Source organism: Paraburkholderia ginsengiterrae (assembly GCF_001645125.1).
GTDB lineage: Bacteria > Pseudomonadota > Gammaproteobacteria > Burkholderiales > Burkholderiaceae > Paraburkholderia > Paraburkholderia ginsengiterrae.
On the sequence record NZ_LXKA01000287.1, the window covers coordinates 1 to 80,877 of the forward strand.

Below are 80,877 nucleotides of genomic sequence, written 5' to 3' on the forward strand. Positions count from 1 at the left end.
GTCAGATACTCGACTTTCTCGATGATCGCGCGCGACTCGCCCTTGGGCCGATGATCGATCGCGATACGCAGCGGATCGAGATCGGCGTCGGCCAGCGTGTCGTCCGCCTGTGGCGGGCTGACGCTCAGCACCGCGCCGAGCGTTTCGTTGGGGCGGTACGTGGCGAGACCTTTGAGGCCGTTTTTCCATGCGTCGAAATAGAGGCTTTCGAACGCTTCGAACGGATAGTCGGCGGGCACGTTCACCGTCTTCGAGATCGACGTGTCCACGTAAGGCTGGACGGCGGCCATCATGTCGAGGTGATCGCGCGCCGACATTTCCAGCGCGCTGACGAAATAATCCGGCAAGCGGGTCGTGTCGCCGCCGAGTTCGCGATAGAGGCGATACGCGTAGTCTTCGACATCGAACGATTCGCGGCCGCCGTCGGCCATCACCTTCATGCGTGTGTAAGTCCACGAGAAGGCCGGTTCGATGCCGTTCGACGCGTTGTCCGCGAAGGCGAGGCTCACCGTGCCGGTCGGCGCGATAGAGAGCAGATGGCTGTTGCGGATCCCGTCGCTGCGGATGGCCTGCTGGATGTCCTCGGGCAGGCGCGAGGCGAAGGTGCCCGGTTCGAGGTAGCGCGCGGCGTCGAATAGCGGAAACGCGCCGCGCTCGCGCGCCAGTTCCACGGACGCGCGATATGCCTCGTCGCGCATCAGCTGCGCGATGCGCACCGCGAAGAAGCGGCCTTCCTGCGAGTTGTAGCGCAAGCCCATCATGACGAGCGTGTCGCCGAGTCCGGTAAAGCCCACGCCGATGCGCCGCTTGGCGCGCGACTCGTCGTATTGCTGCGGCAGCGGCCACAGCGTCACGTCGAGCACGTTGTCGAGAAAGCGCACTTGCGTGCGGGTGCGTTTGGCAAGGCCGTCCCAGTCGAACGACGGCGTGCGGCCCTTCATCTGCGCGAACGGATCGATAACGAAACGGGTGAGGTTCAAGGGCCCGAGATTACAGCAGCCATAGGCCGGCAGCGGTTGTTCGCCGCACGGGTTGGTGGCGCGGATAGTTTCGACCGCGCGCAGATTGTTGTCCTCGTTCATGCGCGAGATGAACACGATGCCGGGCTCCGCGACGTCGTAGGTGGAGCGCATGATGCGATCCCAGATCTCGCGGGCCGGGCGCTCGCTGTAGACCCACAAACCGTCTTCGCGTTGCCGCACATCGCCCGCTGCGCGCTGCGCCGGCGCGGGTTCCGCGCGATGCACGAGTTGCCAGGGCTGATCTTCCTCGACCGCGTGCATGAACGCGTCGGTGACGCCGACCGAGACGTTGAAGTTGTTCCAGCGGCCTTTCGAGTGCTTGGCCTCGATGAACTCCAGCAGGTCGGGGTGATCGCAATCGAGCACGGCCATTTGCGCGCCGCGCCGCGAGCCGGCGCTTTCGACGGTGCGGCACGATGCGTCGAACACGTCCATGTAGCTGCACGGTCCGGACGCCGCCGAACTGGTGGTGCGTACCCGCGCGCCCTTGGGCCGGATCGCGGAGAAGTTGTAGCCGACGCCGCCGCCGCGGCGCATGGTTTCAGCCGCCTGCAGCAGGGCGACGTAGATGCCGGGAAGACCTTGCTCGTCGACGCCTTGAATCGCATCGCCGACCGGCTGCACGAAGCAGTTGATCAGCGTGGCCGCGATGCCGGTGCCCGCCGCGCTCATGATGCGGCCGGCACCGAGTGCGCCGTGCCGGAGGTTGTCGGCGAACAGCGCCTCGACCGATTCGCGCAGCGCCGGCGGTTCGGCCTCGGCGACGCCGCGCGCGACGCGTTGAAAAACATCGTCGGCGGATTGCTCGTCACCCTTCGCGTATTTCTCGAGCAGGACGTCCAGAGAGAATTGCTGCGGCGCGATGAGCGGTTCGACAAGGGGTGCGGGAGGCGCGGTGGCGGTGCGGGGTGCCGGCGTGTCTTCTGCCATGGTAGGCCCTCAAACGGCGCCGCAACGGCACGGCGGGGTGGTTGGAAGTGCGGGGGTCACGACAGCGCCGGGTGTGGGGCCGGCAGAGTGACACGGCGCAACGAGATCCACCTTAACGCACGTGGCGCAGGGCCGCAATCAGAGGGATTTTGCCCACGATGCCAGGCGGGTCACGCAATGTGTCCGGCATGATGGGGTGCCGGACAGACCAGCTGAGGGGGTGCCGTTGCAGCGGGCGTGGCGCGAGGCAAGCAGGGTAACCGGGGCGGCCGATTGAAGCCTCAGGCTTCGGCACAGTCCAGCAGTTCGGCGCAAATCATCGCGGACGCATTCGCGGGCGCCGGACGCTCGGCCGGTTTGAACACGGCGTCGCCGCGGCGGATCTTGCGGCGCGACACCGCGCAGGTTCCCGACGTATGAGCCGATCTGCGGCGCCAACGCTGTTCGCCGTAGTGACATCGTCCCGGCTCGACCCAGCGGATGACCAGTGTCGTGTCGGAGCGCTCGAGAATCTCGATGCGTACGCCATTCGTACCGTCAAGGGGGATGGACTCTAGGGTCATCATTGTCGGCTCCGTATTGTGGAGTGCCGAATGTAGTCCTCCGCGCGGCTTAGAGCCATTGTGCCGCCGTTGAAACACTGTTCCCCAAATAGCAACAATAAAACTTGACATTCGCGTTATCCCTAAACTACGGGGCTTCGCGAGCGATAGTTAAAGTAAATTGGGGATAGCGCGGATTTTTGCAACGCAGTGTTGCATCCAGCGCGACGGACGTAGCGCCAGTAAAGGACAGCGGCGCTTCCATTAAGATGTGGCGATCGACGAGCGGCCGACCGATGCAAGTGTAGCGGGTTTGCGCTTTTCCGGCCGTCTCGCGCGCAGTCCGCTGCAATGGAAGCCCTTCGGGGCACACCAGCATGAAACCAGAAGAGCTCACATGACTTCACGCCCACCTATCGCACCCCCTGAAGCGCAGCAAAATCCGGAGGAGCCGGATGATCCGGCTTGCCTGATAAGACAGAAGCGGGCGTCGGTTGCGCTGTACATCGGACTGGTGCTGCTGGCGCTGTGGGTGGTGCGCGACTTCATCGTGGTGGTGGCCTGGGCCGGTGTGCTTGCCATTGCGCTGTGGCCGCTGCTGCGTAAAGTCGAAAGTCATCGCTGGTTCAGCGGCCGCGCGACCCTGATCGCCACGGCGCTGACGCTCGCGATCGCATTGCTGGTCGTGCTGCCGGTGGGCATCGGCATCGCTCAGGCGTTTCGCGAGGCGCATGACATGAGCGAGTGGTTCAAGAATGCGCAGGAAAACGGTATCGCGGTGCCGGACTTCATTGCGCATCTGCCGTTCGGCACGCAGCAGATTTCTACGTGGTGGCAGGCCAACCTCGCGCAGCCGCTGCGCGACACGGCGGCCATGAAAGGACTGCACAGCGAGACGGTGATGACGCTCGGCCGCCGCTTCGGTGCGCGTGCCGCGCATGCGGTGACGGTGTTCGGTTTCATGCTGGTCACGCTGTTCGTGATCTTCCAGGCGGGGCCGCGGCTTTCGGGCGCGTTGCTCAAAGGCGCGCGGCGCGGCTTCGGCGACGACGGCGCGCAGCTTCTTCAACACATGGCCACCGCCGTGCGCGGCACGGTGTCGGGATTGGTGGTGGTCGGCCTCTGCGAAGGCGCGCTGCTGGGTGCCGCCTATTTCGTCACCGGCTTGCCGCATGTCGCGCTGCTCGCGTTCGTCACCGCGATTGCCGCGATGCTGCCGTTCTGCGCGCCGCTCACGTTCGGCCTTGCGGCTTTGTGGCTGCTCACGCAGGGCTCGGTGGCCGGCGCCATCGGGCTTGCCGTGTTCGGTTCCATCGTGGTGTTCGTCGCCGAGCATTTCGTGCGGCCGGTGCTGATCGGCAATTCGACGCGCTTGCCGTTCCTGCTCGTGCTGTTCGGCATTCTGGGCGGCGCGGAGACGTTCGGCCTGCTCGGCATTTTCATCGGACCGGCGCTGATGACCGTGCTGATGGTGCTGTGGACCGACATCGTGCGATAGCCGCACGGGTCTTTCAGATGTGTTTCCGACGCACGCGGCAGTCCGTCAGGGCCGCTGATTCGACGGATGCTCCTGGGCCGGCGGCTTCACGCAGCCCAGCGTGTATTTCAGCGCGGCGGGCAGCAGCGCGCTCCACACGTCCCACGTGTGGCCGCCGTCGATAATGCGCAACGCCGCCGGATTGCCCGCCAGCCGCAGGTGCGTGTACAGCGAAGAGGCGTCGGCCTGGATCGCGAGGTCGTCGTCGCCGGCGGCGATGAAGACAGGCAGGCGATACGGCCGGCTCATGTAGCGGTCCCACTGTGCCGGATAGTTGAGCTCGTGCCAGACGCGCGGATCGAACTCGCGTTCGCCGAACACGCCGACGCGGCGCGCCGCCGAGGCACGCGGCGGTTCATTCGGATAGATCGCGGGGCTCAGCAGCAGCGCGCCGCAAAAGCGCTCCGGCTGGGTCATCGCATAGCGCAGCGCGCCGAAGCCGCCCATCGACACGCCGCCGATCATGCGGCCGCCGCGTTGTGTCGAGACCGCGTAGCGCGCTTCGATCTCGGGCAGCAGATCGTCGAAGAACGCGGTCTCCATCTTTTCCTTGCGATCGACGTACCAGTCCGTGCCGCCTTGCGGCATCACGATCACGACGGGCGGCATGTCCTTGTGATCGATCAGCGCGTCGGCCGTGGCTTGCAGGTTGCCTTGCGAAATCCAGTCGTTGGCGTCGCCGTTGTTGCCGTGCAGGAGATAGAGCACCGGCAGACGGCCGGCGTCGTGGCGATAGCCGCTCGGCAGATAGATCGTGTAGGCCCAGTCGCGGCCGAGCGCCTCGGAGTAGAAACTGCGGTTGAAGACGCTGCTGGCGAGCGCCGGCACAGCCGTTGCGGCGCACAGAGCAACGAGCACGGATTGTCGAAATAGACGCATGTCAGATCAGGAGACGGTGTCCGGAGCGCGCACCGCTCATGGCGAGATGCGCAGATGCGCGTCATACAGGCGCGCAGCGAGGCGCTTGAGCGGTTCCGCGGCGAGCGCCACCGCGAATAGCGCACCGACCGCGATCGCATCGGCGAGCAACCCGAGCGGATAGTTCAGATAGCCCTCGGTCGCCGCGTACAGCACTGAATCGACCACGAGCGAAATCACCGCGCCGGCAACGAAGCACAGCAGCCCTTGACGGCCGATCGCGCCGACCCAAGGCAGCCATTGCGCGAGCTTCTTCGCCCAGCCGAGCTGAATGAGATTCGCGACGAACCATGCGATGGCGAGGAAGTTGATCGCCCGCAAGTAGGAGAGGTTCTGCTTGAAGCTCCCATCGAGCGGCTCGCGCTCGATAGAGAGCTTGTAGTACGCCGCGGCCGCCACGACCGCAAACGCCAGCACGCTGACCAGCCAGCCCAACCGGTGCGCGCTGATGCGCTGATAGACCGGCTGGCAACGGGCCAGCACGCCGAGCACGAACAGCAGTTGCCAGGCGAACGGATTGAAATCCCAGTGCATGTCCGGCGCGGCGGGCAGATAGGCGTCGATGGCGGGCGCGCCCGCCCACAGCGCGACGCTGCCGGCGAGCAGCAGCCACGGCCGGGTGCGCGCGAGCGGCAGGATCATGGGCACCAGCAGGGCGAAAAACGCGTACATGGGCAGCACGGAGGCCAGATAGGGCTGCCGGCGGAACAGCAGGATGTCGCGCAGCGCCGCGACGGGGGTGTCCATCAGATCGTCGAGATCGGTGACGGCGAGGTTCGGCCCGTCGATGCTGAACGCGGTGAGCACCGCGCTGACCAGTAGCATCAGGGCGGCGGTGACGAGGAACGCCCGGTAGATCTCCAGCGAGCGCCGCAGGAAGCGGCCGCGCGCGATCGTCTCATTGCGCCGTTCGGCCAGCGCGGCGTATGCCGTGGCGGTGGCAAAACCGCCGAGGAACACGAAAACTTCCGCGGCATCGCACAGCGCATAGGCGTGCAGCGTGACGCGCGACAGGATGCTGCCGCCAATGTGATCGACGACGATGATCAGAAGGACCAGTCCACGGAAAAAATCTAGCTCGATCAGGCGGGATTGCGACTTTTGCATTGAGTGGTGCCAAAAGCAGCCCCGTGCGACGGCGCGCTGATGCAGCGCAGCTGGCGTCTCACCGGGCTTCTGGAAATGGGGTTGGGCGCTGCCGAACAGTGCTGTGCAGACGGCCCGCGTTGCCGCAATCGACCGGCCGGGTCGGGCGCGTTGTCAAGGGCAGTAAAAGTGACCCTCGTGGCGTCGTCGAGTTCCGCTGCAGCGCCGCAAAAGCTTTCAATTATATTTCATTCTGTGTCAAAGCCGCTTGCGACCGCGCAAGTCCGCGGCCGCTTGGCGGCCGATCAACGGCTGCCCGCTCAAGTCCTGGCGGCGCACCGCCGTTTACCTGAATGAGCGGCGCGATAAAAGGGTCTGGCGCACCGAGTGGAGATTTAGCAACATTTTGGGATATCGGCGCGACACCCAATGGACGGCAGGCAAACGGCGTGTGAGGATTTCCTTAAAGCGCCTCGGGGTCGGTTAGCACCTTGTCGAAGCGCCAAAAAACAAAGCGGCCGGATCGAGTTGACCCATTGCTCGAGTGCAGGGAGATCTTCATGAACAAGCAAGTGTTCGCGCTGGCTGTCTCTGCCGCTGTCTCCTCCCTTTTTGCCGCGCCGGCCATGGCGCAGACGAGCGTGACGCTGTACGGCGTGCTCGACGAAGGCATCAACTACACCAACAATGTCGGCCGCGGCCATGTCTATGAGCTGGCGAGCGGCTATGCACAAGGCAGCCGCTGGGGGCTGAAGGGCGCCGAGGAACTGGGCGGCGGCCTGAAAGCGATCTTCCAGCTCGAGAACGGTTTCGACCTGAATACCGGGCGGCTCAACCAGGGCGGACGGATGTTCGGCCGTCAGGCTTTCGTCGGCTTGAGCGCCGAGCGCTACGGCACGTTGACGTTTGGCCGGCAGTATGACTCGGTGGTCGACTTTCTGGCGCAGACCACGGCCAACGGCAACTGGGCCGGCTACCTCTTCTCGCATCCGTACGACAACGACAACACGGACAACTCGTTTCGCCTCGACAACGCCGTCAAGTACACCAGTCCGTCGCTTTCCGGCTTCCAGTTCGGCGGCGTCTACAGCTTCAGCAACGACACCAACTTCGCGAACAATCGCGCCTACAGTTTTGGTGGCCAGTATGCGTATGGCGGCTTGCTGGTGGCCGCCGCTTACCTGCAGGCTGACAATCCCGGCAATGGATCTAATGGCGCGATCACGGCGAACGACGCCAGTTTCATCGCCGCGCGCATGCGCGTGTTCGGCGGCGGCATCACCTATACGTTCGGCCCGGCGACGGCCGGCTTTGTCTACACCAATTCGAACTATCTGGACCCGACCGGCAACGGCTATCTCGGCGTGACGCCGCTCGTGCCGCCGGGTGTGCTGCTGAACTCGCTGAAGTATCAGAACTTCGAGGTGAACGGCAAGTACCAGATTTCGCCGATGCTGTTTGTCGGCGCGCAATACGTGTACACGATGGAAACGTACGACGCTTCGAGCGGCGGCGTGAAGCCGAAAATTCACTCTTTCGGCCTGATGGCGGACTACAACCTGTCCAAACGCACCGACGTCTACATTCAGGGCGAGTATCAGCAGGTGACCGGCGATTCGACTTATTCCATTCTGGATGACGCCTTCACGCCCGGCACCCAGGCACCTTCATCCACGTCGAAGCAGGTCGTGGTGCGGGCGGCGATACGGCATAAGTTCTAGACACGTTTCGCGTGACCGGGCCTGGCCCGGCCCGGCCCAGCCGGCACGCTCAGTTCATCACGTAGTTCTGAATCAGAATTCCGACGATCACGCCGAACGGAATGCCGAAGGTCCGGCCGCGAAGCGTCGCGTTGATGTCTTCATCGAGCACGAAGCTGCAGCGGCGCTCGCGCCAGACGGTTTTATAGGCCAGGGGCTTCGCATCGACGATCACGATGGAAACTAGCACGGTCACGATGACCTGTTGCAATGCATGAAGTTTGGCAACAAACGGCGAAAATTGGCCGGCGTTGCACAACAGCACCATGATGACAGCGGCAATCAGGGTGCCGAAGAAAAAGCCACTCATGAATCGACTGGCTGAAGTATTTGAATCCACTGGAACCTCGGCTTGGTTCGCCACTTTGATAAGGGTGGCGAAATAAAAAATATTCAAAGGGGAAGGGCGTGCCACGTGAAGAGCCGGTGCCGTTTTGAATGCGGCACCGATCTTCATTCAGGGAACACGTAAGAATATTTTTTATTGCCTGTCGCGGCCTATCGTCCTTTTCCTAATGCGAGATAGGATGCGTCCTAAAAACGTGGAAACTCGCCGCTCGCCGTTCAGGTAGTGAACAGATTCAATTTGGCGTATTGCAACAGCATGATGGTCTTGCCGTCGACGATCTCGCCGCGCTCGATCATGGCGAGCGCCTCGTCCAGCCTCAGTTCCAGCACCTCGATATCTTCGCCTTCATCGGCAAGGCCGCCGCCGGCGCCGACCTTGGCGACCGCATCGTATTCAGCGACGAAAAAGTGCAGCTTTTCCGTGACCGAACCCGGGCTCATGAAGGCTTCGAATACCTTGCGCACGTCGTGCACGCGATAGCCGGTTTCCTCCTCGACTTCCGCGCGAATCCGTTCTTCCGGCGAGGCGGCCTCCAGCAGGCCGGCCGGCGCCTCGATCAGCATGCCGTGATGACCGTTGACGAACGCCGGCAGCCGAAATTGCCGCGTCAGCACGACCGTGCGACGGCGCGGATCGTAAAGCAGCAGTGTCGCGCCGTTGCCGCGGTCATAGGTTTCGCGGCTCTGGCGCTGCCAGTTGCCGTCGGCGCGCCGGTAGTCGAATGTGGTTTTCTTCAGCACGTACCAGTCGTCCGACAGCACCTCGACGTCGAGAATTTTTACGCGCCCGGCGGTTTCGTTCATCGCTCGCATCCTGTTCCGTTGGCAAAAGCGGTCTGCACCGCATGCGAATCATGGTATCGTGCAGTATCGTGCAAAAACAAGTAATTTCGTGCAATTCGCCGAACCCGCGTAGGAGCGCCGCCGTGCTGACGTCACAAAGAAAACAGCTGATCCTCGAAGCGCTCAAGCGCGACGGGCAAGTCGTCGCCAAAACCTTGAGTGTGGAATTCGACGTCTCCGAAGACACCATTCGCCGCGATCTGCGCGAACTCGCCGCCGAGGGGCAACTGCAGCGTGTGCATGGCGGCGCGTTGCCGGCGTCGGCGGCGGTGGTGGATCTTGCCGGGCGCGAGCAGATTGAATCGGCGTCGAAGGCGGCAATCGGCCGGGCGGCGGCGGGCATGATCGCGCGTGGCCAGATCGCGTTTGTCGACGGCGGCACGACGGCCGTGCAGATGGTGCGTCATCTGCCGCTCGACTTGCGCGCGACGATCGTCACGCATAGCCCGAGCGTGGCCGTCGCGCTTGCGAATCACGCGGAACTCGAAGTAGTGATGATCGGCGGCCGCCTGTTCAGGCATTCAATGGTCAATGTGGGCGCAGCCGCTATCGAAGCGCTCAGCCACATTCGCGCCGACCTGTATTTCATGGGCGTGACCGGCGTGCATCCGCAAGCGGGTCTGAGCACCGGCGACAGGGAAGAGGCTTACGTGAAACGCGCGTTGGTGGAGCACGCGGCGGAGACGGTGGTGCTGGCGTCGGCGGAGAAACTCAACGCGGCGTCGCCCTACAAGATCGCGGATGTGACCGCGGCCGGCACGATCGTCGTCGAACGGAATACGGCCGAGGCACTGACCGCGCCGTTCGACGCATTGGGTATCACGATAGTGCGGGCGTAGCTGAGGCTGCTGAAAAACGAACTGACAAGCGAGCTGTGGAACCCGCTACCGTAACCACACATATCGAATCCGTTATTTGCGATATAGAGTACAAAATTTGACGCACCCTGCGGCAAATCAGCGCCATAATTTCGGCCCTTGCTCTCTAGAGGGCAGGGAGAAGGGCAACTCATGGCAGTTCAAGGTCACTCAGATCGACTGCGGCATAACCGAAGTGACGGTCGTCGCAGATCGCCGGTACGCCCCGGGCGCCTAACAGCGTCCGCGGATCGAACACCTCCCTCGTGGTTCCAGCCGTCCCGCTCAGGATCGCCGCTTGTCAGCGCGCAGGCGGCATGCGCGTGCCGGCCGGTGTCCGCGTCTGTCCTGCCGATGGTTGCCGCCGTGTTCATTAAAGGAGAAGTCCATGGGGAAACTCGACCTTTCGCGTCGTAGTTTTCTGAAGGCCAGCGTGTTGGCGGGTGTGTCGGTGTATATCGCGCCGATGGGCAGCCGCGCATTCGCTGCGTTGTTCGAAGAAAAAATTCTGACGCCGGTCCAATGGGATGCCGCCAACGGTCAGCCCAAATTCCGTATCGACGGGATTGCCAAGGTGACGGGCTCGAAAGTGTTCGCGCGCGACATTCGCGCCACCGACATGCCGCACTGGCCGCAGCAGCAGTCGCACGCGTTCATCCTGCGCGCGACTCAAGCCGACCGCAGCTATGAAGGTTTCGACCTGTCGCTGCTCGGCGACGATCTGCAACCGGACCGCGTGGTCACCGCCGCCGATCTGGCGCGCGACGGCCTGATCTTCCCGGCCTTCTACGGCGACGACATGCTGCTGCCGCAGGGCAAGACCCCCGCGTATCTCGGGCACGCGGTCGCGATCCTGATCTATCACGACTTCGCACGCTTCCGTTTCGCGAAAGACGCGCTCAAGTTCCAGGATCAGATCATTCGTTACGGCGCGCCAACCGGCCCGCTCGAGCGCGATCCGTGGGGCTCGTTCCGCTTCGTGCGCGTGGGCGGCAAGACGCCGTACGACGACGACACCTTCTCCAGCCTGAAAGACGCACCGGTGTTTCCGAGCATGATGAGGAAGCACCAGCCGGTATGGCCCGACGGCGTCGAACACGGCAAGCTCGGCGAGCAGGGCATGTTCCATGCCGCGCAGATCCAGCAGGAGCTGGATCATCCGTCGGCGGACTGGCTCGTGATGGAGCGCGAGTACAACACGCAGTCGATCGACACAGCCGCGCTTGAGCCCGACAACGCGAACTGCTGGTACGACGCCGCGACACAGTCGATGCATATGGTGGTGCCGACTCAGGCGCCATCCGAGGTCGGGGACAGCGCGGCCGAGATGGTCGCCAAGTGCGCGTTCCCGGTGAAGAAGCTGTTCATTCACCCGTGCTACACGGTCGGCTATGGGTCGAAGGATCACTTCAACGTGCCGTTCTACGGCCTCGTCTGCGCGATGTATTCGAACGGCCGGCCGGTGCGCCTCGCCAACGATCGCTACGAGCAGTTCCAGACCTCGTTGAAGCGGCACGCGTTCAAGATGAACTATCGGATCGCTGTCGACCGCAAGACCGGTTTGCTGCAATCGTTCAAGGCTGAGATGGAAGCGAACGGCGGCGGGCGCTGCAACTTTTCGCCGTCGGTGGCGATGGTGGGGGCGACGGCCGCGCAGTCGGTCTACTACTTCCCGAAGAACGATCTGTCCGCGGTCGCGATCGCATCGCGCGCCATCGACGCCGGTTCGGCGCGCGGCTACGGCACGCTGCAGAGCATGGCCGCGACCGAAATGATGGTCGACGAAATCGCCGCGCAACTCGAAGTCGATCCGATCGATTTCCGTCTGAAGAACGCATTGCGCTCGGGCATGAAAAATACGCAAGGCGCGGTGCCGGCCGGCGCGATTCGCGTGGACGACGTATTGAACAAGGCCAAGGTGCATCCGCTGTGGGTGAACCGCGCGAAGCGCAAGGCCGAGTTCGAAGCCGCGCATCCGGGCAAGCGTTACGGCGTGGGTTTCGCGTGCGTGCAGAAGGACTTCGGCACCGGCGCAGAGACCTCGTTCGCGAAGGTCGAGTTCAGCGCCGACGGCAAGATCAGCCTGCAACATACGGCCGCTGAAATCGGCACCGGCATGTCGACCTCGCAGGCCATCGCGGTCGCGAAGTGGCTCGGCAAGCCGGCCACCGACGTGCACGTTGCGATCACCGACTGGCCGGATCTGCCGGTCGTGACGAGCGGCGATCCGTACATGATGTCGCAAGCGGATCAGGACAAGCTCGCGGCGAACCCGCGCTGGTCGCCCGGTTACGCGTCGCCTTCCAGCGCGACGAATTCGGCTTACTACTTCACGCACAGCACGCGCGAAGCAGCGCGCGTCGTGTTCACGCACGGCTTGTGGCCGGCTGCCATGGCGATCTGGAGCCAGGGCACGGGCGGCGGTCAGGCTGCCCCGCTGGTGGTGCGTATCGAAGACGCGCGCTGGGTCGATGGCAAGCTCTCCGCGGCGGGCCTCGAAGCGCTGCCGTTCGAACAGCTCGCGAAAAAAGCGCACGACCTCGGCCTCGTGACCGGCGCGACCGTGCACGTGTTCAATCGCTGGCAATGGACCGAAGCGGACTTCGAGCTCGACGGCGGTGTCGAGCGTTTGCCGCTCGACGGTCTGGCGGTGCGCTACGGCGATAGCGCGCCCGACGAGCGCAAGAAACTGCAGACCACGCCGAATCACTACCGCGTGCTGGATCGTCAGCGCGTGTTCATTCCGCCGGTCCAGCGCAACAACGCGGCCGTGACGTACTACAGCGCGGTCGGCACGCTGGTCGAGCTGTCGGTGCATGAAGCGAGCGGCAAGGTGGACCTGCTGGCGCATCACTCGATCATGGAATGCGGCAATCAGATTTCGCCGCAGCTCGTGTCCGGCCAGTTGCAAGGCGGTTTGGCGATGGGCATCGGCCATGCGCTGCACGAGTATCTGCCGCTCTACGAAGACGGTCCCGGCAACGGCACCTGGAACTTCAACCGCTACCACGTGCCGCGCGCGGCGGACGTCGCCGTCTGGACCCAGACCGGTGAAGTGCTGCCGCCGCTGACCGAGACCGATCCGCCGAAGGGTATCGCCGAAGTGGTGATGATTCCGGTGGTCGGCGCCATTGTGAACGGGATCGCGCATGCGATCGGACATCGCTTTACCGATTTGCCCGTCACCCCGCAACGTATTCAGGAGGTGCTCGCATGACGGCCCCCACTCAAGCTTCTTCAGCGCAAGCGGCGAGCGACGCGCCCAGCGCCGCTGTTTCCGCGCAAGCGTCCGCTTCCACTGCTGCCTCCGCGGGCGTGCCCGCCAGCGCGCCGGCTGCCGCCGTGGTCGAGCGTCCGCTGACGCATTTCCGCACGCTGCCGCTGTCGATCAAGGTGAACGGCGAGATCGTCGGGCCGACCGACGTGCCCGCCGGTCTGATGATGATCGATTATCTGCACGAGTACCTGCACCTGACCGGCTCGCGCCTCGGCTGCGGCCAGGGCATCTGCCACGCGTGCGTGGTGATCGTCGACAAGCCGGACGGCACCAGCGAAGAAGTGCGCACCTGCATCACCGGCGCGAATTTCTTTAACGGCAAATCCATTCGCACGATCGAAGGACACGCGAAGCGCAACGAAGCGGGCGAGGTCGTCGAACTGTCGGCGATCCAGCAGAAGTTTCTCGAGCACTTCAGTTTTCAGTGCGGCTACTGCACGCCCGGTTTCGTCAACGCGGCCACCGTGCTGATCGAACGGCTGAAGCGTCAACCGGTTGCCAAAGACAAGGTCGAGGCGACCATTACCGAAGCGCTGAACGATCACATCTGCCGCTGCACCGGCTACGTGCGCTACTACGAGGCCGTGAAGGAAGTCGTGCTGAGCACGCCGGGTCTGGTCAAAGACGCGTCGGCGGACGTCCCCGTGGGGGCCGCCGCATGATGAACCGTCCGATGATCTTGCGCCGCGCGCTGTTGCTGCTCGGCACCGCGCTCGCGCTGAGCGCGTGCGGCAAGCACGACGACGGCGCGTTGGCGGCCGCCGCCGCGATGGGGCCGCAGTCCACCGCTGCCGATCCGCTCGCGCGCGGCCGCTACCTCGTCAAAGCCGCTGACTGCGCCGCGTGCCACACCACCGCCGACGGCGCGCCGTTCGCCGGCGGCGTGAAGCTGGCATCGCCGTTCGGCACCTTCTACGGCACTAACATCACGCCGGACAAGGAGCACGGCATCGGCAATTGGAGCGCTGACGATCTGTACAAGGCGCTGCATGACGGCGTCGCTCCGAACAAGCAGCTGTATCCGGCGATGCCGTACACGTCGTACCGGCTGTTGTCGCGCGCGGACAGCGACGCGATCTACGCCTATCTGATGGCGCAGAAACCGGCCGCGGTGGCGAACCACGAGCCCGAACTGAAGTTTCCGTTCAACATGCGTTTCGGCGTGCGCTTCTGGAACTGGGTGTTCCTGAAGGATGCGTTGCCGGATGCCTCGCAGGGTCAATCCGCGGACTGGAATCGCGGACGGTATCTCGCGAGCGCGCTTGGCCACTGCGCCGAGTGTCATACGGGGCGCGGCGCGTTCGGTCAGCTCGACGGCGGCAAACCGCTGACAGGCGCGGCGCTCGGACGGATCGCGGCGCCGGATATCACGCCGCACGGTCTCGCTGCGCGTGGCTGGACGGCTGCCGACCTGCAGACGTTCTTCGCCACCGGCATTGCGCCGCAGGGTTCGGCATTCGGCGAGATGTATCCGGTGGTGCATCTGAGCAGCCAGTACCTGACCCACGACGACCTGCGCGCCATGTCGACCTATCTGCTCGGCGATCAGGCGCCCGCGCCGCAACCGCTGCAACAGGTTTCCGCCGATGCCGCGCAACTCGAAGCGGGGCGGAACGTGTATCTCGCGGTGTGCGCCGGGTGTCACGGGCTGAACGGCGCAGGCAAGCCGCACGTTGCGGTGCCGATGCACGCCAACTCGACGGTGCGTCAAAGCGATGCGCACAATCTGATCGTGGCGATGCTCGACGGCATCGGTGCGCAGGATTTTCCGGGCATCGAGCGGATGCAGGACATGCCGGGCTTCGCGTCGCAACTCAGCGATGCGGAGCTCGCGCAGCTCGCGAACTATCTGCGTGCAACGTATGGCGGGCAACCTGCCGACGTGACCGCGGACGCGGTGAAGGCGTTGCGTTGAAAGTGGATCAGCGTTGAAAGGACACGGCGCGCGATGAACTCGCGCGCCGTGCGTTGCTCAAACGGCTTCGCGCCGCTACGGCCAGGCGGCGCGCCGTACGTCTTGCCGCCGGCAAGACAGAATCTTTTCGCGGAGACTTCATGAGCAATCGCGCGACGCAAATCCTTCCCCATCATAGTTACGTTCATTCGCTGGGCGCGCCGCTGGCCTGTGTGCAAGGCACGATCACCAAGGTGTTCGCCAGCCCCGAGAATCATAACGGCGCCAATCACCAGCACTTCATCATCAAGATCGACACGGTTCTGAAATTCGAGGGTGGCACGCAGAACCTCGTCGGCACCGAGGTGTTCGTCGCCGTGCGATTCGGAGACAACGAAGGTCTCGCGCACGAAATCACCGGGTTGCAGGCCGGGCAGCCGATCGAAGCCCAAGGCGAATACATTCCCGATGCCAGCGCCTATCCGACCGAAGACAATTCTAATCCCGTTCTGCCGGTGCTGCACTTCACGCATCATCCGGTGGGCTATGTGAAGTACCAGGGGCAGTATTACAGCTGACCCGCGTTTGATCGAACCGGACGGACGCCAGTCCGTCCCGGCCTCCATGCTTTTCCTTCCATCTTCGCCGCGGTGGCTTGCGGCGATTCAAGTTTTGTTGGCGCTCTGCCGTTAAAGCAAACGTTATCGTGCGATAACCTGGGCGGAGCGCTGCGCGCGCAACGAATTTCGCACAGCCGTGCGTAACGTTTGTATCAGTGTGTGTGGGATAAGGCGTTTTCAATAAAACGCACTTTACAATTCCGCGTGAAATTGAATCGGTAATCTGACCCTTTTCGCGGACGTTCGACGAACTTGAAGGGTTCGGCGGCCGGGCTGCAGGCTTTCCGGCGGCTGCGCGGGCGAAGGGTCAGGTTGGTCGGCAGGGCATGGGTGAGCGCCATACGAGGCGGCCTCGCCCTGTCGCGAAGAAAGCAGCGCGGCGTTCGACCGCGCGCATCGCGCGACAGGGTGGCACCCGGCTTGCCAATGAACAAGGCAGGAGTCGAACAAGATGGGAAAGCGTTTCGACAGAACAATGATGGCCAGTCTGGCTGGCGTGTGGGTCGCGCTGGCAGTCAGCGGTTGTGCGAATGTGGGCCAGCAGGGCGCGCAAACCGGCGCGGCAACGGACGCGTCCGCTGCTTCCGGCGTGCCGGCGGCTAGCGCGCCCATCGCGGCGTCGGCCACGATCGTTGCAGATCAGGGCGCGCCGCTCAAAAAATCGCCGCCGCTCGTGTATCGCGTCAGGCGCGGCGACACGCTCGCGCACGTCGCGCAGCTTAATCACTGCAGTGTCAGGCAGTTGCAGGCGTGGAACGGGCTCAAATCCTCCGCGCGCCTGAAAAAGGGGCAGGTGCTGCACGTCGCGTCGCCGGAAACGGTGCGGGCTGTGAATGCCGCCAATGCGGCCGCCAAGGCCGCGGCGGCATCCGCGCCGGCAACGCCGCCAGCGTCGGTTGCGGCTCAGCAGGCCGCGGCGCTCACAACGACGGCAGCACAGCTGGCGCAGTCACCCGCGCCCAGTGCCGCTGCAGCACGCGAAGTCGCGCAGGAAACAAAGCGGCACGCGAACGGCGTGTCGCTGACGTGGCCCGCGGGCGGCCGGGTGGTCGAAGGATTCCAGCCGGGGGAAACGCGCGGCATCGAAATCGGCGGCAAACCCGGCGATCCGGTGCGGGCCGCCGCCGACGGCAAGGTGATGTACGCAGGCACGGGGCTGAACAGCTACGGCAGCCTGATCATCGTCCAGCACAACAAGGACTTTCTGACCGCCTACTCGCACAACCGCAAGCTGCTGGTCAAAACTGGCGATATCGTTGTGCAGGGTCAGCAGATCGCCGAGATGGGCGACGAGAACAACTCGCGGGTTTCGGTGGGCTTCGAATTGCGCGGCGACGGCAAGCCGGTCGATCCGATGCCGTATCTGCCGCAAGGGCGCGGCTAGGGCGATAGGGCTGCGGTGCGCTACCGCGCGCCGCGCCCGCCAGGTGATAGCCGTGCAATTCGCTTGCGGCGGATCGCACGGCTGACTTCCCTTCACGGCCGCTCAACGAGTCGACTCGGCTGCCGGTTCAGATCCGCCGGCAGACGCCGATCAATCTGCTTAGGATTGCTTATGCAATCCGCTGCGGACCCCGGTACAACCGGCTACTTCGCTGCCATGCCCCGCAACAGTTGCGACACCTGCCCGTGCAGATGCAGGATTGCCGGATCGGCCTGCAACAGCGGCAGGTACTGCGGCAGGAAGTTATTGTTCGGCGTATCCGCGGAGAAGAGTCCGGTGACCGCTTCCGCCGCGGCGCAACGATCCTCGACGTCGGCTTCCTTATCGTCGAGAATTTCGTCGACGCTCGCAATGACCGTCGAGAGCGGCGTGAGCCAGCGGAATGCCGACCCGTTGATCAGCACCTGCAGGAACGCCGCCGGGCTCACCGGGCCGAATTCCTTTTCGTAGACGGCGCGCTCGTGATCGAGAATGGCTTTGTGCAGCGCCAATAGCGGTTTGCGAATGTCCGAGAGGAACTGGGTGCATTGCTGGTCATTCATTGTGATGCTCCTTCGGATAATCAAGCCGGGTTAACGCATCATTAGATGGGGCGCGATAACAATAAATCAAGCATTGACCATGCTAACAACATCGCCTCGCATTCGGTCGACAACATTCATTAAGCGCGCACCGTCAGCCGGCATCGAGTCAATACGCCGACGGTAACGCCACATTTTGGCTCCCTTTTCAACAACGCAACGGGTGTCGTCCCGCATCACAACGCAGGAAGGGCACCCTCCAGGCGTTTTTTCTGAAGCGCGGCTACAATCGGCCGATCGTCCCCCAACATGTTCGCGTCGTGCGTTATTCGCCGTTTCGGCTGACAGGCAAACCGTATTGCACATTAGTCCCGCTTGTCGAATAAACGCAGCGGGTCTTTCTATTTTGGTTTGATGTTGCAGTCTAAACAGCCGGATAAACAATAAACCTTACTCGGAACCGCTCAATGACAACGCTCAATATCAACGGTCAGACGCATACCGTCGACGCCCCGCCCGACATGCCCCTTCTGTGGGTCTTGCGCGATCTGGTCGGCCTGACCGGGACGAAGTTCGGCTGCGGCATTGCCCAGTGCGGCGCGTGCACCGTGCATCTCGACGGCGTGGCGGTGCGCTCGTGCGTCTTGCCGGCCGCGGCCGTCGGCGACCGGAAAATCACCACGATCGAAGCGGTCGGCAGCACCCCGGCCGGGCAGAAAGTGCAGCAGGCCTGGCGGCAACTGGACGTGGTGCAGTGCGGCTACTGTCAGTCGGGGCAGGTGATGTCGGCGGCCTCGCTGCTTGCCAGCAATCCCAACCCGACAGACGCGGACATCGACGCGGCCATGGCCGGCAACATCTGCCGCTGCGGGACCTACAACCGCATCCGCGCGGCGATCAAGCAAGCCGCGAAGGGGGCCTGACATGTCCCAAGGATTGCTCGATGCACAGAATGGCGCACGGCAGCCGTTGCATGGCGCGGGTGGCGTGTCGCGCCGCACCTTTTTGAAATTCGGCGTGACGGTGGGCGCGGCGGCGGGTGGCGCGTTGCTGCTCGGCTTCAGCATGCCGGCTGCCAGCCAGGATCAGAAAGCCGGCAAGTCGGTAATCGGTGGCGACGGTGTCGAGACGCCGCAAAGCGGCGTGTTCGCGCCGAACGCATTTGTTCAGATCGATACCGCAGGCAAGGTCACGCTCGTGATTCCGAAGGTCGAGATGGGCCAGGGGGTCTATACGTCGATTCCGATGCTGATCGCCGAAGAACTCGAAGTGCCGCTCGACTCGGTCACGCTCGACCATGCACCGCCAAATGAAAAGCTCTTCATGGACCCGCTGCTCGGCGGCCAGCTCACTGGCGGCTCGACTTCGATCCGCTATGCGTGGGAGCCGATGCGCCGCGCCGGCGCGACCGCTCGCATCCTGTTGATCAGCGCGGCGGCGCAGCAATGGCAGGTCGATCCGGCAAGCTGCACGGCGCAGGCCGGGCAGGTGATTCACGCGGCCAGCAACCGCCGCATCGGCTACGGTCAACTGGCGGATGCCGCGTCCCGATTGCCCGCTCCGCAAAACGTCCCACTCAAGGACCCGAAGGACTTCAAGCTGATCGGCACTGCCGTGAAGCGCCTCGATTCGCCCGAAAAAGTGGACGGCACGGCGATGTTTGGCCTCGACGTGCGGCTGCCCGGCATGGTCTACGCGGCGATCGCGAATTGCCCGGTGTTCGGCGGCACGCTCGCCAGCGTGGACGACACCAACGCGAAGAAGATTCCCGGTGTGCGCCAGGTCGTCAAGGTCGACAATGCGGTGGCCGTGATCGGCGATCATACGTGGGCCGCCAAGCGCGGCGTGCAGGCGCTCGACATCAAGTGGAACGAAGGCGCGGGCGCGAACCTGTCGACGAAGCAGATCGTCGCCGATCTCGCCGACGCGTCGCAGCGCAACGGCGCGGTGGCGCGCAAGGACGGCGACGTCGGCACGGCGTTCGGCAATGCGAAGACGCGCATCGACGCGGTGTATCAGCAGCCGTTTCTCGCGCACGCCACCATGGAGCCGGTCAACTGCACGGTGCATGTTCGCCCGGACGGCTGCGACATATGGCTCGGCTCGCAGGTGCCGACGCGCGTGGTGGATGCCGCCGTGGCCGTCACCGGCTTGCCCGCCGAGAAGATCGTGGTGCACAACCATCTGCTCGGCGGCGGCTTTGGCCGGCGGCTGGAATTCGACATGGTCACGCAGGCCGTCAAGGTCGCCAAACAGGTGCCGGCGCCGGTGAAGGTGGTATGGACCCGCGAAGAAGACATTCAGCACGACATGTACCGCCCGTACTACTACGACAAGATCGCCGCGGGGCTCGATGCGAACGGCAAGCCGATCGCGTGGCAGCATCGGATTGTCGGTTCGTCGATTCTGGCCCGTTTCGCCCCGCCCGCATTCAAGAATGGTTTGGACCCCGATGCAGTGGAAGTGGCCGCGGATCTGCCGTATGACCTGCCCAATCAGCTGGTCGACTACGTGCGCCAGGAGCCGCACGCGGTGCCCACCGCCTTCTGGCGCGGCGTGGGGCCGACGCGCAGCACTTTCGTGGTGGAGAGCTTCATCGACGAACTCGCGGCGCAGGCCAAAGTCGATCCGGTCAAATATCGTCAGGATCTGCTCGGCAAAACCCCGCGTGCGCTGAACGTGCTCAACACCGCCGCACAGGCCGCGAACTGGGGCAGCGCGCTGCCGAAGGGGCAAGGGCGCGGCGTGTCGGTCATGCACGCGTTCGGCAGCTTCTTTGCGATCGTCGTCGATGTCGCGGTGGATCAGGGCGAGGTGGCGGTGAAGCGTGTGGTGTGCGCGGTCGACTGCGGCATGACGGTCAATCCGAACACGATCGAGGCGCAGGTGCAGGGCGGCATCATCTTCGGCATCACGGCGGTGCTCTACAGCGAGATCACGATCAAGGACGGCCGTGTCGAGCAGAACAACTTCACGGACTACCGGATGCTGCGAATCGATCAGGCGCCGCCTATCGACGTGCATATCGTGAAGAGCGGCGAGGCGCCCGGCGGCATCGGCGAGCCCGGCACGGCGGCGCTCGCGCCCGCGGTCACCAACGCAATTTACGCCGCCACCGGCAAGCGGCTGCGGCAATTGCCGGTTGGCAACCAACTGCAAAGCGCTTAACGGGAGCCCGACATGAACAGCACACTGAAGGGTTTCGGTGCGGCATTGTGCGTGATGCTGCCGTTGCTCGCGCAGGCTCCGGCGCGGGCGGCCGCGCAGGCAGCCGACCCGGCGCTGGTGCAACGCGGCGCCTATCTGGCGAAAGCCGGCGATTGCGCGGCCTGTCATACGGCGCCGAAGGGCAAACCGTTCGCGGGTGGCCTGCCGATGACCACGCCGATGGGCAAGATCTACACCACCAACATCACGCCCGACCCGCAGACCGGCATCGGCGGTTATACGGAAGAGGACTTCGCGCGGGCGATGCGCGAAGGCGTGGCGAAAGACGGCCACAACCTCTACCCGGCGATGCCGTATCCGTCGTACGCCAAGGTCAACGACGACGACGTGAAAGCGCTCTACGCGTTTTTTATGAGCGGCGTGGCGCCGGTGCAGCAAGCGAACCGCGAGCCGGATATCCAGTGGCCGTTGAACATGCGCTGGCCGTTGAAGTTCTGGAACATGGTCTTTCTGGAGAAGGGCGTCTATCAGGACAAGACGGGCAAAGACGTGGCATGGAATCGCGGCGCCTATCTGATCCAGGGGCTGGGGCACTGCGGTTCGTGCCACACGCCGCGTGGCATTGCGTTCCAGGAGAAGGCGCTGGATGAAAGCGGCAGCGCGTTCCTGACCGGTGCCGCGCTCGACGGCTGGTTCGCGGCGAACCTGACCGGCGAGCACAACGTTGGCCTCGGCCGCTGGAGCGATCAGGATCTGCAGGCGTTCCTGAAGACCGGCGCGAATCGCCATGCCTCGGCGTTCGGCTCGATGACCAGCGTGATCAACAACAGCACGCAGGCCATGAACGACACCGACATCGCGGCCATGTCGACGTACCTGAAGTCGCTGCCGCCGGCAGGCGGCAGCGGTGCGCCGCCGTATACGTTCGATCCGCAAGCCACCAGGGTGTCGTTGAACCGTCCGGCGAACGATGCCGGTGCGCGCGTGTACACGGCGTATTGCATGCACTGCCATGGCGTCGACGGACGCGGCTTCGCGCCGATGCTGGCACCGTTGTCCGGGAATCCGAACGTGCTCGAGAAGGACCCGTCGTCGTTGATCAACGTAACGCTGAACGGCACTGAAGACCTGGTGATTGGCGGCATCCCCGCGCCGTATCCGATGCCGAAGTACGGGCCTGTGCTCAACGACCGGCAGATCGCCGACGTGCTGACCTTCGTACGGGCCGGATGGAACAACGGCGCGCCGGCGGTGACGGCGGCGGACGTGGCGAAGCTGCGCCAGGCCGCGCGATAAAACGAAGTGCCTGTGGCCGAAGAAGACCGCTGCCATTGCGGTCTTCTCCGTCCTCCAGGCACTTCGTATTTTGCGAATCGCCCGATGCAGGGTTCGTTACTGACCGGTATAGCCCACCGGCACCGTCGAGTTGGATTTGGCTATCGACGCGTTGGTTGAGACCACATACAACGGCGACTCGGTAAGCGTCAGCGGCACCTGGCCGTTGCTATAAGCCACGGTGGAAGGGTTGCCCATCACGTCGAGTACCGTGACTTTTCCGCTCGTTCCCGGCGCATCGACCTGCAGGGAATAGCTCACGGAATAGCTCTGTGAGTACGCGCCGTTGATGGGCCACTGCGCGTTGTTATGCGTCCACATCGCCGTGATGACCTTGCCGCCGCCCAATTGCTGGAAAGCGTAGCCGTACACGTACAGCGGCAGATTGTTGAGCGGCCCCAGCGTGTTCGTGCCGTCGAGCACATGGGTCATGGCCGCGAATACCATGCCCTCGGGTTTCGGGCTCAGATTGGTCGCGCTGTACGAGCCTTGACTATCCACGAGGTCGAAGAACGACCCATAGCCCGCCGGCGAACCCGGGAAGTCGGGGCCAAAGAAGAAGGTGGTCATCTGCGCGCCCTGACCAAGGATGATGATGTGCGCGCGGGCCGCCACCACCGCCTGGGCGTACAGCTGGTTCGCGTTGATGGCCGTTGATCCGTAGCCGATGCCACTGTCGTAGCTGATCCCCAGCTCGGTCATCCATAGCAGCATATTGGGCTTGCACGACTGCATGGTCGCCCGCAACGCCGCCATCTCATTGTCGAGCGCATTGGCCGCAGTGGCCGGATCGGCCCCGTCCTGCAACTCAGGCGGATTCGACGGCGTGGTCGGCGCGTTGTAGTAACCATGGGTGGACACACCGTCCAGGTAGTTGCACAAACCGCTCGACTGATATTGCTGCAGCCAGTTGCCGGTCGCCTGATCGTTGTTGTTGGGGAATGAATTGGCGACGCCCATCACCATGGCCTTGTTGTCCGTCAGGTGCAGCGCGCCGTAAACCGTCTGATAAAGCTTCACGAAGTTGGCGCTGGGATACACCCAGCCGAGCGACGGCTCCCATGTGACCTGATAGTAGTTGTAGCGCTGGTTCGGGTAATACTGCGCGCCGATCGACGCCGAGTCGGTGCCCACTTTCTGCATGTAACCCGAGTACTCGGACAGGTTTTTCGGCAACGAGTAGCTGTCATTGAACTGACCTGTGGACGAGTCCCACGCCGGGATGCCGTCGAGCCGGATCAGGCGCATGATCTGCGGATTCGCGGCGTAGAACGGATCGAGATCGCTGACGTTCGGCGTATAGGTGTTCGGTCCGTTCGGCTCGCCCCAGGACTGCTCGCGGTCGTCGATCGTCCACGAAATGCCGAGGGCAGAGAGTGCGGGGCCGTTGTCGTTGAAACCCTGCATGCCAAAGCGGTGCTGGTCCGGGTAGCTGTAATTCACCGCGGGGACCACCGAGGGCGCGGGCTCGATCCCGAACGTCGCGATTCCCGCCGGCCGGGTGCCCGCCGCGGGCAGGCTGCCGCCTGCCTTGGACAGCGACGCGCCCACTGCGAAATAGCCGGCCTGCGTGCCGCTGCACGACAGTGTGTTCGTCTGGGTGCCGGGTGCGGCCGTGAAACTGTTCCGCGCGACCGTATTGCCCTGGTAATCGGTGATTGTCCAGTTGACGATATCGGTGGCGCCGGTTTGGGTGGTGAACACCAGCGTGAACGTCTGGCCGTTCGCGAAGACTCGCAGGCCGTTACTGTCGGTTGCTTCGGCAGTCACTATTCCGTTGGCGGTGCCACCGCTGGTCGTTGATGGCGACCTGCAGGAAATCGCACTTGGAGTGGGCGTTGGGGTTGGCGTTGGGGTTGGTGTTGGTGTTGGAGTCGGGGTTGGCGTCGGCGTCGGCGTCGGCGTTGGCGTCGGTGTCGGTGTTGGTGTTGGTGTTGGTGTTGGTGTTGGTGTTGGTGTTGGTGTCGGTGTTGGTGTTGGTGTTGGTGTTGGAGTCGGCGTAGGCGTAGGCGTAGGCGTAGGCGTAGGCGTAGGCGTAGGCGTAGGCGTAGGCGTCGCCACAGCTGCCCAACAATGCTTCGTATACCCAGGTGCCGGATCAACCCCGAATGCACTGACATTGCAGCGCGCGCTGTTGACGAACTGTTTAGTCGTGTACCTCAGTGTGGGGCTCGTGATGCCAAAGATCACGTTCTCAGTTTTGCCCCTGAACGAGCACGTGCCGCCCTGGTCGGCGCACCAGATGTAAGTCACTCCGCCGATGACCAGATTCGGCTGTCTGGCTTGTGCAACGCCAGCCAATAACGCAGAAGCCGCTAATGCCAGAGGGGTGATCTTCATTTTTCTTCACTCCGGTGAGCCCTGATGATCTCAAGCCGGGGGATGCGGCCGTCGATCTGGAGGCCTCTGGAAGGTGCAACCAGGGGAGCCTCACAGCGTTCTGCGAACCCGCGCAATGTCAAAGCAAGCCGAGGTACGAACGCGCGTGGACGCAGGTACGTCGAAACAGTGGTTTAAAGCGGGTGTCTGGATCGATGAGAGCGCAGTTCCATCTTTGCGAACTCGGCCGTCGGCATCCTCATCAACAGAGGATTGCTAAATTTTTATCCAGATTGCCTGAAGCGGCATTGGCGGATGCAGTCATTCATGCGACCGTCACGTGAAAGACTCTAGCCGCGACAGACGGGCGCACGGTGCCATTATCAAGTTGAATATCGCCATCGCACGAACTTTTAATTGGTCTAACCGTGCGGGGCGGAATGATGCGACGAATCGTCATGCGATTCGCCGGGACGTGCAGTAAGCGCGTGAAGAACACGCGGCAAGCGTCGCGCTTGCCGCCTGCCTGATCAGCGGTGCTGCCCGACCTTCTGACGGCGTTCGAGCACGCGGGCGTACCACGTCAGCGGGAAGCACATGGCGAAGTAAATCATCGCGACCATGCCGTAGATCGGAAAGGGGCGGAACGCGGCGTTGGTGATCATCGTGCCGGTCTTGGTCAACTCCGTGAAGCCGATGATCGACGCGAGCGCCGTGCTTTTCACCACCTGCACGAGAAAGCCGACCGTCGGCGCCACCGCGATTTTCAGCGCCTGCGGCCACACGATATAGCGCAACTGCTGGCCGAACGTCATGCCGAGACTTGCGCCCGCGGCCCACTGGCCGCGTGGCACGGCCTCGACGCAACCGCGCCAGATGTCGACCAGATACGCGCTCGTGTAGAGCGTCAGGGTAACGGCGGCCGCCACCCACGGCGATACGTCCACGCCGAGCAGCGGTAAGCCAAAAAACGCGAGAAACAGCTGCATCAGGAGCGGCGTGCCCTGAAACACTTCCACATACAGCACGACGATGCGCCGCAGCCAGGCGATCGGCGACACGCGCATGGCGAGCAGGATCAGCCCGACGAGGCCTCCGCCGACAAAAGCGATCAACGACAGCAACACCGTCCAGCGGGCGGCGAGCAACAGATTGCGGGCAATGTCCCACAGCGTGAATTCGACCATGATCAGCGCTCCGTGGGCAGGGTGCGGGCGGCGCGCCACGCGAGGCGGGTGCGCCATGGGCGCGGCGCGCTGTCGCTGCCGCGTGTTGCGCGGCCCGCGAACAGGCCGCGTCCGAGCCGGTTGAGGAGTTGCCGTAAGACGATCGACAGCAACAGATACGTTGCGGTAATGATCACGTAGCTCTCGAACGAACGGAAGTTGCGCGACTGGATGAAGTTGGCCGCATAGGTGAGGTCAGGGACCGAGATCTGCGAGACCACGGCCGAACCGAGCATCACGATCAGCACCTGGCTGAGCAGCGCGGGAAACACATTCGCGACCGCCTGCGGCAGCACGACGAAGCGGAACACCTGGCCCTTGTGCAAACCAAGCGCCTGGGCCGCCTGCACCTGCCCACGCGGAATCGAATCGATGCCGGCGCGCACAATCTCGATCGCGTAGGCGCCGAGATTGACCGTCATGGCGAGAATCGCGGCCTGGATTTCGTCGATATGAATGCCGAGGCTCGGCAAGCCGAAGAACACGAAGAACAACTGGACGATGAACGGCGTATTGCGGATCAGCTCCACATAGCTCGCCACCACCCAGCGTGCCCATTTCGGCCCCGCCACCGCCACGCTCGCGCCGGCAATGCCGACGATGCCGCCGAGCGCGGTCGAAACGGCGGTAAGCCCGAGTGTCACGCCAACGCCGCGCGCCAGCATCCCCGCATAAAGGCCGAAGCCGCTGAAATCAAAGGCATACGTCATGACGGTCCGCAAAAAAAAGTTCAGAGATCGGCCGGTAGCGGCGCGCGCAGCCACTTCTGCGAAATCGCGTTCATGGTGCCGTCCTTGCGGGCCTTGGCAATCGTTTCATCCACCTTCTGCTTCAGGCGCGGCTCGTTCTTGTTCAAACCGACGTGATCCGGCGAGCTGAACAGCGAGAACTTCTGTTCCGGATCATTCGCGGGATGCCGCGCAAGAATGGTGGCGCCGACGTCGTTGCCGACGACCATCAACTGTACCTGACCAGAAAGAAACGCCGAAATTGCGCCGTTAGGATCGTCGAAACGTTTGATGGTCGCCGTGGGCGGCGCGATTTTGCTCACGCTCAGGTCTTCCAGCGTGCCGCGCGCAACGGAAATCGACTTGCCGGCGAGGTCGGCGGCACTCTTCACCGGCAGGGCTTTCGGACCGAACACGGCGAGGTAATAGGGTGCGTAGGGCTGGGAAAAGTCGATGACTTTTTCGCGTTCCGGCGTCTGGCCGACGGATAGCAGCATGTCGGCCTTATGGTCGGCGAGATAGGCCATGCGGTTGTCGCCCGTGACCTGCACCAGTTCGACCTTGGCGTTGAGCGCCTTGCCGATCAGATTGGCGACGTCGATGTCGTAGCCCATCGGCTTCATGTCCGGGCCGATCGAGCCGAACGGCGGATAGTCCTCGAACACGCCGATGCGCACCGTGCCCGACTTGGCGATGTTGTCGAGCGCGTCCGCATGCGCGGAGGACGGCAACGCGCACAGCGCGCCGAGGCCGGTGAAGGCGAGCGTCGCCGCGAGCGTGGCGAGGACACCGCGGGCGCGGCGGGTGTTGGATGAGGCAAGGTGGCGCTGGTTCATGGTCGTTCCTCTGTCGAAAATGCCGCTATTGGAATGGTGTGGTGGCGTAAGTCGGGTGGCGAAACTCAGTGCGCGGCGCGCGCCGCGATCAGTTTGCACGCGTGCGGTGGCAATTCCGCGAGCACCGGCATGCCGAGCGCGAGCCCGGGTGTTTCGCGCGGCGTGGTCGCGGCGGTCAGCGTGAACCCGGCGCAATCGATGGTGGCTTCGAGCGAGGCGCCCACGTCGCGAATGAAGGTGACGGTGCCCGTCAGCCGGTTCGGGCCGGCCGTGTCGGAGGCCGCTTTCACGCACACGTCCTCGGGACGGATCAGGAGGCGGATGTCGCTGCCGGACTCCGGCACGCGCGCCGCTTGCGCGACCGCGATACGGCGGCCGCCCGGCAGGCTTACGCCGCCCGCGCCGTCGTAAGTGACCGGCAGGATATTGCCGAGGCCGATGAAGTCGGCCACGAACTCGCTAACCGGATCGCGATAGATATCGAGCGGCTTGCCGACCTGGGCGATGCGGCCTTTCTCCATCACCACGATCTCGTCGGCCATCGTCATGGCTTCGCGCTGGTCGTGCGTGACCATGATCGTCGTGATGCCGAGGCGTTGCTGCAGCAGGCGGATTTCAACCTGCATCGCCTCGCGCAGCTTGGCGTCGAGCGCGGAGAGCGGTTCATCGAGCAGCAGCAGTTTCGGTTGCGACGCGATCGCGCGCGCGATCGCCACGCGCTGGCGCTGGCCGCCGGAAAGTTGCGTGACCGGCCGGTTCGCCATATGCGGCAGCTGGATCAGTTCGAGCAATTCGGCGACGCGGCGGCCTTGCGCTGCCTTGTCCGTTTTGCGCAGTCGCAGCGGATACGCGACGTTCTCCGCCACCGTCAAGTGCGGAAACAGCGCGAGCGACTGGAACACCATGCCGAAATCGCGCCGGTTGGCCGGCACGCGTGTGATGTCGCGGTCGGCGAAATGGATGTTGCCGGAAGTCGGCGTCTCCAGCCCGGCGATCATCCGCAGCAGCGTGGTCTTGCCGCAGCCGGACGGGCCGAGGAAGCACACCAGCTTGCCGTCGGGCACGTTCAGATCGACGCTGTCGACGGCGTGGGCGGCGCCGAAGCGGCGGGTCACGGCTTGCAAGGTGAGATGGGTCATCGAATGCTCCAGCAAATGGGTGTCGTGAACGCGCGTATGCAAAAGATGCGCTCAGAGCGCCACGCCTTCGTCGCCGATCAGCTTTTCGAGCAGCCAGATCAGCGCGAAGTCGATCGCGACAATGAAAACGGCGAAACAGAACACGGTCGGATCGAGCGACGACACCGTGCGGCTGTAGAGCCATACCGGCAGCGTCATCGTGTCGATGCTGTAGAGAAAGAAGGTCACCGTGAACTCGTTGAACGAGACGATGAACGCGAACAGCATGCCGGCCAGAATGCCGGGGCGCATGAGCGGCAGGATCACGTCGACGAGCGCGCGGCCTGGACTTGCACCCATCACACACGCGGCTTCCTCGAACTCCGGACCGATCGAGGCGACCGACGCCGCGCAGTTCTTCACGGTAAACGGCAACGCCAGAATCACGTGCGCGATGATCAGGCGGAACACGCCGAGTTCGACCGGCAGCACGTTGAACACCAGCAGCAGCGACAAGCCGAGCATGACGAGCGGGTAGACGAGCGGCAACGCCACCAGTTGTTCGACCGCCGGCTTGCCACGGAAGCGGTAGCGGCTGAGCGCATAGGCGGCGGGCACCGAGACGAGCGTGGCAATCACCATGGTGGAGAGCGCAACAATCAGACTCGTGCTCAATGCGGCGCCCATCGAGAGCGTGTCGCTTGCGTCCGGTGAGACGAAGCTGTGCCACGCGGCGCGATACCAGTGAAGGCCGTACGCGTGCGGCGGAAATTCGAGCGTGTCGGCCGCGCTGAACGACATGGTGATCATCGTCAGGATCGGCAGCGCGGCGAGGAACAACACGACCGCCGCGAGCAGCGCGGTGGCCTTGCCGAGCTGGCCCGGCATCGTGACCGGCCAGCGTTGCGGCGAGGACGAGCGGGGCGGCCGCGACGGCAGGCGCGAGGTTTGAATGGGCGTACTCATGCGTGAGGTTCCTCGGCAAGACGCTGCGTACGGCGCACGAGGCGCTGCGACAGCGCCATCACCGTGAGCGTGGCGATCATCAACACGACGCCTGATGCGGAGGCCGCCGGCCAGTTGAGCAAGGGCGCCACCTGATCGTGGACCAGCACCGCGAGCATCGGCACGCGGCGTCCGCCGAGCAGCAGCGGCACGGCGAACGCGCTCGCGTTGTAGGCGAACACCAGCAACGCGCCCGATACCAGGCCGGGCATGGCGAGCGGCAACAGCACGTGGCGCAGGGTTTGCCAGCGCGTCGCGCCGAGCGTCGCGGCGGCTTCCTCATACGAGCTTGACACCGCGCGCATCGCGCTCGAGAGCGGCAGCACGGCGAGCGGAAACGCCGTCTGGATCAGACCGAGCAACACGCCATGCTCGCGATACAGCCACATCACCGGACGCTGGACGAGGCCGCTGCCGAGCAGCGCATGATTGAGCAAGCCCGCCGGCCCGAGAATGATCAGCCAGCCGTAGCCTTGCAGCAGCAGATTGACGAGCAGCGGCAGCAGCACGCCGGCGAGCAATAGCCGCCGCGCGAGCCGCGACTTGGTGCGCGCCATGGCCAGCGCGACCGGAATCGCAAGCAGCACCGCGCTGATCATGCTTTGAAACGCGAGCTTCAACGTAAGCCACAACGACTTCATGAAGTAGCCGTCGAGCAGGTCCGTGTAGTTCTGCAGCGTGAAGCCGTGCCATTCGTTGCCTTGCGCGCCGAAACTCATGCGCAGCACGACCAGCGCCGCCGCGCCCAGCACGGCGAGAAACAGCAGGATGGGCGCGAGCAGCAGCCACGGACGCGCCTTGGCCATCGCCGTGGCGGGCGGCGCGTCCGGGCCGGGTGTGCGTGCGTTGTCCGCCGCCGCGCGTGCGCTCGACGGAGCTCGCCGTGAAAAGCGCGCAAGCATCGTACTCATGCCGCGAAGATTTCGGTGTAGCGCTTGATCCACGCCGGCTGCACGGCCGCGAGCGCCTTGTCGTCATGCAACACGGCCTTCTCGGCGATCTGCTGCGGGCTCGGCACGAACGCGCGGCTTTCGGCGGGAATCACCGCTTTCGAATTGACCGGGCCGTTCAGCACGTCGGCGGCCATGCGGCCCTGCACGCCGGCATCGAGCGAATGATTGATGAAGGCATGGATCAGGTCGCTGTCGCCCGGATGCGACTTCGGGATGACCGTGAACATCAGCTGCGTGGCGAAGCCTTCCTTCATGCCGTAGGTCACGCCCATCTTGTACTCGGGCTTGCGGATCTGATCGGGGAAGAAGGCCGGCGAATAGATGCCGCCGATATCGAGCGAACCGGTGCGGAACAGGTCGGCCACCTGGTTCGGGTTCTCGCCGAGCGTCATCACGTGATCTTTCAATTCCATCAGCTTCTTGAAGCCCGGCTCGATGTTCTGCTGCGAGCCGCCGTTCATCTTCGCGGCGATGATCGCGAGGTCCACCGCTTCGGCCCACTCGGGCGGCGGCAGAAAGAGGCGCCCGGCGTATTTGCTGTCCCACAGCGCTTCGTACGAGGACGGCGCGGTCTTGACCGTCGACGTGTTGTAGATCAATCCGTCCGACCACAGCAGATAGCCGATGCCAAAGCCGTTCGCGCCGGTGCGGTACTGCGGCGCCACGTCTTTCAGGTTCGGCAGCTTGTCCAGATCGGGCTTCATCAGCAAACCGGCATCGCCGAGGCCCGAGGCCCCGACGCCGGCCAGCGTGATGACGTCGTAGGTGGGACGGTCGCCCGCGGCCTTGACCTTGGCGACCATGCCCGAGGTGCCGTCGGCGCGATCGGCGATCACTTTGGCGCCGGTCTTTGCCGTGAACGTGGCGGCGATGTTGCGCAGCGCGGCGGCGCCGGTGTCGTCCGACCAGGTGAGCAGGCGCAGCGTCTTGCCGCTGAAGTTATGTTCCTGCGCGCGCAGATTGATGAACGGCATCGGCAAAGTGGACGCCGCGAGTGCCGCACCGATCGTCTTGATGGCCTGCCTTCTACCCCGTTTGATCTCTTGCATGGCGGTCTCCCATATTGAACGCCTGTTGCCTGCTTGCCGTGGCGGCAAGCTTTGCCGGATGTGCTGCGTGTGATGCACTCTAGGTTTGCCAAAATCCCCCAACAAACGAAATATGCGCATGGCCGGCATGACGTAATCTCATGCATGGGCCCGCGAACGACCTGCGCGGCGGATGCCGGTCAGCCGGCGGGAGTACCGGCACGGTGGCGTATGCGGGTTAACGTCCATGTTTTGCCGGTCGTCGAAGGGTCGTGGGAGGTATGAGGAAAGCTCGGTTCTGGTGCGGTTGCCGGCGTGTTTGCCCCGCCGTGGTGCGGCGTAGTGCCGACGCAGTGCGGTTTCGGGCGACGCCATGAGCCGAATGCATGAGCGCCGTCGCGGCTCGCCTCTCGTGCCGCGTTTTCTGATGGCGTATGCTGTCGGCGTGGCAGGTGTATCGGAAATATGTCAGCGTGTCTGAAGACCTGGGCCGCCATGCCTGCGTAATGATTTTTTCTAATCCCGGATATCCCGATGCGACGCCTCCCGCCGCTCAACGCGCTGCAGATTTTCGAAACGGTCGCGCGCCATCGCAGTTTCACGCGCGCAGCCGACCATCTGTGCCTGACCCAGGGCGCGGTCAGCCGGCAAATCATCGCGCTCGAGGACTACTACAAATTTCCGCTTTTCAAGCGCCACGCCAAAGGATTGACGCTGACCGCCGAGGGGGAATTGCTGCTGCCTGCCGTGAAGGAGAGCTTCGCGCGAATCGAGGAGATTTCACTGCGTCTCACCCGGCAGCGTACCGATCTCGCGCTGAAGGTGCCGACCTGCGTGATGCGCTGGATGCTGCCGAAGATCATGCGCTTTCAGACCGAGTATCCCGAGTTGCACGTGCAGATCACGACGACCTGGCAGCACGACGTCGATTTCCAGCTCGAACCGTTCGACGCGGCGATCATCTACGGTTCGTCGCCGGGGGCGGACGTGCAGGCGGTGCCGTTGTTCGAGGAGCGTCTGACGCCGGTGTGCGCGCCCGATCTGCTGAAGGACAAGCCGCTCGCCAAGGTGGCGGATCTGGCGCGCCATACGCTGCTGCATCCCACGCGCGATCATCGCGACTGGAAGATGTGGCTCGCCAAAGTGAGCGCCGAGGAAGCGGCGCAAGCGCCGGAGATCGACGCCGGCCACGGCCCGAGCTTCGACACGCTCGACATGGCGACCAATGCCGCGTTACAGGGCTTTGGCGTTGCGATCAGCGACCTTGCTCTGATTGACGAAGACGTCGCGGCGAAGCGGCTGGTGCGGCCGTTCGATACGGTGCTCAAGACCGGCTGGCGGTATTACTTCGTGTATCCGGACTCGGTTGCGCATCAGCAGAAGCTGAATCTGTTTCGCGACTGGATTGCCGCGCATTGGGAGGAGTAGGGCGGGCCGAGCGTGTCATCGGCCCGCTCGGGCCGAATTGATCGTTGTTATTGCGCAGCCGGTGACACAGTGCTCGGCGTCGCTAACGTGTTGTGACTCCCGGGAGGGTTGGTGAGGGACGTCGAGCTATTGTTCGTGGTATTCGGCAAACCCGTGTTAGCTGCCCCGGCGCTCATGCCGCTTTCCGAACTGGTGGCGCCAGGCGTGCCGTAGCCGCTCGTTGGCGCGGCCGGTGACCTGGTGGTCGGGGTCGCCAGCGTATTGTTGCTCTGTGCATACGCCCCAGCCGACAGCGTGATTGCGGCGATTGCCGCGACTAATGTGCTGGTTGCCTTCATGACTCGCTCCTCCTTATTGGATTGGAATTGCAACGCAAACGATCCATCGTCCATCAAGTTTATGAAAGCGATTGCGAATAATTAAGCACCTTATTCGCAAGGATGAATTTCGGTTTTAGAAATAGCCCTTCAGCACGCGCGCATTCCGACGCAACCGGGGAAGCGGATTAATTTCGCTATTGTTTTCGATTTTTGTCGTGTCCAGCGGAGGCAGAATCGTCACAGACAGAATATGAGGGAGACAAGATGGCATCCATATCGAATCCGTTAGCGCCTTCAAATCTCAAGAAGTCTCTCAAGCTGGATGCCATCCGGTTTCTCGCGGCTTTCTGGGTTTTGATGTACCACTTTCGACCGCCCGCATTCAAAGAACTGCTGCCGCATCGGCTGGCCTTTCTGGGCAGCGCATTATGGTCGGGATCGACAGCGCTATTTGCAGGCCCCGCCGCCGTCATCGTTTTCTTTGTCATTTCCGGTTATTGCATTCACAGCGCATATCAAAGGGACGTCACGCTTAAACCGATCAGCTATTACGCGTCCAGATTTGTCCGCATCGGGTTGCCGTTGGTTATCCTGCTGTGCCTCGTCCAACCTCTGCCCACCGGGCAAAACTATCTCGAGTCCGTGCTGTGGTCGCTCTACTGCGAGATGGTCTATTACGCCGTATATCCGCTCTTGCGCGCGCATTTCCGGTACATCGGCGAAATGATCGTTGGCTGTGCGATTGTCGCCGGCGTGATGGTGGCAGTGGTCCGTCTCATTGGGCACCCGGCATGTCACAGCTGTGTGTACGAGACGTATGGCGTTCCGGGTACAGCTTTGCTGTATGCGGCCGGCTGGATTTCCGGTTGCCTGATCGCGGAAACGCAGCGCAACTCGACGCGATTCAACGTTCGCAGCGCCTATTCGCCGCTCACCATGCTCATCCGTCGCGGCCTTGATATGAGCACGCGGTTCCTCTCGCACCACCTCGTCGCGTTAAGGGTGACCGTTGTTATGGCAGGCGCGGCCATCATGATTCTGCTATCCGGGTCGAGTCTCAAACCGGCGTTCGTGCCGCTCGTCACGCCGGACATCACGCTTCCGCTTTTCCAGTTCCTCGCGGCAATCTGGATCGCGACGGAGACAGTCACGCCTTCCGCGTCGAGCATATGGTCCAAACTCGCTGCCTTGGGCGCATGGTCCTACAGCCTCTATCTTTGTCACAAGATGGCGCTCGCACTGCTGGAGATGACGCAATTTGACGCTACGTCCCGATTCGCGTGGTTCGTGCAGGTCGCCCTGGCGTTCGTCATCAGCTACGCATTTTATCGGCTGGTCGAGAGGCCGTCCCATGGGGTTTCGCAGCGCCTGCGCAAGTACACATCGGACGCCCCGCCCGCGCCCGCTGCGTGACGATTTGACTTCCCTAACCCCTGCCATACACTAGATTCGAAGCACGCTACTCGTCGCGGAGTACAAGGAGAACAACCATGACTCCCTGGGAAATCGAAGGCACGGAACTCATGACCTGCAATTGCTCATACGGTTGCCCGTGCCAATTCAACGCACTGCCGACTCATGGTTTCTGCGAAGCGATGGGCGCCATATCGATCGGCAGCGGGTACTACGGCGACGTGCGACTCGACGGCGTCAAGATCGCGGTCGTGTTTCAATGGCCGGGACCGGTCCACGAAGGCAAGGGCAAGTGCCAGCCGATCGTCGACGAACGCGCCAGCCCGGAGCAACGCGAAGCCATTCTGAAAATCATGACGGGGCAGGACACCGAGCCGTTCGCCACGATGTTCGCCGTGTACGCATCGACCCTCGAGCAGGCATTTGATCCGATCTTCACGAAGATCGACTTCGATGTCGATGTCGATGCCCGACGCGGTCGGATTCATGTCGAGGGCGTATTCGACGCCGTCGGCGAGCCGATCCGCAATCCGGTGACGGGCGACGAGCATCGCGTTCGAATCGACTTGCCGCACGGTTTCGAATACGAGCTTGCCGAAATCGGCTCGGGCACCAGCCGCTCGCAAGGAAACATTGCACTGGACCTCAAGGGCACCTACGCGCAGTTCGCGCGACTGCATCTGAATAACAAAGGACTGGTCCGGCATCGCGCTGCCGCATGAGCAGCATCGAATCTCTCCTCGGACGCGAGCGCGTCATCACCGCGCTCGGCATCGTCGCGGTCGTCGTGTTCTCGTGGGCCTACTTGTGGACGGGCGCCGGAGTCGGCATGTCCGCACTCGACATGACGGCCGTCGCGCTGTTCCCGCATCGGTTGGCAGACGGTGGCGGGGAAATGGATCCGTCGCTGCTGACCGTGATCCTGATGTGGTGGGTGATGATGATCGCGATGATGACGCCCAGCGCGGCGCCGCTCATCCTGTTGTATCGGCGCGTATTGCGTCACCACGACGCAATCGAGGCTCGGTCGGCCATTGCGTCGCTGTGTCTGCTGGCCGGTTACCTGATTGCCTGGCTGGCTTTCTCGATCTGCGCGGCGCTGCTGCAAAAGGGGCTGCAACCGACCGGCCTCATTTCTGAAATGATGCTGTGGTCGAAGAGCGCGCTCCTTTCCGCGATCGTGCTGGCCGCGGCGGGCGTCTATCAGTTCTCGCCGCTCAAGCGCGCCTGCCTGGCGCAGTGCCGTTCGCCCGTGAATTTCCTTACCGCGCACTGGCGTCCAGGCGTCGCGGGCAGCTTCCTGCTCGGGATGCGTCATGGCATTTACTGTGTGGGCTGCTGCTGGCTGCTGATGGCGTTGCTGTTTGTCGGCGGCGTCATGAATCTCGTCTGGATCGCCGCGCTGTCGCTGCTCGTTTTCGTGGAAAAAATCCTGCCCGGCGGTGAAGTTGCCGGCCGCGTGCTGGGTGTTGCGCTGATCGCCTGGGCAGGTGTCACCCTGCTGGTGTGATCGGCTTCACTGTTCTCACGCGGTCATCGAAAAAATTCTGTTGGAGTCTCAGGTCAAGGCGCGAACGACAGAAACAGATATGCCGCGAACAGCGACAGATGCACGGCGCCTTGGAGAATGGTGGTCCGGCCCGAGCTGAGCGTGAGCGTGCCGACTACTAGCGTGAGCATTAGCAGCACGGTTTCCTTGCCGTCGATCCCGAGCACGAGCGGCTGGCCCGTGTACAGAAACACTGCGGCGACAGTCGGAATGGTCAGGCCGATACTGGCGAGCGCCGAACCGAGCGCGAGATTCAGGCTGTTCTGCAGCCGATCGGCACGCGCCGCGCGCACGGCGGCGAGCCCCTCGGGCAGCAGCACCAGCGCGGCGATCACGATACCGACCACGGCTGGCGGCGCGCCCGCGTTCTGTACCGCGGTTTCGACCACCGGCGAGAGCACCTTGGCGAGCAACACCACGGAGACGAGGCACACCAGCAGCAGGCCACCGGCGATCACCGCCTCGGTCGCGCTCGGCGGCGCGGCGTGAACGTCTTCATCGGGCACGCCGGCGAGAAAGTAATCGCGATGGCGCACGGTCTGAACGAACACGAACACGCCGTAGAGCACCAGCGACGACACGCCGGCGAACGCCAGTTGCGACGGCGACAGCATGGGACCCACGTTGGTGGTCGTGTAGTTCGGCATGACCAGCGTCAGCACGGACAAGGATGCGAGCACCGCCAGCGCCGCAGCCGCGCCACGGCTTTGGAAATCCTGCTCGCGATGCCGGATGCCGCCCACCAGCAGGCAAATGCCGACAATGCCATTGCAGACGATCATCACGGCGGCGAACACGGTGTCGCGCGCGAGCCCGGCTTTTTCCGGCCCGGACGTCAGCATGACCGAGACGATCAACGCGACTTCGATCACGGTGACGGCGATCGCTAGCACCAGCGTGCCGAACGGCTCGCCGACGCGATGCGCGACCACTTCCGCGTGGTGCACCGCCGTGAAGACGGCCGCGCACAGCGTAAGGCCGACCAGCACCAGCAGGAGCGCGTTGCCCGGCAGGGCGTACGCGGCACCGAGCACGATCCAGGCGACGAACGGCGCGGCGAGGGTCCAGCGGGGCAAGGCGTTCGCGGTTGAGCTCATGCGGGCTTCCTTTTCATGCGACTATTCGGGTGATCTGGCGGGCAAACAACATGCGGCGCCGTGCACGTTTGAGCAAGTGCAAATCTTAATGTGTCTTATCAGAATGGCGTTCTAACACATTAAATTATAAAGGATAATTGTAGGCGACCCCGTGTGTTTCAGTCCGTGAGGACGGGTGACGATCGCGCGGCGTCCGGCAAACGGGTTGCGAACCGCGACTGGCTGTCAGATCGATCAGGTCGCACGGCATTGCGCGTTCTATGCGCAGCGAATGCGGTGAGTGGCGTGGATTGTGTTGCTTGAACAGCGGGTGATGTGTGCCGGGCAAACGACGGTGCGCCGCGTCAGGCGAACGGCTGAAATCGGTTCGGAGCGCCAATGCCCCGTGACGAGGCATTGGCGTTCAACGATTACTGACCGACCGGACGAATCGTCAGGGCGTTCTTGACCGACGTCACGCCGGCCACGCCTTGCGCTGCCTGCGTAGCGATGTCGACCTGGCTCTGCTCCGGCACGGTGCCGGCCAGCGTCACTGCGCCGCTGCGCGAACGCACAGTGATATTCGCGACGCTCAGGCCCTTGGTCTTGGACAGTGCGCTACGGACCTTGCGGCCCAAGGCACGGTCGGCTGCCTTGGTCGCTTTGGTCGACGTGGCCGCCGGCGCTGCCGGAGCCATTGCTGCGGCATCGCTGCTTTGCGCATAAGCCTGGATGGACGCCAGAACGATCAGCGCGCCGCCGATCACTTTGATTGCCGGGGATGCTTTCATTCAACTCTCTCCTGTTGTCATAGCTACAACGACCCTTGGGATGGGGCGGTGTCCCCCAAGGGGATTATTAGCAGGGTGTGCTACCCCTGCGGGTACAGCGGGATGAAATCGGAATGGAACGATGCTGCGGGTGGTGCGAAAGCTTTCAAGCTGTATGCTGATGCGGCCGGGCCGAAGCCCCCGTGAGCCGGCAAAGGCTGTGCTGCAAGCCGGAAACACACGATACTCCAATTAGTGCCATGGTGAATGACGCAGTGCACAGAAATGAGGTTTTGGTACAACGAATGGGCCGATCGAAACAGGGCGATGGCGCAGTACCACTCGGTGCCGGACTGCCAGGCACGCTTTGCGTCCATTCGCGCTGCACGGTTAAAACACGGACCCACCTATGCACGACGAACCGCTCCCTATTTTGCCACTGCTTCGTGACGAATTGCCACTCGATACCGTCGAGCTCGCGCGCTTCATGATCGGCAAGTACCTCGTGCACGACCTGCCCGAAGGGCGTATGAGCGGGCGCATCGTAGAGACGGAGGCTTATCCGCTGGGCGATTCGACCAGCCATGCATTCGCCGGCCGCCGGCCCTATAACGGTTCGATGTTTCTCGCGCCAGGCCATGCCCACGTGCGGCTGACCTACGGATTGTCGTACATGCTCAACATGTCCGCGGAGGCGGAAGAGGTCGGCGCCGGCATTCTGATCCGGGCGATCGAGCCGCTCGAAGGGCGGCCCCTGATGGAGGCGCGGCGGCCCGGCGTGCCGCTGCGCGATCTCGCGCGCGGACCCGGCCGGCTGACCATGGCGCTTGGCATCGGCCCTGCGTTCGACGGCCGAGACCTTTGCGCGGGGCGCGGACTGTGGATCGGTGTCATCGAGCGAGGCGAAACGCCGGTGGGTGTGACGACACGGATTGGGCTGTCCCGTGAAATGCATCGGCCGCTGCGCTTTTTCGAGCCTGGCAGCACCTTTGTCAGCGGCCCGCGCAAGCTTTTACAGGGGCCCTCAGCGGGTGCGCGAAAGAAGGCGTGAATTTGACCGGCGATAGCGGGCGTCGCGACGAAACACGCTCAGATCAGACGGACGTCCTGAAACGTTCGCCAGCAAGAATTACGAATCCGACAATTATTACGCAACGTATGCTGCTTGAATGACGCCACGCGGTAACTGCCGGAACATCCTTGCGAATTCAGCAATTATGTATCTCGGAATTAAGGGTTTTCCCTCGACGATCCACTGACTAGACTGTGATCAATCGCTTCTCACATGGTGTGGCGGGCGACGCAAATAAGATCAGATCTGGAGGGAAATCATCATGAAATCGCTTCTCAAGGCAGTGGCCATTGCAGCGGTGCTCGCCGCACCGATCGCTTCGTTCGCCCAGTCGAGCCAGGCGCCCGTGACCCGCGCGGAAGTGCGCAACCAGTTGATCCAGCTCGAGCAGGCAGGCTATAACCCGGCAACCACCAACGATACGGATTATCCGGCCGACATTCAGGCGGCTGAACGCCGCGTGCAGGCGCAAAACCCGGCAGTCGCCCAGACCCAGGAACCGGTCGCCGACACTAGCGGTTATGGCGGTGCGACGAGTGGTTCGTCGCAAGCGGGTGGTGTGCTTCAGCCGCAGTCGGGTGCGAAGGCGGTGTATTTCGGTAACTGATCCGCGTCGCCACGCAGCCGGGCTCAGGTTCGAAGCCGGCCTCGACGACAGGCCGCCGGCGTGGACGAATGCAGCCCGAGGCGGTAGATGCGGCGGTATCGCGCAGCGTCCACCACCTCGGCGATTCTCAAGACATCAGAATTGAAGGAACCTCCGCTGCCGCAAGGTAGCTTCGCCCAACCGTTTGTGACGGATTGGGCTTTTTTTGCGGCCGCGCCGTCGCGGAGCGCAGCGAGCGTCAGGGCCGCTCGCCGTGAATATAGAACTCGAGTTGCTGGATGGTGAATTGCTGTTCGGCGATGATGTTCTTCACCAGGTCGCCGATCGACACCATGCCGACCAGCCGGTCATTCTCGATCACCGGCAAGTGCCGCATGCGCCGCTCGGTCATCAGGGCCATGCAGTCTTCGGTGGTCTGATCGGGGCGGACAAAGCGCACGGCCTTGCTCATGATCTCGCGCACCGGCGTGGCTTTCGACGAACGGTCCATCAGCACGATCTTGCGCGCGTAGTCGCGCTCCGTGACGATCCCGGCGATGCTGTCGCCATCGGTGACGACCAGCGCACCGATGCCTTTTTCGGCCATCAGCTTGATCGCCTCGTAGACAGAATCGTCGGCCCCGATAGTAAAGACGGCGGAGGAATTTGGTTTCGTTTTGAGAAGCTGTGCAACACTTGTCATGGAGCGGCTCCGTTTCGCAGTGCAGCACGCCGGCGCGGCGCGCGGTCGTGGGGGACAGGCGCTTCAAGTATAGGCTTGGCGCGTACCCGTCGTACACCGGGAAAACCTGGAACGCGCGCCAGGTATCAAACAGGGGGCGGTTCCCGGTCGAGTGCAGGGGCATCCGGGTGCGCAACGCCGATTAGCGGTAAACTCCCAGTCCATACCTTATCCCCGGCTCGCCCGGGTTCATGTCAGCAACACTGTCCAACGCCATGCTCACGTCTCACGATCCGTCGCCCGCAGCAGACGGCGCAATCAACGGCGAATGCGTCATCCTCGACGCAACCGCCACCCTTCCCACGCGCTACGGCACGTTCACTTCCTACGTGTTTCGCGTGTGCGAAAGCGGCGCGGAACATCTCGCGCTCGTGATGGGCGACGTCGCCAACAAGTCGTCCGTGCTGACGCGCCTGCATTCCGAGTGCCTGACGGGCGATGTGCTCGGCTCGTATCGCTGCGACTGCGGCGAGCAGCTCGACCTCGCGTTGCGTTATATCGCCGCTGAAGGCTGCGGCATCCTGCTGTACCTGCGCGGGCATGAAGGGCGCGGCATTGGCCTGTCGAACAAGATTCGCGCGTATGCGCTGCAGGAGCAGGGGCGCGATACCGTCGAGGCCAACCTGGATCTCGGCCTGCCGGACGACTCGCGCGAATACGACTCGGCCGCGGGCATTCTGCGCACGCTGAAGGTCACCTCGGTGCGCCTGATGAGCAACAATCCGGAGAAGTTCGACACGCTGTCCAAGCACGGCATTCCGGTGTGCGAGCGAGTTGCGCTGGCGATCCCGATGCGCGAAGAAAACGAGCGCTATATCCGCACCAAACAGGTGAAGTTCGGCCACTACTTCGACGAAAACGAATAACGCACGCGCGCCGGCCGCCGTTTGCACAGTCAGCAAACGGCGGCCGGCGCCGCGGCAGCAGATTCATCAAGCGCTTGCGCCCGGAAATGCCGGGCGTTTTGCGTTTTATCAGCGCGACGCGCGCTCGCGACCAATCAGAACAAACCGAAATCGTCGTTGCTGTCGGGAATCGCGTTCAGCACGTCTTGCAGCCCGCGCCACCCCATCCAGCCCAGCCATCCGGCAAGACTGGCCGCGAGCAAGGGCCCGCGGCGCCCGCCCGCGCTTACACGCGCAGGCGGCGTACGGCGCGCGTGAGCGGCCTTGTGGGGACGGGGCGTTGCGCGTAGCAAAGGGCAGGTATGCATAAAGTATCTCCTTGCGCGAGTGCGGTTCAGCGCGCCGCTTCGGCAGTCCTGGCAGCCGCGGCCACGCGCGGAAGGATCGCCGCCAACACGTCCGCCAGCTTCGTCGTACCGAAGCGCCGCTCGCTGCTCTGCGCTTCAACATCGATGCGGCCCGCGTTGTGCGCGTCGTAGAGGTCGGTAATCAGGCGCGCGTAAAGCTCGCCGAGCCCCGCGCCCTGCAGCATGGCGTTCCATTGGTCGCGCGGCACCTCGCGCGCGACGATCTCGCGCACCGCCAGATCGCCGATGGTGCGCGCCACGTCCAGCGCGCTGACGCGCTCATCGCCTTCGATGCTGACCACGCGCGGCGAGCCCTGTCGCGCGCCGTCGTCGAGCAGCAGGTCGGCGGCGAGCAGGCCCACATCCTGAGCGGCCACGGTCGGAAACCGCTTGCTCAACGGATGATGCAGGCTCGGCAGCACGCCGCAGGCAAGCGCGGTCGGCAACGTGCGAGCCCAGTTATGCATGTGTTCGGCCGCTCGCAGAAACGTCAGCCGCGAGTCGACGGTTTGCAGTTGCGTTTCGAGGTAGTGGAACAGCGTGGTGATGCCCGTGCCGCTCTCGTGTTCCGCGCCATAGTCGGACAGCGCGAGGACGTGCTGCGGCGGGGCCGCGCGCAGCGCAGCGACGCTTGCGTCGATCATGTGCCGCATCGCATCGGCAGGGTCGGTGTGCGCATGCGGCACCGGACACAGTAGCTGCACGGCCTGCGCGCCTTCAATGGCCCGAGCCACAGCCGAGGTGTCGAACAGATCGGCGACGGCGATCTCGCAGCCGATCCCGGCGAGGAATTCGCCCTGTTTTTCGTTGCGCACCACCGCGCGCACCGTGCGGCCCGCCCGGCGCAACGCCGCCGCGCTTGCTTTGCCGACATTGCCGGCAGCTCCAAAAATCACGAACACGTTGTGCTCCTTGTTGGATCGGTATGGCGTCATCTTAGGGACGCAGCGATCCGCGAGCGCGCGGATACGGATGGTTCTCCACAGATTCGGATGATTGTTTTCAGGTAGCGCTGCAATAGGGGGGGGCAATACCGGCGTGGAATTTCGTAGAGTCCAGCAAAGGCGCGAAAAACGCCGCACAATGCACACACGCCATCCACGCTGTGCCGCCATCCACGAGGGAAGTCATGAATGCCGTAACACCGTTGCCGCAACCGCACAGTGGCTCCCGCATTGCGTTGCGCTCCAGCAAGGGGCTCGGCTGGCGGGGTTTCGGCGCGGAACTGACGACCGTGTCAGCCGGGCTGCACCGCCTGCCGGCATTCAACTATCACCGGGTCGGCGTGCATGTCGGCGCGCCGGTCAGAGCACGCTGCCTGTGTAACGAGCAGCGCCACTCGCGCCTTCAGGCGCATGGCGACGCCGATGTGATTCCCGCGGGACTCGACGGCCAGTGGAGCGACGACGAGGCCTGCACGATATTTGGCGTGTGGTTCAGCGAGGACTTCGCGCTGCGGACCGTCGAGCAACTGGCGCTGAAATCGGCCGACGCGCAACTGCGCCCGCAGTTCCAGATGCGCGACCCGCGTTTTCAGCATCTCGTCTGGGCGTTGCACGCCGAACTCGAAGCGGACGACGCATCCGATCCGCTCTACGCCGAGAGTCTGTGTACCGCGATGGTGGTGCGCCTGATCGGGGGGGCGCCGGCGCTCGAGAGCCGGCGGGGCACTCTCGCGCCGAAAATGGCCGCGCGCGTGATCGAGTTTATCGAGGCGCATCTCGACCAGCGTCTCACGCTAAGCGAACTGGCCGCGCTCGCCGGCTTGAGCGTGCCGCATTTCAAGGTGCTGTTTCGCGAGACGTTCGGCACGCCGGTGCATCAGTACGTGGTGCAGCGCCGGGTGGAGCGCGCGAAGACTCTGCTGCTGCAGGGCAAGCTGAGCGCAAGCCAGATTGCGCTGGATACCGGCTTCGCGCATCAGAGTCATATGGCCCACTGGATGGGGCGTCTGTTGGGCGTGACACCGCGCGAACTGATCAAGTCAGGCGCGGTGGCAGATTCGCCGTCAGGCAGCGTTGTCGAACTGGATCCTCGCAATGCGCGCCGCATTGCAACACCGCAATAAGCGTTCAGTACGCAGTGCGGCCCGGGCCGTTTGGAGTTCCCGCTCTATTGCCCTCAATCCATTTCCATAGCTAAATACGCGGACTTCGCAACCGGAGTCCGTCGCATGTCGAAATCGAAAGGTTCGCGCTTCGCCAGTTGGGCCATCGCCGCTGCACTGATGCAAGCACCGCTTGCGATTCTCCTCACGCTCGCTGCGCCGGTCGGCGTCGATCACGCCGTGGCCGCGACGACGGCCACTACGGGCGACGACTACGCCGCCACGCGTTATCCGATCATTCTCGTGCACGGCCTCACGGGCACGGACAAGTACCTTGGCGTGCTCGACTACTGGTACGGCATTCAGTCCGACCTTCAGCAACATGGCGCCACGGTGTATGTGGCGAATCTCTCCGGTTTTCAGAGCGACGACGGCCCCAATGGCCGCGGTGAACAGCTGCTTGCCTACGTGAAGCAGGTGCTGGCCGCCACCGGCGCACAGAAGGTGAACCTGATCGGCCACAGCCAGGGCGGCCTGACTTCGCGCTACGTCGCGGCGGTCGCGCCGGAACTCGTCGCTTCGGTGACGACGATCGGCACGCCGCATCGCGGCTCGGAGTTCGCGGATTTCGTGCAGGCCGCATTGCAAAAAGATCCGACCGGACTGTCGACGCCGATCATCGGTGCCTTCGCGAATATATTCGGTATCCTGACGAGTAGCACGCACAACACGAATCAGGACGCAGTGGCCGCTCTGCAGACGCTGACCACCGCTAATGCCGCAGCGTACAACCTGCGTTACCCGAGCGCCGGGCTCGGCGCACCGGGGTCGTGCCAAACCGGCGCGGCAACCGAAACCGTCGGCGGCAACACACACCTGCTGTATTCGTGGGCGGGCAGCGCGATCCAGCCGACGTCGCTGCTCGGCATTCCCGGCGCGATCGACACGAGCGTGGCGTCGCTCGATACCGCGGACGTGCTGGACCCGTCGACACTGGTCCTATACGGCACCGGCGCCATCATGCTGAGCCGTCAATCGGGGCAGAACGACGGCCTCGTCTCCGTGTGCAGTGCGCTTTACGGCAAGGTGCTCGGCACGAGCTACAAGTGGAACCATCTCGACGAAATCAACCAGCTGCTCGGCGTGCGCGGCGCGAACGCGGCGGATCCGGTCGCCGTGATTCGCACCCAGGCGAACCGGCTCAAGACGCAGGGTGTCTGAGCGGATGCGGCGACTGAACGCGCGGCGGCAGCGGGGCAGTGCGCGAACTCAGTGGCTGGCGTTCGTGGCGGTTGGCGCGATATCGGCGGGCGGTGCGTGGTGGTTGAACCTCGCGCCGTCATCGCACGAAGCGTCTACGGTCAGAGCACTCGATGCCGCGCGACAGGCACAAGCAGCGTCGGCTTCGGCCTCGGCCGTCAGCGTTGCTGCACGAGATATCTTGCCGGCATCGCTCGACGGCTCAACACCGCCGCGATTGCCGACCGATGGCCGCGGTCATCTGGCGCGCACGCGCGCGGTGCGCGACTTCTTCGACTATTTCCTGACGACTCAAGACGAAGTGTCGCCCGCGACGCTCGATGCATGGGTTCGCCGCCAAATCGCCGCGCAACTCGACGGCACCCCGGCCGCCGCCGAAGCGCTCGACGTCTGGCAGCGCTACAACGCCTATCGCACGGCACTCGGGCAGTTGCCGCAAGCCGCGTCGGCGCTCACGCAAAGCGGCGCAAAAATGGACGTCGACGCGCTGCAACTCGCGCTCGATCAACGTGACGCGCTGGGTGTCCGTCTGATGGGTGAATGGAACACGCCGTTTTTCGGCGCGCAATCGCAGCAGCAACATACCGATCTCGCGCGGCTGCGCATCGCGTCCGATCCCACTTTGAGCGACGCGCAGAAAACCGCCCGTCTGGCCGCGCTGGATGCGACGTTGCCCGCGCAGACCCGCGCGGCGCTCGAACGCACGCATGAGCAGCAGGCCGCGCTCGACGCTATCGGCGCGGCGCAACAACAGGCGCGCCAGCCCGGCGGTTCGCTCGATACGCTGCGTGCACAGATCACGCAGACGCTTGGGCCTGAAGCGGCGCAGCGCGCCGTGCAGATGCAGCAAGCAGACGATGCCTGGCAAGCCCGCTACGCCGACTATGCACGCCAGCGCGACCAGATCGGTCAGCAGGATCTGCCGCCGCAGCAGCGCGACGCGCAGATCGCGCAACTGCGTCAGCAGTTCTTCACCAATCCGGGCGAGGCTATGCGCGCGGCCTCGCTCGACCGTGGCCACGCGCCGGGAAGCTGAGTCACCGCGCTGCGCCCGGTGCGGCGCTCAGCCCGGAGCCGCCCCCGTCAACTGCGCATACACGTCGTGCGACAGTTGCAGCAACTGAGCCCGTTCGATCCCGCCTGACACCGCATAGCCGAAGTCGCCGTCGATCCAGTAGAACACGTTCACCGGCCCGTCCTGATACAGCTTGAACGCGGTCGTGTTGGCGTTCTGCTTGCGGCGCGAGATGCACAGCGTGACGCGTTCGCCGTTCGGTCCGCGATACATGAACTGCGCGGTTGGGCCGTCGGCGCCGGGCAGCAGGCGTCCGCCTGACAGAGCAAAGCCGCTCTTCGAAAGAATCGGCGGATGAACGTTGGTGCCGAGCCGGTTCGAGAGCCACTGCACGAAATCCTGCTCGTGATCGGCGCGCATACCGGCCGGCCGGTCAATGGCGGGCATGTAGACCACATGCGCCACCGCCGCCTGGTGCGCGAACATTTCGGTGCTGTCCGCACTGACGGGGCGCGTGGCGGAGTGACTGTCCGCGGCGGGCGCAATCACGTCCTGTCCCATATGCGTGCCGACGCCAATGCCCACGCCCAGCACCAACGCCGCCGCCATTCCCGCGAACTGCGGCCAGTTCGCGGCCATGCGCCAGCGGCGCGGCGCGGGCGCCAGCAGGCGCTTGGGCACGGGCTCGCTCAACACGCGGTCGTAGCGCTCGTGGAACATGCTGTTCAGCGAAAAATAATCGCTGATGCGCGCGGCAAGTTCGGGATTCTGTTCGAGTGCCCGCTCCACATCCGCACGGCGTGCGTCGGACAGCGTGCCGTCCACGTACGCGTGCAGTTCTTCTTCGCCGATCGGCAAGTGTTGGTCGCTCATCGCACCACCTTTAATTTTGCGCCGGGCTGCGAGCCCGCCATCAATGCCCGAAGCCGCTCGCGTCCCCGCGACAGGCGCGACATCACCGTGCCGATCGGAATGTTCAGCGCGAGCGCCACGTCGGCATAGCTCATTTCCTCGAGACCCACCAGCAGCACGACCTCACGCTGTTCCATGGGCAGGCGCTGCAACGCGTAGTCGAGATCGCGCATTTCCAGCGAGCGGGTCTGCGCGGGCGGCACGGCGAATTCGCTTTCGTGCACGCTGTCGTCGTCGACCGCCACGTGAATCGCGCGTGCCGAGGCCTTGCGCGCCTGATTGGCAAACACGTTGTGCATGATCGTAAACAGCCACGCGCGCAGGTCGGTGCCGGGCTGGAACATGCCGGTGCGCCCGAGTGCGCGTTCGAGCGTGTCCTGCACGAGGTCGTCGGCGAGGTCGCGATTGTTGATCAGCGCGCGGGCATAGCGCCGCAGACGCGGCACGTGCTCCATCAGATCGTCACGGACATCCATTTTTCATCCCAATCGTGGGGCTCGTCGTGTGCACGAGGCGGGCGCCGGCTGGCGTGGCCAGCCGACGCATTCGAACTGCAAACACGCGTAGCTGCATTTTATTCCCGTGGCTCGCATCAGATCGTGAAATACCGGCGCGGATCAGCGCGTGGTCAGGGAGTCGGCCGCGCGCATCAGGCCGTGGGCGCGGGCGTCGCCGGCCACCACGAAGCGCTTCAGGCGCGCGCTCCAGAACAGCAGACGAATATCGCCGATACGGCGGGCGTACCACTGCGGCTGCGCCCGCCCCCATTGCGCCCCCGCCGAAAGCAGCCCCACCGTCTCGTTGTCCCCGTTCATGTAGACAAATTCGTCGATGCGCTGAAGCGGGCCGGGCGACAGCATTTTCCGGTCCACGAGGCGCAGTCCGATCGACGCGAGATTCGGCGCGTCCAGGTCGGCCCGCGTCGGCGAAGCGGCGGAAAATCCCGCGGCGGCGGTCTCGGCCAGCGCCATGACGGCGGCGTTGTTGAGCGACTGGGCGGACACCTGGGCGGTTGCCAGCCAGCCGCTTGCCACTGCCAGCGTCAGGGCGAGCGCGGCCAGCGTGTTGACGAGCTTGCGGGTGCGCCGCGTGGCGCCGATCCGGCCGAACGTGCCGCGCCATGCACCGGCGCGGCCTGGCGCGGGTTCGTCGGTGGTTTGAAAGGCGGCCTGGACCTGCGCGTTCAGCCTGCCGTAGAACGCCACCCGGCGCGCCTCCGCCGGATCCTTGCTCAGATACGCGCGCAGAAACTCCGCGCGCTCGGGCATCAGCGTGCCGTCGGCGTAGGCCTGGATGTCAGCTTCGGAAATCGGCGAATCGGATGGGGTGTCGGTGGTCATGGCGTCGGCTTGCATCGGTTGTCCGCTATCGATGTGCGAACACACTCAGAGCTCGTTTATTCCCGCTTTCGACTATGTTTTTGCCGTGGCGCCGACGCAGGAATAAAAGCCGCGAACCCGTGGTTCTCCCTCATGCAAACCCGCACAAAACTCGCTGGAGTTCTTCATGAAGAAAGTGGCTATTTCCGCATTGTCCGTCGTGGCGCTCTTTACGTTTGGCGTTTCTTCGAGCGCTTTTGCAGAGGGCAAGACGCGTGCTGAGGTGTACCAGGAATTGATTCAGGCTGAGCAGAACGGCTTGAATTACGTCACCGATACCTCGTACCCGGATGTCAATCCGATCTTCGCGCAGCAGGTCGCGCAGCACAAGGAAGCGCTCGCCGCCGAAGCACGGATGGATCACGTCGCGAGCGCGCCGGCGGTCAGCGCCAAGTGAGGGCCGCGATAACCGGCGCGCCAGGGGAACGGGTGCGCCGGTTATCGGATGGAATAGATCGGCGATTGATGTGTTCGCCCCTATGTTTGCCCACCAGGCGCATCCATCCGAGAGAGGAGTTGTTGTGACCCAACCACCCGTTCCCCACGCCGCGCCGGTCTGCGTGCCATGCAGACTCGCCGCGATCGGCGCGGCCGTGCTGGCGCTCGCCGGCGGCTTTGCCTACACGGCAGGCTGGCTGACACCCGCGCGCCTTACTGCGCCGCGCATCATCGACACGTTCCAGACGGTAGCCGGTCAGCCGCATCCGGGCTACCGGCGCAACCATGCCAAGGGGCTGTGCATCGAGGGATATTTCGACAGCAACGGCGCGGGCGCGGCCGTTTCGCGTGCGCTGGTATTCGCGCCCGGCCGCACGCCGGTCACGGGCCGGTTTGCGGTGCCCGGCGGCAACCCGTCCGCGCCGGATACCAGCACGCCGGTGCGCAGCATGGCGTTGTTGTTCCAGTTGCCCGACGGCGAACAATGGCGCACGGGGATGAATTCGGCCCCCGTTTTCGCGGTGCATACCCCGGAGCAGTTTTATCAGCAACTGGTCGCCGCCAAACCCGATCCGGCGACCGGCAAACCGGACCCCGCCAAACTCAAGGCGTTTTACGCCGCGAATCCCGAAACCCGGCCGTTCCAGACCTGGGTGAAGGCGCACCCGCCGTCCTCGAGTCTGGCGAATGCCGCGTACTACGGCATCAACGCGTTCCGCTTTACGGATGCCTCCGGCTCGACGCGCGCGGTGCGCTGGGCGATGGTGCCCGAGACACCTTATGCACCGGTCACCGACGCGGAAAAGGCCGAAAAGAATTTTCTCGCGGCCGACCTCGATCAGCGCCTGCAAAACGGACCGCTGCGCTGGCATCTGATCCTGACCGTCGCGCAGGCTGGCGACCCGACCGGCGACGCCACCTTGCAATGGCCCGCCGACCGGCAGCAAATCGACGCGGGCACGCTGGTGATAGAACGCACGACGTCGCAGGAAGACGGCGCCTGCCGCGACGTCAACTTTGATCCAACGATCCTGCCGGCAGGCATCCGGCCCTCGGACGATCCATTGCTTGCGGCGCGCTCGGCCGCCTATGCACAGTCGTATCAGCGCCGCACGCGTGAGGAAGCGCTGCATCCCGCGATTCATCAAGTCCCGTCGACCGGAGATCATTCATGACGCCGACGCGTACCCATTTCAGTCCGCTCGCGCGTCTGCTGCATTGGACGATGGCGCCGCTCATCATCGCGATGCTGTTTATCGGCGTGGGGATGGTGGCGACCGTCTCGCGCGCGCACGACACGCTGATTGCGATTCACCGCCCGCTTGGCATTGCACTGCTGCTGTTGGTGCTGCTGCGTGCGGGCGTGCGCCTCACACGCAGCAGCCCGCCGTTGCCTGCGGATATGTCCGCGCCGCAGCGCAGGGTGGCCAAGGCCTCGCACCTCGTGCTGTATGCGTTGATGGCGGCGATGCCGTTGATCGGCTGGGGCATGCTGTCTGCAGCGGGCTATCCGGTCACGCTATACGGTCCGCTGCATTTGCCGCCGATCGCGCCGCATGATGTCCGTCTGTTCGCGCTGCTGCGCGCGTTGCATACGTGGCTCGCGTTCGCCTTGTTCGCGACGGTCCTGCTGCATCTCGCGGCGGCGCTGTTTCACGGGCTGATCCGCCGCGACGGCGTGTTCTCCAGCATGGCGCGCGGCGGACGTTAGCTCGGGCGTGACGTCTTCACGTCACGCCTTGACGCGCGCCGAACGCGGATCGTAAGGCGCTTTCAGATGCACGGTGGCCGGCAGCAGGTCGCCGGCGACGTCGATCGCGTAGTGGCCGCTCGTCAGATACGCGGCATCCGCCACGCCGTCGGGATTGTTCACGTAGCCCATCGCGACCGGACAGCCGAGCGTGTGCCCGAATGCCGCCGAGCTCACGAAGCCGACCGGTTTGCCATCGCGCAGAATCGCTTCGCCGCCCCACAGCATGCGGTCGCCGGCGCCGTCGGCGGTCAGCACGACCATGCGGCGGCGCAGCGGTTCGTCGCGCAGTTTGAGCAGCGCGTCGCGGCCGCGGAACGGGATGTTCTTGTCGAGCTTGCAGGCGAACGTCAGACCCGCTTCGAACGGATTCGTGTCCGGCGTGAGTTCGCGTCCCCAGGCACGATAGCCTTTCTCGATGCGCAAGGAGTCGATCGCGTAGTAGCCCGCGTTGACGAGGCCGAACGCTTTGCCCGCAACGTGCAGCGTCTCGTACACGCCAACCGCGAACTCAACCGGCACGTACAGCTCCCAGCCCAGTTCGCCGACATAGGTGAGGCGGGTGGCGCGCACGGTCGCATAGCCGAGATCGACCTCGCGGCTCTGGCCGAAGGCAAACGCTTCGTTGCTCCAGTCCGCCTTGGACACGCTCTGCAACAGCTCGCGTGAACGCGGGCCCATCACGGCGAGCACCGCATACTGCCCCGTGACGTCGACGAGCGTGCAGTGCCGGTCGAGCGGAATGGCTTTTTCGATGGTGTCGAAATCGCGCGTGGTTTGCGCGGTGCCTGTGACGAGCAGATATTGATCGTCGGCGAGACGCGTGAGCGTGAAGTCCGACTCGTAGGTGCCGCGCTCGTTGAGCATGCCGGTGTAGACGGTGGTGCCGGTGGGCACGTCCACGTCGTTGGCGACGATCTCCTGCAGCACGCTTTGCGCGTCGCGTCCCTTGACGAGAAATTTGGAGAACGACGTCATGTCGAACAGCGCCACGCCTTCGCGGCAAGCGCGATGTTCGGCCCCGCTCCAGGGCAGCCAGTTCTGCTGGCCGAAGGCGTAGTCGATTTTGGCCTCGGCAGGCGAGGGCGCAAAAAAGTTGGCGCGCTCCCAGCCCATCTTGCTGCCGAAACAGGCGCCGTCGTCGCGCAGCAGCGAATACAGTGGCGAGCGGCGAAACGGCCGTGCGCTGTCGAGCTCACGATTGGGCCACGGCATCGCGTAGTGCAGCCCGAGGGTTTCCTTCACGCGATCGTGCAGCCACGTGTCGTTACCGTTAAAGCGCGCGAAGCGGCGGATATCGACCGGCCACAGATCCATGGTCGGCTCGCCTGCGACGATCCATTCGGCGAGCGCCATGCCGGCGCCGCCCGCCGAGGCGATACCCATCGAATTGAAGCCCGCGCCGACGAAAAAGCGCCGCAGCTCGGGCGCTTCGCCGAGCATGAAGTTGTTGTCGGGCGTGAACGATTCCGGGCCGTTATAGAACTGCCGCACCTGCGCGGTTTCAAGCGCGGGCACGCGTTGCAGCGCATTTTCCATCAGGATTTCGAACTGATCCCAGTCGTCCGGCAGCAGTTGAAACTCGAAATTCTCCGGGATGCCGTTCATACCCCACGGCTTCGCATCCGGCTCGAAGCCGCCCATCACGAGTCCGCCCACTTCTTCCTTGAAGTAGATGAAGCCATCCGGGTCGCGCATGACCGGCAGGTCCGGATGCACGCCGGCAATGCGCTCGGTGACGATGTAGTAATGCTCGGCCGAATGCAGCGGCACCGTGACGCCACACAGGCGCCCGACGGCTTTGGCCCACTGGCCCGCGCAATTCACCACGATGTCCGCGCCGATCGTGCCTTCTTCGCCGTCCTTGTTGCGCCACGCGAGTCCGCTGACTTCGCGCGCGCCATGCGAACCGCCGGCCTTGCCGTCCTGTGCGGCGCGCGTGTGGATCGCGGTAACGCGGGTATTTTCGACGATGCGCGCGCCGCGCATGCGGGCGCCGCGCGCGAGGGCCTGGGTCAGGTCGGTGGGATTCGCCTTGCCGTCGCCGGGCAGCCAGACGGCGCCCAGCAGGTCGTCGGTGCGCATGACCGGCCACAGTTCGCCGGCTTCGCGCGGGCTGATCACGTCGCACGCCACACCGTAGGCGCGCGCGACGGCGGCGGTGCGTTTGAGTTGCGTCATCCGCTCGGCCGTGCGCGCCACCGAGAGCGAGCCGCATTGCTTCCAGCCGGTCGCAAGGCCGGTGTCGGCCTCGAGTTCGGCGTAGAGCGCAGTGGAATAGCGGATCAGTTTCGTCATGCTCTCCTGGGCGCGCAACTGGCCGACGAGCCCGGCTGCATGCCAGGTCGTGCCGCACGAGAGCTGGCCCTGTTCGAGCAGCACCACGTCGGTCCAACCCAGTTTCGTCAGATGATAGGCAACGGAGCAGCCAATGATCCCGCCACCAATGATGACGACGCGGGCATGGGTAGGAATGTGTGTGGACATGTGTGGGAATGCGTGGAAAAAGTCTCCATAGATTGCCGCAAAAAAACACGAAATGCAACGAGTAGTGGGTGGTGTTGGAATTGCCGTTGTGTCATGCCGCCGTCACATTGAGGAATGCGTCACCGCGATTTGGCCAAGGTGTGTGGATGATCGCCGGCATCGCAAGCACTGCCGTGCGAGGTGTGGTTTTGGTTGGAAATGTGTGGCTATTTAACCCGCCGAATCGTGACTTTTGCTAGACTCCGGCCAATCGTCACTCTTCCATTGCCATGTTCTCCAGCCAGCGCCAAGCCGAGATCCTGCGGCTCGTTCGTGAGCAGCGCACCTGCACGATTACCGATCTGGCCGGCCGTTTCGGCGTGTCGGACGAGACCATCCGCCGCAATATCAAGCCGTTGATCGCGGACGGCCTGCTGATCAAGGTCCACGGCGGCATCATGTTGCCCGAGCGTCTCGACGAGCCGCCGTTCCAGCGGCGCATGGTGTCGAGCCAGGAGGGCAAGCAGGCGATCGGCGCGCGCATCGGCGAACTGGTGCGGGACGGCGATTCGCTGATCCTGGAGGGCGGCACGACCTGTCTGCACATTGCCCAGGCGCTCGCCGCGCGCTCGCGGCTCACGGTCGTGACCAACTCCATCGAGGTCGCCCGCGTACTGGCGTCGCGCAACGGCAACCGGGTATTTATCGCAGGCGGCGAGTTGCGGGCCGACGATTGCGCGGCGGTGGGCGACAGCGCGCTGGCTTTCCTGCGTCAATTCCACGTGCGCTATGCGATCGTGTCGGTCACCGCGATCGACATGCAGGGCCGGTTCATGGACGCGCTGCCCGCCGACGCGGCGTTTTCGCTGGCGGCCTTCGCGCAGGCCGAGCGGCGCGTCGTCGCGGCGGATTGCGCGAAGTTCGGGCATAGCGCGCTGGTGCACGCGTTCGGCGCGGAAGGCGTCGATCTGCTGGTGACAGATCAGGCTCCGGCGCCCGCGCTTCAGCAAGTGTTCGCGGCCGCCGGGCTGGAGCTCATGGTGGGTACGCAGGCGCCGCCACAGCCCATTCCATCCAACGCGTAAAATGGCCGGTTACCACAGGCATTTGATGCCCGGCCGCCATGCGCCGGCAGACGCGTACCGTCTGCCGAACTGACTCCTTGCCCGGCCGGCTGCCTCCGCAGGCTTGAATAGGATTGGACGCCGATGTCGTCAGTTTTCTTTGATCGGGAACGGATTGCAGACTGGCTTGGGGACCACACGGTCGCCAAGGCGCACGGGGTTGGCGCCGTGACTGACTTGAAATGGCAGGGCAACACGCTCAGCGGCAACGTGCAGGGTACGCAGCGGCTTCCCTATAAAACGCGGGTCCGTTTCCGTACCGACGGCGGTTCACCCTGGGCGCAGGGCGACTGCTCCTGCCCGGTCGGCGGTAACTGCAAGCACGTGGCCGCGCTGCTGCTCGCCGAACTCGAGTATCACGACGAGATGGATCACATCACGCCCGTCGCGATGGACGAGGACGAGCGTGCCGGCGAGTTCCTGCCCCAGCCCATGGCGGACGGGGAATCGCCGCAGGGCGTGCGGCCCGAACTGGTCAGTTGGCTCGAGCGCTTCCGCGCACGCGCCGAGGCCGCCGATGCGCAAGCCCAGAAAGCGAACTCGCCGCGCACCCAGACGCTCGCCTACCGGCTGAACTGGTCGGACTTTCACATGCGCCACGAGGTCGTGCTCTACCGCGCGCGCTGCGATGCGCAAGGTGCGATCGTCGAGGTCGACGAGCCGTGGGGCAATGTGGAAGCCGCGCTGCTCAAGCAGCCGAAGTTCGTCTCCGACGAAGATCTGTCGATCTTGCGCGGCCTGTGGCTTGGCCGTTCCCGCGAAGACTTCGGCCAGTTCATCCTGCGCGGCACGAGCGGCGCGGAAATGCTGCAGAAGCTGATCGCCACCGGGCGTCTGTTTGCCGATTTCCAGCCCGCGCCGGGTCGCGACGGACCGGTCCCGCTGTCGCGCGCGGCCGACCGGCCCGGCCGGATCGAGTGGGAGCCGCTCGCCGACCGGCGCCTGCGGCCGGTGCTGTGCACCGAGCCGCGCGCCAGTATGGTCCTGCCGACCGAGCCGGTCTGGTACGTGGACGGCGTGGCCAATGAAGCGGGCGTCGTGCAGCTGTCGCTGCCGTTCCAGCAGTTGCCCGACTACCTCGCCATGCCGCCGATCTCGCTCGCCGAAGCGCCGCTGGTGGCCTCGGTGCTGCGCGAGATCTCGCCCGAACTGCCGCTGCCGCCCACCCACGACGCGTCCGCGATTCGTGTGATCGACGTCGATCCCGTGCCGGTGCTCACGCTTAACAGCCATGCGCTACCGTCCACGGCGAGGGCGGGATTGCGCAAGTCGGAGGCGGTCGAGCTGGCCGGCGTGAGTTTCGCCTACGACGGCGTCAGCATCAACGCGGATAGCAGCGTCACGCTGGTGCCGCTCCCTGGCGGCGACGTAATCCATATTCGCCGCCGCTACGAGGCCGAGAAAAAGCGTCTGCTCGAACTGCGCAAGACCGGCTTGCAGAAAGTGCCGACCAGCCGGGTCTACGCCGCGCGGCTGCTGCCCGATACGATGCTGGGGCTGCCCGATGCCGAGGCATGGTCCGCCTTCGTCAACGACGCCGTGCCGGAACTCGTGAGCCACGGCTGGCGCGTGACGATGGCGCCGGAATTCCGCTACAACGTGATCGAGATCGACGCGATCGAGGGCACCGCGCATCAAGCCGGTGACGGCTGGTTCGATCTGGAGATGGGCATTCGTATCGGCGAGCGCAACGTGCGGCTCGAACCGCTGCTCGCGGACCTGTTCCGGCGCGACAAGCGCTGGTTGAGCGGCGCGCTCGAAGCGATTGCCGACGACGAGCCGATCGAGCTGAAGACGGAGGAGAACAAGCGCCTGCGCCTGCGCGCCGACCGGCTGAAACCCGTGGTGCGCGTGCTGGTCGATCTGTTCGACGCATTGGGCGGGTCGCTGGCCGTTGGTGTGCCGCTGCGCGTGGCCTCGGTCGACGCCGGCCGGCTGGAAGCGCTGGATGGCACGGGCCGCTGGCAATTCCGCGGCGAGGAGTCGATCCGCCAGCTGGCGCAGCGTTTGCAAGCAGGCCCAGGCCTGCACGAAGTGCCGGTGCCGCGCGGCCTGAAGGCCGAACTGCGGGCCTACCAGCAGCAAGGTCTGAACTGGATGCAGTTTCTGCGCGAGCAGGATCTGGCCGGCGTGCTCGCCGACGACATGGGGCTCGGCAAGACCGTGCAGACGCTCGCGCATATTCTTGCCGAGAAAGAAGCGGGTCGTTTGAACCGGCCCGCGCTGATCGTGGTGCCGACCACGCTCGTGCACAACTGGCGCGAGGAAGCGCGCCGCTTTGCGCCCGAACTGAAAGTACTGGTCTTGAACGGCCCGCAGCGCAAGGAGCGTTTCGAGCAGATCGGCGAGCATGAACTGATCCTGACCACTTACGCGTTGCTGTGGCGCGATCAGAAGGTGCTGGGTGAACATGACTACCACCTGCTGATTCTAGACGAGGCGCAGTACGTCAAGAACGCCAGCACCAAAGCCGCACAAGCCATTCGCGGACTGCGCGCGCGGCATCGACTGTGTTTGACGGGCACGCCGCTGGAGAATCATCTCGGCGAACTGTGGTCGCAGTTCGATTTTCTGCTGCCGGGTTTTCTCGGCAGCCAGAAAGACTTCACGAAACGCTGGCGTCATCCGATCGAGAAGAATGGTGACGGCGTGCGCCGCGCGTTGCTGGCTCGCCGCATCCGGCCGTTCATGCTGCGCCGTCGCAAGGACGAGGTCGCGAAAGAGTTGCCGGCCAAGACCACCATTGTGTGCTCGGTCGATCTCGAAGGCGCGCAGCGCGATCTCTACGAAACGGTGCGCACCGCGATGCAGGATAGAGTGCGCGCCGCAGTCAGCGCGCAGGGGCTCGCACGCAGCCATATCATCGTACTCGATGCACTGCTGAAGCTGCGCCAGGTCTGCTGCGACCCGCGTCTCGTTCGCACGCTCAAGGCGGGTAGCTCGGCGGACGAGCCGGGTGCTCGACACGGGGCGCCGGAGAAGGTGGAGAAGGCTGAGAAGGGCGCGCGCGCGATGCGTTCGGCCAAGCTCGATCTGCTGTTGTCGATGCTGCCGGAACTGATCGAGGAAGGGCGCCGCGTGCTGCTGTTCTCGCAGTTCACCGGCATGCTGGCGCTGATCGCAGAAGCGCTCGATGAAGCCGCGATTCCGTATGTGACACTCACCGGCGAGACGGGGGATCGGGCCACGCCTGTCGAGCGTTTCCAGCAAGGCGAGGTGCCGCTATTCCTCATCAGCCTGAAGGCGGGCGGCGTGGGCCTGAACCTGACCGCCGCCGACACGGTGATTCACTATGACCCGTGGTGGAACCCGGCCGCCGAGAATCAGGCGACCGACCGCGCGCATCGGCTGGGGCAGGACAAGCCGGTGTTCGTCTACAAGCTGATTGCGGCCGGCAGCATCGAAGAGAAGATCGTGGAACTGCAGGAGCAGAAGGCGGGGCTCGCGGACAGTATTCTCTCCGAAGACGCAGCCGGCGCCACCAAGTTCTCCGATGACGACCTCGACGCGCTGTTCGCGCCGATGCCGGAGATCGAGGGCGGCAGATAAGCGCGGCAGATTGCGCCGCGCCGGAGCATGTCCGGCATCCTGAAAAAAACATCTCAAAACGGCTGGCGCGCATGCCGCGCCAGCCGCCGCTGTGCCTCGATCCGTCGCGCGAAAATATCCCCAGATTTGACTGCTTGGTGCGCAAATGCGTGACGAATCGTCAAGGAATGCAGTATTCCTCACGATGCCGTCAACGCTTTCTCCTGACACTCGTTGAACACGCGACCATGAAAAGGTCAGTCAACGCAGAATGTTAAGGAAATGTCACTCATGAACAAGCAAATTCTCGCTGCCACCGTCGCCGGTCTGTTCTCGATCGGCGCATTTGCCCAGGCGTCCACGCCGGTCGACGCGCCGGCGCCCGCTGCTGCCACGGAGCAGGCCTCCGCGCCCGCTGCCAAGCATCATCACACGAAGCATCACAAGCATGCACATCATCACCACGCGGCGTCGGCTGCCGGTGATGCGCAAGCCGCTCCGTCGAATGGCGACGCAGCACCGGTCAAGCCGTAACGATCGGCAAGCAAATTGACGCCGCGGGCCGGTGCGTGTCACCGGCCTGTCTGGTAGCCGTCAAGCCGCGAGACGAAAGTTTCGAGAATCGTGTGGCGATCGATGTCGCGCTCCAGTGCTGGACTCCGTGCCACCAGTTCTGGGTTAATTATTCAGTTATCTTAAATTAATTGATGCTGTCCGGGCTGTTGCTTGCCGCGTCACTGACTGCTTGCTCGCTGTTCCCGCAAAACCCTTCAAGGGGCGCTTCCGCTGGCGCCGACACAGCCGGCATGCCGCTCGCGTCCGTGCCTGCGCCTGCTCCGGCTGTCCAGGCCGGCTTCTATCGCGTCAATCCCGGCGATACGCAAATTAGCGTCGCGAAGGCGTTCGGCCGCGAGCCGCCGGCGATATCGCGATGGAACCATCTGTCGCCCGACGAGGGCCTGCTTGTCGGCCAGGTGCTGCGGGTCGCGCCGCCAACGAAGGCCGGCGACTCGATCACTTCAGGCGCGGCAGCCAATACGGCGTCCACTCCGCTCATTGACGCTGATGCGAGCGTCACGAACATGCCAAACGCGTCACCTGCAAGAAAGAGTCGCCTCGCGTGGCCGGTCGACGGTGCCGTGGCCGCGCCGTTCGTGCCGGGCAGCACGAAGGGAATCGTGCTGGATGGGCACGCCGGCGAGCCGGTGAGGGCGGCGGCGACCGGCCGGGTGGTGTACGCGGGTAACCAGATCGCGGCCTATGGCGGCCTGATCATCATCAAGCACGACGCGCGTCTGCTGAGCGCCTACGGCAACAACGGCGCGTTGCTCGTCAAGGAAGGCGCTGTCGTCAAACAAGGCGACGCAATCGCCGAAATGGGCACCGACGATAGCGGCCGGGCGTCGCTGCGCTTCGAGGTGCGTGCCGACGGCAAACCTGTCGATCCACTTCAGTACCTTCCGGCCCACCGGTAACGCGATGCGCTTGCGGCTACGCCGCTGATCCTGATTGAAACGCAAGGCGACGCCTGCCGAAGGCAGTACGCCGCGCGGCCCGATACTTATGAACTCCTATATAAATTCCATTTCTGGTGCGAAGCGGCGCGTCTCGATCGTCGCTTTGTTTGGTTTAATGCTGGTGCTGGCTGGATGCGCGCAGCAAAGCGTTGAGCCCGCGTCGCTGAGCGACAGAGGCGCGGTGGCGCGTACCAGTCGGGATACGGCGGCACCGTCGGCCGACGATGACAGCACGTCGCGTCCGCTGGATGTATCGCGCGGCGAGCCAAAGCCCACACCGCCGGCAGACGATGGCGAGTTGTCGTCCATGGCGGCCTGTGCATGCGGCAAATCATTCGAACAGACCGGAAGGGCAACCTGGTACGGCAATCTGTTCCACGGCCGCCGCACCGCGAGCGGCGAACGCTACGACATGCATGCGTTCACTGCCGCGCATCGCACGTTGCCGCTAGGCGCATGCGTGCGCGTGACGGCGCTCGGCAGCGCGAGGTCGGTGATCGTTCGCATCAACGATCGTGGCCCATTCGTGCGCGGGCGGATCATCGATCTGTCGTACGCCGCCGCGCAATCGCTCGGTATGGTGGCGGCGGGCAACGCGCAGGTCAAACTCGAACGCATTGCACCGCAGCGGCAAGCGTCTGCTGGGCGAGTCTGCAGCGAGCGCGGCACCTGACTGGCTGTTAGCGGCGGGCAGTGTCGATTCTGGCGGCCATCGTTCGACCAAGTCGGGACACGACTCACCGAGCCATTTCAACTGTAACAAAACCTCTGTGTGTGTAAATTGACGATTTCTGACGCGTAAATTCAGACGATTTTTTATCGTAGACAGCGCAACGTTTCTAACCGGAATGGACTGCATCGGCCGCAATAAATACCTGGCGGCGAGTTACAAAAGCAGTTCTTTCATCTTGAGTCTGTTTTTCCTACGGGTTAATTTGAAGTCACTCGTGCGGTTGGATCTCCCCGCGAGCGTGTAGTGTTTTTTGAGCGGCGTTAGCCTCCCGTGTGGGGTGACGCCGTTTTTTTTGTCCAGGGAATTATCGGCATCCGGCGAATACCTATACAGCGCGTTTTCCTGGCGAGGCAAATCTGCTGAGTGGCAAAGTGGTGGGGATCGAAGGCAGCGTGACAGCGATGGAGTTCGCGGGTGAGGGCATTGTTCTGCGAGTGGCGGTCAATCGCTGTCTACGGATTCGCAACACGTGTGAGTTTTTCGTGCGTCCGGGAAATGCGAGAGACTCAAGCGCTGGCGCGTTCGGCCTGTTTCGCCAGCACGTCAGCACTGGCGGGCAAGCACGCGGGCTTGGTCAGGCAAGCGAGAAGAACGGGACTCGCGCGGAACGTCATGACTGAACCGCCCACGGCGACCAGCAACGGATACAGCACGTTGTGATTCGTGTGAGTGAACTCGGCGATGAGCACCACGGCAGTCAGCGGCATCTGCATGGACGCTGCGAGAAACGCGCCTGCGCCGATCAGTGCGCACGCGCCAGGCGTCACGGTGGGGAAAAAGTGGCTCCAAACCCCGCCGAGGACTACCGCGAGCAATGCGCCGTTGGTCAGTCCGGGAGTCAGCAAACCGCCTTCCGCACCTGCTCGCAGGCTGGACGCCTCGATTGCGACCTTCAGCGCGAGCAGCGCCGCGGCGAGTCCGATTGTGAGGTTCCCGCTGAATGAGAGCGCCGCGGCTCCCTTTCCGTTGCCGGCGAGTTGCGGGAAGACCATGACCAGCGCACCGATGGCCGCGAAGTTCAGGACGGACAGCGCGATAAGGCGAAGACCTCGTGGCGCATTGGCTCGGGCACTGGATGTGAGTTTGACGAAACCCCAGGCGGCGAGGCCAAAGAGCGGGCCACAGACCGCAGCCCAGATGAGCAGCGGGCCACTCGAGGCAAACACCGGCACAACGTATTGCTGCTCGTTGCCGAGGCCGCTCCACGCAACCAGCGCCGCAATGGTCGAAGTGATGAACGCCGCAATGAGCGCGCGAGGTGCAAAAGTACCGAGCAGCACTTCCAGCACGAAGACGGCACCGCCAAGCGGCACGTTGTAGACGGCCGCGAGACCTGCGCCTGCGCCGCATGCGACGAGGATGCGGGAGTCGTCACTCGTCAGACCCGCGCGGTGCGCGAGGCGGCCGGCAAACAGGGCGCCAATTTCGCGCGGCGCAACTTCGCGACCAAGCGGCGAGCCCAATGCAACCGTCACGATCTGAAGAAGCGCGTGAACAATCGTGCTTACAAACGGCATGCGCGGGTCCGCGGAACCGACCGCCTTGCGGATGCTGACCAGCGGCCGGCCATAGCGATATAGCACCGACCAGCCCACGCCGGCTACCACGCCACAGAAGCTCAGAACAGCCAGCCGATGCAGAGGCGATGCGGCGCTGACTCCCTCGAGGAAGCTCTCGTGTCCAACCAGTTGCTCGAGGCTGTAGCCGAATGCGACATGTTGGACAGCATGGAGCAGAAGGGCGAGTGCCATGCCGCCAAGGCCCGCGCCGACGCCTGTCAGTAGCGTGACGAGGGCAAAGGCCAAGGGTTTGCTGGGTGCGACGGAGGGCTGGCTCGACTTCATGGCGCTACTCATGACTCATGCGTTAAGGGATTACCCGAATGATAGACTTGTCGATGTATGCGTTGGATGACATATTTCAATCGTTTAATGAGTACGCTGCATATGTTGGGTCGTCGGCGGCAATCCCCGTAGGCCGATCTTGTTGGACCAAGGTCGAATACAGCCGCCGGCAGGCGATCGCTATCAGGTGAAAAAATTCGGCGAAAATCATTACGCCAGGTTCGGGGTGTTGCAACGCGATAACGCACGTTGCTGTCACGTCGATTGATCCGATCGATGTTTCAAGTTATTGTTTTTTTTGTTGATTTGTGGCGTTCATCTGTTTAAACCTATATCCGCGCCTGCAGTATCAAATCGATTTAACAATGTTTAAACGATTTATTTTGAGACTGTTTCTATACTGAGTCGCAAATTGTCAAATCGTCGTTTCCCGAACGCGGGCGCGGCCAGCAGAAGACAACGGCGAACGGGGCCAACTACCGCGCGAGTGAGACCAACCGATCCGAACGGCAAACCCGGCGGATCGACACCCATAGCCGAGGCGGCCCAAGGCCGCCCGGGAATATGTGGCAGGCAACACCGAATCGAAGAGCCCGGCCTGATTGCGGGTTAATCGAATCCGGAAAAGAATTCCGGGAAAGAAACAGTCGTTTTTCGATTATGATGATCTGTTCCTTCAATAACCGGTGCAGATAAAGCGAACAATGCGCACCAATTTTGAGATGGCGCGGCCGCTGGACAGAGCGGGGGGCAAGGCGAAGGACCATTAGTCGGACAATGTGCGGCCTGAGAGAAACACGGGAGCCGGATCGTCGGTGCGAACACCGCCATCCCCGGTATCTGCCGGTTATCCGGCCACAAGTTACGAAGGACGATGTCGCGTTGCGGGGTGTTATGAGAATTGCTGTTCTGGATGACGATTCGGCCCAGGCCGACCTTGTTTGCCAAACGCTGTCGGCGGCAGGCCATATTTGTCACGCATTCGTTGCGGGTCGCGAGCTCGTGCGGCAATTGCGGCGTCAGACTTTCGATCTGCTGGTGCTCGACGGGAACGTCCCCGATATGTCGGGTGAGGAAGTGCTGCGCTGGGTACGGCAGAGTCTCTCCGAGCGTCTGCCGGTGCTGTTCATGACGAGCCGCGGCCGCGAAACCGACATCACGTCGATTCTCAACACCGGCGCGGACGACTATGTGGTCAAGCCGGTTTCCTCCGCGGTGCTGCTGGCGCGCGTCGGCTCGCTGCTGCGTCGCGCGTATCACCTCAAGCCGGCGGCGGCAAAAGAAGTTTTCGGCGAAATCGAATTCGATCTGAGCGCCAAGCACGTAGTCGTGCGCGGCACGACGGTTGCCGTCACGCAGAAGGAGTTCGAGCTCGCGTTGCTGCTGTTCCAGCATCTAAGCCGGCCGTTGTCGCGCGCTCATATTCTCGACGTGATCTGGAAGCAGGCCACCGATATTCCATCGCGCACCATGGACACGCACGTCTCGATGCTGCGCAGCAAGCTCGGCCTGCGGCCGGAGCACGGCTACCGTCTGACGCCGATTTACGGCTACGGCTACCGGCTGGAGCGGATCGAGTCCGCCACGCCGCCGGCTATGGCCGACGAGCGCCCTGAAGCGGGGGATGCGTGACGCTTTCCCTCAGTGTGGCGGTGCGCGGCTGCGCATCGCCGGGCCGCCGCACGGGCGCGTGGCTGGCGGCGGCGAGCCTGATCGCCATGGCCTGCTTCGGCCCGGCAGCGGCGCATGCACAAACGTCGCGTGGATCGAAGGCGCGCGCGAAGGTGCCGCCCCCGGTGTACGTTTCCTATGTGACTCACGAAGGCGATACGTTGTACGACATCGCCGGGCGCTATATGCGCGACCCGGATGACTGGGCCTTGCTGAGCCGCCTCAATCATGTGCCCGCGCCGCGCCGCATGCCCGCCGGCATCGCCTTGCGTCTGCCGGCGGACAGGCTCAAACAGGACCAGGAATCGGCGAGTGTGCTCGCAACCAGCGGACCGGCCGAGCATGCTTTCGGCAACCATCCGTTTCTTCCGCTCACGCAAGGGGCGACGCTCGGCGAGGGCGACCGCATCCGCACCGGGGACAACGGCTTTGTGACGCTGGGGCTGCCCGACGGCTCGCACGTTACGGTGTCGCAGAACGCCACGCTGGATATCGACAAGCTGCGGCGCACCGCGCTGACCGGCAGCGGCGACCGCGTACTCCAACTGCGCCGTGGCGAAGTCGATAGCCAGGTCACGCATGCGACCAAAAAGGATGACCGCTTCCAGATCCGCTCGCCGTCGGTTGTCGCGGGCGTGCGCGGCACGCGGTTCAAGGTTGCCTATGACGGCGATGAGCGCACCACCGCGGTGGAAGTGCTGGACGGCGCGGTCGGCGTCGACCCGGCCGAGCGCGGCGGGCAGGCCTCGGCGCCGTTGCCCGGTGTGCCGTTGCAGGCATCCGCGCAGCTCGTCAAGGCGCGCTACGGCAGCGTCACACGGGCAGACGGTCCGATCGGCGGACCTGTCGAGCTGTTGCCCGCACCGGCGCTCACGCAACCGGCCAAAGTGCAGGACGGCAAGACAGTCGCGTTCGACCTCGTGCCGGCCGCGCACGCTGTGGCCTACCGCGTGCAGATTGCGCGCGACGCCGACCAGCTCGACCTGATCCGCGATCTGCGTGTGAAGGAGCCCCGCGCCGATTTCGGCGAACTGGCCGACGGCACCTATTTCGTACGCATCGCCGCGATCGACGCCAATGGGCTCGAAGGTCTGCCGCAGGTCTACGCTTTCGACCGGCGCCAGCTTGGGCTGGACGCATCGGCAGGGCCGCGGGCCGGCAGCCACGATTATGAATTCCGCTGGTTCGTCAGCCGCGACGCGGCCGGGACACGTTTTCGCTTCGTGCTTGCCGCGACGGCCGATCTGCGTCATCCGCTCGTGGACCGAACCGATCTGACGGGCGGTCAACTGGTCGTGAGCGATCTGCCGGCCGGCGTGTACTACTGGACGGTTGTCGCCGAGCAGTTCGAAAACGGCCGCTTCTATGAGAAGAGCAGTGCGGTCCGCTCGTTTACGCTGGCGCGCTGACGCTGGTAGATTCACGGGACCGACCCGTTCACCAACCTGCTCCCTGGTTCGAGACCTAACCACGCCTTGCCGATTCCACCTACGCGTCTGAGTCTGGACCCGCGCGCCCGTCTCGGCCGGCGCGCCGGCCGGCGCTTTCTGATCGAATGGGTGGGCATCGGCTGCCTCGGCATCGTGGTGATTCTGCTCAGTTCGCTCGGCCGCCTGAGCGCGAGCGTCGATCACCTCGTCTATGACCGCTTCCTGAGCCTGCACGCACCGCCTCTGCTGCGCGACATCGTGGTGCTCGAAATCGACAACGCCAGCATTGCACAACTCGGCCGCTGGCCTTGGCCGCGCAGTGTCCACGCGAAGCTGCTGGAACAGATCGCGAAAGCAAAGCCCGCCGCCGTGATTTACGACGTGCTGTTTACCGAAGCGAATCCGGAAGACGCCCAGCTTGCCCGCGCCGTCGCGCTGAGTCCAACCTATCTGCCGGTGCTCCTGACGCCGCCGGACAGCGGCGGCCGCCGTACCGTGGTCGAACCGGCGGGGCCGCTCGCGCATGCGGCGGTCGGGCTCGGCCACATCAATCTCGAAGTGGACAGCGACGGCATCGTGCGCAGCGTCGCGCAATTCGAGGGCGACGCGGATTCGCGCTGGCCGCAACTGATGGTGCCGGTCGCCCAGGCCGTCGAACGTGGTGCGCTGCGCCTGGACGATGGACCACCCCGGCGAACGTTGAGCGAGGCGGCAGCGGCTAGCGCCACGAGCGTTCACGGCGACGACGGCGGCGAAGGGCGCTTCCTGATCCCGTTCGGTGCGAACGCGCAGAACTATCCGAAGCTGAGCTTTGCACGCGTGCTTGCCGGCGACGTGCCGCCGGACCAGTTGCGCGGCCGCATCGTGCTGATCGGTGTGACGGCATCGGGCCTGTACGACCGTTTTGCCACGCCGGTATCCGGCGAACTCGGCCCATTGCCTGGCGTGTACATCCACGCGAACGTGCTCGATACGCTCGTCACCGGCCGCGAGATCGCACCGGCCGAGCCGTGGGTGCTGTTCGCGGTGTCGCTGGCGCCGCTCGCCGCGCTGCTGGCCGGTTTCCTCGTGCTGTCGCCGCGCCGCTCGTTGCTGCTGACCGGGGCACTCTGCGTGCTCGCGGCATGCGGCAGCGCCGCCTTGCTGTACGGCGCGCGGCTGTGGATGTCGCCGGTGCCGGCGATGCTCGGCGTGGTGGTCGTGTATCCGATCTGGAACTGGCGGCGCCTCGAAATGACGCTGGCCTATCTGCGCAAGGAACTGCAGAGCCTCGCCGACGAACCCCATCTGTTGCCCGAAACGCCGTCGCGCGGCCGTGAATTCGGCGGCGACGTGCTGGAGCAGCACATGGCGCTGATGGCGCAGGCCGCGCAGCGCGTGCAGGACATGAAGCGCTTCGTGTGGGACAGCCTCGACAGCGTGCCCGAGCCGATTCTCGTCAGCGACGTGCGCGGCGTCGTGCTGATCGCCAATCACGCGGCCCAGGCGCATTTCGCGCTGCTCGGCGCGCCGCTGCCCGAAGGCCGGCCGATGCAGACCGTGCTGGGCGGTCTGACGCTCGTTAAAACCATCGACCATCACGCGGCCTCGGACGCCGAGAACAATCAGTTCGCGCACGCCCACTGGCCGGCGCTGCTCGATCCGGCGCGCCACGAATTTACCGCGCTGATGGAGCACGGCGTCGAGGTGCGCGACGCCAACGAGCGCGACCACCTGCTGCGCTACGCGAACTGCACCAACGCGCAGGGCGAGACGACCGGCTGGATCGCGGGCCTCGTCGACGTGTCGGCTTTGCATGCGGCCGAGCGTCAGCGGGAAGACGCGCTGCGGCTGCTGTCGCACGATATGCGCTCGCCGCAGGCATCGATTCTGGCGCTAGTGGAGATCGAGCGCGCCCGCTGCGAGCCGGTGCTCGCGAGCGCGTTGCTGGAGCGCATCGCGCGTTACGCGCAACGGGCGCTTACGCTGGCCGACGATTTCGTGCAACTGGCGCGCGCCGAGTCGCAGGCCTATGTGCTCGAACCCGTGAGCTTGACCGAATTGATGATCGATGCCAGCGATGAAGTCTGGCCGCAGGCGCACGCCAAACGCATCACGCTGCACACGGAGTCCGGCGGCGAAGCCGACGACGGCCACTGGATCAGCGCCGACCGTTCATTGATGACGCGCGCGCTCGTCAACATTCTGAACAATGCGGTCAAGTACAGTCCGCCGGATACGCAGATCTCGTGCAGCCTGGCGAGTCTGACGCCGAAGAACGCGCCGGGCGCGGCGCGGCGTGTGTCGTGCACGATACGCGATCAAGGCTATGGCATTCCCAAGGAGAAGCAGGCGGGCCTGTTCGAGCGCTTCCGGCGTTTTCACGAGACGGAGCGTCCGGAAGTCGGCGGCGCGGGGCTGGGCATGGCGTTCGTCAAGACCGTCGTGACGCGTCATGGCGGCGATGTCGCGGTGGTCAGCGAGCCCGGCGAGGGCACGGCCTTGACGATCTGCTTGCCGGCACTGGACGATGCGCAATCCGGCGACGCCGCCACGCTGCACATGTAAGGCGCAACGGCTACGCAACTTATCAAAGCGAGAAGATGGTGAAAGCGATTCTGATCTGTGCCGCGCTGGCCGCGGCGAGTCTCACCGGTTGCGCAGGCTTGAGTGCCGACGTGCATACCGCGCATCCGTCGGCCACGCTGTCGGGCGAACGGACCTATGCGATCGCGCGGATGCCGTCGCAGGAGGAAAACGCGGATCATCCGCCGTTCGAAAGCGTGTTGCGCGACGAGCTGGCGAAGCAGGGCTTCGGCGAGGCAGCGGGGCAGCCCGCGCACTATCTGCTCTCGGTTGCCTATGAAACGCGGCCGGCGAGCGTTGGCGTCGGTGCGAAGGATTGCGCGCCGACCGACTGCGTGCGGCCGCCCGACGCACCGTTTTCGCTATTCGGCGGACGTGCGTACCAGCATGCGCTGACGCTGCGGTTTTTCGAGCGCGCGAGCGGACAGGAAGTCTACAAGGTGAGCGCGGTCAGCAGCGATCGTGACGCGGATCCGCTGCATGCCATGCCGGCGCTCGTGAAAAGCGCCCTGGCGAAGTTTCCCTTCGACGCACCACCCGACTGGCGCGTGAAACTGCGCGCTGACGGGACGAGCGGCGTGCCGGGCGTGGTGTCGGTCAAGCCTCTTCAACCGTAGTGCGCTGACGTTGGCGTGCTGTAATTAGCGCGGCGGGTCGGTGTCGTCCGGCCAGCGGTTTTCGAACACGCAGTCGGCGAGCGGCATGCGGGCCGCCCAGCGTTCGGTTTCCAGCATCGGTTCGCTATAAAACTGGTCGACGTGGCCCAGGCACAGAATCGCCACCGGCCGCGCGCCTTCGGGCATGTGCAGCAACCGGCGCACCGCGTCGACGTCGAACAGCGACACCCAGCCCATGCCGAGGCCTTCGGCGCGCGCAGCCAGCCACAGATTCTGGATCGCGCACGCCACCGACGCGAGATCCATCTCCGGCAAGGTGCGGCGGCCGAAGATGTGGCGCTCGCGCCCGTCCATCAGCGCCATCACGAGCAGCTCGCTGCATTCCAGCATGCCTTCCACTTTCAGCTTCATGAACTCTTCGCGGCGTTTGCCGAGCGCGTCGGCGGTGGCGAGGCGTTCGTTCTCCACCGTGGCATGCAGGGCCGTGCGCAGCGCGGGATCGGTAATGCGCGCAATCCGCCACGGCTGCATGAAGCCGACGCTCGGCGCGTGATGCGCGGCGTCGAGCAGGCGCTGCAGCACGGCAGGATCGACCGGATCGCGCACGAAGTGGCGCATGTCGCGGCGTTCGTAAATCGCGCGGTAGACGGCTTCGCGCTCGGAATCGTTAAAAGGCTTCGCCATGGAACAGGGCGGCCGTGAAGGCCGGGTTGGAGGGCCAGTAAGCGTGCATATAGCTTGCCACGATCGACCCGGAGCGGTACACGGCTTCGCCGGGGGCGTCGCTTTGCGGTCGGGTGGCCGAACGCCACGGCTTAAGCGAGGTGTTCAGCTTCGAGTAATGAAACGTGTGGCCGGTCATGGGTCCGTGCAGGCTGTCGATCTGCTGCATGCCGAGCGCGGTGAAGCGCGTTTGCATGGTTGCGTGGCCGGGCAGCAGGCCGAGCATCGGCGTGCTGACGCCCTGCGTGTCGGTGAGTTCATCGAGCAGGTAGAGCATGCCGCCGCATTCGGCGACGACGGGCTTGCCGGCAGCCGCGTGCGCGCGGATGCCGGCAGCGCTGCGCGTGTTGCCGGCGAGCGCCGCCGCGTGCAGTTCCGGGTAGCCGCCTGGCAGGTACAGGGCATCGGTCTGTTCGGGCAGTGCGTCGTCGGCGAGCGGCGAGAAGTAGCGGATCTGCGCGCCCATGCTTTCCAGCAGCGCGACGTTGGCCGGATAGATGAAAGAAAACGCGGCATCGCGTGCGATGGCGATGTGCTTGCCTTCCAGCAGGCGCGGCAACACGCCGGGCGCGGGGGCGCCGAACTCGACCGGCGGCGGCAGTTCGGCCAGCGCGGTATGAGCGAGCGTATCGGCGGCGCGATCGAGACGTGCGTCGAGATCGGCGATTTCAGCCGCCTGATGCAAACCGAGGTGGCGATCGGGCAACGCGATTTCATCGACCGCGGCGATATGGCCGCACCAGCGCAGGGCGGATGGCAACGCATCTTCGAGCATCTGTGCATGACGTGCCGAGCCGACGCGGTTCGCGAGCACGCCATAAAACGGCACCTGCGGACGGAATTGTGCGAGACCGAAGGCAATCGCGCCGAAGGTCTGCGCCATCGCCTTGGCCGAGATCACGGCAAGCACCGGCACGCCGAACACGGTGGCGAGATCGGCGCTGCTCGGCGTGCCGTCGAACAGGCCCATCACGCCTTCGATCAGGATCAGATCGGCTTCGGCCGCCGCCTGGGCGAGCAACGTGCGGCAGTCGGTTTCACCGACCATCCACAAATCGAGCGAGAGGACCGGCGCGCCGCTCGCTCGCGCGAGAATCATCGGGTCGAGAAAATCCGGCCCGGTCTTGAAGACGCGCACGCGCCGCCCAAGCCGCCGATGGTAGCGCGCGAGTCCCGCGGTGATCGTGGTCTTGCCTTGACCCGAAGCCGGTGCGCTAATGAACAGGGCGGGGCACGCGGACATCGCTCAGAACTCCACGCCGCGCTGCGCTTTCACGCCTTGCTCGCGATACGGGTGCTTGACGATGCGCATCTCGGTAACGAGGTCGGCGGCTTCGATCAGCGCATCCGGCGCGTGACGGCCGGTCACCACCACATGCAGCATGGGCGCGCGCGCGGTCAGCACGGAGAGGACTTCGTCGAGCGGCAGGTATTCGTATTTGAGCACCGTGTTCAGCTCGTCGAGGATCACCATCTGATACTCGCCGCTTTCGATCATGCGGCGCGCCTCGTTCCAGCCCTTGCGCGCGGTGGCCATGTCGGCCTCGCGGTTCTGTGTATTCCAGGTGTAGCCGTCGCCCATCGTGACGAAATCGCAATTGGCGATCGCGCCGAGAAAGTCGCGCTCCGACGTATGCAGCGCACCCTTGATGAACTGCACGACACCCAGACGCATACCGTGCCCGAGCACGCGCACGGCCATGCCGAACGCGGCGGTGGACTTGCCCTTGCCGGTGCCGGTGTTGACGATCAGCAGACCTTTTTCGACGGTGGCGCTGGCCTGTTTCTTCTCATGGCCTTCGCGCCGGCGCTCGGTCATGCGTTGATGCGATTCTGGGTCGGTCTTCATGGAAGGTCCTGTTCTTGAGATGTGTGGGGGGCGGGTTGGCGTCCGGTGTGGGCGCGGGTCGAGGCGATCGCCACGGTGACGCCCGCATGAATGGTTTTGCGCACAAGCAACCGGGCGCGTGGCGCGGCGGGTGTCGGTGTTGCATCGAGCGCATTTGCTAGGCGCGTCGCGACACGCTCGCGAGGCGCGGCTGAATCCGCCGCGGCGGCTGCGGCAAGCAATGCGCAGGGCTCGCAGACGCCGTCCACGCCCAGATGTTCGCGCGCGGCCGTCGATGGCTCGGTGATCGCGGTAACGGGTATTGCCGCCAGCTGCTCAGTGCTGAAGAATGTCAGCGGCAACGCGTGGCGCGCGCAGAATTCGAGTAGGCCCGCCTCGTGGGCTTTGCTATCGACGGAGGCAACCGTCAGGATTTCATCGAATCCATGCGCGCCAAGCGCGGCGCGCACCGCCGCTTCGATCTGGTCGGCTGGGCTGTGCAACCGGCAACCAATGCCGACGCTCAACGTTCTCATCGTGCAACCGTTTCGTTGTTTGCCGAGCCGCTCGCGTCGTCGGCGGCGCGCGCCAGCGCGAGCGACGCCACTTCGCCGATCACCACGATCGCCGGCGAGCCGAGCCCGGCGCGCGCTACCGCATCGGCGAACTCGCCCAGCCGCGCGAGCGCATGGCGCTGCTCGGGGCGCGTGGCGGATTCGATCGCCGCGCATGGCGTCGCGGCGCTCATGCCGGCCGCGAGCAACGCGCTGACAATATCGTTGAGCCGTCGCATGCCCATGTAGATCACGAGCGTCATGCGTGTGGCGACGAGCGCGGCCCAATCCGGTTCGCCGTTGCCGGCGGAGTGTCCGGTGACGAACACCACGCCCTGCGAATGTTCGCGATGCGTGACCGGAATGCCGATTGCCGCCGGCGCCGCGATCCCCGCCGTGACGCCGTTGATGATTTCCACTTCGATGCCCGCCGCCTGCAACGCCTGCTGTTCTTCACCACCGCGGCCGAACACGAACGGATCGCCGCCTTTGAGCCGCGCGACGCTGCGTCCGGCCTTCACATGCTCCAGCATCTGCGCGACGATGCCGGCCTGCGGCGTGGACGGATGGCCACCGCGTTTGCCGACGTGCACGACCAGCGCATCGGCGCGCGCGAATTGCAGAACGTCGGGATTCACCAGATCGTCGACCAGCACCACATCGGCTTGTGCCAATGCGCGGGTCGCCTTGAGCGTCATGAGTTCGACATCGCCGGGGCCGGCGCCGATCAGCCAGGCGCGGGTCATCGCGGCGTGCATGGCATGCGCCATGTCGTGACAGGCGGGAGGAGGCGCGCGAAGCGGCGCCCGGCGGCGGACTTTGAGGTCATGCGTTGCTACGGATTCAGGCACGGCGAGACGCGCAACACGTGATGGCTCCTTGCTCGGGAACACTTCAACGCAGGCACTACGCCGTGCTTCAGCGCCTTCACATCCGTCCCTCGCGGATTCCGGCAGCCGGCGGCGTGACGATTGCCGCCTCCGCGTCTGGCCGGTATCCGGGCTGGCGGCCTCATGCGCTTTGCCTTCCCGTCCGGATCCTTTGTGATCCGCTGGACAGTGGCATCGAAAAAACGCATGCGCGGCGCACGCAAACTCAACATGGCACCGCTGGTCGCTTACCGTTGCGGGGACAGCACAGGTTAAGCGCGCGACGCGCTGCCTGTTTCCCGTTTAACTGCACACGCGAACGCATGTGCGGGCACCAAACGCGTGCATACGATAGCACACGGAGGCCCGCCCGATAAGCGCGGGCGGCTTGCGTTTCCTTGACGGCGCGGGGCCGCGGGCCTACACTCGCACGCACTTTTGGTGCTCGTGTGCGCGCTCGTGCGCATGCAGTTAAACGGGAAACAGGAGGCCCACCTGCTCTGGATCGGGTCAACCTGTGCTGCCCCCGCAACGGTAAGCGAAAAGTGGCGCCTGGTTGGTTTTCGGGCGCCGCGGAGCCGGCTTCGATGTCCACGCGCAAGGCCGCGTCGGCATATCACCACTGGGCGAGAAACCACTCGCCCGGGAAGGGGAAGCGGCGCTTTCGCCAGCCCGGATACCGGCCAGAACATGCAGGACGAACGCCGCGGGGATGCGGCGGCGCGTTCATGACCCCAGTTCCGCTTGCCGCTTTCCGATTGTCGCGGCAACGCCTACGGATGGACCTCACGATGCACACTCCCATGCGCAAGATCCCCGTCACCATCGTCACGGGCTTTCTCGGCAGCGGCAAGACCACGCTGCTGCGGCACATTCTTCAACATGCGGGCGGCAAGCGCATCGCGGTAATCGTCAACGAGTTCGGCGAACTCGGCATCGACGGAGAAATCCTCAAGGGCTGCGGTATCGGCTGCGATGAAAACGGCGTCGAAACCGAAGGCCAATTGTATGAACTCGCGAACGGGTGCCTGTGCTGCACCGTGCAGGAAGAATTCTTCCCGGTGATGGAAAAACTCGTGGAGCGCCGCGATCAGATCGATCACGTGCTGATCGAGACGTCGGGCCTCGCGTTGCCCAAACCGCTGGTGCAGGCGTTCAACTGGCCGCAGATCAAGAACAGCTTTACCGTCGATGCCGTGGTGACCGTGGTGGACGGTCCGGCCGCCGCGAGCGGCCAGTTCGCCGACAATCCGGTCGCCGTCGACGCACAGCGCAAGGCCGATCCGAATCTCGATCACGAGTCGCCGCTGCATGAGCTGTTCGAAGACCAGCTGTCCGCGGCCGATCTGGTGATTCTGAACAAGACGGATCTGCTCGACGAGGCGCAGCAAGGCGCGGTGGAAGCGGTGATCCGCGAAGAAATTCCGCCGCAAGTGAAGATCGTGCGCGCGCACATGGGCCAGCTCGATCTGCACACGTTGCTGGGCCTCGAAGCCGCCTCGGAAGACACGATCCACCTGCGCCACGACCACCACGGTTCCGCGGACGACGCCGATCACCATCACGACGAATTCGATTCCGTGGTCGTCGAGGCCAGCGCGCCGTCGCGCGAAGCGGTGATTGGCGCGCTACAGGCGCTGGTCGAAACGAACACGATTTACCGCGTGAAGGGTTTTGCCGCGCTGCCGGGCGCGCCGATGCGTCTGGTGATTCAGGGCGTGGGCCGCCGCTTCGACAGCTACTTCGACCGGCGCTGGCAGGCCGGTGAAGGTGGCACGAGCCGCTTCGTGCTGATCGGCGAGGATCTCGATCAGGCCGCGCTGCAGCGTGCGTTCGACGCGGCGCTTGGCCTGCCGTCGAGCGCCGAAGCGCAACAGGCGTAAGCGTTCATGCATCTGCTGCGCACCACGCCGGGCGGGTTTGTCGACGATACGCAAGGCGTGATCCGTATCGATCAGCAGCCCGCCGATATCGTGGTGCTCAGCTCCGCCGATACCACGCTGTCGCTGCTCGCGAGCGTATTTCCGCGCCTGGGCGACGGCTTTCCGAGCGTGCGGCTCGCGAATGTGACTTATCTGCGGCAACCGGCGTCCGTCGATTTCTATGTCGAAGACGTCTTGCAGCATGCCCGCGTGGTGGTGGTTGATCATCTCGGCGGCGAGGCGTACTGGCCGTACGGCATCGAGCAGGTCGTGGCACTCGCCGAGCGCAAGCAGCAGACACTCGCGATGTTCTCCGGCGATCTGCAGGAAGATCCCAACCTGCTCGCGCGCAGCACGGCCGATGCCGATCTGTGCCATCAACTGTGGCGCTATCTGCGCGAAGGCGGTCCGCAGAATGCGGAGGCGTTCCTGCGCTGTATCGCGTATCGCGCGCTGGGCTGGGGGCGCGAGCCAGCGCCGCCGCGCGCGTTGCCTGCCGCGACGCTCTACCATCCCGAGCGCGAACTGCCGACCGTGGCCGACTGGCAGGCACGCTGGCGCGCCGGCGCGCCGGTCGCGGCGATTCTGTTCTACAAGGCGCACCTGCAGGCGGCGAACACGGCCGTGTTCGATGCGCTTATCGAGGCGCTCGAGTCGCAAGGGTTGAATGCGCTGCCGATCGCGATTACCTCGCTGAAAGACGCGATGAGCCGCGATGTCGTGCAATCGCTCTGTGCGCAGCACGATGTCGCGCTGGTGCTGAATACGACGGCGTTCGCCGCGTCCGCGATCGACGACCCCGAGCCGCTCGCGCTCGCCGGCGATGCGCCCGTGTTCCAGGTGATCCTGAGCGGCGGCAATCGCGAGGACTGGGCGAAGGACAATCACGGCCTCAATTCGCGCGATATCGCGATGCATATCGCGCTGCCGGAAGTGGACGGCCGCATCATCACGCGGGCGATCAGCTTCAAGGGGCTCGCGTATCGTTGCCCGCATACCCAGGTCGATGTGGTGCGTTATCAGCCGGACCTCGAACGGGTCGGCTTTCTCGCCGAACTGAGCCGGCGCTGGTGCCGTCTGCGCACGCTCGATAACGCGGAGAAGAAAGTCGCGCTGATTCTCGCCAACTATCCGATGAGCGAAGGGCGCATCGGCAATGGCGTGGGGCTCGACACGCCGGCCTCGGTGGTCGGCATTCTGTCGATGCTGCGCGACGAGGGTTATCGTCTCGCCGAGTTGCCCGCGCACGGCGACGCGCTGCTGAAGAAACTGACCGAAGGCGTGACCAACGATCCAGTCGTACGCGATCTGCGCCCCGCGCTGCAAAGCCTCGCGCTCGACGACTATCTCGTGCACTTCAACGCGTTGCCCGGCGAAGCACGGCAGGCCTTGAACGCGCGATGGGGCGCGCCCGAGCAGGACCCGACGTTGCGGCGCGGCCGTTTCATGATCGCCGGCTGGCGCTGCGGACAGGTGTTCGTCGGCATTCAACCGTCGCGGTCCCGCGAGCAGGGCGACTACGCGAGCTATCACGACGCCGAACTCGTGCCGCCGCATGCGTATCTGGCGTTCTATTTCTGGCTGCGTCACCAGTTTGGCATTGACGCGGTCGTCCATGTCGGCAAGCACGGCAATCTGGAATGGCTGCCGGGCAAGAGCGTTGCGTTGAGCGATGCGTGCTGGCCCGATCTGATTCTCGGGCCGATGCCGCATCTGTATCCGTTCATCGTCAACGATCCCGGCGAGGGAAGCCAGGCGAAGCGTCGCGCGCAGGCCGTCATCATCGATCATCTGATGCCACCGCTCACGCGCGCCGAGAGCTATGGGCCGTTGCAGGACCTCGAGCGCCAGGTCGACGAATACTATGAAGCGCTGATGGTCGACCCGCGCCGCTCGAAGCTGTTGCGCAGCACGATTCTGGCGACCATCGTCGAACACCGGCTGCATGAGGAGCTGAGTCTCGCGAAGCCGAACAGGACGGATGACGAAGACGCGCTGCTCACGCGAGTCGATGCGTGGCTGTGCGAGCTGAAGGAAGCGCAGATTCGCGATGGCCTGCATACGTTCGGACAATCGCCCGCGGGTGTGCAGCGGCGCGATACGTTGCTCGCGTTGGGACGTTTTCCGATTGGTGATGGGAAAGGCGGCAAGGCTGGTTTGATCGACGCGTTGGCGCGCGATCTGCGGCTGGATCATCTGTTCGATCCGCTCAGCGTGGATTGGGCTGCGGCGTGGGACGGTCCGCGCCCGGATGTGCTGCAACAGGTGAGCGATGCGTCGTGGCGGCACTGCGGCGATACGCGTGAGCGTCTGGAACTGCTGGCGGCCGAGATGTTGCGCGGCGTGTGCGGCGATCAGTTGGGTGTGGCGTCAATACCGCTTGCCGTAGATCTGCCGCAAGCCCACCAGGTGATCGAGCGTCTGCGCAACGACGTGCTGCCGCGCCTCGACGCTTGCGGCCCGCAGGAAATGCATCATCTGAAGCGCGGTCTCGAAGGGCGGTTCGTGCCGTCGGGACCGAGCGGTTCGCCGTCGCGCGGACGGCCCGATGTGCTGCCGACCGGCCGCAACTTCTATTCGGTCGACACGCGTGCGATTCCCACGCAAGCCGCCTGGTCGCTTGGGTTGAAATCCGCCCAGCAGTTGATCGAACGGCATCTGCAGGAACACGGCGATTATCCGCGTGCCATCGGCCTGTCAGTTTGGGGCACAGCGACGATGCGCACCGGCGGCGACGATATCGCCCAGGCACTCGCGCTACTGGGCGTGCGGCCGAAGTGGGCGCCTGGCAGCCATCGTGTGACCGATTTCGAAATCATGCCGATCGAGGCCTTCGACCGGCCGCGTATCGACGTGACGTTGCGCGTGTCCGGCTTCTTTCGCGATGCCTTTGCCAACGTGATGCATCTGTTCGACGCCGCCGTGCAGGCAGTCGCGGAACTCGACGAACCGGAAGAACTGAATCCACTGCGCGCGCGCGTGCTGCGCGAGCGCGAAGCGCTCGTCGCGCGCGGCATGGATGCCGTTGAAGCGCGCAAGCGCGCCGGCTGGCGTGTGTTCAGCGCGCGTCCCGGCGCCTATGGCGCGGGTCTGCAGGACATGATCGACTCGCAACAATGGCAGACCGACGCCGATCTCGCCAACGCGTATCAGGCGTGGGGCGGCTACGCATACACGCAGAAGAGCGCGGGCGAGGAAGCGCGCCACGCGTTCGGCACGCGCCTCGCGGCGATGGACGTGGTGCTGCAGAACCAGGACAACCGCGAGCACGACCTGCTCGATTCGAACGACTACTACCAGTTCCAGGGCGGCATGGTCGCCGCGGTGCGGCATCTGGCCGGCGCGCAACCTAGCGTCTATCACGCCGACCACAGCAATCCGGCCGCGCCGCGCGTGCGCACGCTGCACGAGGAGATCGCGCGCGTGATCCGCTCGCGCGTGGTCAATCCGAAATGGCTCGATGGCGTGAAACGGCACGGTTACAAGGGGGCGGCGGAAATCGCCGCGACCGTCGATTACCTGTACGGTTACGACGCGACCGCGCGCGTGATTGCGGATCATCAATACGCGCTCGTCACCGATGCCTATCTGAACGACGCCGATACCCGCGAGTTCCTGCAGCGGCACAACCCGCACGCGTTGCATTCGATTTGCGAGCGTCTGCTCGAAGCCATGCAGCGCGGTTTGTGGCAGGCGCCCGGCGATTATCGCGCGCAGGTTGAACAGCATCTGCTCGCGAATGAGCAGCAGATCGAAGGGACGCAAACATGAATGCAGCGACGGATGTGACAACCTTGGCGACAACTCCACGGCTGGCTTTCCCCTTTGCCGCGCTGATCGGCCAGGCGCCGTTGCAGCAGGCGCTGCTGTTGGCCGCGATCGATCCGGGGCTGGGCGGCGTGCTGGTGGCCGGGCCGCGCGGCACGGCCAAGTCCACGGCGGCGCGCGCGCTCGCCGAGTTGCTGCCGCAGGGGCAACTGGTGAATCTGCCGCTCGGTGCGAGCGAAGACCGGCTGATCGGCACGCTCGATATCGAAACCGTGCTGCGCGATGGATCGGTGCGTTTTTCGCCGGGCCTGCTTGCGAAAGCGCATGGCGGCGTGCTGTATGTGGACGAGGTCAACCTGTTGCCCGATGCGCTCGTCGATGCCTTGCTCGACGCGGCGGCGAGCGGCGTGAATACCGTCGAACGCGATGGCGTTTCGCATAGCCACGAAGCGAGCTTCGTGCTGATCGGCACGATGAATCCTGAAGAGGGTGAGTTGCGCCCGCAATTGATCGACCGCTTCGGTTTGATGGTCGAGTTGCAGAACTGTTTCGAAGCCGGCGTGCGTGAGGAGATCGTGAAGGCACGGCTCGCGTTCGATCTCGATCCGCGGGGTTTTCGCGCGGGGTACGCGCAGCAGCAGGCGGAGTACGTCGAGCGGATTCGCGCGGCGCGGGCGACGCTGCCGCAGCTTTCGTTCGATGCCGCCGTGCACGCACGTGTCAGCGCGCTGTGCATCGGCGCGGCCGTGGATGGATTGCGCGCCGATCTCGTGTTGCTGCGCGCGGCGCGGGCGCTGGCGGCGCTCGAGCAGGTGGCTGTGGTGACGCCCGAGCATGTGGATCGGGTCGCGGAGACGGTGCTGGTTCATCGGCGGCGTCATCATGAAGAGCCGGCGGGCGGTGCGCCGGGTGAGCGCGGGGATTCGCGGCAGGCGTCCTCCGGCAGGGACCTTGCGGGCTCGGACCGGGAAGATCGCGTGCCTTCGTCTACCGCAAGCGGCGAGAACGACTGGGGCTATCTGGCGCCCGAGCCGGCTGCAGCCAAACACGTCAAGAGCGTCGTGCCGCTTGACGCAAAAAAACACTGAGCCATCGGAAGGGCGCCGCCGCTGACTCGCGCAGCGGTTTTCGATGGCGGCAAGGTGCGGGTGCAAGTCAGCGTCACCGCTTGCAGGGTGCGCCGGGCAAGCGCATCGCGTGGCCGCAGACGCTCGCCGCGATGCGCCAGGACGTGTTGCGCGCCGAGCACTTGCGCTTCGTGCGCGCGGCGCCGCGCGGCGGCGTGCTCCATTGCTTCGTGCTCGATTGTTCTGGTTCGATGCTGGCCGGGCAGCGCCTCTCGCTCGCCAAGGGGCTGTTGATCGCCTTGTTCGATCGCGCCAGCGCCGCGCGAGCCGAGGCGGCGCTGGTCTGCTTTGGCGGCGCCGGTGCGGATGTGCGCTTCGGCCCTGCTGTGCCGCGCTGGTGGAACGAGCGGTGGCTCAGGCCCGTCGAAGGCGGGGGCGGCACGCCGCTGGCCGCCGGCGTTCGGCGCGCCGCGCAGCTGCTGGAGCGCAGTGCGCGCCGCAAGCCCGCGCAGCAGCGCTGGCTGTGGATTCTGACCGATGGCCGGACGCGTGACGTGCCCGCGCGTCCGCCTGGCGTGGATGAGGTCGTGTTCGTCGATTTTGAGCGGGAGACGATACGGCTCGGCCGCTGCGAAACGCTGGCGGCCGCGTGGGGTGCGCGGCGTCTGACGCCGGAAGAACTGATCGGCTGAGCGGCGCGCCGGCGTTCCTGCGCCGGTATTCCGGTGCTTATTTCAGGCCGGTCGGCCAATACATCACGTCGTCCTGGCGGTCGAACACGTAGACTTTCATCGCCATCTGCTGCGCGGCGTCGAGTTGATCGAGTTCGAGGCCATGAGTCGAAGGCTCGCCCGGCGCGCTGCCTTTCTGCACATTGCGGATCACCGCCGTGGTTTCGATCATGGTATCGAGATCTGCTGATTTCAGACGGAACGCGATTCGCAACCGTTCGCCGACCGCGCCCAGCGTCCACGACGCCGCTAGCGACATGCCGAGTGCGCTGATGCCCTTCGCGAGGCCAAGACCTTCATACGATTCCCCGCTTTCGCCGATGCCGAAACGCACCGGGAGGTGCGCGCGGACCCGGATCGACTTGCGTTCGCGCAGGCGGCGGATCACGCCGGGCTTCGACAGCACGACGTAGTCGAATGGTGCGCGGCAGACTGCTTCGACTGTGCAGACGAAACGGAACACGGCCTGGCTGGCGATGGCGACGATTTCGATATTTTCGCCGATGCCTAACTGGAGCAGGCGGCCCTCATGTAGCGGCGGGGTGACGAAGAGCGAGTGATTCGGAGCGAATCCGATGATGCGGCATGGATGCATGGGCGCGCCGCTGCCGAGTTGCGAACGTATGCCGATCAACGCACCGATTTCCAGGTGCATGTCCTTGAGGGTGAACTGGGCGTTTGGATCCGCTTGGGGTTCCGACGCGGGCGGCGGTTGCGTGGACGTATCCGCCAGGTCGCCGCGCTGCGGCTGGAAGTGCGCAAACAGAAACGAGCGTTCGTCCGTGGTCGCCAGGATCGCGCCGTTGTGGAACAGGAGCGTGCCGTCGGCGTCGACGATCGGCCAGCCAAGCGGCGTGCCTACCGGCACCGCGTCCAGGTTCAGCGTTGGCGCGGCGCGTGAGGCTTCCTCGATATGGTCCTCGACTGGATTATCCATGCTCTCAGGTTTTATATGTGACGGGATATCCTGGTTGACGGCGAGGGAGGGGGAAACTTTAGTTTTTTGGATGTTCGGCTTACCATTTTTCTATGTCTTTTCTGTAGCGCGCGGGATTTGTCGTCCATGCCGGATGTGTCGCGTAGCGGTGGCTATATATAGGCGGGTTGTTCAGCGCCCCGTTGGCTGCTTAAAGAAGTAGCAGTAAGCGGTGTCTACGGTGTCGGGGTGTGATGTGCTCAGGAGTCGCGCATTAAATCGGATAACTAATCAATTTGGTGGCGTGATCGCGGCGATCTGTTCGGCGCTTCTTCGCCTTCTGAAAAATATTGTGCGAAGGGGGTTGACGACATGTCGGCCGATCTCCATAATCTCGTTTCTCTGCTGCTGATGCAGCGACGCAGAACGAAGCGGTGCCGGGGTAGTTGAAGTGCGGTGCCGGTTCGGTGGTGAATGCGTAATCGATCTTTAAAAATTAACAGCCGATAAGTGTGGGCGCTTGATGCGCGACGCGCTGCCGGGTCTTTCGGGATCGGGCAGGAAGCGAAAGTATCAAGTCTCACACAGTAATGAAAGGAAGGTTTTTTTGTCTTCGGACAGATTAATCATTCGTCAGTACGTTGAGTGAGCGACCGGTTGGTAACACAACCGAAAACAGT

Annotated in this window: 70 protein-coding genes and 2 riboswitches; of the genes, 37 read left to right on the plus strand and 33 right to left on the minus strand. The window is 64.3% G+C overall.

Annotated features, from left to right (window positions below; all coding sequences use genetic code 11):
- Both A6V37_RS20515 and A6V37_RS20520 read right to left on the minus strand, forming a co-directional pair.
- On the minus strand, positions 1-1,952 hold a 1,952-nt coding region (locus A6V37_RS20515), incomplete at its 3' end, for an adenosylcobalamin-dependent ribonucleoside-diphosphate reductase (RefSeq protein WP_064286284.1).
- Positions 1,953-2,233: 281 nt separating this feature from the next.
- Positions 2,234-2,515, minus strand: coding sequence for a DUF3331 domain-containing protein (locus tag A6V37_RS20520; protein ID WP_064272049.1), 282 nt, complete (start codon positions 2,513-2,515; stop codon positions 2,234-2,236).
- A gap of 376 nt (positions 2,516-2,891) precedes the next feature.
- Here A6V37_RS20520 and A6V37_RS20525 point away from each other — a divergent pair, with 376 nt between their 5' ends.
- Positions 2,892-3,992: an AI-2E family transporter gene (locus A6V37_RS20525; RefSeq protein ID WP_064271971.1), complete on the plus strand. Its 1,101-nt coding sequence runs from the start codon at positions 2,892-2,894 to the stop codon at positions 3,990-3,992.
- A gap of 45 nt (positions 3,993-4,037) precedes the next feature.
- On the opposite strand, the gene A6V37_RS20530 is transcribed toward A6V37_RS20525, so the two are convergent.
- Positions 4,038-4,910 carry an alpha/beta hydrolase gene (locus A6V37_RS20530; RefSeq protein ID WP_064271972.1) on the minus strand — a complete coding sequence of 291 codons (873 nt, stop codon included), beginning with the start codon at positions 4,908-4,910 and terminating at the stop codon, positions 4,038-4,040.
- Positions 4,911-4,946: 36 nt separating this feature from the next.
- The gene (locus A6V37_RS20535; RefSeq protein ID WP_064271973.1) at positions 4,947-6,056 is read right to left on the minus strand and encodes an OpgC domain-containing protein; all 1,110 of its coding nucleotides are present in this window, start codon (positions 6,054-6,056) and stop codon (positions 4,947-4,949) included.
- Between the two features lie 539 nt (positions 6,057-6,595).
- Between A6V37_RS20535 and A6V37_RS20540 the strand changes: the two genes are divergently transcribed.
- Positions 6,596-7,756 (plus strand): porin, encoded by a 1,161-nt coding sequence (locus tag A6V37_RS20540; protein WP_064271974.1) that lies wholly within the window; start codon positions 6,596-6,598, stop codon positions 7,754-7,756.
- A gap of 49 nt (positions 7,757-7,805) precedes the next feature.
- Here the strand turns inward: A6V37_RS20540 and A6V37_RS20545 are convergent, their stop codons facing one another.
- Positions 7,806-8,135: a hypothetical protein gene (locus tag A6V37_RS20545; RefSeq protein WP_064272050.1), complete on the minus strand. Its 330-nt coding sequence runs from the start codon at positions 8,133-8,135 to the stop codon at positions 7,806-7,808.
- Positions 8,136-8,359: 224 nt separating this feature from the next.
- A complete protein-coding gene (locus A6V37_RS20550; RefSeq protein ID WP_064271975.1) occupies positions 8,360-8,947 on the minus strand; it encodes an NUDIX domain-containing protein in 588 nt (195 codons plus the stop codon).
- A gap of 122 nt (positions 8,948-9,069) precedes the next feature.
- Between A6V37_RS20550 and A6V37_RS20555 the strand changes: the two genes are divergently transcribed.
- From A6V37_RS20555 to A6V37_RS20580, 6 genes are all read left to right on the plus strand, one after another.
- Positions 9,070-9,825, plus strand: coding sequence for a DeoR/GlpR family DNA-binding transcription regulator (locus tag A6V37_RS20555; RefSeq protein ID WP_064271976.1), 756 nt, complete (start codon positions 9,070-9,072; stop codon positions 9,823-9,825).
- Positions 9,826-10,231: 406 nt separating this feature from the next.
- Positions 10,232-13,060 carry a xanthine dehydrogenase family protein molybdopterin-binding subunit gene (locus A6V37_RS20560; protein ID WP_064286285.1) on the plus strand — a complete coding sequence of 943 codons (2,829 nt, stop codon included), beginning with the start codon at positions 10,232-10,234 and terminating at the stop codon, positions 13,058-13,060.
- Positions 13,057-13,782, plus strand: coding sequence for a (2Fe-2S)-binding protein (locus A6V37_RS20565; protein ID WP_064271978.1), 726 nt, complete (start codon positions 13,057-13,059; stop codon positions 13,780-13,782). Before A6V37_RS20560 ends, A6V37_RS20565 begins: the two co-directional genes overlap by 4 nt.
- A complete protein-coding gene (locus A6V37_RS20570) occupies positions 13,779-15,035 on the plus strand; it encodes a c-type cytochrome (protein WP_064271979.1) in 1,257 nt (418 codons plus the stop codon). Before A6V37_RS20565 ends, A6V37_RS20570 begins: the two co-directional genes overlap by 4 nt.
- A gap of 140 nt (positions 15,036-15,175) precedes the next feature.
- Positions 15,176-15,592: a hypothetical protein gene (locus A6V37_RS20575; protein WP_064271980.1), complete on the plus strand. Its 417-nt coding sequence runs from the start codon at positions 15,176-15,178 to the stop codon at positions 15,590-15,592.
- A 493-nt stretch (positions 15,593-16,085) separates the two neighbouring features.
- Positions 16,086-17,018, plus strand: coding sequence for a peptidoglycan DD-metalloendopeptidase family protein (locus tag A6V37_RS20580; protein WP_064286286.1), 933 nt, complete (start codon positions 16,086-16,088; stop codon positions 17,016-17,018).
- A 203-nt stretch (positions 17,019-17,221) separates the two neighbouring features.
- Here A6V37_RS20580 and A6V37_RS20585 read toward each other — a convergent pair whose 3' ends face one another.
- Entirely contained in the window at positions 17,222-17,620 is a 399-nt protein-coding gene (locus A6V37_RS20585; RefSeq protein ID WP_064271982.1) for a hypothetical protein, read from the minus strand.
- A gap of 446 nt (positions 17,621-18,066) precedes the next feature.
- Between A6V37_RS20585 and A6V37_RS20590 the strand changes: the two genes are divergently transcribed.
- From A6V37_RS20590 to A6V37_RS20600, 3 genes are read left to right on the plus strand one after another with little or no spacing between them, the layout of a single operon-like run.
- Positions 18,067-18,522, plus strand: a complete 456-nt coding sequence (locus tag A6V37_RS20590) for a (2Fe-2S)-binding protein (protein ID WP_007177017.1) — start codon at positions 18,067-18,069, stop codon at positions 18,520-18,522.
- Position 18,523: 1 nt separating this feature from the next.
- Positions 18,524-20,767 carry a xanthine dehydrogenase family protein molybdopterin-binding subunit gene (locus A6V37_RS20595; protein WP_064286287.1) on the plus strand — a complete coding sequence of 748 codons (2,244 nt, stop codon included), beginning with the start codon at positions 18,524-18,526 and terminating at the stop codon, positions 20,765-20,767.
- 12 nt (positions 20,768-20,779) lie between these two features.
- Positions 20,780-22,063 carry a cytochrome c gene (locus tag A6V37_RS20600; protein ID WP_064271984.1) on the plus strand — a complete coding sequence of 428 codons (1,284 nt, stop codon included), beginning with the start codon at positions 20,780-20,782 and terminating at the stop codon, positions 22,061-22,063.
- A gap of 96 nt (positions 22,064-22,159) precedes the next feature.
- Here A6V37_RS20600 and A6V37_RS20605 read toward each other — a convergent pair whose 3' ends face one another.
- From A6V37_RS20605 to A6V37_RS20640, 9 genes are all read right to left on the minus strand, one after another.
- Complete coding sequence (locus tag A6V37_RS20605) at positions 22,160-23,872, minus strand: hypothetical protein (RefSeq protein WP_341272038.1); 1,713 nt, start codon at positions 23,870-23,872, stop codon at positions 22,160-22,162.
- Positions 23,847-24,173, minus strand: coding sequence for a hypothetical protein (locus A6V37_RS42485; protein WP_167361446.1), 327 nt, complete (start codon positions 24,171-24,173; stop codon positions 23,847-23,849). The genes A6V37_RS20605 and A6V37_RS42485 overlap by 26 nt, the downstream gene beginning before the upstream one ends.
- A 778-nt stretch (positions 24,174-24,951) precedes the next feature.
- Positions 24,952-25,608 (minus strand): amino acid ABC transporter permease, encoded by a 657-nt coding sequence (locus A6V37_RS20610; protein WP_064271986.1) that lies wholly within the window; start codon positions 25,606-25,608, stop codon positions 24,952-24,954.
- Between the two features lie 2 nt (positions 25,609-25,610).
- Complete coding sequence (locus A6V37_RS20615; protein ID WP_064271987.1) at positions 25,611-26,357, minus strand: amino acid ABC transporter permease; 747 nt, start codon at positions 26,355-26,357, stop codon at positions 25,611-25,613.
- A gap of 20 nt (positions 26,358-26,377) precedes the next feature.
- Positions 26,378-27,211: a transporter substrate-binding domain-containing protein gene (locus A6V37_RS20620; RefSeq protein WP_064271988.1), complete on the minus strand. Its 834-nt coding sequence runs from the start codon at positions 27,209-27,211 to the stop codon at positions 26,378-26,380.
- Between the two features lie 65 nt (positions 27,212-27,276).
- The gene (locus tag A6V37_RS20625) at positions 27,277-28,350 is read right to left on the minus strand and encodes an ABC transporter ATP-binding protein (protein WP_064286289.1); all 1,074 of its coding nucleotides are present in this window, start codon (positions 28,348-28,350) and stop codon (positions 27,277-27,279) included.
- Between the two features lie 51 nt (positions 28,351-28,401).
- Entirely contained in the window at positions 28,402-29,295 is an 894-nt protein-coding gene (locus A6V37_RS20630) for an ABC transporter permease (RefSeq protein ID WP_064286290.1), read from the minus strand.
- Positions 29,292-30,245 (minus strand): ABC transporter permease, encoded by a 954-nt coding sequence (locus tag A6V37_RS20635; protein ID WP_064286291.1) that lies wholly within the window; start codon positions 30,243-30,245, stop codon positions 29,292-29,294. Before A6V37_RS20635 ends, A6V37_RS20630 begins: the two co-directional genes overlap by 4 nt.
- The gene (locus tag A6V37_RS20640) at positions 30,242-31,336 is read right to left on the minus strand and encodes an ABC transporter substrate-binding protein (RefSeq protein WP_064271992.1); all 1,095 of its coding nucleotides are present in this window, start codon (positions 31,334-31,336) and stop codon (positions 30,242-30,244) included. Before A6V37_RS20640 ends, A6V37_RS20635 begins: the two co-directional genes overlap by 4 nt.
- A 513-nt stretch (positions 31,337-31,849) precedes the next feature.
- On the opposite strand from A6V37_RS20640, the gene A6V37_RS20645 reads away from it, so the two are divergent.
- Entirely contained in the window at positions 31,850-32,743 is an 894-nt protein-coding gene (locus A6V37_RS20645; protein WP_064271993.1) for a LysR substrate-binding domain-containing protein, read from the plus strand.
- A 47-nt stretch (positions 32,744-32,790) separates the two neighbouring features.
- On the opposite strand, the gene A6V37_RS39320 is transcribed toward A6V37_RS20645, so the two are convergent.
- The gene (locus A6V37_RS39320) at positions 32,791-33,081 is read right to left on the minus strand and encodes a hypothetical protein (protein ID WP_242665973.1); all 291 of its coding nucleotides are present in this window, start codon (positions 33,079-33,081) and stop codon (positions 32,791-32,793) included.
- A gap of 192 nt (positions 33,082-33,273) precedes the next feature.
- Between A6V37_RS39320 and A6V37_RS20650 the strand changes: the two genes are divergently transcribed.
- The 3 genes from A6V37_RS20650 (at position 33,274) to A6V37_RS20660 (ending at position 35,986) form a co-directional block, all read left to right on the plus strand.
- Complete coding sequence (locus A6V37_RS20650; RefSeq protein ID WP_244174048.1) at positions 33,274-34,476, plus strand: acyltransferase family protein; 1,203 nt, start codon at positions 33,274-33,276, stop codon at positions 34,474-34,476.
- 77 nt (positions 34,477-34,553) lie between these two features.
- On the plus strand, positions 34,554-35,198 hold the full coding sequence (locus A6V37_RS20655; RefSeq protein ID WP_064286292.1) for a DUF1326 domain-containing protein: 645 nt from the start codon (positions 34,554-34,556) through the stop codon (positions 35,196-35,198).
- Complete coding sequence (locus A6V37_RS20660; RefSeq protein WP_064271996.1) at positions 35,195-35,986, plus strand: DUF2182 domain-containing protein; 792 nt, start codon at positions 35,195-35,197, stop codon at positions 35,984-35,986. The genes A6V37_RS20655 and A6V37_RS20660 overlap by 4 nt, the downstream gene beginning before the upstream one ends.
- 53 nt (positions 35,987-36,039) lie before the next feature.
- On the opposite strand, the gene A6V37_RS20665 is transcribed toward A6V37_RS20660, so the two are convergent.
- Together A6V37_RS20665 and A6V37_RS20670 are read right to left on the minus strand one after the other, a co-directional pair.
- The gene (locus A6V37_RS20665) at positions 36,040-37,122 is read right to left on the minus strand and encodes a calcium:cation antiporter (protein WP_064286293.1); all 1,083 of its coding nucleotides are present in this window, start codon (positions 37,120-37,122) and stop codon (positions 36,040-36,042) included.
- A 410-nt stretch (positions 37,123-37,532) separates the two neighbouring features.
- Entirely contained in the window at positions 37,533-37,892 is a 360-nt protein-coding gene (locus A6V37_RS20670) for a BON domain-containing protein (protein WP_064271998.1), read from the minus strand.
- Positions 37,893-38,280: 388 nt separating this feature from the next.
- Here A6V37_RS20670 and A6V37_RS20675 point away from each other — a divergent pair, with 388 nt between their 5' ends.
- Both A6V37_RS20675 and A6V37_RS20680 read left to right on the plus strand, forming a co-directional pair.
- Positions 38,281-38,922, plus strand: a complete 642-nt coding sequence (locus A6V37_RS20675) for a DNA-3-methyladenine glycosylase (protein ID WP_064271999.1) — start codon at positions 38,281-38,283, stop codon at positions 38,920-38,922.
- 283 nt (positions 38,923-39,205) lie between these two features.
- Positions 39,206-39,550, plus strand: coding sequence for a DUF4148 domain-containing protein (locus tag A6V37_RS20680; protein WP_064272000.1), 345 nt, complete (start codon positions 39,206-39,208; stop codon positions 39,548-39,550).
- Positions 39,551-39,788: 238 nt separating this feature from the next.
- On the opposite strand, the gene A6V37_RS20685 is transcribed toward A6V37_RS20680, so the two are convergent.
- Positions 39,789-40,232, minus strand: coding sequence for a CBS domain-containing protein (locus A6V37_RS20685; RefSeq protein ID WP_064272001.1), 444 nt, complete (start codon positions 40,230-40,232; stop codon positions 39,789-39,791).
- A 254-nt stretch (positions 40,233-40,486) separates the two neighbouring features.
- On the opposite strand from A6V37_RS20685, the gene ribA reads away from it, so the two are divergent.
- The gene (gene ribA, locus A6V37_RS20690; protein ID WP_064272002.1) at positions 40,487-41,137 is read left to right on the plus strand and encodes a GTP cyclohydrolase II; all 651 of its coding nucleotides are present in this window, start codon (positions 40,487-40,489) and stop codon (positions 41,135-41,137) included.
- Between the two features lie 134 nt (positions 41,138-41,271).
- On the opposite strand, the gene A6V37_RS20695 is transcribed toward ribA, so the two are convergent.
- Both A6V37_RS20695 and A6V37_RS20700 read right to left on the minus strand, forming a co-directional pair.
- Complete coding sequence (locus tag A6V37_RS20695) at positions 41,272-41,484, minus strand: hypothetical protein (RefSeq protein WP_064272003.1); 213 nt, start codon at positions 41,482-41,484, stop codon at positions 41,272-41,274.
- Between the two features lie 26 nt (positions 41,485-41,510).
- The gene (locus A6V37_RS20700; protein ID WP_064272004.1) at positions 41,511-42,425 is read right to left on the minus strand and encodes an NAD(P)H-binding protein; all 915 of its coding nucleotides are present in this window, start codon (positions 42,423-42,425) and stop codon (positions 41,511-41,513) included.
- A gap of 227 nt (positions 42,426-42,652) precedes the next feature.
- On the opposite strand from A6V37_RS20700, the gene A6V37_RS20705 reads away from it, so the two are divergent.
- From A6V37_RS20705 to A6V37_RS20715, 3 genes are all read left to right on the plus strand, one after another.
- Positions 42,653-43,591 (plus strand): AraC family transcriptional regulator, encoded by a 939-nt coding sequence (locus A6V37_RS20705; protein ID WP_064272005.1) that lies wholly within the window; start codon positions 42,653-42,655, stop codon positions 43,589-43,591.
- A gap of 159 nt (positions 43,592-43,750) precedes the next feature.
- Positions 43,751-44,791: an esterase/lipase family protein gene (locus A6V37_RS20710; RefSeq protein ID WP_425262284.1), complete on the plus strand. Its 1,041-nt coding sequence runs from the start codon at positions 43,751-43,753 to the stop codon at positions 44,789-44,791.
- 4 nt (positions 44,792-44,795) lie between these two features.
- Positions 44,796-45,866 carry a lipase secretion chaperone gene (locus A6V37_RS20715; RefSeq protein ID WP_082902922.1) on the plus strand — a complete coding sequence of 357 codons (1,071 nt, stop codon included), beginning with the start codon at positions 44,796-44,798 and terminating at the stop codon, positions 45,864-45,866.
- Between the two features lie 27 nt (positions 45,867-45,893).
- On the opposite strand, the gene A6V37_RS20720 is transcribed toward A6V37_RS20715, so the two are convergent.
- From A6V37_RS20720 to A6V37_RS20730, 3 genes are all read right to left on the minus strand, one after another.
- Positions 45,894-46,718 carry an anti-sigma factor family protein gene (locus tag A6V37_RS20720; protein WP_064286295.1) on the minus strand — a complete coding sequence of 275 codons (825 nt, stop codon included), beginning with the start codon at positions 46,716-46,718 and terminating at the stop codon, positions 45,894-45,896.
- Positions 46,715-47,233 carry a sigma-70 family RNA polymerase sigma factor gene (locus A6V37_RS20725; RefSeq protein WP_064286296.1) on the minus strand — a complete coding sequence of 173 codons (519 nt, stop codon included), beginning with the start codon at positions 47,231-47,233 and terminating at the stop codon, positions 46,715-46,717. The genes A6V37_RS20720 and A6V37_RS20725 overlap by 4 nt, the downstream gene beginning before the upstream one ends.
- A gap of 141 nt (positions 47,234-47,374) precedes the next feature.
- Positions 47,375-48,097 (minus strand): anti-sigma factor family protein, encoded by a 723-nt coding sequence (locus A6V37_RS20730; protein ID WP_064286305.1) that lies wholly within the window; start codon positions 48,095-48,097, stop codon positions 47,375-47,377.
- A 166-nt stretch (positions 48,098-48,263) separates the two neighbouring features.
- Between A6V37_RS20730 and A6V37_RS20735 the strand changes: the two genes are divergently transcribed.
- The 3 genes from A6V37_RS20735 (at position 48,264) to A6V37_RS20745 (ending at position 50,285) form a co-directional block, all read left to right on the plus strand.
- Entirely contained in the window at positions 48,264-48,533 is a 270-nt protein-coding gene (locus A6V37_RS20735; RefSeq protein WP_064272009.1) for a DUF4148 domain-containing protein, read from the plus strand.
- A gap of 82 nt (positions 48,534-48,615) precedes the next feature.
- Entirely contained in the window at positions 48,616-49,749 is a 1,134-nt protein-coding gene (locus A6V37_RS20740; RefSeq protein WP_100249458.1) for a catalase family peroxidase, read from the plus strand.
- Complete coding sequence (locus A6V37_RS20745; RefSeq protein WP_064272011.1) at positions 49,746-50,285, plus strand: cytochrome b; 540 nt, start codon at positions 49,746-49,748, stop codon at positions 50,283-50,285. The genes A6V37_RS20740 and A6V37_RS20745 overlap by 4 nt, the downstream gene beginning before the upstream one ends.
- A gap of 21 nt (positions 50,286-50,306) precedes the next feature.
- Here the strand turns inward: A6V37_RS20745 and A6V37_RS20750 are convergent, their stop codons facing one another.
- Positions 50,307-52,811 carry a GcvT family protein gene (locus tag A6V37_RS20750; protein ID WP_064286297.1) on the minus strand — a complete coding sequence of 835 codons (2,505 nt, stop codon included), beginning with the start codon at positions 52,809-52,811 and terminating at the stop codon, positions 50,307-50,309.
- A gap of 269 nt (positions 52,812-53,080) precedes the next feature.
- On the opposite strand from A6V37_RS20750, the gene A6V37_RS20755 reads away from it, so the two are divergent.
- The 5 genes from A6V37_RS20755 (at position 53,081) to A6V37_RS20775 (ending at position 59,632) form a co-directional block, all read left to right on the plus strand.
- The gene (locus tag A6V37_RS20755) at positions 53,081-53,875 is read left to right on the plus strand and encodes a DeoR/GlpR family DNA-binding transcription regulator (RefSeq protein ID WP_064272013.1); all 795 of its coding nucleotides are present in this window, start codon (positions 53,081-53,083) and stop codon (positions 53,873-53,875) included.
- A 123-nt stretch (positions 53,876-53,998) separates the two neighbouring features.
- The gene (locus A6V37_RS20760; RefSeq protein WP_064286298.1) at positions 53,999-57,463 is read left to right on the plus strand and encodes a DEAD/DEAH box helicase; all 3,465 of its coding nucleotides are present in this window, start codon (positions 53,999-54,001) and stop codon (positions 57,461-57,463) included.
- Positions 57,464-57,733: 270 nt separating this feature from the next.
- Complete coding sequence (locus A6V37_RS20765) at positions 57,734-57,976, plus strand: hypothetical protein (RefSeq protein ID WP_064272015.1); 243 nt, start codon at positions 57,734-57,736, stop codon at positions 57,974-57,976.
- A gap of 272 nt (positions 57,977-58,248) precedes the next feature.
- Positions 58,249-58,917: a peptidoglycan DD-metalloendopeptidase family protein gene (locus tag A6V37_RS20770; RefSeq protein ID WP_242665974.1), complete on the plus strand. Its 669-nt coding sequence runs from the start codon at positions 58,249-58,251 to the stop codon at positions 58,915-58,917.
- Between the two features lie 88 nt (positions 58,918-59,005).
- Positions 59,006-59,632, plus strand: coding sequence for a septal ring lytic transglycosylase RlpA family protein (locus tag A6V37_RS20775; RefSeq protein WP_064272017.1), 627 nt, complete (start codon positions 59,006-59,008; stop codon positions 59,630-59,632).
- A 566-nt stretch (positions 59,633-60,198) separates the two neighbouring features.
- On the opposite strand, the gene A6V37_RS20780 is transcribed toward A6V37_RS20775, so the two are convergent.
- The gene (locus A6V37_RS20780; RefSeq protein WP_064272018.1) at positions 60,199-61,536 is read right to left on the minus strand and encodes a chloride channel protein; all 1,338 of its coding nucleotides are present in this window, start codon (positions 61,534-61,536) and stop codon (positions 60,199-60,201) included.
- Positions 61,537-62,430: 894 nt separating this feature from the next.
- Here A6V37_RS20780 and A6V37_RS20785 point away from each other — a divergent pair.
- The 4 genes from A6V37_RS20785 to A6V37_RS20800 all read left to right on the plus strand — a co-directional run bounded on the left by A6V37_RS20785 (position 62,431) and on the right by A6V37_RS20800 (position 67,819).
- Entirely contained in the window at positions 62,431-63,168 is a 738-nt protein-coding gene (locus A6V37_RS20785) for a response regulator transcription factor (protein ID WP_064286299.1), read from the plus strand.
- Positions 63,165-64,616 (plus strand): FecR family protein, encoded by a 1,452-nt coding sequence (locus A6V37_RS20790; protein ID WP_064286300.1) that lies wholly within the window; start codon positions 63,165-63,167, stop codon positions 64,614-64,616. Before A6V37_RS20785 ends, A6V37_RS20790 begins: the two co-directional genes overlap by 4 nt.
- 66 nt (positions 64,617-64,682) lie before the next feature.
- Positions 64,683-67,184, plus strand: a complete 2,502-nt coding sequence (locus A6V37_RS20795) for a CHASE2 domain-containing protein (protein ID WP_064286301.1) — start codon at positions 64,683-64,685, stop codon at positions 67,182-67,184.
- A gap of 35 nt (positions 67,185-67,219) precedes the next feature.
- The gene (locus tag A6V37_RS20800; RefSeq protein WP_064272022.1) at positions 67,220-67,819 is read left to right on the plus strand and encodes a DUF4136 domain-containing protein; all 600 of its coding nucleotides are present in this window, start codon (positions 67,220-67,222) and stop codon (positions 67,817-67,819) included.
- Positions 67,820-67,843: 24 nt separating this feature from the next.
- On the opposite strand, the gene bluB is transcribed toward A6V37_RS20800, so the two are convergent.
- The 5 genes from bluB to cobA are packed head-to-tail and all read right to left on the minus strand — an operon-like array spanning position 67,844 to position 71,670.
- Positions 67,844-68,503 carry a 5,6-dimethylbenzimidazole synthase gene (gene bluB / locus A6V37_RS20805; protein WP_064272023.1) on the minus strand — a complete coding sequence of 220 codons (660 nt, stop codon included), beginning with the start codon at positions 68,501-68,503 and terminating at the stop codon, positions 67,844-67,846.
- Positions 68,487-69,785, minus strand: coding sequence for a cobyrinic acid a,c-diamide synthase CobB (locus tag A6V37_RS20810; RefSeq protein WP_064272024.1), 1,299 nt, complete (start codon positions 69,783-69,785; stop codon positions 68,487-68,489). The genes bluB and A6V37_RS20810 overlap by 17 nt, the downstream gene beginning before the upstream one ends.
- Before the next feature lie 3 nt (positions 69,786-69,788).
- Positions 69,789-70,391, minus strand: coding sequence for a cob(I)yrinic acid a,c-diamide adenosyltransferase (gene cobO / locus A6V37_RS20815; protein WP_064272025.1), 603 nt, complete (start codon positions 70,389-70,391; stop codon positions 69,789-69,791).
- Entirely contained in the window at positions 70,388-70,906 is a 519-nt protein-coding gene (locus A6V37_RS20820) for a cobalamin biosynthesis protein (protein WP_064272026.1), read from the minus strand. Before A6V37_RS20820 ends, cobO begins: the two co-directional genes overlap by 4 nt.
- Complete coding sequence (gene cobA, locus A6V37_RS20825) at positions 70,903-71,670, minus strand: uroporphyrinogen-III C-methyltransferase (RefSeq protein ID WP_208607885.1); 768 nt, start codon at positions 71,668-71,670, stop codon at positions 70,903-70,905. Before cobA ends, A6V37_RS20820 begins: the two co-directional genes overlap by 4 nt.
- A gap of 225 nt (positions 71,671-71,895) precedes the next feature.
- Positions 71,896-72,147: riboswitch (cobalamin riboswitch) on the minus strand.
- A gap of 69 nt (positions 72,148-72,216) precedes the next feature.
- Positions 72,217-72,495, plus strand: a riboswitch (cobalamin riboswitch).
- An 89-nt stretch (positions 72,496-72,584) separates the two neighbouring features.
- Between cobA and cobW the strand changes: the two genes are divergently transcribed.
- The 4 genes from cobW (at position 72,585) to A6V37_RS20845 (ending at position 79,242) form a co-directional block, all read left to right on the plus strand.
- Entirely contained in the window at positions 72,585-73,676 is a 1,092-nt protein-coding gene (cobW, locus tag A6V37_RS20830; RefSeq protein WP_064272053.1) for a cobalamin biosynthesis protein CobW, read from the plus strand.
- Between the two features lie 6 nt (positions 73,677-73,682).
- Complete coding sequence (gene cobN / locus A6V37_RS20835) at positions 73,683-77,486, plus strand: cobaltochelatase subunit CobN (protein WP_064286303.1); 3,804 nt, start codon at positions 73,683-73,685, stop codon at positions 77,484-77,486.
- Entirely contained in the window at positions 77,483-78,571 is a 1,089-nt protein-coding gene (locus tag A6V37_RS20840; protein ID WP_064286304.1) for a magnesium chelatase ATPase subunit I, read from the plus strand. The genes cobN and A6V37_RS20840 overlap by 4 nt, the downstream gene beginning before the upstream one ends.
- A gap of 131 nt (positions 78,572-78,702) precedes the next feature.
- A complete protein-coding gene (locus A6V37_RS20845; protein ID WP_423213171.1) occupies positions 78,703-79,242 on the plus strand; it encodes a vWA domain-containing protein in 540 nt (179 codons plus the stop codon).
- Between the two features lie 37 nt (positions 79,243-79,279).
- On the opposite strand, the gene A6V37_RS20850 is transcribed toward A6V37_RS20845, so the two are convergent.
- Entirely contained in the window at positions 79,280-80,218 is a 939-nt protein-coding gene (locus A6V37_RS20850) for a flagellar brake protein (protein WP_064272031.1), read from the minus strand.
- Positions 80,219-80,877 lie beyond the last annotated feature (659 nt).

Coding starts and splice junctions, on each gene's coding strand:
- A6V37_RS20740 (WP_100249458.1), top strand. CDS start 48,616: ATGTTTGCCCACCAGGCGCATCCATCCGAGAGAGGAGTTGTTGTGACC.
- A6V37_RS20760 (WP_064286298.1), top strand. CDS start 53,999: ATGTCGTCAGTTTTCTTTGATCGGGAACGGATTGCAGACTGGCTTGGG.
- A6V37_RS20715 (WP_082902922.1), top strand. CDS start 44,796: ATGCGGCGACTGAACGCGCGGCGGCAGCGGGGCAGTGCGCGAACTCAG.
- A6V37_RS20665 (WP_064286293.1), bottom strand. CDS start 37,122: ATGAGCTCAACCGCGAACGCCTTGCCCCGCTGGACCCTCGCCGCGCCG.
- A6V37_RS20625 (WP_064286289.1), bottom strand. CDS start 28,350: ATGACCCATCTCACCTTGCAAGCCGTGACCCGCCGCTTCGGCGCCGCC.
- A6V37_RS20670 (WP_064271998.1), bottom strand. CDS start 37,892: ATGAAAGCATCCCCGGCAATCAAAGTGATCGGCGGCGCGCTGATCGTT.
- A6V37_RS20685 (WP_064272001.1), bottom strand. CDS start 40,232: ATGACAAGTGTTGCACAGCTTCTCAAAACGAAACCAAATTCCTCCGCC.
- A6V37_RS20720 (WP_064286295.1), bottom strand. CDS start 46,718: ATGAGCGACCAACACTTGCCGATCGGCGAAGAAGAACTGCACGCGTAC.
- A6V37_RS20850 (WP_064272031.1), bottom strand. CDS start 80,218: ATGGATAATCCAGTCGAGGACCATATCGAGGAAGCCTCACGCGCCGCG.
- A6V37_RS20800 (WP_064272022.1), top strand. CDS start 67,220: ATGGTGAAAGCGATTCTGATCTGTGCCGCGCTGGCCGCGGCGAGTCTC.
- A6V37_RS20645 (WP_064271993.1), top strand. CDS start 31,850: ATGCGACGCCTCCCGCCGCTCAACGCGCTGCAGATTTTCGAAACGGTC.
- A6V37_RS20735 (WP_064272009.1), top strand. CDS start 48,264: ATGAAGAAAGTGGCTATTTCCGCATTGTCCGTCGTGGCGCTCTTTACG.
- cobO (WP_064272025.1), bottom strand. CDS start 70,391: ATGAAGACCGACCCAGAATCGCATCAACGCATGACCGAGCGCCGGCGC.
- A6V37_RS20705 (WP_064272005.1), top strand. CDS start 42,653: ATGAATGCCGTAACACCGTTGCCGCAACCGCACAGTGGCTCCCGCATT.
- A6V37_RS20615 (WP_064271987.1), bottom strand. CDS start 26,357: ATGACGTATGCCTTTGATTTCAGCGGCTTCGGCCTTTATGCGGGGATG.
- A6V37_RS20770 (WP_242665974.1), top strand. CDS start 58,249: ATGCCGCTCGCGTCCGTGCCTGCGCCTGCTCCGGCTGTCCAGGCCGGC.
- A6V37_RS20675 (WP_064271999.1), top strand. CDS start 38,281: ATGCACGACGAACCGCTCCCTATTTTGCCACTGCTTCGTGACGAATTG.
- A6V37_RS20600 (WP_064271984.1), top strand. CDS start 20,780: ATGAACAGCACACTGAAGGGTTTCGGTGCGGCATTGTGCGTGATGCTG.
- A6V37_RS20820 (WP_064272026.1), bottom strand. CDS start 70,906: ATGAGAACGTTGAGCGTCGGCATTGGTTGCCGGTTGCACAGCCCAGCC.
- A6V37_RS20695 (WP_064272003.1), bottom strand. CDS start 41,484: ATGCATACCTGCCCTTTGCTACGCGCAACGCCCCGTCCCCACAAGGCC.
- A6V37_RS20570 (WP_064271979.1), top strand. CDS start 13,779: ATGATGAACCGTCCGATGATCTTGCGCCGCGCGCTGTTGCTGCTCGGC.
- cobW (WP_064272053.1), top strand. CDS start 72,585: ATGCACACTCCCATGCGCAAGATCCCCGTCACCATCGTCACGGGCTTT.
- cobA (WP_208607885.1), bottom strand. CDS start 71,670: ATGACCCGCGCCTGGCTGATCGGCGCCGGCCCCGGCGATGTCGAACTC.
- A6V37_RS20640 (WP_064271992.1), bottom strand. CDS start 31,336: ATGCAAGAGATCAAACGGGGTAGAAGGCAGGCCATCAAGACGATCGGT.
- A6V37_RS20630 (WP_064286290.1), bottom strand. CDS start 29,295: ATGAGTACGCCCATTCAAACCTCGCGCCTGCCGTCGCGGCCGCCCCGC.
- A6V37_RS20680 (WP_064272000.1), top strand. CDS start 39,206: ATGAAATCGCTTCTCAAGGCAGTGGCCATTGCAGCGGTGCTCGCCGCA.
- A6V37_RS20530 (WP_064271972.1), bottom strand. CDS start 4,910: ATGCGTCTATTTCGACAATCCGTGCTCGTTGCTCTGTGCGCCGCAACG.
- A6V37_RS20710 (WP_425262284.1), top strand. CDS start 43,751: ATGCAAGCACCGCTTGCGATTCTCCTCACGCTCGCTGCGCCGGTCGGC.
- A6V37_RS39320 (WP_242665973.1), bottom strand. CDS start 33,081: ATGAAGGCAACCAGCACATTAGTCGCGGCAATCGCCGCAATCACGCTG.
- A6V37_RS20610 (WP_064271986.1), bottom strand. CDS start 25,608: ATGGTCGAATTCACGCTGTGGGACATTGCCCGCAATCTGTTGCTCGCC.
- A6V37_RS20750 (WP_064286297.1), bottom strand. CDS start 52,811: ATGTCCACACACATTCCTACCCATGCCCGCGTCGTCATCATTGGTGGC.
- A6V37_RS20540 (WP_064271974.1), top strand. CDS start 6,596: ATGAACAAGCAAGTGTTCGCGCTGGCTGTCTCTGCCGCTGTCTCCTCC.
- ribA (WP_064272002.1), top strand. CDS start 40,487: ATGCTCACGTCTCACGATCCGTCGCCCGCAGCAGACGGCGCAATCAAC.
- A6V37_RS20775 (WP_064272017.1), top strand. CDS start 59,006: ATGAACTCCTATATAAATTCCATTTCTGGTGCGAAGCGGCGCGTCTCG.
- A6V37_RS20595 (WP_064286287.1), top strand. CDS start 18,524: ATGTCCCAAGGATTGCTCGATGCACAGAATGGCGCACGGCAGCCGTTG.
- A6V37_RS20745 (WP_064272011.1), top strand. CDS start 49,746: ATGACGCCGACGCGTACCCATTTCAGTCCGCTCGCGCGTCTGCTGCAT.
- A6V37_RS20590 (WP_007177017.1), top strand. CDS start 18,067: ATGACAACGCTCAATATCAACGGTCAGACGCATACCGTCGACGCCCCG.
- A6V37_RS20845 (WP_423213171.1), top strand. CDS start 78,703: ATGCGCCAGGACGTGTTGCGCGCCGAGCACTTGCGCTTCGTGCGCGCG.
- A6V37_RS20520 (WP_064272049.1), bottom strand. CDS start 2,515: ATGACCCTAGAGTCCATCCCCCTTGACGGTACGAATGGCGTACGCATC.
- A6V37_RS20525 (WP_064271971.1), top strand. CDS start 2,892: ATGACTTCACGCCCACCTATCGCACCCCCTGAAGCGCAGCAAAATCCG.
- A6V37_RS20585 (WP_064271982.1), bottom strand. CDS start 17,620: ATGAATGACCAGCAATGCACCCAGTTCCTCTCGGACATTCGCAAACCG.
- A6V37_RS20765 (WP_064272015.1), top strand. CDS start 57,734: ATGAACAAGCAAATTCTCGCTGCCACCGTCGCCGGTCTGTTCTCGATC.
- A6V37_RS20730 (WP_064286305.1), bottom strand. CDS start 48,097: ATGACCACCGACACCCCATCCGATTCGCCGATTTCCGAAGCTGACATC.
- A6V37_RS20780 (WP_064272018.1), bottom strand. CDS start 61,536: ATGAAGTCGAGCCAGCCCTCCGTCGCACCCAGCAAACCCTTGGCCTTT.
- cobN (WP_064286303.1), top strand. CDS start 73,683: ATGCATCTGCTGCGCACCACGCCGGGCGGGTTTGTCGACGATACGCAA.
- A6V37_RS20565 (WP_064271978.1), top strand. CDS start 13,057: ATGACGGCCCCCACTCAAGCTTCTTCAGCGCAAGCGGCGAGCGACGCG.
- bluB (WP_064272023.1), bottom strand. CDS start 68,503: ATGGCGAAGCCTTTTAACGATTCCGAGCGCGAAGCCGTCTACCGCGCG.
- A6V37_RS20635 (WP_064286291.1), bottom strand. CDS start 30,245: ATGAGTACGATGCTTGCGCGCTTTTCACGGCGAGCTCCGTCGAGCGCA.
- A6V37_RS20725 (WP_064286296.1), bottom strand. CDS start 47,233: ATGGATGTCCGTGACGATCTGATGGAGCACGTGCCGCGTCTGCGGCGC.
- A6V37_RS20785 (WP_064286299.1), top strand. CDS start 62,431: ATGAGAATTGCTGTTCTGGATGACGATTCGGCCCAGGCCGACCTTGTT.
- A6V37_RS20560 (WP_064286285.1), top strand. CDS start 10,232: ATGGGGAAACTCGACCTTTCGCGTCGTAGTTTTCTGAAGGCCAGCGTG.
- A6V37_RS20660 (WP_064271996.1), top strand. CDS start 35,195: ATGAGCAGCATCGAATCTCTCCTCGGACGCGAGCGCGTCATCACCGCG.
- A6V37_RS20810 (WP_064272024.1), bottom strand. CDS start 69,785: ATGTCCGCGTGCCCCGCCCTGTTCATTAGCGCACCGGCTTCGGGTCAA.
- A6V37_RS20755 (WP_064272013.1), top strand. CDS start 53,081: ATGTTCTCCAGCCAGCGCCAAGCCGAGATCCTGCGGCTCGTTCGTGAG.
- A6V37_RS20550 (WP_064271975.1), bottom strand. CDS start 8,947: ATGAACGAAACCGCCGGGCGCGTAAAAATTCTCGACGTCGAGGTGCTG.
- A6V37_RS20655 (WP_064286292.1), top strand. CDS start 34,554: ATGACTCCCTGGGAAATCGAAGGCACGGAACTCATGACCTGCAATTGC.
- A6V37_RS20840 (WP_064286304.1), top strand. CDS start 77,483: ATGAATGCAGCGACGGATGTGACAACCTTGGCGACAACTCCACGGCTG.
- A6V37_RS20575 (WP_064271980.1), top strand. CDS start 15,176: ATGAGCAATCGCGCGACGCAAATCCTTCCCCATCATAGTTACGTTCAT.
- A6V37_RS20580 (WP_064286286.1), top strand. CDS start 16,086: ATGGGAAAGCGTTTCGACAGAACAATGATGGCCAGTCTGGCTGGCGTG.
- A6V37_RS20620 (WP_064271988.1), bottom strand. CDS start 27,211: ATGAACCAGCGCCACCTTGCCTCATCCAACACCCGCCGCGCCCGCGGT.
- A6V37_RS20535 (WP_064271973.1), bottom strand. CDS start 6,056: ATGCAAAAGTCGCAATCCCGCCTGATCGAGCTAGATTTTTTCCGTGGA.